This is a genomic window from Brevibacterium sp. CFH 10365 (assembly GCF_009299785.1).
Classification (GTDB): domain Bacteria; phylum Actinomycetota; class Actinomycetes; order Actinomycetales; family Brevibacteriaceae; genus Brevibacterium; species Brevibacterium limosum.
This window is the reverse complement of record NZ_VIGO01000004.1, coordinates 229,041-343,039: the sequence shown is the minus strand read 5'-3', so window position 1 is coordinate 343,039 and position 113,999 is coordinate 229,041. Positions and strand designations below refer to the sequence as shown.

Genomic DNA, 113,999 nt, shown 5'->3' with positions numbered 1-113,999 from the left:
AACGACCAGATCCAGACGATCATCGCCGACGAACGGGTGCGAGGCGCATCGCTCACCGGCTCCGAAGGTGCTGGTGCAGCAGTGGCGAGCGGTGCGGGGAACAACCTCAAGAAGTCGATCCTCGAACTCGGCGGAAGCGACCCGTTCGTCGTCCTCGACTCCGCGGATCTGGACGCGACCGTCACCGCCGCCGTGAAAGGGCGGATGACGAACTCCGGCCAGAGCTGCATCGCCTCCAAGCGCCTCATCGTGGTCGAACATCTCTACGACGAGTTCGTGGATCTGCTGACGGCGAAGATGTCGCAGTTCGTCGCCGGCGACCCTGCAGACTCCGTCACCACGATGGCACCTCTGTCCTCCGAACAGGCCGCCCGAGACCTCATGGAGCAGGTCGAGGACGCGGTCGACCACGGCGCGAAGGTCCACACCGGCGGGCACCGAGTCGACCGACCGGGTGCCTTCGTCGAACCCACGGTGCTGACCGGGGTGACCGAACAGATGCGCGCCTACTCGGAAGAGCTGTTCGGACCCGTCGCAGTCGTCTACTCGGTCGCAGACGAGGACGAAGCCGTGGCCCTCGCCAATGACTCGTCCTTCGGCCTCGGCGGCACGGTCGTCAGCGACGACATCGAGAAGGCCCAACGCGTCGCCGACCGCATCGACACCGGAATGGTCTGGATCAACCAGGCCACCTGGACCGAACCCGACCTGCCCTTCGGGGGCACGAAGCGCTCGGGCGTCGGACGGGAGCTCGGCGCCGAGGGCATCCGCGAATTCGTCAACAAGAAGCTCATCCGCACCCCCTGACGCAGCAGACCGACAGCCGTCCGAGATACCTGGAAGGAGACAGATGGATCTCAACATCCGCGACCGCAAGGCACTGGTGACGGGGGCGAGTTCGGGCATCGGACTGGAGACGGCCCGTCAGCTCCTCGCCGAAGGAGCCGTCGTCGTGATGACCGGGCCCGAGCCCGACGAACTCAAAGCCGCAGTCGACGAACTCGCCGAGTTCAAGGAACGGATCTACGCCCACGACGCCGATATCGCCGATGACGAATCAGTCGACGAACTCGCCGCGTCCGTCGCCGCCGAGGTCGGCGACCTCGACATCCTCGTCAACGTCGCCGGCATTCACGGGGCCGGCGGGCTGTTCCATGAGATCAGCCAGGAGGGCTGGGACCGAACCATCGACGTCGACCTCATGGGACCGGTCCGTGTCACTCGGGCGTTCCTTCCGGGACTTCGCCGAGGCGGCTGGGGCCGTATCGTGTTCGTGTCCTCCGAAGACGCGGTGCAGCCCTATGACGACGAGCTGCCGTACTGTGCGGCCAAAGCCGGCATGCTCTCCTTGGCCAAGGGACTCTCGCGCACCTACGCCTCCGAAGGACTGCTGGTCAACACCGTCTCTCCGGCGTTCATCGCAACCCCGATGACCGACGAGATGATGAATGAGCGAGCTCAGCAGAAGGGAACGAGCTTCGATGAGGCCATCGCCTCGTTCCTGCGCGAGGAGCGTCCGTTCATGGAACTCGGTCGCCGCGGCCGACCGGAGGAGGTGGCCAAGGTCATCGCATTCCTATGCTCGGACGCCGCGAGCTTCGTCAACGGCTCGAACTATCGCGTGGACGCCGGATCCGTCGCCACGATCTAGTGCGCCAGAGCGCCCCGAACACCGAACACAGGCACAGCAGAGACAACGGAAAAAGGAGCATCCGACATGGCTGAGTTCCGATATGTGATCATCGGCGGCGGCATGGCCGCTGACTCCGCGGCCCAGGGGATAAGGGAGATCGACGAGCAGGGTTCGATCGCTATCATCAGCGATGACGTCGACGAGCCCTATACGCGTCCCGCGCTGAGCAAGCGACTGTGGACCGACGAGAGCTTCGACGAGAGCGACAACTACTTCGACACCGCCGAGGCGACCGGAGCCCGGATCAGCCTCCGCACGGAGGCGACCGAGGTCGACGTCGAAGCGAAATCCGTGAGGACGAGCCTCGGCGACTTCACCTATGACAAGCTGCTCTTCGTCACCGGCGGCCGCCCGAAGGGCATCGATCTGGACGAAGGTGAGCGGGTCATCTGCTTCCGCGAATTCGCCGACTACCGCCGTCTGCGGGACCTGTCGGGCCAGAACCTGAGCATCGCAGTCATCGGCGGCGGTTTCATCGGCACCGAACTCGCCGCCGCCCTGGTGCAGAACAAGACCCGAACGACTCTGATCTTCGACGACGACACCCTCGGCGGCTCCGTCTTCCCGCCGGACCTCGCCAAGCAGTTCCACGAACTCTATCGCAGCCACGGCGTGACTCTCGTGCCGGGCACGAAGGCCTCGGGTGGGCACGTCGACGGCAATCGGGTGGTGCTCGACTGCGACGGCGAGTCCCACGAGTTCGACGCAGTGGTCGTCGGCCTCGGCCTCGAACCGGCGACCGAGCTCGCAGAGGAGGCGGGCCTGGACACGGATGACGGGATCATTGTCGACGAATCGCTGCGGACCTCAGAGCCGGACGTGTTCGCGGCCGGAGACGTTGCTCGCTATCCGGACAGGATCCTCGGACGACAACGAGTCGAACACGTCGACAACGCCACCCAGATGGGCAAGGCCGTCGGGCGGATCATGGCCGGCGCGAACGAGTCCTACACCCATACGCCGTACTTCTACACGAATGTCTTCGACTTCGGGTACCAGGCGGTCGGGGAGCTCGATCCTGCTCTGCGCACCGTCGAAGACTGGCAGACGCCCTACACGGATGGCGTGGTGTACTACCTCGGCGAGGACGGACGCGTCCGCGGCGTTCTCATGGTGAATATGGAGGACCGCCTCGATGACGCTCGGGAGGTCCTGGCCGAAGACTGGGAACACGTACCGGGCGATCTCGTGAACAGGATCTCGTGAACTGAGGACGCGCTGTGAAGCGACCCGCCTATCTCGGGGTGGTCCGATCGTGCGGAGTCGGAGGCGCGATGAGGAACTCGTGGGCGCTGTCACGAGCGACGTCCCCGAGGAATTCGCAACCCCAGCGGTGAGCATCATGCCTCTCCACTGTCTCCGCCATTGCGTCGATCCGATGCCGCAGAGACGGCACCCGCATGAGCTCGAACGAGCGTAGGCTACTCGCCTTTGAGCATTCCCACCATGCCTTGTCGACCCCGCAGAGTGTGCTTAGACTTCCTGGCAATCAGAAGACTCTGTCCGGGAAATGTCCAGGAGGCGTGTGATGAGTGAGAAGGTCGAACTCGGGACGATCAAGACCGATGTGCCGGCACGGTTGGATCGGCTGCCGTGGGCCCGGTTCCACTGGATGGTCGTCGTCGGACTCGGCAGCGTGTGGATCCTCGACGGACTCGAGGTCACGATGGTCGGCAACGTCGCGGCCCGGATGACCGAAGAGGGCAGCGGCATCGACATGACCGCGGGGCAGATCGGCACTGCCGGAGCCATCTACGTCCTCGGTGCCTGTGTCGGCGCAATCGTCTTCGGTCAGCTCACCGACCGCTTCGGCCGCCGCAGACTCTTCCTCATCACGCTCGTGCTCTACCTCGTCGCCACGGTCGCCACCGCGTTCTCCTTCTCTCCCTGGTACTTCTTCCTCGTCCGCTTCCTCACCGGTGCGGGCATCGGCGGAGAGTACGCGGCTGTGAACTCTGCCATCGACGAACTCATTCCGGCCCGCGTCCGCGGTCGCATCGACCTCATCATCAACGGCTCCTACTGGCTCGGTGCCGCCGGCGGGGCGGCGACGACCCTGCTGCTCCTCAACACCGACATCCTGCCGAAGATGATCGGCTGGCGTCTGGCCTTCGCAGTCGGCATGCTGCTGGCGATCTTCGTCTTCGTCGTGCGGAAGAACGTGCCCGAAAGCCCGCGGTGGCTGTTCATCCACGGCCAGAACGACGAAGCCGAACGCATCGTTCGCGAGATCGAAGACGGCATCGAGTCGGAGACCTCACAGACCCTGCCGCCGCCGAAGAAGACCATCACCGTCCGGCAGCGGAAGACGATCTCGTTCGTCGAGATCATGAAGGTCGCGTTCACGATCTACCCCAAACGCGCGATCCTCTGTCTCGTCCTCTTCGTCGGGCAGGCGTTCCTCTACAACGGCATCACCTTCAACCTGGGCACGATCTTCAACGGATTCTACGGAGTCGCGGCAGCCACCGTGCCGATCTTCATCATCTTGTGGTCGCTGAGCAACTTCGCCGGCCCCGTCATCCTCGGCAGACTCTTCGACACGATCGGTCGGAAACCGATGATCTCGTTCAGCTACCTCGGATCGGCGGTCGTGGCAGTGGTCCTCGCACTCGTCTTCAACGCTGAGGTCGGCGGCGAATGGCTCTTCCTCGTCATCCTCATCGTCTGCTTCTTCCTCGCCTCGTCCGGAGCCAGTGCGGCCTACCTCACCGTCAGCGAGATCTTCCCGATGGAGACCCGAGCACTGGCCATCGCGTTCTTCTACGCCATCGGCACCGCCGCCGGAGGCATCGCCGGTCCGCTGCTCTTCGGCGGCATGATCGAGTCCGGCGATCGTTCCCAAGTGGCCTGGGCGTTCTGCATCGGTGCGGCGGTCATGGCGCTCGGCGGCGTGGCCGAACTGATCTTCGGAGTCAAGGCGGAAGGTGCCGACCTCGAAGACATCGCCCGACCCTTGACGGCCGAGGACGCTGAGGCCGAAGGCGCAGCGGAGAGCGGTGTCGAGCCGACCGAGCGAGGTGAGCGAGCAGATTCCGCCGACGCGGCCGAATCGTCGGCGAGCCCCGAGGCTCGAAGCCGAGGAGATCGTCTGCGTCCGGGCCCGGGATCGGTCGGCGTCTATGCACCGTGGCCTTCGGTGTCCTCACGCGACGTTCCGCCCGAGGTCTCGGCCAACGAGGTCAACGGCATCATCGATTTCGTCCGCGACATGGAACCTGTCGGAGAGGTGGAGCTCTACCGTGCGATCGGGGCTCGCCGGTGGGGCCCCGGACGCTTCCGTGCGGCGGTGCGTGAGGCGATTCGGCAGGGAGCCGTCCATCGCAATCGCCGCGGCAGGCTGGAGTACCGAGACAACCGGTCATAGACCGGTTTCGTCGGTCAGCGGGGCTCGCGGAGGCGGGGGAAGCATATCGATGAGCTCATTGACGGCCTCGGCCAGAATGTCGTGCTGATAGGGCGTGAGGAAGTAGGCCTCGTGGAGGTAGGCGTCGAGCTCGTATTCGGTGAGGTCACCGCCGAGGCTGACATAGTGCAGCCACACTCCGGCAACCGACATGTTCCAGAATTCGGCGGCCTCTTTGAGCTTCCTCCGTCTCCTGATCGCTCGCTCGTCTGAGAATGCGATGCCGGATCGGGGATCGATGCGCTTCGGGTTCTGATCGTCCATTCGTCTGCTGATTCGGCTCGTGACTTTCGCAGCAGGAAGTCTCCTGCCCGGTGTGCCAGCGATCCGGAACCCAGCGACCCTCGCTCATGCTCTGGTCACTCGTCTCGGATCTTCCCGAAAGTGTATGTGCTGCTTCTCGATCGAGGCTAGGGGTGATCGGCGAACCGGCTGCCGCGTCTGAATCGCCGCGAGCGCCTACCGCTCACACCTGCCGCCGGGGCCTCTACGCAGGTATTTCCGTGAGGTCCCGCATCTGCTGTCGCATCCGCGGCCCGTCCAATAGCGTGAGCGGGTCAGAAACGGAATGAGGTGACGATGAGCGAATTCGGCATCGAGGAGGAATTCCTTCTCGTCGATCGACATTCACTTCTGCCTGCTCGATCGAAGAGCAGCCTGCAGGAGATCGAGGACGAGGTGAACCCGAGCAGCGGAGAAGCCTGTGCCGAATGGCTGCCCGGGCAGATCGAGTTCGCGACTCCCGTCCTGACCACGGCTGAAGAAGCGTTCGAATCGCTGCACTCTTTTCGACGCGGCCTCTCGGCAGCGGCACGGGCGCGCGGGTTACTCGCTGTCGGCCTCGGCACAGCGTCTCAGATTCCCGAAGCCCCGACGAGGGTCAGCGACGGTGGCCGCTACCGTGAGTTCGCGCAGCTCGCACCCGGCATCGCCGCCGACCAATACGTCAACGGCATGCACGTCCATGTCGACATTCCCGACAGGGAAGCGGGGCTGAGAGCTGTCAACGGCCTGCGCAGGTGGATCCCCGTGCTCACCGCGTTGAGCGCGAATTCTCCCCTCTGGCGCGGAGCCGACAGCGGCTTCGCCAGCTGGCGTTCCATCCACTACCGGCGGTGGGTCGTCTTCGGCATCCCGCCTCACTTCCACGACCTCGACGACTACGATGCGCAGATCGCTGCTGCGCTGCGATCGGACGTGGTGCTCGACGAGGCGACTCTGGGATGGCTGGTCAGGCTCTCGCCGAAGCACAGGACCGTCGAAGTCCGGACCAGTGACGTGCAGCTGGACACCGCGACCACTGTGACCCTCGCGCTGCTCACCCGTGCGCTCGCAGACGTCGCCATGGACGACTCGGGAACGGACGCGGTCCCTGCGAATCTGCTGAACATCGCTCATTGGCAGGCTGCGCGTTTCGGTCTCACGGGATTGCTCATGGACCCGGACACGCAGACGACTGCACCGGCCGCAGAGGTAGTCCGAAAGGTCTTCCACCGCGCACGACCGGCGCTGACGCGAACCCAGGACATGCGCCGTGTTCACCATGGACTCCGCCGTCTGCTCAGCCAGGGCACCGGCTCTGAGGAGCAGCGTCGGGTGGTGGCGAGAAAGGGGGCAGGGGGCCTGTTGGAATACGCAGCACACAGATTGACAGACAGTTCTCAGGATGATTTTGAGCAATCGGCTGGCACCTCCTGGAGCGTTTCTGACCCCCCTTGACGGATCAGGGGTGGCTGAACAGATGATGGTGGAAAGGGCAGAGTGCTCTTGGCTTCCGCGACACAGGAAGCCCGCAGATGCAGTCAGGAATCTGCGACAGCTTCGGACGCTGGGCGGAGACGATTCCCGCCGTTGTCGTCACGAGGCGATGACCCTCGAATCAGCGATCAGCACAGAGGAGCGCCAACCCATCGCATGGCAATCCCAGCCCTGGGCTCCTGGCTTCCATTCTTCAATCTCGGTCCGTGCCCATCAGCGCGGAGACGGAGGCAATCATGAACAACAAGATGAAGATCACCGGTCTGATACTGGCGGGCTACATGCTCGGCAGAACCAAGAAGCTCGGCCTGGCACTCACGGTCGCCTCGGCTGTCGCCGGAACGACTGCCGCGAAGAATCGCGATCAGCTTCTGGGCGGGCTCAAGGATTTCGCTGATTCTTCCCCCGAACTCAAGAGTCTCCAGGAGAAGATCACCGGTCGTCTCGCCGAATCCGGCAAGAGCGCGGTCAAAGCCGTGGCGGCGAAGGGAGTCGATCAGCTCAGCGTCAAGCTCCAGGATCAGACCGAGAAGATGAAGTCGACCCTCGACGACGCCGCCGACTCGATCGACCCCAATGTCGATGACAGGGAGGGCGCGGACGACGAAGAGGACGCACCCGAGGCAGAGGACGAGAACGCTCCCGAGAACTCGGAGGAGTCTGAAGCCGACGAGGCGGAGCCGACCGACGAGGAGCAGGAGACCGACGACGAGCCGCAGGCAGAGGAGGAAGCTCCGAAGAAGCCGGCAGCCAAGCGCTCCTCGACAGCGAAGCGCTCTGCGAGGGGCACGCGGTCGTCGAAGTCCTCGACCGCTTCGCGCGGTTCGCGCACGAAGTCGGGCTCCAAGCGCTCGACGGCTGCGAAGAAGACATCGACCCGCGCCGCCGCCAAGCCCGAGGAGGCCGAAGATGAGTGATGATTCGATCTTCAGCGGCCTCAAGCAGCAGGCCGGAGATTTCGCCAAGACCGTGGGACGCAAGGCGGTGAACTCCGTCGGCGACAGAGTCGAGAAGATCGCCGACCGCCTCGACGGTGTGGGCGATGCTCCGGCACCTGCGGCCCAGGCCGGCGCAGAGGAGATCGCCGAGGGCAAGTCACCGGCGAAAGCGGCGTTGTCCGCAGCGACGACCGGTGTCAAGGAGAAGGTCAAGGGTCTGTTCGGCGGCGGCTCGAGCGGTTCGGGCGGCTCCGGTGATTTCAAGTTCTCCAACATCGTGGAGACCGCCGAGGTCGGTGTCCCGCTGAACGTGGCCTACAACGCGTTCACGACGTTCGAGGACTGGCCCGACTTCATGAAGAAGGTCGAGAACGTCGAACGCACCGACGACGTCACCCTCAGCATCAAAGGGCAGGCCGTCTGGTCGCATCGGACCTGGGAAGCCACGATCACCGAGCAGGTTCCCGACTCCCACATCGTCTGGGAATCGACCGGCGAGAAGGGCTATATCAGCGGCAGCATCTCCTTCCACGAGGTTGCGCCCAGGCTGACCCGGATCATTGCAGTGGGCGAGTACCACAAGCAGGGCTTCATGGAAGGCGTCGGTGCACTGTGGTTCACCGTTCCCCGCCGTTTCCGCCTCGAACTGAAGTTCTTCGTCCGCCATGTGATGAGACAGATCATGCTCGACCCCGACAGCGTCGAAGGATGGCGCGGAGAGATCCGCGACGGGGAACTCGTCACCTCCCACGAGGACGGCCTCGAACAGGACCAGGCCCAATCCGAAGACAGCGAGGACGAGCCGGCCGAGGATCAGGTCGCGGATGACGACTCCGGCGCGGATGAGGATGAACCCGACGAATCCGAGGCGGAGGAGACCGACGTCGAGCCCGCCGAGGGCGAAGCCGAAGAGGAGTACGAGGAGGAGCCGGCAGAAGAATACGAGGACGAGGAACCGGCCGAGGCAGACGACGCGGAGCCCGCAGAGGACTTCGAGGAGGAACCGGAGGCCGCTGAGGCCGAGGAGCCCGTGGAATACGAGGAATCCGAAGAACCCACCGAAGACGATGAGGGGCGCGGCTGAGCGCCCTCCGATTGGGAAGTAGGCAAGGACAATGAGCACCAGCACAGTTGAACGTTCACGCGGCAGCTACGTCGACCGTCCGTCATCGAGTTCGCTCGCGGACGTCATCGAGATAATCCTCGACAAGGGCCTGGTCATCGATGCATACGTACGCGTCTCACTGGTGGGGATCGAGATTCTCACGATCGACGCGCGCATCGTCATCGCCAGCGTGGACACCTATCTGCGCTTCGCCGAGGCGACGAACCGCCTCGATCTGACCCAGCAGGGCGGACGCGATCTGCCGGAGATGATGGGCGGAATGATGGAGAACGGCTCCAAGGGCAAGACCCAGGGCGCTGTGGAAGGCATCAAGGATGCCCTCACCTCGGATGACTCCGATGACGACTCCGGTGAGAGTTCGAACCAGGAGAAGTCGCGTCGCCGGACCAAACGCCCGGCGCGCAGCTCCTCGGAGTCCGAATGAGTGAAGAAGGCGCACCCTTGGCAGATCGGTATCTGTACGGGATCGTACGCGCCGGTGCCGAGCTGCCGACCGGGCCCGACGGGGTGCAGGGCAATGCCCTCGCTCTCGTCGAGTCCGGGCCAGTTGCGGCCGTGTTCACGGAACTCGCGGACAGTGGGATGCTGGGCACTCCCGAAGCTCTGCAGAACCACAGCGTCGTCCTCGATGAGCTGGCCGAGAAGCAACCGGTGCTGCCGCTTGCATTCGGAACCGTCGTCCCCGGAGGGGCCGATATCGCCGAGGAGGTTCTTGCTCCGCAGGCGGAGGTCTTCGCCGAGGCGCTCGAACAGCTGTCCGGATGCACGCAGTTCACCCTGAGGATCACCTTCGATCGAGACGCGATACTGCGGGAGATCGTCAGCGGCAACCCCGAAGTGGCCGAGCTGAGGGAGAGGATCAGCGGCACGAGCGAAGACGAGACGAGGAACGAACGCATCCGGCTCGGAGAGATCGTCGTCACGACGATGGAGAGCTGGAGAAGGACCGAAGCTCCTCCGATCCTCGAGCAGATCCGCTCTGCGACCGTCGAGACGGCGATGCGAGAAGTCGGCCAGGCCGAGGACGTCGCCGAGGTGGCGGTGCTGGTCCGCAGGGACGCCCTCGACGAGTTCGACGCCGTCATCGAGGAGTTGGCGGAGGCGAACCAGGAGCGGATGAGATTCCGGCTGATCGGACCGCAGGCACCCTACGACTTCGTCCCCGAGGCATAGGTGACGTCATGGGACTCCTGTCAGCAGTATTCGGTGCTCCCTTGGCACCGCTGAAGGGAACCGTATGGGTCGCCGAGCAGGTCAGAGGAGAAGCCGAGAAGCGCTATTTCGATCCCGGTGCCATCCGGCGCCAGCTGGAAGAGGTCGCCGGGGCACGCGAGCGCGGATCGATCAGTGATGACGAAGCCGATGCCCTCGAGCGTGAGCTCGTCGGACGACTGCTCGAGGGCCGTCGGCGCAGAACCGAGGAGGACCGATGAGCGAAGAGTCGAGAGCGAACGAAGAGTCGAGAGCAGAGGGCAGCTCTGCAGACGATGGAGGCACGACCACGAAGCGCGCCCGGAAGCCGGCTGAGAAGGAGCGCACGACAGCCGGGACGTCCCGCCGGTCGCCCGCATCCGCGTCGTCCTCACGCGAGAAGGCGACGGCCCCGTCATCTGAGAAGGCGAAGTCGTCCTCGCGCTCGGAGAGTCGGTCCCACAGCGCGACCGGTCAGAGGATCTCTGCGGTCAGCGCGGTGAAGAAGGCGATCGAGCAGTTCAGCACCCTCACCGGCAGACCGCCGGAGTCCGTGGTCGGCACGAGGTGGAAGGACGACCGCTGGTCCGTGCGTCTGGAGGTCGTGGAATCGCGACGCATTCCCGACAGCGCGGATCTGCTGGCCGAGTACGAGGTCGAGCTCGATGCGGACGGTGAGCTCATGGCCTATGACAGGAAGGATCGCTACGTTCGCGGCCGGCCGAGCGAGTGATCGAAAGGGCGATATGAGCATCATGAATCAGCCGAACGACGCGATGCAGCCGCAGCGCAGCCAGGAAGGCACGCTGCTGCACGTCGTGGAGACGCTGCTGGACAAAGGTCTGGTCCTCAACGCGGACATCATGGTCTCCGTGGCCGGTGTCGAGCTGCTGGGAATCCGGATCAGGGCCGCCCTGGCCTCCTTCGAGACCGCGGCCCGCTACGGACTGGACTTCCCCGCGGGCACGGACCGGGAGACCGTCGCGTGGAAGGAAGCAGTCGAGCAGAAGGACACCTGCCCCGAATGCGGGAAGCGCTCCGCACTTGCGCAGCTGATGAACGACTACTGCCCCTGGTGCGGGTGGCAGAGTGCGCGTTCGAAGCGGATCGAGGCCGGGGAGCCGGCTCAGCTGAACTCCGCGGACGACGCTGACACCTCCGCGGAACAAGCCGCCGGCTCATCCGCCGATGCGGGCACTCCCGCCGCCGGCTCTTCCGGCGACGACCGCTGAGGCGACCATGCCCGGAGACGTGATCATGCAGCCCACACGCGACCCGCGGGCGACTCTGCCCGACCTCATCGAGGTGCTTCTCAACAAGGGTGTCCATCTCAACCTCGACCTCATCATCTCGGTGTCGGACATCCCGCTCATCGGAATCAATCTGCGCGCCACGATCGCGGGGATCGAGACGATGATCGAGTACGGGATGATGCAGCAGTGGGACCGCGACACCCGGGAGTGGGTGCAGAGAGCGGTCCGCACACATCTGCCGCTGGCCGCCGACGAGGAGATCCTCGCCAAGATGGCCGGAGGGCACTATCAGGACAACTTCTATCGGACGTGGCGGCCCGGCAGCGCCTATCTCACCACCCAGCGTCTCATCATCCATCGACGGGACCCTGCAGAAACACTGTGGCAGACGCGCCTGGACGCGATCGCCTCGGTCTCCGCGCTGCGCGAGCCCTCCATCGGAGGTGAAGAGCGCACGCGCATCCTCGTCGGGCTCAACGACGGCACCGAGGCGATCCTTTCGGCCCTCGAGCCCGATCGCCTCATCTCCCTGGTCCAGGCTCGGCTCGACCGGGCCGACGGCGGCTCATCCTCGGCGCCGGAGGCGACGACGGCGGTGGACCGACCTCTGCGGGAGGGTCGGATGTGGTTTCTCGAGACCCTGTCGTCCGGGAGCACGTGGCGCGGCGGACAGGCGCAGCTTTCGAACACGGAACTGACCTGGAGGTCGCCGATGGACGGCCGCGCCCGAGTGCGGATCTCCCCTGAACAGCTGAAGGCCATGCACCGGGAAGAGCACAGCAACCCCACCGACGACGGACAGGCCCTCATCCTCGAGACCGGGGACTCGACCATCACACTGGCCACAGACGATGCCGGTGCATGGTCCAGGATGCTCGACGACTGGCGAACAGGAGCACTCGATGACAGGGCTCACGTGCCCCTCGAGGAGCCCACGCGACCTGACAGCAACCGTGCCGAACGCGCCGAAGAAGGAGCAGCATCATGACGCTCAATGTCAACGAGGAGAGCCTCAAACACGGGGTTCTCACCCTCGTCGTCACCCTCGTCGAGGTGATTCAGGAAGCCCTCGAGACCCAAGCGATGCGCCGGATGGAAGGCGGGGACCTCACCGAGGACGAACAGAACCGCCTCGGCGAGGCCCTCCTCGAACTCGATGAGGCGATGGACCAGATCAAGGACCAGCACGGGATCACCGGCTCCGTCGACGATCTGCACCGAGGCCTCGACGACGTCGTCGATGAAGTCGTCGACAAGCTCATCAATCCGGCAAGATGGGCCGAGGAGAACGGAAAGGGCGTCGAATGAACGCCGAGGGTGACATGCTCTACGTCTACGCCGTCGTCGCCGGCGACGACTACACTCCTGCCGTCACGGGCATCGACGGTTCCGCGCTCCACATGGTGGGACGCGACACGGGACCGAGGGCCGTGGTCCACCGCCACACCCGAGGTCCCTTCGACGGGCCGGACGATTCCGTGCGTCGGTGGGTGCTCGAACACAGCGAAGTCATCGATGATGCCTGGCAGAACTCACCGGCCCTCCTCCCGGTCTCCTTCAACGTCATCGTCCGCTCGGACCCCGAGACCGAGGCGACGGCGACCCAACAGCTCGAACATTGGCTCGACGACTCCGCGGAGACGCTGTCGAGACGGCTCGAGGAGCTGCGCGACACCTCCGAGCTGCGCGTCGAACTGTCCCTGGACGGAAGCCTGCTCGAGGAGGTCGACGCAGAGGTCGGCGACATGAGGACGGAGATGGAGAACCGTCCTGCAGGAGTGCGCCGACTGCTCGAGAAGCGACTGGAGAAGACGGAGAAGGAGATCGTCGATCGAGCGGCCGACAGGATCTATCCGGAGATCAGGGCCAGGATCGCCGCCCACTGCCTCGACATCGAGGAACACCGCTCCACGAGCCGCGAGAGTGGATTGACACCGGTGATCATGGCCTCATGCCTGGTGAGAAGCACAGAGATCACGGCGCTGGGAGCTGAGCTCACCGCGCTCAAGAAGGCCCAGCCCGCTCTGTCCATCCGCTTCCTCGGCCCGTGGCCGCCGTATTCCTTCGCCGACGTCTCCATCAGCGAGGAGCGGAACCCGAGCAGCTCTGCACCAGACGCACCGACGCCGAACCCGCAGGGGGAGACAACATGAGAGTCGCAGTCATCGGAGCCAGCGGCAACGTCGGCACAGCGGTCCTCGACGTGCTCGGGCGCACGCCCGACATCACCTCGGTGCTGGGGATCTCCAGACGGATGCCCGACACCGAGGCCGAACCGTATTCCGGATGCGAATGGAGAGCGATCGACATCGCCGCCGCGAGCAGCGAGGACACGGCCCACCGCGATCTCACAGAAGCGCTGACCGGTGCCGACGCCGTCATCCATCTGGCCTGGCTGATCCAGCCCAACAGCGACCGGGACCTGCTCCGACGCGTCAACGTCGACGGCACGGCCCGTGTGGCCGCAGCCGTCGCGGCGGCCGGCGTCCCGCATCTCGTCGTGGCGTCCTCGGTCGGCGCCTACTCTCCCGATGACAGCATGGACAAGCGCGATGAGGCATGGCCCACCGAGGGGATCCTCTCCTCCCACTACAGTGTGGACAAAGCCGCCCAGGAACGCGTGCTCGACGACTTCTGCGCCGACCACCCCGAGATCACCGTGACCCGGCTGCGTCCTGCGCTCATCTTCGGCGCCCCTGCCGCCTCGGAGATCCAGCGGTACTTCCTCAGCACCTGGATGCCCATGCAGCTGCTGCGAGCAGGCCGGCTGCCGTTCCTGCCGTTGCCTGCGGGACTGCGCGGCGTCCAAGCCGTCCACTCCACCGACGTCGCACGCGCCTATGTCGCCAGTGTCCTCCGACGCCGTCCGGGTGCCTTCAACATCTGCGCCGATGATGTGCTCCATCCGAAGGATCTGGCCGAACTGCTCGACCACGGCAGACACGTCCCGGTGCCGAACGGCGCAGTGCGCGCGGCTCTGAGCATGGGCCACAGCAGCTCACTGGTCGCCGCCGATGCAGGATGGCTCGACATGGGCCTGCACGTGCCGCTGATGGACAATGCGGGCGCACGGCGGGAACTCGACTGGGAGCCGGAGTACAGTGCCATGGACGCCGCGCGCGAACTGCTCAAAGGCATGGCCGACGGCGAGGGCGCCGCTTCCGTTCCGCTGCGTCCACGCGATGTCGAACATGCGCGGCTGCGGGCAACAGACGATACGAGCAGCGGGCACGACGCACCGGGTGCGGACGAGCAGGTCGACATGGACTTCCTGGGTCTCTATCTCAGCGACCATCTCACCGGGGCCACCGCCGGAGCGGAGAGGATCGAACGGATGGCGGCCGACTTCGTCGACACTCCCGTCTTCGCGGCCCTGTCCGAGCTGGCCGCGGAGATCCGCGGAGAGCATCTGTACGTCCAGCACCTCATCGGCGAGCTCGGTCTCCGGCGCCGTCCCGTCGCCGAGGCGGTGTCGTGGGTCGGCGAACGGGTCGGCAGGCTCAAGAGCAACGGCTCGCTGCTCAAGCGCTCGCCCATGACCCTCGTGCTCGAAGCCGAGCTGATGCGCAGCGCGGTCATCGGCAAACTGGGAATGTGGCAGACGCTCGAGGACAACGCCGAGGCACTCGGCCTGGATGCCGAACAGTTCCGTGAGTTCGCGCAGAAGGCAGAACACCAACGCGGAGTGCTCGACACAGTGCACAGCTATGCTCGGAGCCGAGCGTTCCGCCGGGATCGGGCTGTCTACGATCAGGCCTCGGGAGTCAGCCCTGTGCGGGGCGACTGAGACACCGTATCCTGCTCCGGTCTTCGAGGCCTCCGGCCGCATCGACGAGCTGTGAGCCGTACTCCCGGGCTTCCGCTGTCGGCGACGTCACCTTTCTTCAGCAATGGCATGCCGTGTCTCAGGCCTCGACCCGGGCCCAAGCTCGGTGCTCGCTCAGGCCCTCCTGCAGCTGCGAGAGCGCTGTTTCGAGGTCATCTTTGCAGTAGACTCCAGGGTCGTCGGCCTTGATGCCGTACTTCTCCATCATTGTGCAGGAGTCTCCGCTGGCGGCGATGAACTTGAGATGACGCCACGCTTCCGTGATCAGGAGCTCGATCTCGGTGGTCAGCTCGGCACCATCGGCGAAGAAGAAGGCGTCGAGTTCGCTCGAGGCCACGGTCAGGTATGTCCGCTCGACGGCGACGCTCCGCTCGCCGGAGGTGATGCGTCCGCCCACCGGAGCGATCGTGATGGGAACCATTCCCGCCTCGGCGATGCGGTCGTAGGCGCGGATGACCTGCTCGGCGTCGGTCCCCCTGCCGGTGACGATGCCGATCTTGCGCCCGTCGACCGGCCAGCGCTTCCCCACCTGGGACAGTGCCGGGCTCGGTTCGATATCGCTGCGCGGCGGCGTCTGAGCCACAGGGGCCTCGAGGCCCAGCCCCTCGGCGACCATGCGGGCAAGCTCCGAGTCCACGGAGGCGAGCACAGCGACTTCGCGCTCCCGGATCGTCTCCTCGTAGCATTTGCCGAGCTCGAAGGTGAAGGCATCGGCGAGGTGCTGCTGTTCGACGGGGGTGAGGCTGAGCCAGAACATGCGCGGCTGGGAATAGTGGTCGTCGAAGGACTCCGGCGATCGGCGTTCCTTCTTCGACGCCGGAATCTGGTGGGCGATTTCGACGAACGTATGCTCGTCGGTCTGCTCGGCAGGGAAGGGGTTGCCGCCGTCGAGCGAATTCGGCTTGTACGGTGCGGTGCCGCGATGGTCGGCAGTCTGGTGCATGCCGTCGCGGAACATGTCATTGACCGGGCAGTGCGGACGGTTGATCGGGATCTGAGAGAAGTTCGGTCCGCCCAGTCGGGTGAGCTGAGTGTCGAGATAGGAGAACAGCCGCCCTTGGAGCAGAGGATCGTCGGTGATGTCGATGCCCGGGACCACATGCCCGGGATGGAAGGCCACCTGCTCGGTCTCATCGAAGAAGTTGCTGGGGTTGCGGTCGAGTGTGAGCATACCCAGCGGCTGCACGGGCGCGAGTTCCTCGGGCACGATCTTCGTGGGGTCGAGCAGATCGATCCCCTCGAAGGTCTCACTCGGATCGTCCGGGAAGACCTGGACGCCGAGTTCCCATTGCGGGCCCGCTCCGGCTTCGATGGCATCGGCGAGGTCCCGGCGGTGGAAATCGGGGTCGACGCCATTGACCATCTGCGCCTCTTCCCAGATGAGCGAATGGACTCCCGCCTTCGGCTTCCAATGGAACTTCACCAGGGAGGTCTCACCGGCGGTGTTCTCGAATCGGAAGGTGTGGATCCCGAAGCCCTCCATCGTCCGGAAGGAGCGGGGAATGCCGCGGTCGGACATCTGCCACATCGTGTGATGGGTCGCCTCGGTGTGCAGGGACACGAAGTCCCAGAAGGTGTCATGGGCGCTCTGCGCCTGCGGGATCTCACGGTCGGGGTGGGGTTTGGCCGCATGGACGATGTCGGGGAACTTGATCGCATCCTGGATGAAGAAGACCGGGATGTTGTTGCCGACGAGATCGAACACCCCGTCCGTCGTATAGAACTTCGTGGCGAAGCCCCTGGTGTCGCGAACGGAATCTGCAGACCCCCGGGAGCCGACAACGGAGGAGAAGCGTGTGAAGACTTCCGTTTCCACATCGGGGGCGAGGAAGGCCGCCTTCGTGATCCCCGAGGCGGAGCCGTAGGAGACGAACGTTCCGTGGGCTGCGGAACCGCGGGCGTGGACGACACGTTCGGGGATGCGCTCGTGGTCGAAGTGGGTGATCTTCTCCCGCAGGTGGTGGTCTTGGAGGAGAGTCGGTCCCCGCGATCCCGCCTTGAGCGAATGGTCCGTGTCATAGAGCCGAGCGCCCTGGGCCGTGGTCAGCCAGCTGCCCTGCTGGGCCTGATCCTCCTGGGTGTCGCTGCTGGGGGCTCCGGTAGGCGTCGTCGGACGCGGTCCGCTCTGGTCCTGCTTCGGCGGCAGCGGCTCTCGCGGTGTCGTCGGTTCTTCGAAGTCCGGAGTGCGGGAGCCGGGTTTGCCGGGAATGGTCGGACGCTCTTCTGAACTCATGATGTCTCCTCACTGATGACAGGACTCTCAGTCCTGCGCTGGCGTTTTCTGACGGTAGAGGCGATCCGCGCACGCGTGGAGCCCCTTGTGCTGAAGCGGCGGACGGATTATCATCCCGCATTCGGATCGAGGACGACCTTGATGCAGCCGTCCGTCTTCTGCTGGAACATCTCATAGGCCTCGGGAGCGGATCCGAGGGGGAGCCGGTGGGTGACGAGGTCGTCGACCCCCAGCGGATCCGCGGAGTCCTCGACCAGGGGCAGGAGATCATCGGTCCAGCTGCGGACATTGCACTGTCCCATCCGCAGTTGGATCTGCTTGTCGAAGAGGGTGAGCAGCGGCATGGGAGACAGCACTCCTCCGTAGACTCCGCTGAGCGAGAGGGTCCCGCCCCGACGGACCAGATCGATCGCCGCGTGGAGGACCGCGGTCCTGTCGATGCCGCTGGTCTCCATGAGCTTCCGCGCGGCCGGGGGCGGGAGCAGACCGGTCGCCTGCTGTGCGGCCGAGGCCAGCGGGGACCCGTGCGCTTCCATCCCCACGGCGTCGACGACCGCGTCGGGCCCACGCCCGGAGGTGGCCTCTCGGATGGCCGAATGTGCGTCCTCGTCGAAGTCGAAGACCTCGATCCCGTGGCGAGCGGCCATGTCACGACGTTCGGGGACCGGGTCGAGAGCGAAGACCTGCGCACCGAGGTGTCTGCCGATACGGGCGGAGAACTGGCCGACAGGCCCGAGGCCGTAGACGCCGAGCGAGTCTCCTTCTCTGATCCCGGCGTATTTCACTGCCTGCCAGGCCGTGGGGAGGATGTCGCTGAGGAAGAGGTAGCGGTGGTCGGGAAGATCCGCACCGACCTTGATCGGTCCGACATCGGCATAGGGGACACGGAGGTATTCTGCCTGCCCGCCGGGCACAGACCCGTAGAGTCGAGAGTAGCCGAACAGCTGTGCCCCGGACCCGTACTGCCTCACCTGTGTGGTCTCGCATTGGGTGTACAGCCCCTGCTTGCACATCCAGCAGCGGCCGCAGGAGATGGGAAACGGCACGACCACCCGGTCGTCGGCCGACAAGCCGGAATCGGGGCCGGCCTCGACGACTCGACCCATCGTCTCGTGCCCGATGATGTCTCCGCGGTCCATGAATGGTCCCAGCACTTCGTAGAGGTGGAGGTCGGACCCGCAGATGGCGGTGGAGGTGACTTCGATGATCGCGTCATTCGACTTGTGGCGGATCGGATCGTCGACCGTCTCCACCGAGATGTTTCGTTTCCCTTGCCAGGTGACTGCTCGCATTGCTCTCTCCTACTCAATCGACAGTCTGTTCGTCCGCTCGGGCTCATCCGTCCCCCGGCGGAGGTTCTGCCGTTGCGGGTGGAGCGGGGGCACGGAAGCCGACTGCGCGATGGGAGCCGTCGCACAACGGAGGTATGCCGGTCTTGCCGCACCGGCACAGGGCGACCACCCGGCGATCGGTCGCCGTCTCCTCCCGCCCCGGTGCCGTGAGGACGGTGAAGTCGCCGCGGACGAGCAGAGGCCCGTCGGGACAGGGGGTGATCGTGACCGGGTCGCTCGAACTATCCACAGACAGCCTCCTTCGGGGTCTTCCTCAGCGAGGACTCTCCTGCCGACCAGGCTTCGAGCATGTGGGAACCGCTCATGTCGTCGAGGCAGAGGCAGGAGGCGGCACCGAAGAGGATGTCGGGGATGAGGCCGGGCTCATCATCGGCGGCTCCTCCCGCGAGGTCGTGCGCCGCGATCTGCTCGTGCACGGCATCGGCCTCGACGTGCTCATCGAAGTACCATGTGACGTCCCGGCCGAAGCCGTTCCTGCTGAAGGCGCGGGAGTAGAGGCCGTTGGGAATGGACGAAGTCATCTCGAATGCGGCCAGATGGCCGATCGCGGCACCTCGCAGGCGTCGGTTGAGGCCGAAGAGATTCATCGCGTTCACCGAAGCGAGAGTGATCGCAGGGACCTCGTCGAGGTAATGGTCGGGCCTGTCGTCGAGGCCGAACTCGCGCAGCGTCCCGGCGAAGATCTCGGCGTGGACGTGGTCGGGTCTGCCGCCTCCGTACTCGTCTGCCTGGATCTCGACGAGAGCTGCCTTCGCCCGACCGCGGAGTCGGGGGATCGCCCATGAATGGGGATCTGCTTCGCGGAGGGTGTAGATGGATTTGTGGATGAGGAATTCTCGGAGCTGATCGACTGAGGCGTGCCGCGCCGCCCACGTGGCCAGCTCCGGCTGCGCCACCTCACTCGTCATGGAGAACAGCGTCTCGGCGAGCTCTGCGCCGGAGCGCGGAATGAGGTCCGGCAATGGCGCGAGTGCTCGCAGTGCGGTCTCGAAGCGGCTCTCGATCCTGCCGCGGACCCCGATCAGCGAGGGGTCCCATTCCCAGTCTCCGTGCACGAAATCGGCAGGGCCGGTGTGCAGGGTGTAGAGAAGGTGGAGCGCCAGCTGCAGATCCTCGTCGCGGAACATGTCCTCACTCGACACCAGCGCAGAAGAAGCGGCCGCGTCGAGTTCGGGCAGCAGCTCAGCAGCTTCCCCGCCGTCAGATGTGAGCACGCTGAGCAGCAGCGAGGTGACCTCGCCTCTCGGCCGAGGCGCGAGCCCGCGCTCCGGCGCAGTGAGCGATGCAGGGCTGTTCAGTTCGTCGATCGCACCTGTCCGTGTCATCCGCTGGTTCCTCATCGTCGGTGGTGGCTGAACTGACAGCGTGACAAAGTGCAGCGCCGGTGTCAGCGGCCATACGAGACTCACACTTCATCGCCGCTGAGGGATTGCGCAGCCGCGCAACCAGGACTCCGGCTCCGTCTGCGGTCCGGAACGGCAGCGGTGTCTGAGGCACCCACCGAGGGCGGCGGCCCCCTGGACACTCCCCGGGAGCACTCAGCATGATGAGTGTCCCGCACCTGGAGAGTCGGTCATCCGACCGTTCCCGCTGCGGGAGAGCAACCGACACGCACACTGACACGAGGAGACGATGAAGATGACGACAGCACGTGAACTGATGACTCCGGGCGCGAAGTGCGTCGGCGAGAACGAGACACTCGAGAAGGCTGCACAGCACATGCGCGAGGAGGGTTTCGGATCCCTTCCGATCTGCGGAGAGGACAACCGACTCAAAGGCATGATCACGGATCGTGACATCGTCGTGAAGTGCATCGCAGAGGGCGGAGATCCGAAGACGGCGATAGTCGGGGATCTCGCCCAGGGCAAGCCGGTGACCATCGGTGCCGATGACAACGTCGGTGAGGCGCTGCAGACGATGAAGGACCATCAGGTCCGCCGACTTCCCGTCATCGACGGGCACGAACTCGTGGGCATGCTCGCTCAGGCCGATGTGGCTCGCAGCGAGTGGGACACCCGCATCGGCGACCTTGTGGAGAAGATGTCCGAGTGAGATCGGTGGCTAGTCGAGTGTGCTCTCATGCTTATGCCCCACGTTCTTGGGCAGAGTCTGCATCTGGGCACCGATCACCGGGTCGCTGTCGATGTGCTTGCGCGCGATCGGGCACGAGACGGTGATCGGGATCCGGCGATTCAGTGAGTCTTCGAGAGCCAGGCGCAGGAGTTCGCGGCAATGGCGTTCCGAATCGAGTGGCTCGATGGCTTCACAGTAGACGAACATGATCTCGTCCGGTGTGATCGTGTAGTGAAGCGAGGCGACGAGCTGTCCGGGAAGGTAGAGATCGAACTTGGAAGCTTCGCTGTTGTTGAGCAATGTGTACACAGTGGTCCCCTTGGGTCCAGGACGGAGGCCATCTGCTTGACCGATTCTCAGATTAACCCAGTGCCGCACCGGACAACAAGTGGCAGGTCGAAGAGAATGAGAAGACGACGTGCCCGATCAGTCGGTGATCGTGCCCGGCAGCGCACCGGTGCGGACGAACTCCTCGGCGACCTCACGCAGCTTCGTGTTCGTCTTCGAGCTCACCCTCGTGAGCAGCAGGAACGCCTCGTGCTCACTGATCTTGTGCCGTTCCATGAGGATCCCCTTGGCCTGCCCGATGAGATCCCGCGAGGCCACTGCCTCGTAGAGCTGACCCTGCTTCTGCGCGTTGGCCAGAGCCAGAGAGGCATGGGCGGCCACCCCGCTTCCGATGTCCTCCGATTCCTGGTCGAAGGCGCGGGGCGTCTTCGAGTACAGGTTGAGGGCGCCGAGGCTGTCGGTCTCGACGAAGAGCTGAAAGGCGAGCATGCTCCTCACCCCCTCCGCGACTGCGCTGGAGGCGAACCGGGGCCAGGGAGTGGGATCGGTGAGATCCGGGACCCGGACGATGCGATGCTCGCGGATGGAGTCGAAGCACGGTCCTTCGTGCAGCTCCGACTGCAGAGCGTCCAGTCGCTCGGGGATCATGTCTGAGGGAGCTCGGGACCGAATGAGGTCATCGCGGCTGACGATCGAGAGTGATGCATGATCGACCCCCGGGATGATTCGCAGCGCTTCGTCCACCATCACCTTGAGGAGGAGGTCATCGGGTTCGAGCACGAGTGAGCGTGCCCATTCGCCGATCTGCGCCGTCAGTCGATGCCGTTCGGCATCGGTATCGGTGGGCGCTGGAGTCGCGGCCGCGCGGGGTATGCCGTCGGTGAATTCTGCTGAGGTCTCGTCCATCAGAGATGCCGCTCCAATCGTGTCTCAGGTGCCGACCCTGGGATTGCTGTCTTCAGTATTCGTCCGCGTCAGGGCCCCGTCAATGGGCCCCGACGGTGGTTTTCCGTCGCTGCCCGCCGGGCCCGGCGGCGAAGTGTCCCTTCAGCGCAGAGTCGACTTCAGCTCTTCGATGCGTGCGGTGAGCCCGGCGATGTCGAGTCCCTGACTCTTCTCACGCAGTTCCCGAGTCTGTTCGGGACAGAGGATACCGGATGCGATGAGTCGGGAGACCGGTGTGTCCGGTCGATCGTATTCGCGTCGACGCTCTCCGGCGGGAGTGAGACGCCAGCCCACCGGGTTCTTCACGGGCATGAAGTAATTGAGGCGGTCGGCCAGGGCCGACCACAGCTCGTTGACTCTCGCGATCGCGGCCTCGATATCGTGCGGTGTGCCGAGCGGGAGGTCAAGGCCGCTGAACGTCCGATCGGGCACGCGAGAACCCTGTCGGAGATCGCTCATGCAGTGGAATTCGATGAGGTTCTCCTCCGCCCACGTCTCGACGGCGCTGTCCGGAACCGCGGGCGGCAGCAGGACCCCGGTGACGATGAAAGGCACCGCGCGGACCATCTGCGCGAGCATGTCGACGACCTGCGTGCCGGGGGCGAAGGTCTTCGTGTGCACCCACCCGATCTCGACGTCGGTGAATGTCACTGTGACGCAGTCCTCGCCGGTCGGTGTCGTGATCGTCAGCAGTTCGACGAGGAAGTAGCCGGGTTCGGGCTCGAGGAGCGAACGCATGCGCTGCCGCGGAAGCGAAGCACGCATCCCCGCCCCGGTGCCCGTCAGCCACGAATCGTCGTGGTCGCCGGCCTTGGCGCCGCGCAGGTACCGATCGATCGTCGCCGCGGAGATGTCGAGGAGCTCCCTTCGCACCGAGGACGAATAGCCGTGCCGTCCCTCACGGAGGTGGCCGTGCCTCTCCAAGGAGTCCAGACAGTCGGACATCCCCGCCTCGAGGTACTTGCCGCAGGGGCGACCGGAGGACTTCCACACCAGTTCGAGAGCCCGCTGCGCGCGGGGGGAGAACTTCTTCGGCTTGAGACGACGGCGGTCGACGACGGCGTCGAGGGAGACCCCGGCCCTGATCTGATGGAACTGGCTGCGCAGCTGGTGGCGCGCGTGATCGCGAGTCCAACCGGTCGCCTCGGTGAGCGTGTCGAGGATCGTGCCCTTGCCCTTGCGCGACGACGCCTCATAGGAGCGCGCGTAGGTGCGGGCCAGTTGGATGGGTGAAGTCATGATGTCTTCCTCCGAATCGGATCGAGGAGCCGCAGGGGCTCCCGTGTTGCCAGTGACGCTATTGAGGGCGAAGTTCGTGCGGAAGGGTCTTTACATATCCGCGGGTTTCGTCTACGCGGCCCGATCGGCCTCGGGGATCCTCAACCTCAGGCCTCGCAGCGGCCAGGCGGGGGTTTGCATTGGGCACCGACGGGTCTTGTCGCTGTCGAGACCGGGAGCTTAACGTGGTCTAAGACCGCACTCACGGCCACAGCATTCGTCTGCACTCCGGTGAGGAAAGAAGGACCACGATGATCGGACGTCTCAACACCACCGCTATGGACTGCCCCGTGCCGATCGACACGGCGCGGTTCTACCGAACGCTGCTCGGCGGAACAGTGGCTCCGGACGAGGACGCGGACTGGGTCAACCTCTATGAGCCCTCGGGGCGGGAGATCCTCTCCTTCCAACGAGCGGAGGACTTCGTCGCCCCGACCTGGCCGGACAACTCCGTTCCGCTGCAGGTCCACATCGACATCCTCGTGTCCTCCTATGAGGACGCCGAGCCCACGGTCTTCGAGGCCGGCGGCAGGCTGCTCGACGATTCGGACGAGCATCCGACCTTCCGCGTCTACGCCGACCCGATCGGACGCCCCTTCTGCCTCGTCCTCGAGTGACGTCGCCTCGGCCGGCAGCGGAGATTCGCTCCTCAGGCATTTCTTTAGCTAAGCTAACGAACATGACGCCGCGAAGCCGCACCACAACCGATGAGCTCTACACGCGCACCGCCGAGGATGCGACCAGGGCCGTGATCGCGAGCTATTCGACCTCCTTCGGGCTTGCGGTCAGACTGCTCGGGGTCAGGAACCGGCACCATATCCGCAACATCTACGCCCTGGTCCGCATCGCCGACGAGATCGTCGACGGCCTGGCCGCCGAGGCAGGGCTTGCCGACGCCGAACAGCGGGAGATGCTGGACCGGTTCGCCTCCGCCACCCACGCGGCACTGAGCAGCGGCATCAGCGACAACCTCGTCATCCACGCCTTCGCCAAGACTGCTCGCGCAGCCGGCATCGACGCCGAGCTCATCGACCCCTTCTTCGCCTCCATGCGCGCAGACATCGAATCCGCAGGCACCAAATCCCGATCGGGTCACGGAATCGAGGAGGGAACACCGCCGCCGGTCCGCGGCTTCGATGCGAATGAACATGCCGAGTACGTCTTCGGGTCCGCCGAGGTCGTCGGACTCATGTGCCTCAAGGTCTTCCTCATCGATCTCGACCGCACCCCCGCCGAGGTCGCACGGCTCGAGCACGGGGCACGGCAGCTGGGAGCAGCGTTCCAGAACGTCAACTTCCTGCGCGACCTGGCCGACGACGATCAGCGCCTCGGCCGCAGCTACCTCACCCCGGGACACCGGCTCACCGAGGCGGAGAAAGCCGAGTGGGTGAACACGATCCGACAGCAGCTCGCCGCAGCCCAGGACGCCATCGCCGGACTGCCGAAAGACGCGCGCACCGCGGTCCGCTGCGCCTGTGCGCTCTTCACCGCCCTGACCGACAGGATTGCCACGACCCCCGTCGCCGAGCTCTACCGGCAGCGGGTGCGGGTTCCGAACGCCGTCAAGGCTCGACTGACAGCCCACGCACTCATGACCGCAGCCCGCGAGGGGCGGAAGTGAACAGGCGGATCGGCTCCGCTGCCGACAGCAGCCCGCGGACCGGTGTCATCGGCGGGGGAGCCGCCGGGCTGGCCACGGCGATCCTCCTCGCCCGCGAAGGGCACTCGGTCGACCTGTTCGAGAAGAACTCCCACCTCGGCGGGCGCATCGGCGTGTTCGAGCGTGACGGCTTCCGTTTCGACACCGGGCCCTCCTGGTATCTCATGCCCGAGGTCTTCGAACACTTCTTCGCTCTCGCCGGCACCAGCGCCGACGCCGAAATCGACCTGCGCACGCTCGATCCCGGCTACACCGTATTCAGCCCACCGGGACCGGTCGATGCGATTTCGGGCGCCCCCGGGCGCACTCGAGCACTGACGATCCCAGAGGGCAGGTCCCGAGTGCTGGAGACCTTCGAGAGCGTCGAACGCGGCACGGGAGACGCCCTCGATGACTACCTCGTCTCGGCCGCGCGCACAAAGGAGCTCGCGCTCGCCCACTTCCTCTACAACCCCTTCACCTCACCACGGTCCCTGCTCCATCGGGACATCCTCGGCGCGCTCCCGGAACTCGTCCGGCAGCTGGGGACGTCGCTGGCCGGCTTCGCCGAAGCCTCGGTCAACGATCCGGTGCTGCGCCAGATCCTCCAGTACCCCGCGATCTTCCTCGGCACCGATCCGCGACGGGCACCGGCGATCTACCACCTCATGAGCACCCTCGACCTCGACCAAGGTGTCAGTTACCCCATGGGCGGGTTCCATACGATCAGCGACGCCCTCGTCCGGCTGGCCGAACGCTCCGGGGTGCGCCTGCACAGCGGAGCCGATGTCACGCACATCGACACCGAGGCAGCACCTGGCCGCGGCCGAACCGGACGCCGGGTCACCGGTCTGAGCTGGACCGACGGCGCCGGACCCGCGCACACGCATTCCGCCGATGTCGTCGTCTCCGCCGCCGACCTCCACCACACGGAGACGCAGCTGCTCGACCCCGAGGACCAGAGCTTCCCCGAACGCTCGTGGGCGTCGGTGACGAGCGGTCCCGGCGCGGTGCTCGTCTTCCTCGGCATCGAGGGCGAGCTCGAGGCGCTGCCGCATCATTCGCTGTTCTTCACCGATGACTGGGGAGCGAACTTCGACGCGATCTTCGGGTCCAAGCAGAAGATCCCCTCACCGGCCTCGGTCTATACCTGCCGGCCCAGCGCCACCGATCCCACCGTCGCCCCGCCCGGGCACGAGAACCTCTTCCTCCTCATCCCCGTCCCCGCCGATGCCGGGCTCGGAGCCGGGGGAGACGACGGCGGAGGGGACCCGCGGATCGAGGCGGCCGCCGACCGTGCGATCGACCAGATCGCCCGGTGGGCCGATATCCCCGACCTGCGACGGCGGATCAGAGTGCGCAGAACCCAGGGCCCGACGGACTTCGCCGAAGGATTCAACTCCTGGCTCGGCGGGATGCTCGGACCTGCGCACACACTGCGACAGAGCGCGATGTTCCGACGGCAGAACTCTTCGAAGACGGTCGACGGGCTGTTCTATGCCGGCGCCACGACGGCGCCCGGGGTCGGCGTGCCGATGTGCCTCATCAGCGCCGAGCTCGTCCTCAAACGCCTCCGCGGAGACTCCAGCCCGGGACCGCTGCCGATCCCTGCACAGTGAGGGGCTTCGGACCGGCAGTCAGCGCCCGGTGCCTGCTCCACGCCCGTGCCGCGTTGCCCCTCTCCTGCGCAGTGCGCCGAGGAGCCCCCGACGGAGCAGACCGCGCCGAGGCGGCGACCAGATCTCGGTTCCCTCCACCCGCCAACCGGCGAGCAGTTCGTTCGCGGCCATGAACCCTGTCGTCGCCGCGCGTTCCATGAGCGCCACGGGCGCCTCGCAGGCGACGGCGTCGCCGGCGAGCACCAGTCCGGGAAACGCGGTGGTGACGCCGGGGCGGTCGTTGTACGCCCGCGTGTCGGCCAGCGCGCAGTCGTCGGCGATGAGCAGCTCCTGGGCGGTGATGGGGATGTCGGCCGTCTCGGGATAGACTTCATGGAGGTCGGCCAGCAGTTGGCGTGTCACGGCTTCCCGGTCGACGTCTTCGGACTCGAGCATCGCTCGCGCGCTGCCCCGATGCGCGGTGCCGAGCGCATAGGCGTGGAGTTCGACGACGGAGCCGCCGTGCGTGTGCCGCCATCTCTCGGCCCCGGCCTCGAAGCGTTCGAGGACCGAGATGTTGTCGAGCAGCGCATAGCCGGTCGTGCCGAGGAAGGCCGGGCGGCTCGGATCCACCTCGTCTTCCAACCACAGTCTGAGCACCGCGAACGGCGGGGCGTTCCGCTGCGAGGTGACTCTGCTCAGCCACCGCTCGCGAGTCCCCGTGCCCGCGGCCGGTGAGCCGGCGGCTGTCGCGTGTCCGAGCGCGTCGGTGTCGACCGAGTCCTCGAGTCCGGCCAGCAGCGTCCGAGTGCTCCGCGGATCGGCGGCGAGCACGAGCGCATCGCTCTCGAGCGTCCCGCTCGTCGTCTCGACGCTCCACCCGGTGCGGTCGGCACTGTCCGGAGGACGGAGCGCGGTGACCGCGGTGTCGGTCTCGATCCGCACCCCCGCCTCGGCGAGGTATTCGCTCAGGGGCGACCACAGTGCGGTGTCGTAGTCGTCGTCGGGGACGTCGAAGAGCAGCCCTTCGGCGGAGCCCGTGAAGTACGTGTGGAACATCGCCACGAGTTCGCCGGCGGAGAAGTCCGCAGGGTGGGCGAAGAAGGAGCGGGCGAAGACCTCGAGCGCGAGATGCCGCGCCCCGACCGGGAACCGCAGCCGGTCGAGGAACTGCTCGGCCGACTCTCCGTCGTAGCGGCGATAGGAGTCCGGGAAGTCGACGTCGATGAGTTCGAACGCCGTCGTCAGGTCGACGTCGGCCAGACCGCGCAGCGGGAAGGACGGGCTGGTGAGCACGAATCCCGCGAGGCTGAGCGGGGGAGTCCGCGGAATCCGGGCGAAGGAGTCGCGCAGACCGTCGCGACCCACGAGCGGATAGTCCGTGACCGGGACCAGACGGTCCAGGCCGGGATCGGTGCGTGCGAGCAGGTTGCGGAGGTTGTAGTACTGGCGGAAGAAGGCGTGGAATCCGCGGCTCATCGTCCGCTCCCCGTCGAGGCTCCAGGCCCGGACCCGTCCGCCGAGGCTGGACTCGGCCTCGACCAGGTGCACACTGGCCCCGTGCTCGGCGAGGACCGCGGCCGCGGCCAGTCCGGCGATGCCTCCGCCGACGACGGTCACCCGTTTGGGCCGCAGCAGACGCGGACGGCCCGGGTGGGAGGGGGTGAGGATCGCGTGCCGGTCGCGGGGGCGCGGTTGGGAGGCTGGACGGCTCATCTGCTCTCCTCTCCGGTGGCCGCAGCGTGCCTGTTCAGGCGCCACTGCCAGAGCATGAGGACGGCAGTGATCATGGCGAAGCCGAAGCCGAAGTCCTCGATCGGGATGTCCCACGGGAACCGGATGCCGCTGAGCCCCTGCGGGTTGTAGATGACGATGGGATCCGAAAGCTTCGTCAGCCAGCCGTCGACGAAGCACTGGAAGACCAGGCAGATGCTCAGCGCCGCCCAGTACTTCGCCCGGCGGAAGATGCCTGAGCGGAAGACGAACAGCTCGAGGCCGACGACGAGGATCATCCCGATGACGGTCATGATCGTGTACTCGGGCACGCTCATCGTTCGCCGCCTCCTTCGGCTTCGGGCCGCCGGTCAGTGCGCTCGTGTGGCCGGGACTGGCGTGCGGGCCGGGGCGAACTGTCTGGGCGGGGCCGGCTTTCGGGCCTGACGCGCTTGCGCACAGCGGTGAGCACTGTGCCGACCGCCTCATAGCTGAGCAGGGCGCACAGGGGGATGACGATGAAGAACACGAGCTCCTCGAGCGGCAGGTTGCCGAGGTGGATGCCGGTGACGAATCGCGGGTTGTACACCCAATGGTCGCGGGCGATGGCGACGACGTCCCAGAGGCAGAAGACGACGATGACGGGTACGAGCGCCCACAGCACGGTTCTCCACCGGCGGTACACGCGCGCCCGGAAGAACAGCTCCAGGGGCAGGGTGATGAGTACGCAGGCACCCATGAGGAGCAGATACTCGAAGGCGCTCACGACAGTCTCCTCTCCGGGCCGGAGCCCTCGTCGAAGGCCAGTTGGAGTCCGCGCAGCCGGTAGCCCGAGATGACGCTGTCCCAGCCGATCTCCGGCTCGGCGACCAGTCGCGGGCCGCGGCCGAGCAGGCGGTGGACGAGCGCATCGGTCTCGAACAGCGCCAGCGACTGCCCCGGACACTTGTGCGCCCCGTCGCTGAAGCTCATGCCGACGGCCGGGGCGGCTCCGGCTGTGTGCCGCACGGGGCACAGAGACTGAGGGTCGGGCCCCATCGCCTCTTCATCGGTGTTCGTCGCGCGGACGCAGACGTCGATGAGGTCCCCGGCGGGGATCGTCACGGTGCGATCCGGTGCCGTGACCTCGATGTCGGCCTGCGCGCGTCGGTAGAGGTGGCCGACGACCGGTTCGAGGCGGATGATCTCCTCGAGGATCTCCAGCCGCCGCGGCCGGTCGGCCGCGAGGTACTCCGCCCCGAGCTCGCCGTCTGAGAGCAGATGCCAGCACGCCATGGTGATGAATTCGCGGGTGGTGACCATCCCGGCCGTGCCGTAGGTGACGCACTCGACGAGGATGTCCGACGTGCTGTGTCCGGCCCCGATGAGATGGGACAGGACGTCATCGCGCTGCCTGCGGCGCCGGGCCCGAAGCGCCGGACGGACGTCGGCGAGGTAGAACCGGGCGATCGGGACAAGACCGTTGACCGCAGCCTGCAGCCATTGCCTCCGGGTCCGCCCCCAACCGGGAGCGGCGAGGTCGACCGGCGGCTGGGTGAAGAATCCCTCGAGCCGCCGCGACATGCCCGCGATGGAGGATTCGGTCAGTCCCACGACTTCGGAGGTCACGGCCACGGAGAAGTGCAGAGCCACCTCGTCGAGGCGGCACCGGCCGGCCGCGGCAACCGGGCCGACCGTGTCCTGCGCAAGAGCATCGATGCGCTCGCCGTACCTGTCGGCGATCACGGCGGGAGCGAAGAAGCGGGCGAGCTCTCGGCGCTGCGAGTCATGGGACTCCCCGTCGGAGATGAGGATCGGGTGGCGGCGGAAGACGCCGCGAGGGATCCGCTCCGCGGTGAACCCGGCCTGCGTCGTGAGGTGTCGGGCCCGCAGCACCTGGCGGGCGGCGTCGAAGGAGCGGATGCGCCAGAGGTCGGCGCCGTGTTCGAGGGGCACCCGCTCGACAGGGGGTCCGCCCGGCTCGTCGCCGGGCACCGCCCGTCGGCTCGGACGGTGTTGATCGGCCCCGCTCATGCACACCTCAGACTGCAGGCGGAGGTGAGGTCCGCGAGTCTGCCCGCAAGCGCCTGCGGCAGCTCCGCCTCGGCGATGAGTCCGGCGATGGTCTCGCAGTGCTCGGCGATCATCGATTCGACGAACGCCCTCGCCCCGGACTCCTCGATGACCTGCCGCAGCCGGAGGCCGCCCTCGGCGTCGAGGCCCCGATCGCCGAAGAGATGGGCGACCTGGGACCAGCCCGGATGGGCTCGGGCCGTGTTGACGAGCAGGGTCTCCTTGCCTTCTCGGAGGTCGCTGAGTACGGATTTGCCGGTCTCCTGCTCATCGCCGAAGAGTCCGAGGACATCGTCTCTGAGCTGGTAGACGATGCCGATGCGGCGGCCGATGGCGCGCAGCCGCTCGACCAGGCTGTCGTCGCTTCCGGCGAGGACCGCGGCGATGGACAGCGGGGCCTCGAACGAGTAGGCGGCGGTCTTGCGTCCGATCATCGTGAGCACGTCACCGGTATCGGGCTCGTCGAGGTGGAGGCTCAGCCACACGTCGGACTGTTCTCCGGCGACGCTCTCGGCGATCGTCTCATCGTAGATGTCGAGCACGGCGAGCCGGCGCGGGGTGTCGAGGTCGAGGCGCGCCAGGAGGGACTGGGCCTCGTTGAGCATGAGGTCACCGGCGAGCAGGGACGAGGAGATCCCCCACGTCTGCGCTGCGGCGCTCGTGGCTCCGAGGAGCATGGCCTCGGAGGAGAACTGTCCGGTGATGTTCATCTCTCCTCGACGCACGGTGTCGTTGTCGATGACGTCATCGTGGATGATCAGGCCGATGTGCAGCAGCTGCATCGCGCCGGCGGCGTCGATCGCGGCCTGCGCTGCCGTGCCTCCCAGGCCCTCATGGGCATCGATGAGCAGGCGGGGCCGGATCATCTTTCCGCCCAAGGCCATCCTCGACAGCGCTTCCCAGAGCTGCTCGTACTGCTGAGTTCGGACTCGAGAGCGTCGCCGAGCGGCGGCGAGGACTTCGACGAGGCGGGATTCGACGGTCAGGACGCTCTCCAATTTCTTTAGCCAGGCGAGAGTTCAATCTAACACGTCAGCGGTATGCTGTCAGCGTGCCGTCCGCAGACTCGAAGGCAGCTGGGCTGACCTACTTCTCGAACGAATCGGAGTTCTCCGATCGCTCGGCCCTGTCCGAATCCGAGATCGCGGAGTGCACCGCACTGATGGAGGCGCTGCGGCAGTGGCATGAGGCCGAACGCGTCCTCGCCGAGGCGTCGCGACGCTACATGCAGCTCAACGACAGCGATATGCGCACCATCCGCCTGCTCATCCGCGCGCAGCGGCAGGGGCTCGTCGTCACTCCCAAGGACATCGCTGCGGCCGTCGGCATCTCCAGCGCCTCGACGACGAAGCTCGTCGACCGCCTCGTCGCCGGGGGGCACCTGGTCCGGGTTCCGCACCCCCACGACAGGCGCACCACCAGCATCGAGGTGACTCCCGAGACAGCGCAGGCCGCGCACGAGTCGGTCGGCCGCCAGCACGCGCGGCGCTTCGAGGCGATCGCGGCCCTGGACAGCCAGGAACGCGAGACCGTGCTGCGGTTCCTCTCCGCCATGACCGAAGCCGATCGTCCGCAGGGCGTACTGGCCGACGACGCGAGCCGAGGGTCTGGTCGCGGCGAGTGACCGCGGTCGGCGCATCAGCCGAAGATGCCGACGATATAGGCGACGAAGAAGAACACGATGATCGCCAGCACGCAGCCGATTCCGACGATCACCCATTTCGTCTTCGGCGGTCGCGACGCCGGAGGGTGGGGCGGTGAAGCGGTCGCCGAATGCGACTCCGGAGGAGTGGCGCCCGGACGGACGCCGCCGCCCTCCTCGAGGTCGGGATCGCCGGCCGGCTGCGGGTCGAGGTTGGGGTTGCCGGTGCCGTGCCGGTCGGTGTTCGGCCTCGGCTGTTCGTCATCGGGTGAACTCATCATTGTCTCCTTCCGATCTCACGACGTCGACCATCGTCCCTGGAGCCGACGGTCAGGGGGTGGGCTGGCCGCCGTTGACGTTGAGGGTCTCACCGATGACATAGCTCGACTCCGATGAGGTGAGGAAGACGTACGCGGGAGCCAGCTCCGTCGGCTGTCCGGCCCGGCCCAGCGGAGTGTTCTTCCCGAAGTGCGGCAGGGCGTCCTTCGGCTGTCCGTCCGAGACCTGCAGCGGGGTCCAGATCGGCCCCGGTGCCACGGAGTTCACTCGGATGCCCTTCGGAGCCAGCTGTGTGGCCAGCCCCTTCGTGAAGTTGTTGATCGCCGCTTTCGTCGACGCATAGTCGATGAGGTGGGCGGATGGCGAATACGCCTGCACGGAGGTGCTGTTGACGATCGTCGACCCGGGCTCGAGATGCTCGAGCGCGGCCTGGGAGACCCGGAACATCGCGTGGATGTTCGTTCGGAAGGTTTCCTCCCACTGCTCGTCCGTAAGGTCGGCGATGTCTTCGACGGCGATCTGTCGGCCGGCGTTGTTGACCACCGCATCGAGTCCGCCCAGTTCCTCGACCGCCCGGCGGACCACCTCGCGGCAGTAGTCAGGGTCGGACAGGTCTCCCGGCAGCGGCACGGCCTTGCGACCGGCCTGGCGGATGACCTCGCAGACGTGCTGGGCATCCTCCTCCTCGGCGGGCAGATAGGACAGAGCGACATCGGCTCCTTCACGGGCGAAGGCGATCGCGACGGCGGACCCGATGCCGGAGTCCGAGCCGGTGATCAGTGCCCTGCGGCCGCGGAGCCTGCCGGTGCCGGTGTAGCTGTCCTCACCGCGGTCCGTGCCGGGAATGAGCTCGGCGTCGAGACCCGGCTCGGGCTGATGCTGCTTCGGCGGTGAGATGTCGGGGAATCGTCGGACGGGGTTCTGGAAGGTCAGCTGGTCGCTCATCGGCTTCCTCCTTTGTCGTCGGTGGCCTCCGTGAGCCCTGCCTCGCGCGCGCAGTGCGAGCAGCAGAACACGGATTCGCCGTCATGGACTCCGTGGCCGAGGATTCGGCATCCGCAGTGCTCGCACGTCGGCGCGGCCTTGTGGATCGCGCATTCGAAGCTGTCGAAGTTCCAGGATTCGTTTTCGAACGACAGGGTGAATGTCTGTTCATAGTCGTTTCCGCAGGTGTCGCAGATGGTCATCGTCTTCTCCTCCTCGATAGTGGGTGAGTGGCTCGATTGTGGGTGAGTGGCCGGCTCAGTTCGGTGTGCGGGTCTCTGCGCTGATGAACCAGGCCTGCTGCTCGAGCTGGGCGATGTATTCGTGGAACATATCGGCGGTCGTCGGGTCGGCGGAGTCGACTTCGTCGTCGCATCTGCGCATGCTGCCGACGGTGGTCTCGATCGCGCCCACGACGTGGTCGATCGCATCGTGGGTGGTGATCTCTCCGGCCGGGAACGTCGCCAGATCGGTCTGCGCGGCGATGACCGCGGGCCGTCCGTCGGGCGAACCGTGCAGCGCCCTCATCCGCTCGGCGAGGGCGTCGCTGCCGCTGCGGGCGACCGACGTCACCTCGTCGAGGTTGAGATGGAGATCTCGGAAGTTCGTGCCCACGATGTTCCAGTGCGCCTGTTTGGCGACCAGGCTGAGAGCGATGAAGTCGACGAGGACGTTCTGCAGGTTCTTCGTCAGCGACTCGGGTGCGACGAATCCCTTCTCGGCGTTCTCTCTCCGGGTGCTCTCGGATCCGTGCGGTTCGGGAACGGGGAATGTGTCTGTCATGGTGCTCCGATCTCTGATTGTGCGTCTGTCGGGACAGCGGGACGGGGATCCTCACGGTAGTCCCGGCGTTCGGCTGCCGGAAGATCTCTTCATGCCGCTTCGTTTTCGCCGCGTGAGCCACTCATTTCTGCTTCGTCTTCCGCTTGCTCTCCTTTTCGAGTGCGTCGACGAGTTCCTGCTTCGTCATCGACGATCGTCCTGAGATCTTCAGTCTCTTCGCCTGCTCGTAGAGGTGCTCCTTCGAGGCTTTCGCGTCGACTCCGCCGGCGGTCTTGCGGTCGGTGTTCTTGCCGCCGGAGCTCTGCGCGTCCGACGGGCCGGAGGAGTCCTTCTCCTCCCATTTGTCGCCGACCTTCTCATAGCTGTGTTTGAGTGCGTCGTAAGCGACCTGGTGAGCGCGCTTCTCGTCTCCGTATTGGTCGATGGCCGAGTCGTAGGCCTTGGCGAAGGTCCGCTGCGCCTTCTTGCTCGACTTCTCCAGCGTCGAGGGCAGCTCGCTCTCCTTCGGCTTTCCTGTCTTCGTCGTCTTCGGCATGGTGGAACAGCTCCTTCGTGGTCGGTTCGAGGTTTCGGTCAGTTGGGTGGGCGGTGCGCTCAGGCCGGCGCGGCTCGGGTCGGATGCATCGGGTCTCCTCCTTCTCGGCTGTCCGCTCCGATGGGTTCCGGTGTGGAAGACGAAACCGCTGCGAGGCAGCGTCGGAAAGCGGTTGAGCGGGATGGACAGGTCCTGGGTGGGCGTCTCTGTTGCGTCGCGTGCCAAGAGCCGGGTCGCTCGCTTGAGGAGTTCGACGGTGCTCCATTCGCCCGGACAGCGGTGGTCGCTGCCGTGTCGGCCTGCTCCTTGGGCGATGAGCGTGTTGGGGTCTTCGGCCCAGCTGAATCCCCGGAAGCGTGCGGGTTCGAATGCTCCGGGGTCTGCCCACAGGCGCCTGTCGTGGCAGGTGCCGTAGAGGTCGAGGATGACGCGGTCGTCGACGTCGAACCGGTGGCCGTGCCATTCGAAAGGTGTGCGGACTCGTCCGGGGACCACAGGGAAGAAGGGATAGAAGCGCCGCACCTCTTGGACGAATGGTTCGAGGTCGGACTCCTCGTCGGCGGCGAAGGCCTCGCGCCACCGTGGGTGCTCGGTGAGTGCGACGGCGGCGAAGACGGCGATGAGTCGCCTCGGCGCACTTTCTCGATCTGCCGGGTCGCCCAGTTCTCCGTGCTGCGCCTGCGCCGCCGGGCCTTCCAATTGCTCGGTCCCTTCGTGCCCGCCCGGTCGACCATGAGGCCCAGCTCGCGGGTCAGGCGAGGCACATCGGTGTCCTCGATGTCGATGCCCGCCCACCGGCAGGCCGTGCGCGTGAGCACTGCGCGGGCGAAGTCGTGCAGGACGATTCGTCGCGGCCCGGGCCGAGCATCGCGGGCCAGCGCCCATTCCTCGACGAAGATCTCGCCGAGGCGGTCGATCGATCCGCTGTCCATGAGTGAGAGGAAGGCCGCCTTCCTCCGGTGATGAGCCGGTGGGTCGAGGGCTTGGACGGAGCCTTCGTCCTGGAGCAGGTGCTGGACGCTCGTGGGCATCGCACCCGCTCGGGTGAGGTGCTCGCCGTCGTAGAAGATCCCCGCCGCCTCCTCACCGAGGATGAAGGTGGTCGGTTTGAGGAACAGGCGTGTGGTGAAGAGGTCGGTGCCCTCGGTCTCGCAGCGGCGGGACGCGAAGGCATAGCCGTCTCTGAGAAAAGCGGCCGTGCTGTCGATGGGCTGTCTCGTCATGCCGATTCCCCTCCGCAGCTTCTCAACCGGTGCGTTTCTTCGCGGGGGACGACTTCTTCGTCCCCGACTTCTTCGAGGAGGTCTTCTTCGCATTCGACTTCTTGCCCGACGTCCCCTCCTTCGACGACCGAGAACTGTCCACGGATTTGCGCAGCGCCTCCATGAGGTCGATGACATCGCCTCCGGTGTCCTCCCCGGAGTCTTCCTCATCGAAGGTCTTCTCGATATCGAGGCTCTCGCCCGATTCGATCTTCGCGTCGATGAGTCTGCGCAGCTCGACCTGGTAGTCGTCGCTGAACTCTTCGGGGGTGAAGTCCTCGGAGTAGGACTCGACGAGCTTCTCCGACATCTCGAGCTCCTTGTCCGAGATCTTCGCCTTCGAGTTCACTCCCTTGAAGTCGACGTCGCGGATCTCATCGGCCCAGCGCAGGGTCTGGATCATGAGGACCTTGCCGCACACCCGGAGCACGGCCAGACGCGTGCGCGTGCGCAGAGTGAGCTTGACGATCGCGGTCCGCTCGGTGTCCTCGAGAGTCTGACGCAGCAGGAGGTAGGCCTTCGGCGTCTTCGACGTCGGCTCGAGGAAGTAGGCCTTCTCGAGCATGATGGGGTCGATCTCATCGCTGGGCACGAACTGCAGGACGTCGATGTCGTCGTTGTCCTCTGCGGGAAGTGCCTCGAAGTCCTCGTCCGTGAGGACGACCCGGTGCTCGCCGTCGTCATAGGCCTTGTCGATGTCGTCGTACTCGACGGTCTTCCCGCATTCCTCGCAGCGATGCTGGTTGCGGATTCGCCCGCCGTCCTTCTTGTGGACCTGGTGCATTCGCACGTCGTGGTTCTCCGTGGCCGAGTACAGCTTCACGGGCACATTCACGAGACCGAAGGCGATGGATCCGGTCCAGATAGCTCTCATGCCACCATTGAAACGCAGGTTTCGAGCACTGGCTAGTCCCCTCGGCCGGGCACATGCCGATAGGCTGGCACGGTTGACTACGATCAGTTTCGCTCGGAAGAGGACAATGGAACCACAGCAGCTGACAGCCTGGGCCCTCGTGGCAGTCATCGGCGCGGCCACACCTGGAGTCGACCTCATGATCGTTCTTCGGTCGACGCTCTTCCACGGGCGACGCTCAGGATTCGCCGCCGTTGTCGGTGTCGAAGTCGGGCATGCCATATGGGCACTTGCCAGCCTCGTCGGCCTGACTGCGTTGCTTGCCGCCTCAACAATCGCATACGACGTGGTGCGGATTGCTGGAGCGTGTTATCTCGTGTGGCTGGGGTGTATGGCGATCTGGAAGTCCCTCCCGCGCAACCGGTCAACCGACACGGAGACTGCGGCACCGGCTCCACAGAACGCGATCGATGCGGCTCGCAGCGGATTGATCAGCAATATGCTCAACCCCAAGGTCGGAGTCTTCTACATCAGCATCCTTCCCCAGTTCCTCCCCACAGAAGCGACAACAGGCGGCTGGGGAGTGCTGCTGGTGTCCATCGCCCTGGCCGTCGGCATCATTTGGCACTCGGCGATCGTCCTCGCCGCCACTCGCGCTCGAGGTGTGCTCACACGTGAACGCGTCAGAATCTGGCTCGATCGCACGAGTGCTGCTGTGATGATCGCTCTGGGAGTGCGCTTGGCAACCGACCATTGACGGAGCGTGCAACGCGTCATCGTCGAGGGTCACGGTCTGCAACGGGGCAGACGGCATCTGACGTGCTGCAGGCGATGCACCTGCTGCAGGGGGTAGACGGTAGGAGCCCCGTGATTCAGGATGAAAGCATGGGTTCAGAAGCGAAGGTCGTCGGACTGATGGCCGATCCTGGGGTGCCGCAGAAGATCGCTCAGTCGGTCGCAGGGTCTCTGAAACGAGAATTGGCCGATCGTATCGAGGACGTCGAGTGGCACGTCGAAGTCAGCAGCGAATCGTTCTCACTCACCCCCGACGGCGATATCCCCTTCATGGACAGAGCCGAAGACCTGAGAAGCCGGTATGAGTGGGACTACATCGTGTACCTGACCGAACTGCCCCGCCACCATGACACTGAGCCGATGCTGTGCGAAGTCAGCACCGCCAATCGGGCTCTGCTGGTCTCGGTTCCGGCATTGGGTGCTCATCGTCTTCTGGCACAGACACGGAATCTGGTGGTTGCGCTCATCTTCTCGACGCAGGAGGAGACGGGGCAGAACTCGTTGGAGGACTCCGTACGATCGATCGCGAAGCTGAGAAGTGCGCGTGGGGACCGCGGGGGCCCCGGTCTGGGACGGGATGACACCGAGTACATCGTGATGCCCGGATGGCTCAACCGGCTGCGGCTGCTGACGGGAATGGTGCGCAGCAACCGGCCCGGGCGGATGCTTCCCGCACTGACCACCTCCATCGCCGCCGCAGCGGCCGTGGGCACATTCGGTGTCTTCTACAGTTCGATGTGGACATTGGCCGATTCCCTGCATCCGGCGCGTCTGCTCCTGATCGGTCTGCTCGTCATCGCGGCGCTGACCTTCTGGCTGATCTTCCGCAATCGCCTCTGGACCAAGCGGCGCGATGCGGTGTACGCATGGCAGGGCGGGCTGGACAACACCACCACGGTCATCATGGTGGGCACCAGCGTGGCCCTGATGTTCCTGGTCCTGTTCGCCTTCCTGTTCGCACTGGGACTCGTCGTGGTCGACGATGGTCAGCTCGGCTCCGAACTCATGCATCCCGTGAGCTTCTTCAACTATCCGAGGCTTGCGTGGTTGGCGGCTTGTCTGGGCACATTGGCCGGAGCACTCGGGTCCAACTTCGACAGCGACGATGAGATTCGGCGAGCCACGTACAGCAAGCGCGAGAACGAACGCCGCGAACGACGCGACACCGACAACGAGGCAGAGGCCTGAGTTCTTCGGGCTCAGGCCCGCGCGTACGGGCTCAGGCCCGTGCGTAACGGGGACTGCCTTCGAGGGCGTCGACGGCGCGGACGAGGCCGAGATGGCTGAACGCCTGCGGATAGTTCCCCGCCAGACGTCCGGAGCCGGAATCGTATTCCTCCGCGAAGAGCCCGAGATCCGAGGCGTAGCCGCACAGCGAATCCATGAGCTTGCCGCCGTCCTCGTGACGTCCGCTCTTCGCGTACTGCTCGACGAGCCAGAAGGAGCACATGAGAAACGAGTACTCGTTGCCGGGCAGACCATCGAGTCCGGCTTCCGTGCGGTAGCGACGAACCATGTTGTGCTCGTCGAGGAGGTCCTCCTCGATCTTCTTCACGGTGCCCAGCATCTGCGGATCGTCGGCGGCGACCAGTCCGGTGGTCGGCAGCTGGAGCAGCGAGGCGTCGACCTCCTCGTTGCCGTAGGTCTGGGTGAATGAGTCGAGCTCCTCGTCGAAGCCGTGCTCCATGATCTCCTCATACAGACGATCGCGCAGTGAACTCCACCGCCCCACCGGGCCTCGGAGCCCGTGGTCTTCGACGGCACGGACTCCCTGGTCGAACGCGGCGTACATCATCGCGCGGCCGTGGGTGAAGTACTGCGCGGAGCCGCGCATCTCCCAGATGCCGTGGCCCTTGCGGTCGAGATTGCGTTCGACGAAGCTGAGCAGGTTCTTCTGCAGCGCCCAGGAGAACTCGTCCTCCTCCACCCCCGCATCGCGCAGAGCGGACAGCGCCAGCATGACTTCCCCGATGACATCGGATTGGTATTGGGCGTACGCCCCGTTCCCCACCCGGACGGGGCGGGAGTTCTCATAGCCGCCGAGGTGGTGCAGCTCGTCCTCATCGAGCTTGCGCTCACCAGCGATTCCGTACATGATCTGCACGTCGTCGGGGTCCCCGGCCACCGCGCGCAGCAGCCAGTTGCGCCAGTGCAGAGCACCGTCGGTGAAATCATGGTCGACAAGGGTGCCGATCGTCAGCGAAGCGTCCCGCAGCCAGGTGAAGCGGTAGTCCCAGTTGCGCTGCCCGCCGAAGTCCTCGGGCAGCGATGTCGTGGGCGCTGCGACGATGCCTCCGGTGGCCTCGTTCGTCAGCGCTCGCAGGACCAGCAGGGACCTGAGGACGAGTTCCTCCTGCCGGTTGCGGACGCTGATATGGGACGCCCATTCCTCCCAGTCGGCGGCCGTTGCCTCGAGGGCCTGCGAGACGTCGATCGGGTCCGGCGCATCGAGGTGGGACCGGTGCCAGGTGAGCATCCATTCCAACACGTCGCCTTCGGACATGTCGAAGTGTCCGACCAGCGCCGAGGCGGTCGCACCCTGTGGGTCATCGGGGCGGTTCTGCCCGTCGGTCGACCCTCCGCCTTCATATTCCCTGTCTCGGCGTCGTTGGTCGGCACTGTCCGGGTCGAGGGCCGGCCCGGTGAGGAAGAGCGCGTCGGGTCCGGCGATCGACAGCAGGCCGGGCTCCCGGGAGGTTCCGCTGACCACCTTCCGCGTCCACGGTGTGGCTCGCCCGTAGTCGAAGACGATGCGCAGGTCGTGTTCGACTGCCGCTGAGCCCTCGACGCATTCGACTCGGCGGATGACGCGAGTCCGCTGATCAAGCTCCTTCACCTGCGTGTCCGCCTCCGCGGAGAGGAGATCGGTGACGCGGACTCTGCCGGCGGCGGTCTGCCAGATGGTCTCGACGATGAAGGTGCGATCGAGGTATCGGCGCTCGACGACAGTCCCGTCCGGCACCGACAGCAGCCAGCGACCGTCGTCGGCGTCGCCGAGCAGGGCGGAGAAGACCGACGGGGAGTCGAACCGGGGACAGCAGAGCCAGTCGATGCTGCCCTGTCGGGACAGCAGCGCGCCCGTGCGCTTGTCCGAGAGCAGCGCGTAGTCTTCGAGCGGTGTGCGGTTGGAGTCGCGGCGATCGGTACCCATGGGGTCAGTGAAACAGATCCTGGAGCGGATTTTAAGGGGGGTCCCGCAAACCCGGGATCGGGCGTAGGGTCCCCGACATGGATGCCATGAAGAACCTCGTGATCCTGGGGGCCTCGGGCGATCTCGCCTCCCGGCTCCTGCTGCCCGGTCTCGGCTCGCTGCTGACGGCTGCGCCCGAGAGGCGCATCTCCGTCATCGGCTCGTCGCAGACACCGGATGTCGACTTTCAGCAGGTCGTGACCGATGCCTTCGATTCGGTCGACGCGCGCGGCCCTGCCGTCTCCTACGCCCGTGAGAATTCTTCGTTCATCCAGTGCGATGTCACAGACGGTGAGAGCCTCGGAGATCTTCTCTCGAAGATCGGCACCCCGGCTTGTCTGTACTTCGCCCTGCCTCCCCGGATCACCATGCAGGCGCTCGACGCGATGTCCGCTCTCGACCTTCCCGAGGATCTGCTGCTGGCTCTCGAGAAGCCGATCGGCTTCGATCTCGACTCGGCCGAGGAGATCAATGCCGCGGTTGCGCGGCTCGTTCCCGAAGAACAGACCTTCCGGGTCGACCATTTCCTCAATCTGCCGGCTGTCCTCGACTTCATGGGACTGCGCTTTGCCAATCAGGTCGTCGAACCGCTGCTCAACCGCGAGAACGTCGAGTCCATCGAGATCGTCTTCGACGAGAGCCTCGGCCTGGAGGGACGAGCCGCCTACTACGACGGGACCGGCGCATTCCGGGACATGATCCAATCCCATCTGCTTCAGGTCATGGCGCTGGTGATGATGGATCCGCCCTCGGTCTTCGACCACGTCGAAGTGCCGGCGCTGACCGCCCACGTGCTGCGGTCGACGAGGATCTGGGACGACGATCCGTCGACAGCGGTCGTCCGCGGCCGCTATACGGCCGGCGAGCTCGACGGGCGCAGCCTTCCGGCCTACACGGCCGAGGACGGCGTCGACCCCGCGAATGAGACCGAGACATTCGGTCAGGTGAGACTCGAGGTCGACACCTGGCGATGGAGCGGCGTTCCCGTGACGCTGCGCTCGGGAAAGGCGATCGGCAGTCCGCGCCAGGAGATCGCTGTCACCTTCCGTCGACCACCGCACACCTACTCACGTTTCGGGGCGTCTTCTGACCTGGCTCCGAACATTCTGCGGATCAGCCTCGACGACGAATGCTTCGGGCTGGACATCAACCTCGGCGGCCCCTCTGACCAGCGGGGTCTTGCCACGGCAACGGCCCGTGCCGAGGTGGAGGAACCGGGACTCGAATCCTATGGGGGAGTGCTGCGGGGGATCCTCGACGGCGATCCGACGTTCAGCGTCCGCGGTGATGCCGCCGAGGAGGGCTGGCGCATCGTCGAGGACATCCTCGACGCCTTCGACTCCGGAGCCGTGCCCCTGCGGGACTACCGCGCCGGAGGCGCCGGGCCGACAGCCGAGAAGGAGCCGACGGGTCACAACACTGCGAGCACAAGCGAAAGGCGGCAGAGATGAAGTTCCTCACCACGACCATGGAGAAGATCGAATCGGGGCGCGCCCTCGACCCGCTCTCCGCCCCACTGGCGAAGGCTGTGCGCAAGCTGACGGAGTTCGGGCCGGTGAAGGATGCGCTGTCGGGTTCGTGGCTCGGGCATCCGCTGCACCCGATGCTCACGGACGTCCCCATCGGAGCGTGGTCGATGGCCACACTGCTCGATCTCACCGGTGGGGAGGAGAGCGCAGCGGCTGCGAAGAGACTGATCGGAATCGGTGTGCTCTCGGCCGTGCCGACCGCCTGGTCGGGTGCCTCCGACTGGAGCGAGGTCGACGGCCCGGCTCAACGGGTGGGCATCGTCCACGCGGTGGCCAATTCGGTCGGCACCTCTCTGCAATCGGCCTCCTGGCTGGCCCGAGCGAAAGGGCGTCGGAAGACGGGGATCCTCCTGTCGCTCGCCGGACTCTCAGCTGTGGGAGTCGGCGGCTACCTCGGTGGGCACCTGACCTATGCCCAGGGAGTCGGGGTCAATCGGACTCCCGGGCGCTGCGCGCCGAGGCGACATCGTCGACGATGACGACGATGTGGCGCAGGCTGGTGATGAGTGATCCGTAGATCGGCCACGTGGTCTCCGGAAGCGACCGTTCCTGGGAGATGTCGGTCGACAGCTGTTGGAGGCGGTCGTAGATCGGTCCGACGTCGGCATCGGGATCGGCGACGGACCGTCCGGCATCGGCGACGATCGCCGCCCACTCGTCGCGGAACCAGGTGTTCCATTCTCTTTCGGATGAGGAGGCCTCACGGAGAGTGCGGGCGAGGTTCCGCAGGTGAGAGATGCCTTCGTCGGCTCTGAACAGGATGCTCTCGTAGCTTTCCTTCTTCGCGGAGTCGGCTGTGTCTGCCCGGCGTCGCAGTCTCCTGGCGCGGATCGCTGAGCGGGGATTGATGCGTCGGCTCTCACGGGCGAACCGCACAGTCTGCCACGCCGAGTCGAGCTCTCGGCTCATGGCCTCCGTCCGCTCGAACCACTCCTGGGCGGCATCCGCGTCCCAGGAGCGGGAGAACTGGTCCGACATGTCGGTGAGCACTTCGCCCATCTGCCGGTTGACGCTGTCGATGTAGCGTGCCGCCTGCCGATCACGCAGAGGTGGGACCATGAGGAGGTTGACCACAAGGCCGACAGCCACTCCGAGGGCCAGTTCGAGGAGTCGGTCGACGAGCAGAGGCTGCTGAGAATCGAATCCGGAGCCGAGGACGAAGATCGCGGTCGTCGCGATCGCCACACCTTCGTCGCGGATCCACGACAGGCGGGCACCGGCCAGACCGACGAACATCGCCAGAGCGAAAGTCCAGAGACCGACACCGAGGTAGTTGCCGATGAGGAAGGACACGCCCACGCCGATCGTCGACGCGATCGTCGTCTGCACCCCTCGAGAGAACGACCGGTAGACGGTGGCGTGGACCGTCAGCAGCGCCGTCCACGGAGCAAGGAACGGCATCTGACTGTCAAGCACGGCGTCAGAGACCCACCAGGCACCGGTGGCGGCGATCACGCCCTTGGCGATCTGCAGCAGGTCTGTGGCGAATTCCGGCCGCCGGAGGTATCCCTCCAGTGAGCGGTTATGGGGCATGGCTGGCTCCTCGCCTCGAAGTCCGGTCAGAACAGTTCAGCTTCGGCAACAGTGTACGGGGGCGTTTCGCACGCTCTTCCATCGGATTCGCTTTCCGGGAGTGTCGTTCCCGGTTCCACCTGCTGAGGCACCGTCGCCGTCCTGCCAGGTCAGCGAAGCGGTGTTAGATTGGCGATTCGAAGGCGAACCGGTTGCCGGTAAGCGGCCTTCGCAATCACCGAATGAAGGAGTACCCATGGCTGTCATTCTCTGGATCATCGCAGCGATCCTCGTCATCTCAGGAATCTTCGCCATCTTCAGGAAGCAGATTCTCTGGGGGGTCGTACTCATCGTCGTCGGTTGCCTCGTCGGGCCCGGGGGAGTGAGCATCTTCGGCTGAGACAGGCGGAGGGTCGGAAAGGATAGAGTGAGCGGATGTCTCCTCTGCGAAATCCTGCCCTCCGCCAAGTCGACCGTCTGCGTCGGATCGTGCCCTGGGCGGTCGCCGGACTCGCCAGTGCGGTGCCGGCGACCGTCGCCGTCTCGATGGCCGTCGACCTCATCCAGCAGCGAGGGCGAAAGACGCGGACTGCTCCGCGACCGGGAACGTTCAGTTCGACGGTCGAACAGTCAGAACTCGACATCTACACCGATGGTGCCACTCTCTACGAGGACATGCTCGATGCGATCGCCTCGGCTCGCGAGTCGATCCTCATGGAGACGTTCATCTGGAAGAACGACGAGGTCGGGCAGAGGTTCATCGACGCGTTCAACGCCGCCTCGGCCCGCGGCGTGGAGATCCACCTCATCTACGACGGCTTCGCCAACCTGTCGGTGCCCATCTCCTTCTACCGTCAGCTCTCCGAGCAGATCCGTGTGCTGCGCCTGCCGACAGTTGCGCGGAAGTTCTGGCGGGGCCCGTTGCGCCACTCTGGATTCAACCATTCGAAGATCCTCGTCATCGATGACGATGTGGCCTTCGTCGGCGGGTTCAACATCGGATCTCTCTACGCCCGGCATTGGCGCGATACCCACCTGCGCTCGGTCGGTCCCGGTGCCTGGGGCCTGCGACAGACCATCGCGGAAGTGTGGAACGAATTCCACGACTCAGACGAGCAGATCTCCTGGGTTCCGCCCGCTGCCTGGGAGTCGAAGCTGCGGGTCGCGGCGAACCTGCCGATCCACCTCGTCTATCCGATTCGCAACATGTATCTCGACGCCTTCGCCCGTGCGCGGAAGCGGATCTGGCTGACGACGCCCTATTTCATTCCCGACCAGCAGCTGCTGCGCTCTCTCGTCGAGGCGGCGGAGCGCGGGGTCGACGTGCGGGTCATGGTTCCGCAGGAGTCGAACCACATCCTCGGCGATTGGCTCTCCCGCGGATTCTTCGAGCAGATGATCAACTCGAAGGTCACGGTTCTGCTCTACACCGCGAGCATGATCCATTCGAAGGTCGCGACCGTCGACGGCGAATGGTCGACGGTGGGCACGGCGAACATCGACCGGCTGTCGTTGACCTTCAACTACGAGACGAATGTCGAAGTCATCGACCGTGCATTCGCCGCGGAGATGGAGAAGGTGTTCGACAGCGACTCCACGCACTGTGTCGAACTCGGTTCGGACTGGCTCAACCGCCACCGGCTGACCAAACTCGCCGAACGCGCTCTCGTGCCGATGCGTCCCTGGCTGTGACGACGATGCTCGACGTTCTCTCCGCCGCTGCGACGCGGCTCTTCGACTCGCAGGAGCCGCAAGATGTCGCCGTCGCGACGATCATCGCAACCGAAGGGTCGGTTCCGCGCCCGGCGGGGACGTCGATGCTCGTCGATGCCGCCGGCGGCATCGTCGGCTCCCTCACCGGCGGCTGCGTCGAAGGAGCCGTGCTCGAGGCCTGCCGGGATGCGCTCGCCACCGGAGACGCCTCGGTGCAGAGGTTCGGCTACAGCGACGAGGACGCCTTCGCCGTGGGGCTCATGTGCGGTGGCCGCATCGAGGTGCTCATCCAGCCCTTCCGCTCAGGATGCCCCGACCTGCGATCGGACAGCGAACCGGCCGCCGTGGTGCTGCGGCTGCCCTCCGCCGACGAGGCCTGTGCCCCAGCGGCAGCTGTCTCCGCCGCCGCTGTGGACGAGAGCACCGGGCCGAGCACCGGGCCGAGCACCGACGCCCTGGCCGTCAGTCTGGAGCCTCTGGTGCCCGACGCCGTGGTCGAGACCGCCGCGCAGCGCGTCGGGGCTTTCATCCGCAGCGGTCGCACCGGCCGGGTCCGTCTTGCCCCGCCGGAGGGCGGCAGCGAGCCGATCGAGCTGTTCGTCGAGACCCGCATCGAGTCGGCCCATCTCCTCGTCGTCGGAGCCAATGCCTTCAGTCTCGCCCTCGTCGAGGCGGCCAGACCCTTGGGACTGCGCATCACCGTGTGCGATCCCCGTCCGGCCTTCGCCGACCCGGCATCGTTTCCCGGCGCCGAGGTGGTCCGGGCCTGGCCGCACCGATTCCTCACCGAGGCCGCCGCCACCGGTGAGCTCGACGCCCGGAGCATGATCTGCGTCCTCAGCCACGATCCGAAGGTCGACATCCCCACCCTGATCGCCGCACTCGACCTCGACGTGGCCTATGTCGGGGCGATGGGTTCGCGGCGCAGCGACCGCGACCGCCGCGCGGCCCTGCGCGCAGCGGGAGTGGAGAGCCCGGCGCTGGCGCGGCTGCATTCGCCGATCGGTCTCGATCTGGAGACGTTCACCCCCGCCGAGGTGGCTGTGTCGATCCTGGCGGAGATCCTCGCCGTCCGCGGCGGCCGCCGACAGGTCGGTCCCCTCAGCGGCGACGCCTGACCGCGGCCCTCAGCCGGTGCAGATCCGCCGGGACATCGACATCGGCGCCGTCATCGAGATCGGAGCAGTCGATGAGGTCCACGAGGGATCTGTGCGCTTCGAGCAGATCACGAGCACCGACGTCGCCGTGCGCGGCAGCCGCCGCGTGGCTCGTCCAGCTCGCGTCGAAGAGCACGGGGTGACCGCGCCGAAGCCGCCCTTCTGAGTCCCGGTGCGCGGCTGCGGTGATCGCACCGGGACGGTGAGCGGCGATGAGACGGGCGACTTCGGCCGCACAGATGCCGGGACGGTCCACGGGCGTGACCATGACGTCTGGTCCGGGCCCGATCGCCTGCAGGCCGCGGCGCAGCGAGGACCCCATTCCCGAAGACCAGTCAGGATTGAAGGCGATGGCCACACGGTCACATCCGGCAAGTGCGCTCGCGACCTCCTCGCCGCGGGGCCCGGTGACAACTGTGACGTCCTGACAGCCACCCTCGAGCAGGGCGAGAACGACGGATTCGACCAGGGTGGGCCCGTCATCGCGCCGCAACAGCGCCTTCGGGCCCCGCCCCAGACGGCGTCCTGCACCGGCGGCGAGGACGAGCCCTCTCAGGGGACGACCGGGGATGGACCGATTGGGAGGAGTCGAGCCGGACTCGCCGCTCACGTCGGCAGGAACGCGTCGCCGAAGACGGGCAGATCGCGCACTCGCACTCCGGTGGCGTTGAAGGCGGCGTTCGCGATCGCGGCTGCGGCACCGACGATGCCGATCTCACCGATGCCGCGGGCGCCGAGGGGACCGGCGTGCGGGTCCTCCTCGTCGAGCCAATCCGCCTCGATGTCGGTGATATCGGCGTTGACGGGCACGTGATATTCCGCGAGGTCGTGGTTGACGACGTGACCGAAGCGGGGGTCGAGTTCGGCCTTCTCATGCAGCGCCATTCCCACGCCCATGGTCATGCCGCCGATGAACTGTGAGCGTGCGGTGCTCGGGTTGACGATCCGACCAGCGGAGAACATGCCGAACATGCGGTCGAGTCGGATCTCACCGGTGGTCGGCTGGATGCGGACCTCGGCGAAATGGGCGCCGAAGGAGTGCAGGGCGAACATCTCCGCCGCGGGATTGGCCTCGGCCTCACCGTGGGCCTCGGCACCGACGGCGGGATCGGCTCCGTGCTCGGTACGGAGCGCCTGCGCTGCGGCGACGATCGCGGTGCTCCAACTCGCCAGGCCCGTGGATCCGCCGGCCACGGTCGCGTTCGGCAGCGCGGTGTCGCCGATTCGCAGCTCCACCTGCCCGATGGGGACGCCGAGGGCGTCTGCGGCAGCCTGAGACAGAGCGGTCCACGTCCCGGTGCCCAGGTCGGCGGCACCGATCGAGACCTCGAAGCCCTCGGGAGTGCGGCGGATCTGCGCAACGGAGCCCGGCTGCCGGCCGGCCGGATAGGTCGAAGAGGCCACCCCCATGCCGATGAGCCACCCGTTCTCCCACCGAGTGCGCGGCTGCGGATTCCGCCTCTCCCAACCGAAGCGGTCCGCACCTTCCCGCAGGCAGTCGATGAGGCGGCGCTGGTTGAATGGCAGCCCGGTGTCCGGGTCGGTGGTCGGCTCATTGCGCGCCCGCAGCTCGATGGGGTCGAGCCCGGCGGCCACGGCGAGTTCGTCCATGGCGATCTCGAGTCCGACCATGCCCGGGGCCTCGCCGGGAGCACGCATCCAGGAGGGCACCGGCACGTCGAGCGGAACCACTCGCTGGGTGAGGCGGCGGTTGTCGCCTGCGTACATCATGCGGCCCGGCTTCGTCGCCTCCTCGGGGAACTCCTTGGTCTGCGAGGACATGGAGACCGCATCATAGGCGAAGGCCGTGAGCGTGCCGTCGGCTCGAGCGCCCAAGCGGATGTGCTGCAGAGTCGGAGCCCGATAGCCGGTGATCGAGAACATCTGCTGCCGGGTCACTGCATATTTCACGGGCCGGCCCGGCACCGCCTGCGCGGCGAGGGCAGCAAGCATCATATCCGCGTGGGGGACGCCCTTGGAGCCGAAGCCCCCGCCGACGTGCGGGGAGATGATGCGGATCTTCTCCTGCTCCACCCCGAGGATCGGCGCCAACGTCGCACGTGCGGGGTGCACCCCCTGCGTCGAAGTCCACAGGGTCAGTTCGTCTCCGTCCCAGCGAGCGACGGTCGTGTGCGGTTCCATGGGATTGTTGTGCTCCATGGGAGTGCTGTAGCGCGCATCGACGCTCACGGCCGCCTCGGCGAGGGCAGCGTCGACATCGCCCGCGCGCACATCTCCGCTGCCCGACTCCGGTTCCCGGGAATCAGGATGATTCTCGCGCAGCTCGACGTCGTGATCGTCCTGCACATAGGTGACCTCGACGAGGCCCACCGCGTGGCGGGCCTGCTCGGGGGTGGTGGCGATGACGGCACCGAGGTACTGGCCGCGGAAGCCGATCTCAGCAGAGCGCAGGATCGCGAGCTCCCCGTCATCCGTGTCCGCCAGCTCGGGGGCGTTGTCGTGGGTGAGCACATGCACCACTCCCTCCGCCGCTTCGGCTGCGGAGAGGTCGATGTGCGCTGCCCGCCCGCGGGCGATCTGCGCCTGCAGCGGGTAGAGGAAGAGCGGATCGTCGAGGGGGTGCTCGTAGGCGTAGGGGGCGAGGCCGCGGACCTTGTCGGGGCCGTCGAGGCGGACCTGATGGGTGCCGACGGCCGTGGTCGTGAGCAGGTCACTCATGAGTGTCCTCCGTGGTCGATTCCGACGTCGTCGCCGAGGCTCCGGTGAGCTCGGCGAGCACGGTGCTGATCGCGCCGCGAGTCATCTGGACCTTGAAGCGGTTGCCGTCGAGGGGTTCGGCCGCCTCGAGCTCGGCATCGGCTGCTGCCAGGAACGTCTCCTGGTTCGGTTCCGCGCCGCGCAGCACCGCCTCGGCGGCGCGGGCACGCCAGGGTTTGTGGGCGACGCCGCCGAGGGCGAGCGCGGCCTCACGGATGACCGGCGCGGGTCCTGCCGTGTCGACGTCGACTCGGGCGGCGACGGAGACGAGAGCGAAGGCGTAGGAGGCGCGGTCGCGGATCTTCCGATACGTCGAGGCCCCGGGTCGTGGGGGAGGGAGCTCGAGGGCGGTGATGAGCTCGCCGTGTGCGAGGACCGTGTCCTGGTCGGGGCGATCCCCGGGCAGCCGGTGGAGTTCGGTGACCGGGATCCGGCGCTCACCGGTCGCACCGAGGACGATGACCGTGGCATCGAGTGCGGTCAGAGCGACGGCCATGTCGGAGGGATGCGTGGCCACACAGTCCGCTGAGGCACCGAGGATCGCGTGGTAGCGGGTGTATCCGCCGATGGCCGAGCAGCCGGAGCCGGGTTCGCGTTTGTTGCAGGGGGTCGTCGTGTCCTGGAAGTACACGCATCGGGTGCGCTGCAGCAGATTCCCGCCCATCGTGGCCGCGTTGCGCAGCTGACCGGAGGCCCCGGAGAGCAGGGCACGCGAGAGCATCGGGTAGTCGCGTCGGACGCGCGGGTCGGCGGCGGCGTCGCTGTTGCGCACCATCGCACCGATTCGCAGGCCCCCGTCGTCGAGTGCCTCGACCTCCGTGAGTTCGAGGCGGTTGATGTCGACGACGAGGTCCGGTTCTGCGACGCCCAGTTTGAGATGATCGACGAGGTTCGTGCCTCCCGCCAGGAACACAGCTTCGGGTCGATCGGTGACAGTCGTGACGGCTCCGGCGGCATCGGCGGCGCGTTCGTAGTCGAACGGATTCATCGTGACTCCTCTGCGGCTCGGCTCACGGCCGCGACGATGTTGACATAGGCTCCGCAACGGCAGAGGTTGCCGCTCATCCGCTCGCGGATCTCCTCCTCGGTCAGCTCGATCGGTCCCTCGAGGTCATCGGTGACCACGCTCGGTGCGTCGTCGGCGGCTTCGGCCAGCATGCCGGCCGCCGAGCAGACCTGGCCCGGCGTGCAGTACCCGCACTGGAACGCGTCGTGGGCGAGGAACGCCCGATGCAGAGTTGAGAGTTCACCCTCGGGGGCCAGACCGTCGGCCGTCGTGACCTCGGCGCCGTCGTGGGTGAGCGCGAGCGCCAGGCAGGAGTTGAGCCGACGGCCGTTCACGAGGACCGTGCAGGCCCCGCACTGGCCGTGGTCGCAGCCCTTCTTCGCGGACATCACCCCCAACCGGTCCCGCAGCGCATCGAGAAGAGTGGTTCGGGAATCCACGACCAGAGTGTGCTCCTGGCCGTCGACGGTGAGGTGCAGCGAATGTCCCATGTGGGAGCCTCCAGACAGCATTGTCGACGTCCGTCAAACCTAACCCCGTTCGGAAGCCGCGACAAGGGGGTGCACCGGCACCGAGGATGTTCGGGCGGCACCGCACCCACTGTTGCACATGATCGGCGCCGAGTACGGTGAAAGGACCATTCAGCACGAATGGTGCGAACGAGGAGGTGCTCAGTGGCACGCCGCGAGCAGAAGGTCACGGTCGAGGGCCATCGACTGACATTGAGCAATCTGGACAAGGTCCTCTACCCGGAGACCGGCACGACGAAGGGGGAGATCCTCGACTACTGCGCCAGGATCGCCCCGCACCTCATCCGCCATGCCCGGGACCGGATCGCCACCCGAAAACGCTGGGTCGACGGCATCGGCACTCCCGATGACCCCGGAGATGTGTTCTTCGAGAAGAACCTCCCGGACTCCGCACCGTCGTGGATCCCATCCCGCGCGATCCGGCACTCCACCGGCACCAAACGCTATCCCCTGGTCAACGACCTCGCGACCCTGACCTATCTCACGCAGATGGCCGCACTCGAGATCCATGTGCCCCAATGGAGGGTGAGCGCAGGAGCGAAGGACCCCGGCACGATCGACTCGGAGACCCGCTGCCCCGACCGGATGGTCTTCGACCTCGACCCCGGCCCCGGGCGCGGCCTGGCCGACTGCATCGAGGTGGCCCAGCTCGTACGCGAACTGCTCGAGGGCATGGACCTTGAGGTCTACCCGGTGACCAGCGGATCGAAAGGCGTCCACCTGTATGCGCCGCTGGACGGTTCGGTGAGCTCTCAGCACGTCTCCGACGTCGCTCATGAACTCGCCCGCAGCCTGGAAGCCGACCACACGAAGCTCATCGTCTCGGCGATGAAGAAGACGCTGCGGGAGAACAAGGTTCTCATCGACTGGTCGCAGAACTCGGCGTCGAAGACCACGGTGGCTCCGTATTCTCTGCGCGGACGCTTCACCCCCATGGTCGCCGCACCGCGCAGGTGGGAGGAATTCGACGACCCGGCCGCCGTCGAGCAGGTGCGCTTCGAGGAGGTGCTCGACCGGATCGACGATGTCGGGGACCTCCTCGAACCCCTCGACGAGGCGGTCGGAGGAACCGCCTCGGCGCCGGAGTCCGGAGCCGATTCGGAGTCCCAAGCCGACGCGAAGTCGGACGAGGACCCGGAAGCCGAGCGCGACCGACTGGAGGTCTACCGGTCCAAACGGGATCCGAAGCGCACGAGCGAACCCGTACCGGCGAAACAGGGAACGAGCGGGGACGAACTGACCTTCGTCATCCAGGAACACCATGCGAGGAGCCTCCACTGGGACTTCCGACTCGAACACGATGGCGTGCTGGTCTCCTGGGCGCTGCCGAAGGGGCCGCCGACGGACCCGGGGAAGAACCACCTGGCGGTCCAGACCGAGGATCACCCCCTCGAATACGGCAGCTTCGAAGGCACGATCCCGAAAGGGGAGTACGGGGCCGGCGACGTCGAGATCTGGGACGCAGGCACCGTCGAGCTCGAGAAGTGGCAAGAGGGCAAGGAGATCATCGCGGTCCTCCGCGGGCGTGAGGACGGCGGCCTCGGGGGAGTGCGGCGGTTCGCGCTGTTCAACACCGGGAGCCACGGTCCGAACAAGGACCCGGAGAAGAACTGGATGATCCACCTCATGGAGGACGAGCCGAAGAAGCAGTCGGCGGCAGCGGACCACTCGTCGAAGAAGGGCACGCCGACTGGTCGTTCCTCGAGCAAGCGAGCGTCGAAGAATAAGAAGGAGGCTCTGCCGGCGGATCTGTCCCCGATGCTCGCGAGCATCGGAGACATCGATTCCGTGCGCAGGGAAGCCGAGGACTGGGCCTTCGAGATGAAATGGGACGGCATCCGTGCCCTGGCGAGTGTGCAGCCGGGTGACGGGGACCGCAGCGGCAGCATCGAGCTGACCAGCCGCAACGGCCGTGACATGACGAGCACCTATCCGGAGCTTCGCGAACTGACCGACTGTGTCGATGTCGACTGCGTCCTCGACGGGGAGATCGTCGCCCTCGGGCAGGGCAGCAGACCCGACTTCGGGAGACTCCAGAGCCGAATGGGGCTGAGCCGGGAGAGCGACGTCGAACGAGAGCGGCGACGCACCCCCGTCTACCTCATGCTCTTCGACGTCCTCCACGCCGACGGAACCTCGCTGCTGCGCGCCCCTTACACGGAACGGCGCGAACGTCTGTTCGAACTCGTGACCGAGAGCGAGCACATCCATGTTCCCGACGCCTTCGAAGGAAGCGTCGACGCCGCCTTCGAGTCCAGCCGGAAGCTTCGACTCGAAGGGGTGATGGCGAAACGGACCGACAGCGTCTATCTCCCCGGAAAACGCACCCGCACCTGGGCCAAGCTCAAGCACGCCTCGACGCGCGATGTCATCATCGTCGGCTGGCGGACCGGAGAAGGCGAACGCTCGGACAGCTTCGCCTCACTGCTGGTCGCCGCCCAAGACGACGACGGGCTCCACTACCTCGGCCGCGTGGGCACCGGGTTCGACGAGGCGGCCCTGCGGAGTCTGCGCTCCAGCCTCGACCGCCGGTCGCGGAAGACACCGGCGCTCACGGTGCCGGCCGCCGAGTCGCGAGATGCCCACTGGGTGCGCCCCGACCTCGTCGGAGAAGTCAGGTTCTCGGGACTGACCGAGGCCGGACGCCTGCGGCACCCGGTCTGGCGCGGCCTGCGCTCCGACATCGACGCAGAGGATGTCCGCGTCTGAGCTGCCTCGGCAGCCGGCCGTCACCTGCGATCGATCAGCTCTGCTAGACGGAATCCGATCGAGCTGCGGGAGCGCAGCGGAGAGGTGTGAGTTCCCAATAGGTGCCGCAGCGCCACAGCCATTCCAGGGGACCGTAGCGGAAGCAGCGCAGCCACACCGTCGAGAAAGCACACTGGGCGATGATGATGACGGCCCAGACGATGAGCCCGCCGGCCGCGGAGACATGTCCGTGAGCGGTCAGGAGCGGGAGGACGAGGACGCAGACCACGGTCTGTCCCAGATAGTTCGAGAACGCCATCCGACCGTACAGGCGCAGAAAGGACAGGCCCTTTCTGCCGAGTCGGGTGCGCAGCAGAAGAAGGAGACCCGTGACGTACATGAGACCGGGAACCAGGGCGGTGCGGAAGGCGATCTCGTGAGCCTCGGTCGATCCGGCCCCGGCAGCGGTGGTCCAGATCCAGATCGGCACCGAGCCGAGGAAGCTGAGGACGAAGATTCCCGTGAGCGGGACTCGAGTCGCAGCCGAGTACAGGCCGAGACCGGTCAGCCAGAACCCCAGCATCATGTGTCCCAGGGTCCGGACGAACGACAGGATGGGAAACAGCAGCGACGGCGGGTCGAGATCGCCGAGGCTCGACGCCAGCTGCAGCACATCGGGGACCGTCGCCGCCGCGACGCCGAGAACCACGAAGGCCCAGCGCGGCAGCCGAGTCAGCGGCAGAAGCAGGAGAGCGAGGACACCGTAGGAGGCGAGCACATCGATGCCGCCGAGGGCTGAGTTGATGGCGCCGGCCGCGATGAGGATGATCATCCGCCGGACGTAGACCCAGGTCGAACGATGCTTCGCGCGCAGCCTGCTGAGGAAGATGTGCACACCGGTGCCGAAGAGGAAGGCGAAGACGAAATGGAACTTGCCCAGGGCGATGTCGTCGACGACCTGCCGGATCACCGCGTCTGTGCCGACGGGATCCTCAGTCTGTCCGGCCCGGGACAGGAAGTAGTCGATGTTGATGAGCAGAATGCCGGCGACGGCTATTCCACGGATGACATCGATCGAGACGATGCGGTCTTTCGGACTCGATGGCTGCGTCCGATCGGTGGCAGAGGTCGCGCGCGTGGTTTCGTGGATCACGCCGAGCCACGGTATCAGTTCAGGTTCCTTGTCAGAAAGAGTCGCCGAATCCTGTGCTCAGACCGAACGGAACGTTCCCGCATCGGCCCTCGACCAGTCGCTGCTCCAGGACTCGGGCGGCTGCGCCAGCAGCTCTCCCGGTTCGAGCCAGTCGTAGGGCTCGGCGTACGAAAGGTGTTCGTTGCGGCCGATGTTGCGGTGGAGCTGCTGCGGGGAGAGCTCGGTGGGATCGCTGACGCCCATCGAGGCCATGATCTCCACGGCCTGCTGCACGGTCGCCTCCTGGTAGTTCCGCACCCGTTCGCTCTTGTCACCCACGTGCAGCGCCCTCTGCCGCTTGGGGTCCTGGGTGGTGACACCGACGGGGCACTGTCCGGTATGGCAGATCTGAGCCTGAATGCAGCCGACCGCCATCATCATGGCGCGGGCCGAGTTCGTATAGTCTGCTCCCTGGATGAGGCGTTTGACGATGTCGTTGCCGGCGGCGACCTTCCCGCTGGCACCGATGCGGATCCGATCTCGCAGGCCCGTTCCGACCAGCGCATTGTGGACGGTGAGGAGGCCGTCGGTGAGCGGAGTGCCCACGTGATCCTCGTACTCCAGGGGAGCGGCACCCGTGCCGCCCTCGGAACCGTCGACGATGATGAAGTCGGGTGCGGTCCCGACCTCGAGCATCGCCTTGCAGATCGCGAGCACATCCGTGCGGGACCCCACGCAGAGTTTGAATCCCGTGGGCTTGCCGCCCGAGAGCTCGCGCATCCGTGCGATGAACTCGATGAGTTCGACCGGGGTGCTGAAGACGCTGTGGGCGGCCGGGCTCACGCACTTCTCTCCTTGCGGGACGCCTCGGGTGCGGGCGATCTCGGCGTTGACCTTCGCCGCGGGCAGCACGCCTCCGATTCCGGGCTTCGCGCCCTGGCTCAGTTTGAGTGAGACGCACTTGACCTGGTCGCGGGAGCTTTGGTCGGCGAACTGGGTGGGGTCGAAGTCGCCGCTGTCGGTCCGGGCGCCGAAGTAGCCCGACCCGATCTCCCAGACGAGGTCGCCGCCGTTCTCGAGGTGGTAGTCGGAGATCCCGCCCTCACCGGTGTCATGGGCGAAGCCGCCGAGGTCGGCACCGCGGTTGAGCGCCCTGACGGCATTGGGCGACAAGGAGCCGAAGCTCATGGCCGAGACGTTGAGCAGCGCCATGCTGTAGGGCTTCGCACAGTCGGGCCCACCCACTTGCACGCGAGGCGTCCGGTCCGGAACCGCGACGGGCGCGGTGGAGTGGATGAGGAACTCATAGCCGACGGAGTTGACGTCGCGTTCGGTGCCGAAGGCCAGCTCTCCGTGGATTCCCTTCGCGCGTTCGTAGACGAGGGAGCGGATGTCTCGGTCGAAGGGCCGTCCGTCCCAGTTGCGTTCGATGAAGTACTGCTGGAGTTCGGGTCGGAGAGTCTCCAACAGGAATCGCAGGTGACCGACGACCGGATAGTTGCGCAGAATCGAGTGCTTGCGCTGCAGCAGGTCGTACACGGCCACGCCGACGATGGCGAGCACCACCGCACCGAGGACCCACCACGCCCACGGTCCGACGGCTGCTGCCCAGGCCGCGGCCACCAGTCCGATCAGCGCTGACGTGATCGCCAGGAAACGCCCCATGGAAAACTCCTCACTCCGAGTACTGGGTCGAGGTCGAGACGACCCCGCCTCCCTCACTCCATCGTGGACCTCTTGAGAGCACTTGGGAAATGAGCGGGAGCATCAGCGGGAAGTCTGCTTGTTCTCGGTGTCGTCGGTGCCGTTGTCGTTGAAGCCGATGAGGTCATAGCCCATCTCGGCGAGCTCTTCGTCCTCGGAACCGGGTGGAGTCGTGCCGTCGATGGGCCGGCCGGCTGTCTCATTGAAGAAGTGGATGCCGATGAGTCCGATGACTCCGGCGGCGACGAGGTAGACGGCGGGGAAGAGCTCGAAGCCGGTCTTCTGGATGACGAAGGTGTTGACCGCCGCGGTCGTGCCGCCGAAGATCGCCGTGGAGATGTTGTAGCCGATGGCGAACCCGGAGAAGCGCACCTGCGTGGGGAAGATCGCTGGCAGTGTCGCCGAGACGCAGGACTGGAGCATGACCTGGAGCAGGGCGATGATGCCCAATCCCAGGATCTGCAGGCCGGTCCCCTCGGCCTGTATGAGCAGGAACGCGGGCACGGAGAGGATGATGAACCCGATCGCCGAGGTGTAGAGGACCGGTTTGCGCCCGATGGTGTCGGTCAGCCGGCCCAGGGGAGTGATGACGACCATCATCGCCGCGAGCACGATGACGAGCGTGAAGTTGCTCTCGACCTCCGAATGGCCCAGTGTGCTGCTGAGGTAGGTGGGCATGTACGTGAGCACCATGTACTGGCCGATGTTGAGCAGGACCACGAAGGCCATGAGCATGGTGATCTGCTTCGAGTAACCGCGGAAGAGTTCGCGGAAGGGCTTCTTCGTCGTCTGCTGCCGGCTCGTCGCCGCGGAGAAGGCTTCGGGCTCATCGAGCTTCATCCGCAGCCACAGTGCGATCCCGCCGAGCGGGAGTGTGAGCAGGAACGGCAGCCGCCACCAGCCGGCGTCCATGCCGTCGCTGCCGACGAAGACGAGCAGAACGGTGCAGACCAGGGCCGCCGAGGCGGTTCCGGCCAAGGTGCCGAGCTCGAGGAACGAACCGCAGAAGCCTCGGCGCTTGTCCGGTGCCGACTCTGCCATGTAGACGGCCGCACCACCGTACTCTCCCCCCGTGGAGAAGCCCTGGACCATCCGGCACAGCAGCAGGAGAACGGGAGCGAACGCACCCAGGGTGGCATAAGTCGGCAGGATGCCGATCAGCGTCGTCGGGATGGTCATCATGATGATGGTCAGCACCATGATGTGCTGTCGCCCCACCTTGTCGCCGAGGGGACCGAGGACGAACCCGCCCAAGGGCCGGAAGACGAACGAGAGGGCGAGGAAGGCGAAGGTCAGCGCCACACCCCATTCGCCGGGGAAGAACGCATTGGCGATGTAGACGGAGACGTAGGAGTAGACACCGTAGTCGAACCATTCGACGGCATTGCCGAGGGCGGACCCGCTGATGGCTCGTCTGAGTGTGCGTCTGTCTCCGGCCGGCATCGTCTTGATGTCGATGCCGTCGGGAGTGGGGATCTTCTCATCGGATTCGCTCACGGCGTCTGTCCTCCCGTCTGCGGTTGTTTCAGTTCCGTGGTCTCTCAACGGATTCTGACCGGCAGGTTAGCACTGCGACCAGGGCGTCTGCGCCCCCTTACGGGAACGCGGCAACTGCGTTAGTCTCGGGAGACCTGTGACATCAGCAATAGTGAGGAGCAGACAATGAATACACCCGAGAGCATCGCCTACACCGCTCGCGCGGAGATCACCGGCGGTCGGGACGGGCACGGCGCCACCGACGACAAGATGGTCGACGTCGACCTGCGCACACCGAAGGAACAGGGTGGACCGGGCGGCGGCACCAACCCCGAGCAGCTCTTCGCCGTCGGCTACGGGGCCTGTTTCCAGGGCGCGCTCGGGCTGGCGGGCAAGGAACAGGGCGTTGACACCTCGAAGTCGGTCGTCAACTCCCAAGTCGGGATCGGCGAGGAGGGTGAGAGCTTCGGCCTGTCGGTGAGACTCGAGGTCAGCATCCCCGATGTGGACCTTGAGACCGCGCAGAAGCTCGTCGACCGCACCCACGAACTCTGCCCGTATTCGAAGGCCACCCGTGGCAACATCCCCGTCGAGGTCGTCGCGGTCTGAGACCGGTTGAGGACTTCAGTCCTCCTCCTCGTCGTCCTCTTCGTCGAGGGTGCTGAAGTCCTCCACCTCGCGGGGAGATCCCGCGACGAGAATCTCATCGTTGGCGTAGAGAGTGACATCCTGATCAGCGATGTTCCAGGTGTCCTCACCGTCGCGTCTGAACGCGACGACGCTGATCCCGTACTCGCGTCTGATGTCGAACGAGGCCAGCGGCGAATCCGAGATGCGCACCGGTGGGGCCGTGCGGGCCAGCACGAAGTCTTCGCTGACGGGCATGAAGTCGGACATGTGTCCGCGGATGAGATGCGCTGTCCGGCGCCCCATGTCGTTCTCCGGACGGATCACATTGTCGATCCCCAACTGTCCGAGGATGTCCGCATGCGTCTGGCTGACGGCCTTGGCCCAAATATGCTGATTCCCGATTTTGAGGACCTTCGAAGCGACGAGGATGCCGGCTTCGAGGTCGTTGCCGATGGCGATCACCACTCGGCTGACCTCCTCGATGCCGAGCTGGCGCAGCACGGTCTCATCCGTCGCATCCGTCCGGGAGACGAAGGCCAGTTTGTCGGAGTACTGGGCCACGACCGCCTCGTCGATGTCGATGCCGATGACGTCGACGCCGTAGGCGGCCAGCTCCGTGGCCAGTGATCCGCCGAAGCGACCCAGCCCGATGACGGCCACCGCCCCGTCCCTGGCCAGTGGGTGGGGGTTGCCCAAGAAGAACGCCGCAGGTCGCGTGCGCCACTTTCTGCTCTTCATCTCCGGTCTCCTTTCCTTAAGTGCGTGGGTTCTGACTGCAGCGATGCCGGTCGGGCGGCTCAGCCGATGAGCGGCCGTTCGACCGGAAGCTCGTAGCGGATGGCGCGTGCCCGCAGCGCCAGTCCGGAAGCGACGGTCACCGGGCCCAGTCGCCCCAGGATCATCACTGCGATGAGGACGGCCTGACTCGTTCCGGGCAGTCCGGCGGTGATGCCGGTCGACAGGCCGACGTTGCCGAAGCCGGAGATGACCTCGAAGAGGAGCCGGCCGAGTCCGGGCCCCGGGTCGTCGAGCATGAGGACGATGGTGGCTGTGGCGATGAGCGCGAGAGCCAGAACGATCACCGTCGTTGCCTGTCGGTACGCTGATCGTGCCACACGGGATCCGAAGAGGTTCGTCGCCGAACCTCCGGAGATCTCGGCCCAGGTCAGCGCCAGCAGCACGAGAACAGTGGTGATCTTCACTCCGCCCGCGGTTCCCGCCGGGCCGCCGCCGACGAACATGAGGAGGTCCATCACGAACCAGGTGGCGGGGTGCAGCTGCGAGATGTCGACGGTGCTGAAGCCTGCCGTGCGTGTGGTCGTCGATTGGAATGCGGCCACCTGCAGCTTGTCCCACCAGTCGAATCGTCCCAGCGTGCCGGGATTGTTCCATTCGACTGCGGCGATGAACACCGTGCCGGCAAGGAGCAGAACCGGAGTGGCGACGACCATCGCACGCGTCGTCATGCTCCACGCCAGCGGAGTCCGGTAGCGGCGGACGAGCTCGATGAGCACCGGATAGCCGAGGCCGCCGAGGATGATCGCCGCTGCCACAGGTGCGCAGACGAAGGGATCGGTGGCGTAGCCGGCGAGACTGTCGGATCTGAGACCGAAGCCGGCGTTGTTGAAAGCCGAGACTGCGTGGAAGACCGCGTCCCACGCCGCGTCTCCGGCTTCTTCGCCGTAGTGGACGGCGAAGCGAAGGAACAGCATCGTCGCAACGACCGCCTCGGTGGCGATGGTGAGACCGATGATCCTCAGCACCATGGGTCGGACGCCTCCGATATCGGAGCTCTTGGCCTCGGCGGCGGCCGACTCCCGGAGCCTGAGCCCGACCTTTCCCGCGACGAGCATGGCCAGAAGAGTCGTGAGCAGCAGGACGCCGAGGCCGCCGATCTGGATGAGACCGAGGATCACGGCCTGGCCGAAGAACGTGTAGTCGCTTCCGGTCGAGAGCACCTCCAGGCCCGTGACGCTGATCGCGGAGGTGGCGGTGAAGAGCGCGGACAGGACCGAGATGCCGCCAGGCGTGGACGTCGCGTTGGGCAGCATAAGCAGACCTGTGCCGAGGAGCAGAGCCGCAAGGTAGGTCACGACCACGCGGTCGATGGCATTGCGATGAGGATGATGCACGGTCGGCATGCTACCGACCCCGAATCAGCTCTGCCGGAGACGTCATAGGCTCAACAGTACCGATGTTCCCCCAGGCCACAAGGGGGCTGCCCGGCACTGCGCACGTCGTGCCACGTCGGGACTACAGGCGCAGACTACTCCCGTGCACGATATCGTGCTACCCCTTGTAGCTCTGATTGCGCCGTGCCTAGACTCCCTGTAAAGAAGCATTGATTCGGCGCGGAACCGATGCATCGAGTCGATCCAGTGACTGATGAGCGGCAGCGTCGGACTCGGCAGCTTCTGCGAAGGAGGTCCACAGTGTCTGAGAAGACTCGAAGCGGGAAGTCGACGAAGGGGAAGTCGACCAGAACACGGTCGACCGCCTCGGCGGAGGACAAACGCCGGTACTACGAGCGGATGGTCCTCATCCGCGCCTTTGAGATGCGGGCCCAGGAGATGTACACCCGAGCGAAGATCGGCGGGTACTGTCACCTCAACCTCGGCGAGGAGGCCGTCGTCGTCGGTCTCATGGCTGCCCTGGAGGACCGGGACTATCTGTTCGCCAACTACCGCGTCCACGGGTATGCGCTGATGCGAGGACTGGACCCGGGGGCGGTCATGGCGGAGCTGTTCGGCCGCAAGGACGGCGTCTCCGGCGGCTGGGGCGGCTCGATGCATCTGTTCGACTCCGAAGCCCGGCTGATGGGCGGCTACGGCATCGTCGGCGGCCAGATGCCGCCGGCCACCGGCGCTGCCTTGGCTCTGAGCTCCAGGCAGAAGCCGGGTAAGGATGCCGAGGCCGTGATGTGTCTGCTCGGCGACGGGACGGCCGCGATCGGCTCGTTCCACGAGTCGCTGAACATCGCCGGCCTGTGGGACCTGCCCATCGTCTACGTGATCATCAACAACCGGATCGGCATGGGCACCGACGTCGAGCACTCCTCGGCCGAGCCCGAGCTGTACAGGAGAGCCGAAGCCTACCGTCTGCCCAGCAGACGGGTGGACGGCAGCGATCCGGTCGTCGTCCGCGATGCGGCCTTGGAAGCGCTGCGTTCGGCTCGGGAGGAGAGCAGACCGTATGTGCTGGAGACGATGACCTACCGGCTGAAGGGTCACTCCGTCGTCGACCCCGCGCAGTACCGAACGGATGAGGACAAGGAAGAGGTCAGGGCCAATGACCCGGTTCCGGCCTATCGGGACAAACTGGTCAAAGGCAGAGTGCTGACGAAGAAGCGCGCTCAGGAGATCGACGACGAGGCGGAGAAGCGCATTGACGAAGCGGTCGAATTCGCCGACGACAGCGAATCGCCGGAACCCGAACGGCTTTTCGACAACGCCTATTCGACCGAGGTGAACAACGCCCCAGCGGGATTCCCCGGCGATTCCGTCGTATCCATCTGAGACCGAAAGAGAAGCAGGAGGCGCCCATGGCCGAGATGACTTTCCGGCAAGCTCTCAAAGACTGTCTGAGAGCGGAGATGACGCGGGATGAGAGGGTGTTGCTGCTGGGGGAGGAGATCGGCAGATTCGGTGGGTCCTACAAGATCACCGAAGGGCTGCTCGACGAATTCGGCCCGGAACGAGTGCGGGACACGCCGATCGCCGAGAACGGCTTCGCCGGCGTCGGGGTCGGTGCGGCGATGCTGGGGCTGCGGCCGGTCGTCGAGTTCATGACCCTGAACTTCAGCGTCTTGGCCTTCGACCAGATCGTCAATCACGCGACGAAGATCTACACGATGTTCGGCGGTCAGACTTCGATACCGATCGTCTATCGCACTCCCGGTGGCGGCGGCCAGCAGCTCGGCGCGACCCACTCGCAGAACATCGAGGTGTGGTATGCGCATATGCCGGGGCTGAAAGTGGTCGCACCGTCGAACCCGGCCGACGCGAAAGCGCTTCTGACGGCTTCGATCCGCGATGAGGATCCGGTCCTGTTCCTCGAGAACCTCAACCTGTACAACACCAAGGGAGAAGTCCCGGACGAGGAGCAGACGCTGGAGCTCGGCACTGCCTCTGTCGCTCGTGAGGGCAGCGATCTGACCGTCATCGCGTATTCGCGTGGAGTCGGCGTCGCTCTCAAGGTGGCGGAGGAGCTGGCCAAGGACGGTGTGTCGATCGAGGTCGTCGATCTGCGGAGTCTGCGGCCCCTGGACCGGCCGACGTTCTGTCGGTCTGTGGCGCGGACCAGCAGAGCCGTGGTCTTCGAGGATGATTGGCTCAGCTATGGCGTCGGCGCCGAGGTCGCAGCGTCGGTGCAGGAGGGTGCCTTCGACTTCCTCGACGCTCCCGTTCGCCGTGTGGCGGCCGCCGAGATCCCGCTGCCCTATGCCAAGCCTCTTGAGAAGGCGGCGCTGCCCGATGCCGAGGATCTCACTCGGGTCATCCGCGAGACTCTCGATGCAACCGGTTTCTCTGCTTAGGAGCTCACCATGACCGATATTCTCATGCCTCGCCTGTCCGACACGATGGAAGAGGGCGTCATCTCCCGGTGGAACGTGGAGGTCGGCGACGAAGTCACGAAGGGCGACATCCTCGGGGAGATCGAGACCGACAAAGCGACCATGGACTTCGAGGCCTATGACTCCGGCGTCGTCAGCAGCCTGCTGGTGGAGGAGGGGTCGACGGTCGCCATCGGCGAACGTGTCGCAGTCCTCGGCGATGACTCGACCGACAGCGGTGACGCCGAAGACAGCGGTGAGTCGGACCAGAGCGAGAAGTCCGAAGACGGCGCAGAGCCGGACGAGAGCGAGAAGTCCGAAGACAGCGGAGAGCCGGCTGCCGGTGATGATTCCGGCGGTGAGGAATCCGAAGCCGGCGACGACGAAGACCGCGATGAGTCAGCGGACTCGACCGGTGCGTCCGAAGCATCCGGTGAGGAGGAATCCTCAGAGGCGGAGGCACCGTCACCGGAGAGCGACGAGTCCGACGAAGACGGCAGCGGAGCCCGGATCTCCCCGTTGGCACGGAAGATGGCCGACAAGCACGATATCGACACAGCCGAGGTCGAAGGAACGGGGCCGCGTGGCAGGATCATCCGCGTCGACGTTGAGAAGGCGATCTTCGAACGCGACGAGTCCGGAGACGACGATCAGGCTGACCGGCCGGCATCGGATCAGGAGTCGTCTGAAGACGCGACCGTGTCCCTCAATGCCAATCAGCGCGTCACCGCTAAACGTCTGTCCGACAACGTCGGTGTGCCGACGTTCCGGCTCACTTCGAAGGTCGACGCCGATGCGCTGATGGCTTTCCGGTCCGAGATCAACGAGCGCTTGGCGACGACCGGCGACAAGGTCAGTCTCACCGATCTGCTGACTCGGGCCTGTGCTGTGATGCTCAGAGAGCATCCCGAGGTCAATTCCTCGTGGAATGAGGATTCGATCATCCGCCGAGGTGGCGTCAACGTCGGGATAGCGGTCGCCTTGGACAGCGGCCTTATCGTGCCGGTGATCAGGGATGCCGACCGGAAGAGTGTGAGCCAGATCGGTCGTGAGTCACGGGACCTGGCCGAGCGAGCGAAATCCGGCAAGCTGCATCCAGACGAGTTCTCGGGCGGTTCGTTCTCGATCAGCAATCTGGGAATGTACGGCATCGATGACTTCACTGCCATCATCAACCCGCCGGAGGCGGCGATCCTCGCAGTCGGCGCCGCGGTCGACGAACCCGTGGTGCGTGACGGCGAACTCACCACGCGCACCGTGATCACGATGACGATGACCGTCGACCACCGTGTGCTCAACGGAGCAGAGGCGGCCGTGTTCCTGGGCGATCTCAAGTCGCTGCTGGAAGAGCCGCTGCGGATCGTCGTCTGACAGCTGCCGGCCGGTGCCGACGGTATGCAGGCAGGCCGGCTGCACTCGATCAGGAGAGCCTCAACCCTCCGTGCGGCCGTATCGCTTCCGAAGTGCTTCCAGCAGCATGGCCAGCGCCTGCTCCTGGGTCTGGGACAGGATGTCGAGCGGTTCGCCCGAAAAGCTGTGGACTGCGCTGTCGACCTGGTCGTCGACGACGACTGCCAGACACGTCGTCCCCGGCTCCTGCCCGTCCTGTCCTGCCGGGCCTCCGGCCCCGGAGGCGGCGACAGCTGCGTCGACACCCATCATCTCGCGCACGGATCGTGCCATCGCCTCCACCGCCTGACAGGAGATGACCGAGCCGGGCGGCACGTTGAGAAGGCGATGCTTGACATCACTGGCGTACGCGACGACTCCGCCCGCGAACCATTCTCCGGACCCCGAGGCCGCGGCGAGGTGGCTGCAGATCCTGCCGCCGGTGAGCGACTCTGCGGCGGCGACACGGATGCCGTGGTCGGTGCAGAATTCGGAGAGGAGCTCGGCGATCCTCGTGGCGTTGTTCTCGTGCTCTTCAAAGCTGGACACGTGGGTACTCTACTCCGGGTCGGTCGGGCCCGGTCATAGGATCGGGTGCCGTGGATTCGCCTGTCTGTTGAGGGCAAGAAGTGAGCCCCGGCGAACCGGGGCTCAGACTTCGACCGTCGAGCCGTCATTGGAGACGCTGGAGGAGCATCTCCTTGCCTTGCTGGCCGGCCGTGCGGTTGTTCTCCTGGATCTTGCTGAACCAGTCGGCGAGTTCCTCATCGCCCTGTTCTCGAGCATCCTTGATGTAGGTCTCAAGCGTCCACACGTTGCTCAATGAGGCTTCGATGGCCCAGATGAGGTTGTAGTTCTTGTCCTTGACCGGGCTGCTGATGTCAGTGGCCATTGTGCTCATCTCCTCGGGGTTCCGCGGGAGCTTCTGCCTCCGCTGGGACCACTTACGTTACTGGCGCCCCTCCGACGACGACAGGGGTTACCGGCTGGGCGGACGCGTGTTAACGTACGGCCGAAGTGTGCCTGACCGTCGTGGCCCTCATCGCCGACAGCGGTGGATCCGTCCGCGACGGGGTCGCGGGTCACCCTACGGCCGGACGGCGCGTTCGTCGCTTGCGTGGCCGGGAGGCAGGTCGCCCAGCTGAGAGGTGCGCAGGGGTGTGAAGTCACCCGCGGATTCGGCGGACAGCACGCGTGCTGTGGTGCACACGTGGTCGCCGCCGTCGTCGAGCATCGCGATGCGCTCGACGAGGAGGCGGTTCGGCAGCTCTGCGATCAGCGGCACACCCTCCTCGGTGACGGTGATGTCGAGGCCTGTGAACTTGTCGGCCTCGGAACCGGAGCGGGAGCCGAAGTGCCGGGCCAGATCACGATCGGCGGTGGTGAGGAAATGCACGGCGAAGCAGTCGGAGCGCAGGCCGACGCGGTAGGTGTGATTGGCCTTCGACAGCCAGAAGCAGTACCGCTGCGGGCTGATGCTCGCCTGCGAGTGGAATCCGATCAGGCAGCCGGCCCGTTCGCCCTCCGCCGAGGCGGTGACGACGATGAGCGGGGAATCGACCGAGCCCATGAGATCGTCGATGCCGGTGCTCATGAGACTCTCCCGTCCGGTGGTTTCGCTTCGTAGCGGAGGAAGAGGGTGTCGTCGGCGACCATCGTCGACTTCAGCGAGAACTGCGCGATGCCGGCCCCGGGCGGAGCGATGCTCACCGGCAGCGGATCGCCGCCCATCATCGGTGAGATCGACAGGCACAGTTCGTCGAGGCGGTCAGCGGCGACGAGCTCTCCGAGCCACCGTGGCCCGCCTTCGCAGAGCACGACCTGGTAGCCGAGACCGGCCAGGGCCTGCAGGGCCTTCGCCGGTTCGACCCGGTCCTCACCGGCGATGATGATCGTGGCCGCCTGTTCCGCGGCGGCCAGCTGCTCGGGATCGGCCTTCGCACACGTGATGACGATGGTGCGTGCGTGCTCCGGGGCTCCGGCGAAGACCTGTGAGGACCAATCGAGGTCGAGGCTGCGACTGACCACCGCCACCGGAGGCATCTCGGACTGGCCCCGCGCCCGACGCTGTGCTTGGGCGTCCTCGTCCAGCCGCATCGGTGCGTAGCCTTCGCTGCGCACCGTCTGGGCACCGACCATGACGACATCGGCGATCTGCCGCATCCGACGGAACAGTGCCTGATCGGGTGCGGTCGACAGCGCGCCGACGCGCCCATGGATGGCCGCCGTTCCATCGAGACCGGCCACCATGTGTCCGGTCACCCAGCACTCATGCCGCGGCTGAGAGCGGTCGACCTCGAGATAGGGCGTCAGCGGGTCCGGGATCGGTGCACTGCGTTCGAGAGGCTCCATCTGTGCAAGTCTACTGAACGTGGCAGGCACTCGCGGCGACGATTTTCCGACCAGCACCCGGGCCCCGCTGACTGCTCCTCGGTACGAGGGGACTCAGTTCGTCCAGGCGTCGTCGGTGAAGTAGCCGTCGATCCAGCCGGGCAGACGGTGCCCGTCCTTCGCGGTCTCCAGTGTGTAGGGGGCGACGTGGAAGCCGGCCTTGTCGAGGGTGCGCATGGTGTTCGTCGGCATGTTCTTGCTCGGCCCCACCCATGCGATGCCGGCGTCCTTGATCTCGGCCGGCGATTCCTTCGGCATGGTGGAGCCCATGAGGTAGAGCGAGGTGTAACCGCGCTCGGCGATCGTCTTCGCCGCTTCGAAGTCGAAGGACTGGACGACGAGGGAGTCCTTCAGCCCGCGCTCGTCGAATTCGTCGAGGACCCGATCGACCTCCTCGGTGGTGGCCCCGGGCTTGATCTCGGGCACCATGACGACTTCGCCGCCCATGTCGTCGAGGAGTTCGTCGAGGGTGACGGTGGCGGCTTCCTCTCCGCCGGTCGGGTGCTTGATCGTGGCGGCGTCCCATTCCTCACGGCTGAGGTCCCGGATGGGTCCGGTTGCGCCGGTGAGGGTGCGGTCGGCGGTGTCGTCGTGGATGAGGACGGGGGTGCCGTCTTCGAGGAACTGGATGTCCATCTCGGGCAGGAACCCGTCCTTCGCCGAGGCGGTGAATCCTTCCATGGATTCTTCCGGATAGACGTCGGCGCCGCCTCGGTGGGAGATCGTGGTGGGGAATTCGATGTCGGCGACCTTGTCCGGGGCGGTGTGATCGCTGGGGGAGCCGAGTCCCGGTGCCTCACCGGCGGAGCCGAGACCTGCCGCGGCAGCGGGAGCGAGGCCGGCACCGAAGGTGGTCGATGCCGTGAGAACTCCAGCGACGAGAAACGTGAACGGACGGGTGCGTGCGGATTTCTCTCTCTGTGTATTCACGTCGGTGACGCTACGGACGGCAGGTGATCGTGCGGCGAAGCCGCCGTGAACGTCGTCGGCCGAGTGGGCGAACGGGTGGGAAATGAATGACCCGGCGAACGACCGCACGCTGCTCGACGTCTACGACCGCGCCCGCTCCGACGAGCTGGCCGGCCAGCCTCGGGACGTCTGAGTACGGCTCGTCTGGGACGAGGCCGACTAGGAGTACTACAAGCACTGGCAGACGGCCGACCGAAGGATCTTCAAGCTGATCAACCTGCTTATCGACGCCTGCCTGCGCGAGCCGTTCGACGGGATCGGAGGGTCCGAACAACTGAACTACGGGGCGCAGGGGTGGTCGCGGCGGATCGTGAGGAGCACCGGCTAGTTTACCTCGTGGACGGCGAGGATCTTGTGACCCTTCAGGCCCACTAATGCTTGCCCTAGGTGTGGGCACGTGGTCGATCCCTGGTACAACGACTGACTTCAATTTGAGAGCGCCCGGGCGCTGATGCAACGCCCGGGCACGGTTATCCGCGGTCCTACTGTCGGCCGATGAAGGTAGAGGGTGTAGCGCTTAATACCCCGTCCGCGAACCGGCTTGGGCGGAACGCTTTGAGTAACGGCGAGCTGTCTCCTCGAACCTCATCGGCGACGAGCCTGCCGAGCAAGGGAGCCATGGTCATTCCGCTGTGGGTGACGAGCGAGTAAGCGCGGTGGTGTTCGTCGAGGTATCCGACGATGCTCAGCCCATCTTCGGGAAAGCTTCTTCCGCTGAAAATGACGCGTTCCAGCGGAACGCGTTCTCCGAACAGTGATTCGAGTTCGGCCTCCATGGCTGCCTGGACTTCGTCGAGCAGCTGTGGGCTCTCTCCTTCTTCGGTACGAGATTCCACTGAAGGGATCTGGACGAACATGCTGCCGTCGCGGCGCGGTCTCACGTTGATCTTGTCGGAAATGATGATCCGGTTGAGGTTCACGTCAGTGGGAGCAGTGACGCCCAGCAGACTGTGTGTCCGTGGTCCGGGCTGAGACAGATCTGCCACTGGAAGCAGGAGACCCGATCGATCTGCGATTGCTCCGGAGTCTGCGCCTGCGGCGATGATCACTTGGTCGAAGTTCCGAGTGTCTCCGTCGGCGAATTCCACGGTCGCCCCGTCTGCGTTGGTTTCCACGCGGACAGCTTCTGCAACTTCTGGTGCGACGCTGGCCTCTTCGAGGAAGCCCGTGACGAGGCTGCCAAAAGCTTCGTTGTCCAGGTGGGCTTCGAGGGGGAAGAACAATCCTGAGTCCGTTGGCCAGCTGACAGTTGGTTCAAGCTCGCGTAGGTGGTCGGAGTCGATTCGCTCGACCGGGTAGTCAAGCTCAGCCGATTCGGTGAATCGCTCGTCATATCCGGTTGCTTTGTCGGGTGAGCTGTCGAACATGATGCACCCGTGCTGGTGGAACCAGGTTCCATGATTGGCGAATCGTTTTTGGAACTCCTCGTGGGCGGTGATTCCGGCGCGGTTGAGCCAGTGGTACTCGGCGGGGAGTTTGTGGTTGGCGTTGATCCAGGCGAATGAGCGACTGCTCGCTTGTGCATACGGTCCGGCTTTGTCGACGATCGTGACGTCGTGTCCGTCTTCGACGAGGTTGAATGCGGTGGTGAGTCCAAGGACTCCTGCACCGATGACGAGTATTTTCATGAAAGGGCTCCTTCTTCTTCAGAGAGCGTGCGGGCTTGCGGTTTCTTTACGGCAAGCATGATCAAGTAGGCGACGAGGCTCGCGATGATGCCGAAGACTGCGTAGGGAATGGTGGTTCCTGCGATGTGGGCGATTGCGCAGACGACGAGGCCAGTAGCCATTGAGACATACCCGACTGAAACGTCGAGGATCCATTTGTTGGTCAGGATCATGCCGAGGAGGAACGGAACGGCCAGCATAGAGGCAGAGTAGGCGTAAGTTGCCACGAGCCAATTGAGGGCAGTGGGGAAGACGATGGCAAGGACTGCAGCGATCGCAGAGACTGCGACGGTGCACCACCGAGACATAGCAACGAGGTCGGAAGATGTGTCCTTGTTCTTGACGAACGCTGGCCTGAGATCATTGACCAAGTTGACTACGACCGAGTGGAGTGCCGACCCGGTGGTCGAGACGATCGTGGCCATGAGGAAGGCACCGTAGACCGCGATGAGCCAAACGGGTAGCTGGGCGAGGAACCACCCTGCCGCCTGTTCGCGGCCGTCGATGCCGAATTGGTCGGTCATGCTGCGAACTGACGCCCCGATGATGAGTGCATAGACACCGGAGATTCCGATCAGGATGCTGCTGAGGTAGATGCCCTGTCGGGCCTGTTTGACGTTGCTGGCAGCGAAGATGCGCTGGTAGTAGAGCTGGTTGGTCAACGTTCCTGGGAGGATTGAGAACAGCCACAGTAGGATCGTCAATCCGCCCGCTGCCGTGAGGCCAGTCGGCATGCTGGTTAGTTCGTCCGGGAGGTTCTTGACGATGGTTGACGGTCCGCCGGCGTTGATGATCGCGTATGCGCCGACGACGATGGATGCGATGACCATGAATACGCCGAAGAAGAAGTCCGACCATGCTACTGACGTCAGCCCACCCGGTAGGACGAAGGCAATGGAGACAACAGCCATGATGACGATCAGCGGTGTGATCCCAACTCCGGTGACTGCGTTGAAGAGGTTGGCGAAGGCGATGAACTGGGTTGCCAACCATCCGAACGGGACGACGATGACGGCCAGCGCGACCATGGAGAGCATGAGTCGGTGCTCGCCGTAGAGTTTCGTGAAGACTTCGGGAATGGTCGAGAACGTTCTGCGGCGCAGCCATCCTGCGAAGATCGCAATGACGAGGAGGCCGACGATGACGAAGAGTTCGTACCAGAACACCGATAGGCCCCATGCGTAGGCGATGCCGACGTGGGCGACGAGTACGCCGCCGCCGACTGCGGTGGCGTATTGGGTGAAGGCGATGACGTAGAGCGGGAGGTTACGGCCGCCAACAACCCAGGAGTCATTGGATTTGGCTCGTTTTCCGACATAGAACGAGATGAGGGCTCCGATGCCGATGACGATGGCGGCGGTGACTGAGATGAGGATCGTGGTGCCGATGTTCATGACGGGCTCCGATCGAAACGCTGAGAGTTCATGATTGCGATCGCATCTGATGAGGTGCCCGTTTCGACGAAGTCGCTGACGATGGAGCCCATCATCGGTGAGAATTTGAATCCTTGACCGGACATGCCCACGGCTAACACGATGCGTGAGTCGGCGTTTGAGGGGCCGACGATCGGGGCACCGTCGACGGTGAATCCTTCTGTCCACGTGGACACGCGGTAAGGAATGGGGTCAACTCCTGGCATGAGGCGGCCAACGGCGTGTTCGGTTGATTGGACGACTTCGTTCTCGATGAAGCGGGGGAGGTCATCGACCGAGTCCAGTGTTTTCCAGGCGAGGTGGTGGGGGAGGATCTTGATTCCGAGTCCGTCGAGGGCAGGGAAGCAGGAGAATCCGCCTTCTGGATGTCGACGGATGGAGATCGGCATGTGTTCTGGCGTGTGCGACGGGACGTCTCTGGCTGGGAACCACATGGCGACTAAGCGCAATGCCTCGACGGTGCTGGAGTCGAACTCGGTCAGTTCATTTACCCAAGGGCCGGTGGAGACGACGATCTTGTCGAACGCGTGAGCGCCCTCAGCTGTGTCGACCATGACCGAGTGACTCAGGGGACGGATGTTGAGCACTCGAGAATAGGTCTTGAAGCAAGCCCCGAGCCGCTCAGCTTCTTTGCGAGCGGCAAGAACAGCTGCTTCTGGTCGAAACACTCCGGCGACCGGGTCGAAGACGCCGACTTCGTCGCTGTCGAGCCCGAACTGTGGGTATCTTTTCGCCATCTCCGTTTGCGAGAGCACTTCATGGTCGAGGTCCGCGGCCCTTGCGCAGTCGATGACGGCCGCGACGTCTTCAACGTCGGGACGGCCGATCATGAGTCCTCCGCACATGGTGAGCACGGAGGTGTTCTGATTCGTCTGCAGCTCTTGCCACTTGTCGAAGGACTTCCTCAGGATGGGTACATATTCCGGGCCCTCTTTATAGATGGTCCGAAAGATTCGGGATTCGCCAGCCGATGCGCCTCGGTCGTTGGGGGAGTTCCACTGGTCGAATACGGTGACGTCGTATCCGCGTGTGGCGAGTTGCCATGCGGTCATTGTTCCGATGATGCCGGCTCCGATGACGGCGATCTTCTCGGGGTTAGCTGTTATCAATTTGACTGACCTCCAGAGTCATATTGCGGGGGTGGATGTAGAACTCGGCGACCTCGATGATGGAGTCATCGACCAGATGGGTGGTGCGCTGTTGGCAGACGACTGGTTCCGATGGAGAAATTTCGAGGTGGCTGGCGTCGAACGTTTCCAGGACAGCTGCCCTGAGGACGGTGTTTGCCCGTCTGATCCCGAGGCCGAGAGAGTTGTAGTACGCGATTGTCGTCAGCTGTTCCAGGTTCTGCGAGAGGACTTCTGGCGCACGGCTGAGATTGATGCAGCACCGTTCGAGAGCCAGTGGTTTACCATCGGCGCTGTACTTCATCCTCGTCAGCGCAGCAGTTGGTTGCCCTTTTGGGAACACGTTTCGACTGAGCGGAAATGATTCGGCTGAGGAGACTTCGACGCTGACTACTTTGTGGTCGCCGTCGACCTCGGGGCTGGTCAGTGAAGGGTCCATCATCCGGAGCAGATTGGTTCGTAGTCCTGTGGAGGCGACTACAGTCCCGGATCCGCGTTTGCGAGAGATGAGGCCTGCTTCAACCAGGGCGTTCATGGCCTTCTGCACAGGGTTGCGACTCACGCCGAAGCGCTCCATGAGTTCTTTCTCTGTGGGAAGTTTCTGCCCCACGTCGAAGAGCCCTCTGTGGATGTCTGCTTCGATGCTCTCGCGGATCTCTAGGTGCTTCGCTGTCGCCATATTGTGATGCTAGACACACAGATAAGAGATTTCAATAGCTCAAAGGTAATTACTTTTAAGAGTAGCTAAAGTAAGGAGCCTGGCTGGTGCTGGAGGAAGACTGAGAGTGAAGGCTGAGGATGCCTGCGCTACTGCAAATGACAAGGGAGTGAAGTTGCCAAAGCCAACGGCTGAGACCCCTCCTATGCCTAGGGCGTGTCTCTTAAATGGTTCTGAGCGTCAAGATCGTTGCTGCCAGCTGAACGCCACCCGCGAATGATCGGGCATGCTTGTCGAAGCGTGTGGCAATGCCGCGCCACTGCTTCAATCGGGAAAAGCCACGCTCGACGACATTGCGATCTCTGTACTTCTGAGCATCGCAGTTCGGTGGTCGGCCACCAGAAGATCCTTTCGCCTTTCTCCGCGCAATCTGATCGTCGCGTTCGGGAATCGTATGGCGTATCCGTCTGGCGCGCAGTCGGCTGCGGGTCGATGGATGCGAGTACGCCTTGTCGGCTGCGGCATGGATCCTCATCCCGGGGTGATCGGCACGATACTGATCCAGAAGCGGGATGAAGACCGGATTATCACCGGCCTGTCCTGGGGTGAGGACGAGATCGACGATGTTCATCCGCACGTTTGTCAGAGCATGGATCTTCGTCGAGATTCCTCCCCGGGACCGCCCCAGGGCGTGATCAACAGGCTCGATCGGCGGATCCTTGTAGTTCAAACCTGCCCCCTGTGTGGCCTGTGGCTTGGGCACCAGCTGAGTCCGTGCGGGCACCGGCAGCATGTTGGTGGGCACGCACGATCGTGGAGTCGGCGGCGAGGAACTCCTCGATCGATTCCTCAGTGCCTTCAGGGATGAGCCCGGCCTGGGCGACAGCTCGCAGGATCGCGTCGTAGGTGCCGTCGGTGGCGTAGCGGAAGTGTCGTTTCCACACGGTCTGCCAGGGTCCGAACTCTTCAGGCAGATCCCGCCAGGGGCTGCCAGTGCGGTAGCGCCAGCAGATGCCTTCGAGTATGAGTCTGTGGTCGGCCCAAGGGCGGCCGCGGCGTCCGGCTCGTTGCGGGAAGAGATGGGCGATCGCGTCCCACAAGTCGTCCGTGATCATTTTGCGAGTCGACATGCGGCCAGTGTTTCAACGATCGCTACCTACATTAAGGAGACACGTCCTAGGCCGGAGCATGACTTCAGGCATCAATCAAGTAGCCGTTCAACGTCCTCCATTATTGAATAGATCTTGTGGCGTTGCGGAAGAAGGTCCAGCAGCGAAAGGGATTCATGATCGATTAGGGCCATTTCAAGCTGACCGAATTGAAGCTTTTCGAACCGTGGATTGGGGGACGTGATTATCTCTCGTAGGCGCTGAACGTTCGTGAACCTCGGCGGTGTGGACCACACTGATCGACAGGATGCGAGGCTTGAACAATGAGTAGAAAGGAAGCCTAACTTATGTTCGCTAGGCAGACCTCCCTGAGTTACGGACACGTTTTAGTGCTTTACTGATCAGGGTCGTCGTAAAGCCAGCTCTGAGCGCGCTCCTGGTTCGCCAGACGCTCTCGCTCAGCCTTCTCCGCTGCGCGCATTCTCTCGTCGAGATCCCGAGCGCTTGTCTGCTCGGCCTCGGATATCGCTGCCCGCCGCCGTTCGTGCAACTCCTTGCGCTTCTTCCTTTCGGTATGTTCTCGAGCGTACTGGTCAATCCGAATGGCCTCAGTCTTGATCACGTGCCGCATTTCTTCACTCCGAGCAATAAGCGTGTCTATTTCTACCTCTAGTGACGAGCGGAGCGAGTCGTCGGCCATCAGATTATTTCGCGCCCGCACTCCCTCGTGAATACGTTGCATGAGATGGTCTAGGTCAAGCAAAGACAGTAACCATTGGTTAACCATCCAGGCAACAGTCTCGTCATCCGTGAGGATCGTATGCCAGGACTTTTGGACGGGGTGAGTGAACACCCACTCACCGAATTTTGCCCGGAGGCTGCGAATGCTATTGGCCCTTTTTCGGATCTTGCGCCTGAATAGGTACAGGCCGATGGTACCCACCACGAGCCCCAGTGCAATTAGCCATATGGCCACCGAAGCGGTTACTGACGCGGCTATCAGCGTCACGGCAGCTATGAAACCTGCGAGCCCCTGTAGTGACGCTAACCCTGTGGCCTCGCTCTCAAGCGTTTCTGGGTTGTCTCGCTTGTCGTCCCCGGCTTCCAGGCGCAATGCGGCAAGATAGTCAGAGCCTTCGCGACTATACGTTGAGTGCAACGTGAGCTCCGGGTGTTCGGCGAGAAGCTTCTCGATCTGGTTGCGGCTGAAATTCTTGCCTACCATCCCTGTCCTACCTCCCCGTGGCGCGTTAGTATCGTCGCTCTGCAGTATCCGCGAACCTGCGCGCGAGTGTAGATAAAGGATATAGCAGGAAAGCGGACAGTCAGGACGGTCACTGAATGAATCCTGATAGTTAGATATGTGCCTTTTGGGGCTGATGCAAGGAGAGGTGACATTGATCAAACGGAGCGGTGAGGCTTGATCTCGCGTCTATAGTTGAGCGCGAGTAGGCAGTTCTCTGCCGCCCATGGAGGAGATGGCCCGTCAATCCAAAGTCGATGATCGCGGCCATGAAGCTCGGCTTCGTGTATTCGAAAGCAGACTTTCTTTTTGCACATCCCCAAACGATTGTTCGCCCCCGCCGAGGAGGCCGCCCGCTTCCGTACGACTGGCTTGGCGGGCATCGGGGTGAGGGACGTTCACCCCTGGCTGTGGACCCGACCGGCCGCCTCGGCTGGCCGGTTAGTCAGTTTCCGACGGCCTTCTTCGTCTGCGAGCGGCCGACGAATGCCATGATGACGAGGAAGATGCCGAAGATGATCGTGTAGATCGCGATGATCCAGACCAGTGCGAGCAGTGCAGCTCCGGGGTTGGAGAGGACGACGATGAACATGATGACGGCGAAGATGATGTCGAGAACGCCGAGGGCCTTCGACCACCCCTTGAACGACTTCGATGCCACGCTGAGGATGCCGCGGATGAGCATTCCGGACGCCATCATCAGCAGGATGACAGTGCCGCCCACGACAGCGAACCACAGCGGCACGATCATGATCACGATGCCGCCGATGATGTAGGCGATGCCGGCGGCCAGTTCCCATCCCCACGACAGGTTCTGTCTGCGCGCATGCAGGGCGTGGGTGATCTCGAGGAATCCGTCGACGACGAGCCAGGCGCCTACCCAGATTCCCAGGGCCACTGCCATTGCGGCAGGTGCGCTGAAGAGAAGGATGCCGAAGAGGACTGCCAAGATGCCGCGGATCAGCACCGCCCAGAAGGCACCCTTGCCGAGCTCTGTCATCAGCGAACGGACCACATCTGAAGGGTGAGTGGGGTTTTGGGGTGTGGCCATGATTCCTCCTGCTGACAAGTCCTCTGGGTACCACCAGTCTAGGCCTGCGCTGTGAAGCGGGAAGGAGGGGCCGCTACGCCGTCTACATCCACTTCTTGACGCGGAAGACGACGTAGAGGACAACGCCCAGACCGAGCATGAGTCCCAGCGCCATCGGATAGCCGGAGGCCCAGTGGAGTTCGGGCATATCGTCGAAGTTCATGCCGTAGATCGCGCCGACGAGGGTGGGCGCGAAGAGGATCGCCGCCCAGCCGGAGATCTTCTTCATATCCTCGTTCTGACGCTGCGCGACGAGTGTGGAATTGACGTTGAGGATCTGCGACAGGGCTTCTCTCAGCTCACCCGCCTCGGCGAGGACCCGCGTGAGGTGGTCGGTGACGTCATCGAGGTAGGCGCGAAGGTCGTCGGGAATCGCGTATTTGGCCGCCCCGTTCCCCAGCGCTTGCGTCAGCCGATTGAGGTGGGTGGAGTTGTGAAGGACATCGATGACCTCCTGGCTGAGGAGATAGATGCGCTCGGCGGCGGCAGTGTCCCCACTGAAGACCTGCCTCTCGATCCCGTCCTTGTCGACCTGGAGACCGTCGAGGACGGGGAAGTACGTATCGACCGCGGTATCGAGCAGGCGGTAGATGAGTGCTTCCGGACCGAGCGCGAGAAGTTCGCGATCTTTCGTCCAGCTGCGCTTCTCATTCGTGAAGTACTCCCGGACCCCGCTGGTGTCCGCTGGGATCGGCGTACCGTCGATGAAGCGGTCGCCTTGGCAGATGATGACGAGCGCGTCGTCCTTCATAAGAAGGTGGAATTCGTTGAACTCGACTTCTTCTTTCGCGTCGATGTAGACCGCTGATTTGAGGACGACGAAGAGCACATCGTCGTAGCGTTCGACCTTTGCTCGCTGGTTGGCGTGGAAGAGGTCATCGACGAGGACCGGGTGCAGCCGCCACGCTGAGGCGATCTCCTCGAGCAGCCCGGGAGCGGACCTGGGGATGACGACCTGCGTGATCGAACCGGGGGCGGACGCGCCGGAGCCGTCCAGGTCATGTGCGGACAGCGCCTCGGCGAAGGACCGGACGACGTTCATCTCCTGCGGTTCGCTGTCGATGATGCGGCGGCTGAACAGCGTCGGCGCCTCGGGGGACTTCGCTTCTGACCCCACCGCCGATCGTTTGCGCAGCGACGGTCGTTCGGACTTGTGCCTGCGGACTCTTGCCATGGTGCTCCCTTTCCTCTGACAGCCCCTCAACGGTACTGCACTCCTATGTCGGCTTCGGGACGCAGCATGTGGAAGGCGGAAATCCTCATCGTCGGATTCTCAGACCGGGTGCGGTGCCTGCGCCAGATCTCTGCCCGCGCCGGTGCGCAGATGGGTTAGAGTGGCAACCGGTCGGCATCGTCGCGGACCGGAAGCCCACCACGAGGAACCTGTGAGCACGGAGCCGTAGAACATGTCACGAATCTTCCTCCGCCTCTGGCGCCGCTACCGGGATACGGCACTCTTCTTGAAGATGACGGCCGGTTTCGTCCTGGGACTGATCGTTGCCTTCGTCTTCGGAGAGAAGGCGCAGGTGCTGTCACCGATCGGTGACATCCTGCTCAACCTCCTCCAGCTGATCGTCATCCCGATCATCATGGTGACGCTGATCGACGCGGTCAACAGCACGCGTCCCGGAAATCTCGTCAGGGTCGCCTTCAAGACCTTCGCCTTCTACATCCTCACGACGATCGCCGCCGTCGTCATCAGTCTGTCCCTGGCGCTTCTGGTCAACCCGGGGACGGGGCTCCATCGCCCTGAAAAGGGCGCAGAGACACCCGAGGCACCCTCGTTCATCGATCAGCTCGTGGGCATATTCCCCGAGAACATCTTCAAGGCTCTAGTCGACGGCAACATCCTCGCTCTGATCTTCGTGGCCATGGTCGTCGGCCTCACGATGGCAGGTATGCGCCGCTCGTCCGATTCGACGGTCTCCGGGTTCGGGAAGCTCATGTACGACCTTGTGCTCGCGGCCAAGGAGATGACGTTCCGCATCCTCGCCGGGATACTCCAATTTGCGCCGTTCGGTATCGCAGCCCTGGTGGCGAGCGATATCGGCAGCCAAGGACTCGATGCTCTGGCGGCTCTGGGCAAACTGACCGGCGTGGTCTACGCCGGTCTGGCGGCGCAGATCCTCCTCATCTATATTCCGCTTCTGCTGTTCAATCGGATTCCGGTCGGCGGATTCTTCCGCGTCGCCGGTGCGCCGATGGCCACGGCGTTCACGACTCAGAGCAGTTCCGGGACGATCCCCGTGTCGCTGGAGGCGACGAGGAAAGCAGGCATCCTCCAAGAGGTCGCAGGCTTCGTCATCCCATTGGGCGCGACCATCAATATGGACGGCGCTGTCATCCGTCTGGGGGCGTCGGTGGTGCTGGCTGCCAATATCGTCGGCCATGACATGTCCGTGCTCGAACTCGGCGCGATCGTCCTCACGGCCACGTTCGTCTCGATCGGCACCGCAGGAGTCCCCGGCGCCGGGCTCATCGGATTGACGATCCTGCTGCAGCAAGCCGGTCTCCCGCTCGAGACCGTCGCTCTGGTCGCCGGTGTCGACGTTCTGCTCGGAATGGGGGCGACGATGATCAATATCACCGGCGACCTCGTCGGAGTCCACCTCATCGACAAGAGTGAGAAGCGGATCAGCGAGGGCAGCCGAGGATTGTAGCCCTTTCACCAGAATCACGGGAGGGGTAGCGAAGGCTTCGTCGTTCTGGAATCGTGAGGGCACAGTCCGCACACGTGCTCACCCGACGATATGGCGAGGAGGAGCTGCTCATGGACTACACCCGACTCGGGAACTCAGGCCTGCGCGTCTCACGGCTGGCTCTGGGGACCATTCCGTTCGGATCCGGTGGCGGATTCGAGAGGATCGCAGGGGTCTGCGGAGATGACGCTCGACGCCAGTTCCGCGAGGCCCTGGACCGTGGAGTGAACTTCATCGATACAGCCAACCTCTACTCGGCCGGGGACGCGGAAAGAGTCCTCGGCGAGATCATGGGCGACAAACGCGATGAAGTCATCCTCACCTCCAAGGCGCGGATGCCCACCGGAGAAGGCCCGAACGACTCCGGGGCCAGCAGGCAGCATCTGACGCGAGCAGTCGAGGACAGTCTCGAACGACTGCGCACCGATCATCTCGATCTGCTCTACATCCACCAATGGGACGGGCAGACGCCGATCACTGAGACCATCGCCACCGTCAACGAGATGATCCGGGCCGGGAAGATCCGGTATTGGGGAGTCTCGAACTTCAGTGCCTGGCAGCTGACGAAGACCGTCTACGAAGCGCAGCTGGCGGGCCTCGAAGGTCCGATCTCCCAGCAGGTGTACTACACCCCCGAGGCTCGCGAGATCGAATACGAGATGATCCCGGCTGCCCGTGACCTGGGCGTGGCGACGTTCGGCTGGAGCCCGCTGGGGGAGGGTCTCCTCAACGGGAAGGTCAGACGCGGTCGGCAGACACCCTCGGACACCCGACAGGGTACCGGTTGGCCGGAGCCCCACGTCACTGATGAGAAGCGGGCCTATGATCTCATCGAACTCTTCGCTCAGATTGCGAACGAGCTGGACTGGTCGATCCCGCAGGTCGTGATCTCCTGGATCCTTGATCGCCCGGGGGTGGACGGCACGGTGATCGCGGCCCGGAAGTTCGACCATCTCACCGAGGACCTCGACGCCGCGGAGCTGACGCTTCCGGCGGAAGCCCGGGATCGGATCACTGGGGCGTCTCAGCTGCCTGCCTTCTATCCGCATTGGCACAGAATGATGACAGCGCAGGATCGCCCCGAACCCGCCGAGGCTGAGTTCCACGCCGAGCAGCGTCGCCATGTCTTCGGGGACGAGCAATAGTTCAACGCGACAACACAGATATCAATCACAGATGAAGGAGAACCACCGATGACCACACGTGACGAACTCCGTGCAGAGAAGGCCCTGCAGGGAATGGAATTCCCCGCTTCGAAGACCGAGCTCATCGACTATGCCACCGAACGCTCGGCCACTGCGAAGACGCTTCAGGCACTGCGAGCTCTGCCGGATCGACAGTTCGAGAACAAGGACGATGTCGTCGAGGCGGTTCCGCAGGAGCCCGAGGGCGACGCACCCGGAGGTGTGCACCGATGAGATCGGTCAGCGCACTGACGACGTGATAGAAGACTGCGAATCGGAAGAAGGTGTTTGAACATGCGCAGTGATGAGTTCCTCAAGAACGTCACCGAAATCGGCGGGCCCGGCGATCCTGAAAGTGCTGCCGTCGTGACCCGGACGGTATTGGATAACCTCGGCAAACAGCTCAAAGGCGGAGAGGCGGCAGATCTGGCCGCCCAGCTTCCTGCCGAACTGCAGGAGCCGCTCCAACGACACGGCTCGGAAGCGCCGCTGACCGACGACGTCGATGATTTCCTCCGTCGCCTGGCTGATCAGTTGGGCGAGGGGATCGATCCTGAAACCGCCCGTGTCTATGCGCGTGCAGTGATCTCGACGCTTGACGCCGCGGTCTCCGAGGGCGAGGTCGACGATCTCCGCTCACAGCTGCCCGCAGGCTTCGCACCGCTGTTCGAAGGCTGATCTCTGTTTCGCCCCTCATTCTGGTGAAGGCACGGTCTTCGCCGGAGTGAGGGGCGATCTGTCTCTGGCGTCATGGCCGCCCCTGAAGCCGGCGGCGCGAACACCGTCGAGATGAATGAATCCCAGGACCCACTGGCAGCGCACAGCGGGCGGACCCCATCCGATCTTTCGAGGGCTACGAATACGTGAGTATGGACAGGGCCATTCAGTCAAGAGGGGCGAAGCTGGCCGAGGTGATCGACTACTGGAAGCTCTCCCTCGACGGAGTCTGGCTGCACAGCGTCAGCTTGGGCAGTGAGCTGAGCGAGTTGGAAATCGATGCCTACCTCCACGGAGTCTTCGGACTCTCCGGATATCAGCACGACATCATTGCGCAGGCAGTCAATGAACTCATCGACATGCTGCCGGAGCCGCCTCGAGCATCCTTCAGCAACGAACCCGACCTCGACGAGGTTGAGCCCCTCGCTCCGGATGACGACTTCGGGGCGTAGTTCGCACCCGGACGTTGCCGATCGGACAAGGCATACTCCATATTTGAGCACCGATCTGACCACTTCAAGAGTTTGCGGATTGTGAGACTCGAGTTCGCTGCCGTCAGGCCTGGGCTGATCGTGCGGCTGACTGCAATCAAGCTGGGACGCAGGCGGATTTCAGGAGGAGCACATATAGGCATGCACAATAGTGGGCATGACCTTTCTTCCGGCAGATCTGCCGCATACCGCGGTTCGTGGTGCCAACTTCGCGCAGTCAGTGGCGAAACTCGCAGCGCAGAGACTGCGTGAGCGCGTTCGCGAGTCTCGTCTGTCTGATGAATTCCATCCTCAGGATGACGACGAGTTCGTGGCGGCCGCCTACTTTGCAGGGGATCTCAGTTCGGTCTACCAGCTGGAACAGTGGCTGTGGCCATTCGCGCAGCTTGAGGCCCGACTCAAAGAGCTCGGTCACGGTGATCGACCCTTCGGCATCATGGTCCGCAATGCCTTGGTCGCCAAACATCTGAAGGGTGTCACCTCTTTTCCAGTTCGCTTCTCACGCCTGACAAAGGGACTGGACGAGTTCATGCATTCACCGAGTCTGAGAGCGGTGTTCTACGTCAACCAGGGGACGAGCAACTTTCAGGCGCTGCGTTATCCTGAACCGGCTCATGTGCACCTCAGCCACGGTGAGAGCGAGAAGATCTCGATGATCTCCAATCAGCTCAAAGGCTATGACTACGTCTTCACCGCCGGTCAGGCCGCCAGACAGAGGATTGAGCAGACGCTCTACGGCTTGGGCGAAGATCGCATGTTCGATGTCGGTCGACCTCAGCTGGATCGCCCGCGCTCCGTTCCTCGCGAGTGGGAAGAGTTCAAGACGAAGAATCCTGATGGCAAAGCGGTCTTCTACGCGCCGACGTGGGAAGGTGATTCCCCGTCGATGGCCTACGGAACCATCGCTTACAACGGAGAACAGATCGTCACTTCGCTGCTGGAAGCTGGCTACCGAGTGATCTTCCGACCGCATCCACGTACCGGAGTGATGCGCGATGATTTCGGTAAAGCCGTAGAAGATGTGGCGGAGATCGTCGAATCCGATCCTCGGGGATTCCTCGACGAAAGTTCGGACGTTTCTTGGCAATTGTATGAAGCCGATCTGGCCCTGGCCGAAATGTCGTCAGTGGCCTTCGACTGGCTCGCCTCCGGGAAGCCGCTTGTGATGGTCAAGCCCCATGAACCAGCCGCGGAAGTCCTCGAGGGAGGTCTTCTGGATCGATGCCCGGCAGTCGACCCCTTGAACAGGCAAAGAGTTGTCGACCTCATCGAAGAAGCAGAGGCGCAAAGCGGGTTGGCCGCTGAATTGGCTCAGTTCTATTTGGGCGATACTGCAGCCGGTGAGCAGACTTCACGGTTCATCCAGTCGAGCGAACAAGTGATCAGAAACCGCTCGGAGGAACGTCGTTTGAAGCACGCTGAGTGAGCCGTGTGACATTTTCTTAACTTGAAGTAACAGAATGATAAACTAACGCGGAACTAATTCTGCGGCTCACGAGGTGAGCTTTGACCTTTGGACGGATTCAGCAATGAAACGAGTCATCACTTACGGAACTTTCGACCTGCTCCATTACGGGCATATTCGACTGCTCCAGAGGTGCAAAGATCAAGGTGATTACCTGGTGGTTGCGCTGTCCAGCGACGAATTCAATGCTGGCAAAGGCAAGAAGTCGTACTTCTCCTATGAAGAGCGCAAACACATGCTCGAAGCCATCCGTTACGTCGACCTCGTCATTCCCGAAGACAATTGGGAGCAGAAATCGACCGACGTCGAGAAGTACCACATCGACACCTTTGTGATGGGTGATGACTGGGAAGGGGAGTTCGACTTCCTCAAGGACAAGTGTGAGGTCGTCTACCTCGAACGCACTCCTGAGATCTCGACGACCCGAATCAAGAGCGAGTTGGGCAAGCCCTGACTGGAACGGCGCGAACTTCGCGCTATCGTTGCCGGACAACACCATGGAACTGAGAGGAACGGACGTGCCCGAAAAGTCTTCGGCAAAGCATCCGACGCTGTCGGAACTTCGGGCCAAGGCACAGCCACCGGAAGTTCGCAGTCGGAAGAACGCCGAGCACTGGACGGCGCAGCTCTACCTCCGTCATATCTCGATCTACTTCACGATGTTGCTCGTGCGTACGAAGATCAGTGCCAATGGAGTCACCGGCCTGATGATTCTGGCCGGCTGGTGCATCGCTTTCAGCCTTCTGATTCCGGGCATCTGGGGAGCGGTTCTGGCCGTGTTCTTCTCACAGGTTCAGATGTATATCGACTGCTGCGACGGTGAGGTTGCGCGGTGGCGGGGAACCAGCGGTGCCAAAGGCGTGTTCCTCGACAAGGTCGGCCACTACACCACTGAAGGTCTGGTTGCGGTCGCGCTCGGAGTGCGGGCTGTGGGGGAGTGGAACAACCTCATCGAAGATCCCGCTGGTTCCTACCCGCTTCTGCTCGCCGGGACGGTTCTGGCAGGGTTGGTGCTTCTCAACAAAGCCCTCAACGACATGGTTCATGTCTCGCGTGCCTTCAACGGACTCGATAAGCTCGCGGATTCGAAAGAAGCCACCGCGCTCAACCCGGGAGCGGTCGCCACGCTCAAGCGAATCGCTCGCTTCGTGCCTTTCCACCGCATCTTCCACTCTGTCGAGATGTCGTTGATGGCACTGGCGTCGAGCGTCGTCACTGCGATAGCAGTATCGGCAGGAGCAGAGCCTCTGTTCGGTGAACGCTGGCTCGTTCTCATCATGGCTCCGCTGTGCCTGCTTTCCGTCATCGGGCATTTCATGTCGATCATGGCATCAAGGAGGCTGTCATGAGCGAATCATCCGGGATCCTCTCCCAGCGTTTCGAAGACAACCGACGCTATACCTTCGGTGTCGTGGTTCTCAGTCAGGGCAAGCGACTGGATGACCTCAATCGTGGGTTCGAATCGTTGTTGGCGCAGAAGGGCGTCGACCTCGACGTCGTCTGCGTGGGGAATGGCTGGGAGCCGGAAGGCATTCCGGACCAGGTCAAGAAGTTGGGGCTGCCGGAGAATCTCGGAATCCCTGCTGGTCGCAATGCGGGCGTCCCCCACGTTGACGGCGAGTTCCTCTTCTTCCTCGATGATGACGCTTGGCTGCCGGATGACACGTCGCTGATGCGCATGGCACAGCTGATGCGTACAAAACCGCGCATCGGATTGATTCAGCCGAGAGTTGAGGAGCCTGGTGGGCCGGATGCGCCGAAACGTTGGATTCCCAGGCTGAAGAAGGGAAGCGCCGACCATTCGTCGAATGTGTTCTCGGTGTGGGAAGGCGCGGTCTGTATGCAGCGTCGAGCCTTCGACGAGTGCGGTGGTTGGCCGGCACCATTCTGGTACGCGCACGAAGGCATCGAGCTCGCCTGGAGAGTGTGGGACGCCGGCTACATCGTCTGGTACATGGGCGATCTCGCAGTCGCCCACCCGGTGATCGACCCGAGGCGCCACGACGAATACTTCTACATGAATGCCCGAAATCGAGTTTGGCTGGCCCGAAGGAACCTGCCTTGGCCGTTCAGCTGGGCGTATGTGGGTTCATGGACATTGATGCAGTTCATCAAGTGGGCCAACAAGCCTCACCAGCTCAAAGCGTGGATGGAAGGCTGGCGTGCCGGATGGCGCCTCGACCCATGGGGCCAAGACGAAGACCGCCGGAAGCTGTCGAGAAGAGGCGTGCTTCGGATGTCGCGGCACGGGCGGCCGCCGATCGTGTAGACCGGTTGAGCCAACGCTTGCGGTATTGCTTCCGGTCGGACACGCGGACGACTTCGTCGCACGTCCTTTTGGCACAGCGCCGTGAGCTTCCAGCCTGAAATATGACACTGACCGCAGTCGGGTCCGACCTAACTGTATGAGAAACCGAGTGGAGCCATTTGATGCAGTCGACAGCTACCGTTGCTGAAAACTCCCCGCGAAGAACTCCTACACCCAAGTCCTCGGGTTTTCGTTCCGATATCCAAGGGCTGCGTGCTCTGGCTGTGGGAATCGTTCTGCTCTATCACCTGTGGCCCGACCGCTTTGTCGGCGGGTTCGTCGGCGTCGACGTCTTCTTCGTCATCTCCGGCTTCCTCATCACCAGCCACCTCATCAAATCGCCTCCACGGAGTTGGAGAGACGTGGCAAAGTTCTGGGCACGACGGGTTCGACGCCTGCTGCCGGCATCGTTGCTCGTCCTCTTCCTCGTCGGCATCGCAACGTTCCTCGTCGCCCCACAATCGATCTGGGCTGATACTGGGCGGCAGATCCTCTCCGCAGGGCTCTACGTCGTCAACTGGGATTTCGCCATCTCCAGCGTTGATTACCTGGCCGCAGACAACGCTCCCTCCCCGGTGCAGCACTTTTGGTCGCTGTCGGTCGAAGAACAGTTCTACTTCGTCTGGCCGATGATCATCGGCTTGGCCTTCCTCGCCGGGACCAAGTTGGGCCGGTCCAAACGAGTCATAGGGTTCACCGTCCTCGGAATCTTCCTCGCCTCGTTCGTCTTCTCAATCTGGTATACGGCTGCTGAACCTGCGATGGCCTACTTCATCACCCCGACCCGGATGTGGGAGCTGGCCACGGGTGGCCTTGTCGCCGTATTCGTTCTCTACATTCGCCCCGAACGGCTGCCGTTCAGCTCACTGCTCGGGTGGATCGGTCTCGCCGGGATCGTGGCCGCCACCTTCCTCATCCGCGCGGACATGCCGTTCCCCGGTTACATCGCTCTCGTTCCGGTGGTGTCGACGGCGCTCGTCATCCTTGCCGATTCCAGGGGACGGGCCTCCGTGCTTCCGTTGCTGTCGTTGCGGCCCGTCCGCTTCCTCGGCGACATCTCCTACTCCGTCTATCTCTGGCATTGGCCCCTCATCGTTCTCGTGCCCTACCTATCGGCAAAGCTGGGGGCGTCGGAGAGCCTCGGGGTAGTGGACAATATCGCCATCATCATGGTCTCGATCATTGCCGCCTGGGGCTCGACGACATGGGTCGAGAACCGATTCCGGAAATCTTCGTTCTTCAGCACTTCGACGAGAACCTTCGCGTTCGCGGCGCTTGCCATGGCTCTCGTCGCCGCACTCGGATTCAGCCAGATGGTCGTCGCCAACACCATCGTCGAGCAGAACGAGGACAAGCTGCAGGCCCAGTTGGATGACCCCGACTCCTGCCTTGGCGCCGGAATCCTCCTCCCCGGTGCGACAGACAACCCCAACTGCGAGGACAAGGACTCGCTGCAGATGGAACCCGCTGCTGCGAAGACAGATAAGTCGAAGGCGTACGCCGACGGCTGTTGGGCCAGTGCCCCATATTCGAGCAAACCCGAATGCACGTACGGGGACGGATCGAAGCATGTCGCACTTGTCGGCAATTCTCATGCCGGCCATTGGCTGCCGACGCTTGAGCGTTTGGCGGACGAACATGATCTGACGATCACCACATTCCTCGCCTCGAACTGCAGCATTTCAACCTTGCCTCAGGATCTGTCGACACCGGAAGAGGCCAAGGGATGTCAGGACTATGCCGACTGGGTCACTGAACGGACGACCGAAGGCGGCTTCGATGCAGTCATCACTTCGGAACGACAGTCGACGCCGCTGGAAGGTATGGATTGGCAAGAAACCGAAGAGAAGGCTCCTGAAGGCCACCGCGAGATCCTCCAACGTTGGGTCGACGCGGATCTCGACGTTGTGGTCATTCGGGACACCCCATACCCCGGCGGGGATGATATCAACGTGCCTGATTGTGTCGCTAAGCATGAGGACGACCTCGAGGAATGCTCGGGTACACCGGAATCCTGGCACTGGATGGACCCGCTCGCGGCCTCGGCGAAGAAAATCGATTCGAAGAGAATGTCGGTCATCTACCCCCAGGACTGGTTCTGCCCGGACGGGAGATGCGAGCCAGTCATCGGGGGAGTCATCACCTACTTCGACACCGCGCACATTACTGCGACCTATGCGCAGACCCTTGCCCCGAAATTCGACGCAAGCCTCCGCCGGACAGGACTCGGCACCTTCGACTGAGACTGCTGCGGTTCAACGAACTGACAGTCAAGTCGTATACCGTGTGCCTGATTGCTCTTGACCACCGACTGCCACGAACGACCGATCACCGAAACCTGTGTAAAGGAATGAACGAGTGACCACTGGACGAAACGCCGCCGACCGATACTTCAGCAAGGGACGCGAACTGGTGAAGCCAGTCGTCCACGGAATCGCCCGTAGAGCCCTGCCAGTGGTGGAACGCGCTTCGGGAACGAAATACGTGCGTGAACGTGCCGCCGGGGGAGCTGGAGCCGGGAAGTCTGCCGGTTCTGCGAAGAAGATTGCGACGGACACAGCTCGCGCGTATCGGACGCTGGCCTCAGGGCTCAAAGGCAAGACAGCGGAAGACACGAACGGTTGGACGGTTGCGCCCTCAACTCGAGAGGTCGACGCAAAATCGCGCCAATTGGCTCGCGTCAAGGCTCACGCGACGCTCTCGGAAGCACTGGCACAGGGTGAAGCTCTCGGGGAATCAGTTGTTGACGCGGGGCGGCTTCTCGTCGCAGAGGGAAACCTGGCTGAGGCTGTGTCCATCGGACTGAATCTGCGCGGCCACGCGTCAACCGAGGAAGCCGGCAGGGTGATCCTCGGAATGGCGTATCAGCGGTCATCGGACCCGGAAGCGGCGTGGGCCGAGTTTGCGAAGATCGACGACCGCGACATCATCGTCTCTGCAGCCGAAGAATTCTTTCCTACTGCGATCGACACCCTCGGGCAGGAGGCCCTGCCGCTTCTCGACCGCTCGAATCAAGCCGGCGAAACCGACCGTTGGAGCGGCAAAGCAGTCCTGCGCACCGCTGAATCGGCATTCTGCATCGGAGCCTTCGACCATGTGCGCACCCTCGTCGAGTCACGTCTCGATAGGCCGTCAGATCAGATGGACTCGGCGGTACGCTACGAGCTCAACCGCATGCTCGATTGGCTTCCGGGCGGAAAGCACCTCGAGCCTCTCCCGACTACAGTCGGCAAGCGCAACTTCGGTGTGCTCAGCTATGACCAGCCGGGGACCCGTTCCCGCAACATCGGCGACTATATCCAAACGATTGCGTCGATCGGCCATCTTCTGCGGTACGAAAATCTCAGCTTGTCGGGTGACCAGGGGCTGACCGAACTCTTCAAGAAGTTCCGCAAGTCAGTCAAAGAGGAACGAAAGTACGCAGGACCTGAGGCTGAACTCAACCTCGTCGAGGTCTACAGGGACGGCAACGTCTATCAGAACATTCCGGAAGACACCTGGTACATCGCCTTCGGCTGGTACATGCACGATATCTTCGGCAAGTCGTTCAACATCCCGTTCCACCCGAACCTGCGGCCGATTCTGCTCTCAGTCTTCGTCCGGTACCCGGAAATGCTCACCACCGATGCCATCGCCTACCTGAAGAAGTACGGCCCGGTGGGATGCCGTGACTGGCAATCTGTCGCGGTGCTCAGAGCGGTCGGTGTACCGGCATTCTTTTCCGGTTGCCTCACCACCACGGTCGACACCCTGTTTCCTGCTCCGTCGGCCGACCGCCGATCCGGCACGCTGCGAATCGACTGGACAAAGGGCGGAAAAGGGCCGAAGAAGAAGCAGACAGTCACCGCGATCCGCGACAAGAGTTTCCCGGAAAACCTGGAACTTGCACGCAACTGGGTCGCCGACTACGCCTACAAATACAAGCGAGTTCTCACCTCGCGACTGCATGCGAATCTGCCCGCGCGGTCGGTGGGCGCTGAAGTGGAATTCGAGCCGACGAACAAATCGGATTCACGTTTCGGTGGGCTGATCGGCATCGACGCAGCCGAGTTCGACGCCATTCGGGACGGAATCCTGGACAAACTGTCCGTGATGATTCCGCTCATCGCGACTGGAGCTTCGGAAGACGAGATCTACTCGAAATGGACAGAGATCACCGCGGACGACATGGTCGCCGCCGATGAGTATCTGGCAACAGCTGAGCTTCCCATCGGAGACAGCACTGCGATCGATGCGGCAGTGAGCAAGATGGACAAGGCAGCCCCCGAAGCACAGGTCACAGACGTCTTCATGACCGTAGAGAAGGGCGAAGAATCTCTGGTCTCAACGGCCATCAGGTCCATCGACGCCTACGCCTCCGGACGGTACCGCATCTGGCTGCCGTCAGGAGCAGTGAGTGCGGAGGCCGTCGACGAGATCCAGACACATCTCTCACTGGGAACAGTCGAGAGTTTGGGCGCTGTGTCCTATGCAGACATCGCGAACGAGAACGACCTGGTACAGGCTCTGCTTCCGGTGCTGTTCCCGGACCATGAACGACTCGTGGTTGTTCCCGCAGCCGGCGAGTTCTCCGCCGACATCGTCGAGCTCTCGAAGGCCGACCTCGGGACAGCACTGATCGGCGCGAAACATGACGTGAGGAAGAACCGCTCCAGCGGTCTCACTCTGATGAGGAGGATCGCAAGCTCATTCGGCGACGATCATGTCGGAGCACTCAACTTCGTCTTCGCAAGTCATGCCAGCCTCACCGAAGACTTCGTTCCCTTCGACCCGCAGATTGCGGTCCTCAATCTGAACAGACTGCGCAGCGAAAGTCTGTTCAGCAAGATCGTCGGTCTGATGCAGGATCTCAAGCTCAGCTACGTCGATGCAGCGCAGATGATCGTCTGCGGGCAGTACTCCGACATCGGCGACGAGTGGAACGTCCGCGCCCAGTGGGAGACCTCTGACAGCCCTAAGATCGTCAACTGGCGTCGTCAGGCACACCACTTTGGTCGCATGGCCCTGACACGTTGAGCAGTGCCTCAGAGACCGCCGCACGACCAGAGCTGAGAAGGATACCATCAGTGAGTTTCATGGCTCGACACACACATGACGTCATCGACAACAGTCAGGTCCAGAACGAGCCCGACCACCAGCTCGGGACCGATGAAGTGCACGTCTACAACGTTCTATGGGGGATCCCCGAATCGATGGGCGGAATGACGACCGCGGCCCTCCGCCGGATTCGGAGCTTTCAGAATTTCGGGAGGCCGCTGTCGCAAACCATCCTGACGTTCAGCCCTCGACTGGACACAGACGAGATTCGAGATCGGTTGGTCTCGTCGGGGCAAATGCGTGATGACGTCGAGCTGGTGAATATCTGGTCGGACCTGCGGTGCAGGTCCGTACATGAACTTGCGGAGCTCGAAGGTGAACAGCCTCGGAGTCCGATTCCGGACGTCGATGGTGAAATCGAGAACATCACCACCTTCTTTGACGTAGTCCGAAAGGAGCGCAGCAGCAAGATTATTCGCCGCAACTACTTCAGGGAAGATGGGAGCCTGCTGGTCGCGGACATTCGGGATCCGAAACTGGGCAGTAGGTTCATCCTCCATTCTCCGAATGGAACGCCGATGGCGGAGTGGCGACGTCCACGAGATTTCTACAACGCCTGGGTCAAAGTAGTTGTGAACAAGGAACCCGCTGTCGTCATCGTCGATGACAAGAAGGTCAGCGAGTTCATCCACGAGATCTCGAATCGGAACTTCGCACTCGTTCTGTTTCTCCATGGAACTCACCTACGTCATCCGTGGAACGGCAATCACGGCCAGGTGCTGCCACGCAGAATAGATACCATGCGCAATTTTGACCGCTTCGACGTAGTCGGTGTGCAGACACGTCAGCAGGCGGATGCCGTGCGAGCTCTCGGATTCTCTGAAGACAACATCAGGCTTCTGACCGGAGAGCTGCCGGCAGGATCGGTGCTGACCGAGGCTCCAAAAGGACGGTCGATGGGTAAGGCCGTGATGATTGCCAACCTCGTTGAGCTCAAGCGCGTTGGCCATCCGATTCGGGCGGTGGCGAAACTGCGTGACCGCGGTGTCGACGTCTCTCTGACGGTCCTGGGGGAGGGGCCGGAACGGCCTAAGCTGGAGAAGCTCATCGACGCTCTTGACGTTCGTGATCGAGTGGAGCTGCCCGGCTATGTCAATGATGTCTCAAACAGGCTGAAAGCGGCCTCATTCTCCATGCTGACGAGTACCAGTGAAGGACTGCCGCTGTCCGTGATGGAATCGATGGGCGCTGGTTGCATTCCGATTGTTTACGACATTACATATGGCCCGCGCGATCTGATCGAGCAGGGGCGCAATGGATTCATCACTCCGAGGAATGATATCGACGCCCTGGCGGATCAGATCGAGGAATTTCTCTCTCTGAGCGCAGATACCGTTTCGGCGATGCGCAGCTCCGCCATGGATACAGTCGAGCATTATCTGCCTGAAGCCGGGTACCGTCGCTGGAAATCGGTCATCGAGGAATTGCCTGTGGCACAGGTCGATGATGCTCTCATCCAAACATCGGGCACTCCAGTCGCAGTGAAGAGAGCCACGTTTGAGAACTTGTCTGAAGGCTGCCGGATCGAACTCGAATTCGCCGATCTCCGTCGAGACATTATAGAAAAGGTGGAGATGGTCGTGTCTGCACGCGACGTCAATACATTCTTCGTATGTGGAGGCTCCTTGACGTCCATTCGCCGGATGGGCCGACGACATGCGGTGGCATTCGCCGTCGACTTCGAAAGCTTCTCTGAAGCGATGGGTGAGACTTTTGACGTCTACCTCCGAATGCCCCGCAGCCTGTGGGAGTCGAAGCGGAGGATTCGTCTACCGAAAGGATTCCGTGCAATGCGGACAGGGCAGCGGGAATGGTATTCCACTAAGTACGGGAACCTCTCGGTACGACCTGTGAATGCAACATAAGAAGAACAACCACCCTGGACTGGGACATCGCTGGCAGGTGGTTCTGCTAACCGCCGCCGTCTATTCGCCGGTGGATTCGTCCTCGGACTCGGCGTTGATGCTGTCGTCGGAATGGAAGTGCTCCAGGTCCACTGTACGAGCGGAGATCAGCTTCGACACCGCTTCGCTGAACAGAATTGTCGACGTTCCCTTCCCGCCTTCGCCGAAGTAGTGACGACGAAGATCGAGACGAGCCTCCGCCGCCGAATCCTCGGTCAGCATCGTTTGGAACATCAGTTCCAAACCGTCAGCTGTTGTTTGGTCGATGATCGGAGTAGCGCGGCTGATCGGCGCTTCGGCGTTAAGCAAAGAGGTGTCATTGCGGCGATCTGTCAGGACAAGTGGCTTTTCAGGGTGCAGGTAGAGAAAGTCGAGCCCGACACTGGAGATATCGGTGACGAGCAGGTCGACCGCGTCAAACATCGCGAGAATATCGCCCTGCATCAGCACCTGATGCTGCATGGACTCGTCTGAGATCGATTCATTGGCCGTCTCGAGGAGTTCAAGGATCCGAGCATTTGCTTCAGTCATACCCGGATCATTGGACGTCTCAACTCGGGGATGCGGTTTGTAGACCACACGAGCGTTCGGAATCTGCAATGCGGCTTCGACTATCTGCGGACCGAAGAGATCGACGGAAGTGTAATTGTTGGATTCGTTCTCACCCTCCCACGTGGGCGCATACATGATGGTTCGCGCATTTGAGGGTTCGAGCTCCATAGGTCGTTCGATGTCGAGCTGTGGTCGTCCGACCTTGACGAGAGCGGACTCGTCGAAATCGATAATTGCTCTGCGGTGCCGTTCGATAGCGGCGTCGCCGGCGACGAACACTTTGTCGTAGGACTTGGCTTGGTTGGAGACCATGCTCAGTTTGTCCGATTCGCCGTGGTTGACGTGCACGTGCACCATCGGGGCGAAGGCCAGCGACTGGAAGTTCGTCATTCCGTTGTTGACGTAGAGCGCCAACTTGAAGTCGTTGGCATGATAGAAGGTGTGCAACGGGTCGAATCGACGTTTGAACACCACTGGGAGATTCGTAGTTTCGAGCGTACGAAGCAGGGCAGAACCTTTTCGCATAACCAAGACGACCTTATGCGTTTTGTGGAGTTCTTCGAGCACGGGTATCCACTGCTCGAGCTGATAGAACTTCGAGCTACGATCACCGAAGTACACGACGACGTCGGCCTTGACGTAGCTGCCGTCGTACTCATCTTCGAGACGATTCCACTTCTCAGCGCCCCTGATCCATTTGCTGGTGTGTTTCCACGCGCTAGAGCGCACCGCAGTGCGTGCGACCCATCGGACCGGGTTAGCCACTGTTCGAACTCCTCGCAGTTGTGAATGCGCAGCCGCAACGGCTCAATGCCTCAGATGCAGCCGACGACTCGGCCAGAATATCGTTTCACGACTGCCCCTGAGAACACGAAGTCATCGACTCGGATGCGGCCCCCGGGCGTGTCGTCAAGTTACCGAACGCCACAGGCAAACTGCTAGGCTATCAACGTTAATTGAGAGTGAACGAGTTGCGTCAGCATTTCAAAATCATGCTGGTGAGGGGAATCTGTGGTAGATGAGCTGACGATTGAAAGAATCTCGTGGGAACGTGTGATTCTGACATTTGTCGTCAGGGTTCCCGGCGAAGCCCCTGACTCGTTCTTTTTGACCCCGAACTCGCGCCCCTACGAAGTCGAGCTCCCTGTTCGTGCAGAACCCCTGGGGGAGGGGCGTTTCCAACTCACTATCAATGTAACTCAGTTCAATCGTCGAGCTCAGGTTCCCAATGGAACGTACTACCTCGTTGCTCGACGCGGAGAAGAGAACCTTCCTGCCTCCTACCCCTTGTCGAGAGCCGAAGAGCTCGGCGATGCTTCGCGAGCTTTCGTCTACAACAAGAACTTCTCCGCCTACACCGTGACGTTCGGCATCTCCGACGACGAGGCGGCTCCCTATTTCCTCATGCGCACTTACTCTTTCGGTCGTTCCGGAGGTAAGCCCTTGTCCACTCTGGCACGCCTGAGATCGAAAGCCCGCAAGAAGTGGACGAAGACCAAGAGGAAGGCTCTTCGGACCGTATTCGCCATCTCTGCTTACAAACGGCCGTCCGACGGGAGCAACATCTTGTTCGCCTCCGAGGCCCGTCCGAACATGCAGGGAAACCTCAAGGCCGTGCATGACCGCATGCTCGAACGCGGTCTCGATTCGCAGTTCAACTTCGGCTATTCGTTTCGCACCGGACGCACCAGCAGCCGTCAGAGTGCGTTCGCCCTGGCGTGGGAAATGGGCAAAGCGAATACCATCCTCATCGATGACTACTTCGCCATTCTCAAGGATCTGGGAAACCGAGACGAGCAGAAGATTATCCAGCTTTGGCACGCGGGCAGCGGATTCAAGTCGGTGGGGTACAGCCGGTTCGGGCAGTACGGTTCGCCGAACCTGAGAAACGCTCATCGTCTCTATTCGTATGCCATCTGCGGTTCCCAGCACCTGCGTGACGTCTACAGCGAAGCCTTCGGAATCGAGAGAGAGGCTGTCCTCGCGACCGGTCTGCCCCGCATCGACGGTTTCCTGCGAGAGGGACGTGCAGAAGAGGTCCTCGTCGACTTCGAGAAGCAGTTCCCGACGGCGAAGGGCAGGAGGAAGATCCTTTTCGCACCGACTTTCCGTGGTCGAGGCTCCGGAGACGCTCACTACGACTACGACCAGATCGACTTCCGGGAACTCTACGAATCGTGCGGCGACGATTCGGTCGTGCTGTTCCGGCAACATCACTTCGTGCCCGATCCTGCACCGATCCCACAGGAATTCAGCGATCGCCTCATCGATGTCGCTTCCTGCCCGGACACCAACGATCTGATGCTCATCTCGGACGTGCTCATCACCGACTACTCGTCAGTTATCTACGAGTACTCGCTGCTCGAGCGTCCGATGATCTTTTTCGCCTATGATCTCGATACCTATTCCGCGACGCGAGGAATGCACAAGGACTACCGGGAAGCCGCCCCGGGCAACATTGCCACGGCCTTCGACGAGCTCGTCGCGCTGCTCCGTCGCCCCCAGCTGAGCAACGAAGCGACGAAGGAGTTCGTCAAAGAGAACTTCGACTACGTGGACACCAACAACTCGGACCGTGTGATCGACACGCTCATCCTCAGCGAGCCCGCCGCCGAACCACAGGTTCCCACCGAGGATGAAGATCACAGGATGTCCGATCGGGTAGGTGAAGAGGATCCCGGAGCACCCGGCCAAGAAGACCAGCTCAATGACCCGACGGACAACGAGTCCAACGGCAACTATAAGACTGAAGAAGAGGACGAGGAGAACCAATGGCAAACATCGCTGTAGTCTTCGCAGGAGGCGTCGGCGCTCGGATGGCACACAGCTCCCGTCCGAAGCAGTTCCTGGAGATCCATGGTCGACCGGTGATCGTGCACACGCTCGACATCTTCCAGCAGCACTCGGAGATCGATTCGATCGCAGTCGCCATCCTTCCGCAGTATCGGGAGCACCTGGAACGCCTGATCAAGCGCTATGAACTCGACAAAGTCCACTGGATCGTCGATGGAGGATCGACCGGTCAGGAATCGCGCCACAACGCTCTCAAGGTCGTCGCTGAACACAACGACCCATCCAGCATCGTGCTCATCCACGACGGTGTCCGTCCCCTTATCGATGCGGACCTGGTCTCGAGGAACATCGCGAGCGCCCGTGAGTTCGGTTCGGCAGTCACCTGTACCAAGATGACTGAGACGGTAGTCGTGGAAGAGGGATCGGGTATCAAGGAGGTCATTCCTCGCGATCCTCTGTGGACCGCACAGGCTCCGCAGACGTTCCCGCTCAAGGACGTCCTCGCCGGATACGATCGTGCGGTCGCGGAAGGGGAGAACGACTCGATCGATACCTGCACACTGATGAACGGCTTCGGATACGATGTGCACCGGGTCGAAGGACCGCGAACGAACATCAAAATCACCACTGCCTCGGACTACTACGTCTGCCGGACCTTCCTCACCCTCATTGAAGATCGGGAGGCTTTCGGTGGGGAGTAAGAACCAGGCAGCCGCTTCCGGGGCTAATGCTGCCGATGTCGTTCTCTTCGACGCCCCTGTCTTCTCCGAGGACGTTGCGCGCATCGCTGCGGCTGAGTTGCCGTGGGAGAAGTACCGGAACACGGAGATTCTCGTCTCTGGTGCCTCCGGAATGATCCCGATGTATATCGTCGGAGCGCTGCTGGCCGCGAACGATGCCCATGGCCTCGGGCTTCATGTCACAGGTTTAGTGCGGAACCGAGCGAAAGCAGAAAAGCGATTCGGCTCTGCGCTCGAGCGCTCGGATTTCACACTGCTCGCGGCTGACGTCATCGATACGCAGAGTTTTGAACGGAACTTTTCAACAATCTTCCACGGCGCCTCGCCGGCCCGTCCTAGTCTCCACAAGTCGTCTCCTGTCACAACGCTGAAGGCGAACACAATGGGCACGATCAATCTGCTTGACTCGCTTGTCGAGGCTAAAGGGGATTCGTTTGTCCTCCTGTCCTCGTCGGAGGTCTACGGTGCGGTCACCGGAAGTGAACTCATCAGCGAAGACGACGAGGGAACACTGCAACATTTCGCGCCGCGTGCTAGCTATTCGGAAGGTAAACGAATTGCCGAGACCGCTCTGGCCGCATATTCGGACGAGTTCGGCATCCGTGGACTCAGCCTGCGTTTCGGGCACATCTATGGTCCGGGTATGGCCCTCAATGACGGTCGTGTGCAGGCGGACTTCCTTGCTGACGTCGTTCGCGGTCGCAATGTGCGAATGATGAGTGCCGGTGCCGCGACTCGGACGTACACGTATGTCGCAGATGCAGTGGAGGGACTGTTCTTCGCTCACTTGCGTGGTGAAGAACAGGTCTACAACATCGCCGACCCTGCCGGGAACATCAGTATCCGTGAACTGGCCGAGACCTTTGCTGCGGCACGGCCGGAGAAGAAACTCGAGCTGGACTTCGTCAACCCGGAGGACGGGCGATCGTTCTCGCCGGTAGCCTCACTCGGCTTGGACGCTGCCAAGCTCACCGCGCTCGGATGGGATGCGGGAACCTCGCTCACTGACGGCGTCTCCCGGACAGTTCGGACGTTCGAAGACGGTCCGCTCATCGACTGATCGAAAAACACCATACTTCTTTCACTCACCAACCGGTACGACGTGCCACAATTTCGGTAACGACGCTGATCGTTGCATTGATGAGGAGACCTGAACGTCTATGAGCCCCACCAGAATTCTTCTGCTGACAAACCGTGATTCGGACAATGTCGGAGACCAGATCATCGAGGCCACAGTCCTCTCCATCATCAAAGGCGCGATGAAGAATCTTGGCTTCGGTACCGATGACTTCGTCATATCCAGCCGTGCTGCGGGCATCATTTCGAAACGATACATGGCCACCAAAGACCCAGAACTCTTGACAGCGGCCCGGGACGAGATTTCGAAATCTGATCTGATCATCTTCGGTGGCGCCCCGCTCTTCAACTATGCTTATCAGAACTTCTACCGTCGAACGATCGTCACACTGGAACTTGCGCAGGAATATGACGTGCCTGTGATCTTCTCGAGCATCGGTGTGGAGAAGTACGATGCGGCGAACAAAAAGAGCCAGGCTCTCAAGAAGGCGCTTGAACTTCCGGTGGTCAGGCAGATCACAACGCGCGATGACATCGAATCACTGCGTAAATATGCTGAAGGCACAGAGGTCCCGGTTGCCCATGTTGCCGACCCGGCAGTATTGGCCGATATCGTCTATCGCAAGAAACCTGAACCTGCCCCGGCGCCTAAGCCGGTGCCGGCCTTTCCCGTGCGAGCGAAGCGGAAGCTCAAGCGAATCGTCAAGAGCATTGTCGCCAAGTCACCTAGATCCAGCGTGGCTCAACCCGCGACATTCCCGGTTCAACCTGTTGCTAAAGCGCCAGTTGCTGCGGAGCCGAAACCTCAACGCATCGGTTTGGTTGTCACCAGGGCGGGAATCTTCGCTGACAACAGTATCGACTTCAGTGAAGATGATCAGCGCAGATTCTGGCTCGAGACGATCGCACTGCTCGATGAGAAGGGATACGACTACCGTCTCTTCACCACTGGCCATTTCTCAGATGAGGTGTTCCTGGACACCCTTATTAAGACATCTGGTATTCCGGGCAAAAAGGCTGCCGTTACAGTGAATTCTCCAGACGAACTCATTCGTGAACTGCGTGGGTGCGATGGGGTCATCGCCTATCGGCTACATGCGAGCATCACGTCGTTTGCGCTCGGCGTTCCCTCTATCGGCCTGTCGTGGAACTTCAAGGTGCCGTATTTCTACGAATCCGTGGGCTACGGGGATCGCGCGCTGAGCCCGGAAGAGTGGCGAGCCGAGAAGGTCGTGTCCGCGATCGAACGCGCGATGAAGGGCGGCGTCGTTAAAGACAAAGAATTTCTCAAGTCCGTCTACGACACACTGTTCACAGGAATCCGAGACGTTCTCGCTCCCGACAATCCTGCAAGCCCCTACGAATTCTCGGAGCTCTGGGAAGGGATGCCGCGGCAGTTGGCCACTGGCCCCAAGGGGTACCGCGAGAAGGTCAACCGGAAGTTGCGTCGTACTTACGAGAACTACCAGAAGCTATACGACAAAGCACAGTCAGTCGATTGATTGTGGACGCTAGAGAAAGAGCCAATCGTGGCACGTACTGAAGTTCTGCTGCTGACTAACCGAGATTCTGACAATATCGGTGATCAGATTATTGAAGCCTCTGTTATCAGCCTGTTGAATGCGGCTGCAGAGAACCTTGGAATTGCATCAGATTCGTTCATTGTTCGCAGCCGAGCCGCCAGCATCATCAGCAAGAAATACATGAGCACAGGTGACGAGTCTCTGCTCGAGCCGGCTCGACGTGCCATTTCCAGGGCTGACGTCGTAGTCTTCGGCGGAGCGCCATTATTCAACTACGTCTACCAAGTCTTCTACCGGCGGACAATCCGGACGGTCGAACTTGCCGAGGAGTACGGGGTCCCTGTGCTCTTCTCCAGTATCGGCGTGGAGCCCTACAATGACGCAGACGAACGTTCGCTGGCGCTGCAGACTGCGCTGAGGAAACCCGTCGTTCGCCAGATCACCACCAGAGACGATCTGGAATCGGCACAGAAATATGTTGAGGGGACAGGGATTCCTACGGCGCTCGTGTCTGACCCCGCTGTCTTTGCTGATTCGGTGTTTGAGAAGGTGCGTCCGATTGAAGACCCACGTGGACGCAGCCGGAAACGTATCGGCCTCGTTGTCACCAGGTCCGGTGTGTTCCCCGACAACGGAATTACATTCAGCGAAGCAGATCAGCGCAATTTCTGGCTTGGTGTAATCGATGAGCTGACCGCTAGAGGAGACGACTATCGACTTTTCACCACTGGTCATTTCGACGATGAGATCTTCCTCGATTCTCTGGTTCGACACTACGGGGTGCAGGGGAAGAAGGCTGCCGTCACGCTCAACTCACCAGAAGAGCTCATCGAACAGCTTCGCAGCTGTCATGGTGTCATCGCCTATCGTCTTCACGCGTCAATCACCTCATTCGCCTTCGACATCCCTTCGATAGGGCTGACATGGAACTTCAAGGTTCCAGATTTCTATCGTTCTGTCGATTATCCGGAACGAGCGCTGGATTCGGCAGATTGGAAGCCTTCCACAGTTCTCAGCGCACTCGACAGAGCTATGAATGAGGGAGTGGAGAAGGACAACGACTTCAAGATTTCGGTCTATCGAACGCTGTTCTCAGGATTGAAAGGCATCCTCAAACCCAGCGAGCAGATCGAACCCTACTCACTTGAGGAGCTCCGAGAGAAGCTGCCACGCTACGCGGGTACATCGCGCAAGCAATACCAAGAGAAGATGCGACGTAAGCTTCGCCGATCGTATGGCTTCTACCAGGACAAAATTGCCGCAAACGCAGTGAAACCGTCCGTCGGACAGGCCGGTCGCAGACAACCGCAGTCGCTCCTGCGAAGTGTGAAGACTCGACTGAAGCGTGGATTGAAACGATAGTGCGTCCCGAGATTCGGCAGGCAGTGCAGATGACGGCTGATGCTTAAACGGGTGGTTGCGGTCAGTTCTGTTCAAGAGCGCTGATTCGTCCTCAGAGGATTGCGTTCTCAGTCTCTGAGCTCAGTCAGTGCTATTTCGACTGGATTCCCTTCCGCGTCTTTCAACTCGATCGTGCAGCTCTGCTTTTTTGCAGCTGAGCGAGGGATGACTACTGACGCTTGGTCAGTTGAGTGGACGATGAGTTTGGCTGGCTTTTCCTTGGCCGTGATGTCTGCCCGGTAGGACGCAGCCTGCATGGTCGATACCGGTCCATTGATCAGGACGACTGTAGAGCGTCCGACTTCGAACTGGTCAACGACGTGGAGCTCAAGCCTTTTGACTGGATCGAGGTGTCTTTCGGTAGGCCCGACGTCAATTGCAAGCTCGTCTGAATTATCAATGAACACGACTGCCTTGATGGGATCGTCGACAAGAAGCGGAGAAATGTCCAATCCTGGTGCTCGTGATTTTCCGAAACGCTCGCGCGCGACCACTGACGACCATTTCGCCTTGATGAAGACTTCCCAGATGCCGGAGTCGGCCAGCCTCGCAACTCGGATATCAGTCGAGAACCGTGCACGTGTGCCGAAACTTCGGGTGTACGTGCGAGAGGCATCAAGCTTGGACACAACCTTCGTCCCGAGCTTGCGGTGACGGAAGATGATCTGGGCGGAATCGGGGGCCTCGTCCAATCCGTCGATTCCGAACTCACCCCGGACGGTAATCACGTCAGTTGTTGCGGTGATTGTTTCGAGAGTTTGGTGGAGCCGGATTTGCAGATCGCCCACGCTTGAACCTGCGCGGGGTTCGTAGACCAGTTGAGTCCTGTCGTCGTCGAGAGCGAGAGGTACTGGCTTCTTCTCTTTCAGAAATCGACTGACCGCCTCAACTCCGTCGATGTCGTTGCGAAGAGCCAGGTCGACAAGGATTTGGGACTCCGGCAATCCATGATCGCGGATGCTTGGGTTCCATAGCGGAGCGACGACGTCCCGAAACTCCTTCAGCATGGTCTCACGTTCTGCTCGACTGTGAGACGACAGCATCTTCTTTCCGAACACAGACTTGACGCCGGCTGCTCCGATGATCGGACGCCGAAGCAGTCGGTCGCGACGCTCACCTGGCTCGGTATTGTCAACGATCGTTTTGATGAGGGTAAGGATTCGCGAGAGATGCTTTCGCGGAGGTTGACCGGTTGCGGTGATATTGGTTCCGTCGTCTCTGCCCCGGAGCCAATAATAAACCCGATCGGCCAGTATCGATATGTGTGGGCTGTGAAGGTAGGCCTTCATTGTAAACGGCTGATCTTCGCCTATCTTATAGCCGAGTGGGAATCGGATATCATTGTCAATCAAGATCGACCTGCGGAACAGTTTCCATGCTCCGAGCGTGGAATGTGCCTTGGAATCGATGAAATCGACGGCGAAAAGAGTCTTACCAAAGGCAGTCGAAGGTACATTTCCAGCCCTCTTCTTCCCGAAAAGTCCCATCTTGCCGAGCACGACGCCTGAGCCCGTGCTGTCCGCGACCTCGGTCAGTCGAGAGAGCGCATTTGGGGAGAATTTGTCATCCGCGTCCAGAAAAAAGACGTAGCGGCCACGGGCTTGTTCGAGTCCAAAGTTGCGCGGCGCGGCAGCAGATCCGCTGTTGGGGATCGAGTAGACGTGCAGGTCGTTGCTGTCCGTAGCCAGTTCGTTAAGCATGCTCAGCGAGTTGTCTGTCGACCCATCGTCCACAGCAATAATCTCTACTGCTCCAGCGCGCATGTCCTGAGCTCTTACGGATTCGATCGTTTCCGGGATGTACTTTTCGCAGTTGTACACAGGGATGACCACGCTGACATCAATCCCGACTGGGGCGGGGAGTGTCATTGCGGGTATATCAGTCATTTTGGCTCCAGGGCAACGTTTACATGATGCGGGGGACTCGCATCAGACATCATGCTACATCTGCTGTTGCGTGTATCTGGGGAGGCGCGTCGATGGTGAAAGGGTAAGGGGCCCTGGTCAACGAACCGAATCGGACGTGTGATTCTGGCCAGCCCTTTGACCGGATTACTTGAAACTACCTGATACCCCAGTAAGTCTTGCCAAAATCGCAACTTATGTGCAGACTGTAGTGGTGGTCACGACAGGCAAAGGTGCAGACAGCACAGAGACGTCGCTGGTCAGCCGTGTCCGCACCGCCATCAAAGACGCGGGAATCAACCATAGCGAAGTCGCCCGACAGATCGAGCTCGACGCGAGCAAACTCTCGAAATCCCTGGCCACCACCCGGAAATTCCGGGTCGAGGAGATCTCCCGGATCGCCGAACTCACCGGGGTCACCACGGACTGGCTGACGACCGGGAAAACGGTCCGACCGCCTCGGCGAAAGATCGGCATCGACGTGCCTGCTGACACCGCTGCGCCGACCAGCGACACCCAGGAAGTGGCTGCCGCGCACAATGGCGGAGCCGATGGGGGAGCGGCCAACGGATCAGCCCCCGCACACGAGTGGATGTCGAAGGGCACCCGCAACCGACTGAAGATCATCGCGGCCACTTGGCGACTCTATGCCGACCTCGGCATCGACAAGGTCCGCACCGAGGACGTCGCAGACGCGGCCGGAGTGACCACCTCGGCGGTGAACTACCACTTCCGGACGAAAGACCAGCTGCTGCAGTCAGCCCTGCGCCACTCACTCGACGTCATCGCCGAGACCCGTCACCTCAATGACTCCGCAGATCCCGTCGGCGTGCTCCGCCACTTCGCACGCATCCACGCCGGAGTCGATCCGAAGATCCGCAGAGTGTGGTCGATCTGGCTCCAATGCTGGGCCCGTGCGGCCACCGACGAAAGTGCCCGCGCGAACCTCACCGCCGTCTACGGCGAATGGATGGACATGATCACGACGATCATCGACAGCGGCCAGCGCACGGGAGCGATCCGGACCGGCAACACCGCCCTCATGGTCAAATCCCTCTCGATCTTCATCGACGGCCTCGGCGTGGCCCGCACCACCGAGCACATGCCCATCACCGATGAAGAGGCACTGACCATGCTCGAGAACTACCTCGCCGCTCACGTCCTCATCGGCGACGCGTTCACCGATGACACCCGAACCCCGAAGTCAGACCGGGTCGCCGCTGCCGGCCGACCCGAACCGACGTCCTAGGAAGAAGGCACATGAGAACACCGAACCGAAGACAAGCGCTGGGCGCAGGCCTTGCCGTGGCCGGCGTCGCGGGCTTGAGCGCCTGCGGAGGCGGAGAGGTCGGCGCCGCCGATGCCGGCGACCCCGTCAAGGGCGGGACCCTGCGCGTCGGCGTCACCGGCGGCAATTCGGCCGACACCGTCGACGCCCATATTCCCGTCAACAACGGCGATGTCTGCCGTTCCGTCAACCTCTACAACGCACTCTTCGGCTGGGACGACGACTCACAGGTCGTGCCGCTGCTGGCCGAATCGATCGAGGCCAACTCCGACTCCACAGTCTGGACGTGCACGCTCAAGGAGGGCATCAAGTTCTCCGACGGCAAACCGATCACCCCCGAAGACGTCGTCTTCACCTTCGAGCGGATCAACGACCCGGACGATCCGAAGACTGCGGCCGCGAACTTCTCCATGCTCGACAAGGTCGTCGCCAAGGGAGACCGGGCCGTGGAGTTCCGGCTCAATGAGGCCAACGGCCTGTTCAAGGATGCCGTCGCCGAATATACCGCCGGCATCGTGCCCGTCGGCTACGACCCGAAGGACCCGGTGTGCTCCGGGCCGTTCAAACTCAAGTCCTTCACCGCCGCCCAGTCGACCGTGCTCGTGCCCAACGAGTACTACTTCGACTACGACAAGCTCTACCTCGATGAGGTGGAGGTGCTGAACTTCAACGATGACGACGCCCTCATCAACGCCCTCCTGTCCACACAGGTCGATGCGATCGCCGGCATCCCGCTGGCCCTCGTCGAGGTCATCGACGCTGATGAGCGCATGTCCATCCTCAACTCGAAGACCGGCATGTGGCTGCCCTTCACCATGCGCGTGGACAAGAAGCCGTTCGACGACGTCAAGGTCCGACAGGCCTTCCGCCTCGTCGTCGACCGCCCGCAGATGATCGAACAGGTGCTTTCGGGCTACGGGACGCTGGGCAACGACATGTTCGGTCCGCTGAGTGAGAACTACCCGGAATTCCCACAGCGCAAGCAGGACATCGACAAAGCGAAGAAGCTCCTCGCCGAGGCGGGCTATCCCGACGGGCTCGAGGTCGAACTCGTCACCGCCCCCATCCAGTCCGGTGCCGTCGAATCCGCGCAGGTCTTCGCCCAGCAGGCCACCGATGCCGGCATCACGGTCAAGATCCGCAAGGTCGATGCGACGACGTTCTTCGGCGATGAGTATCTGCAGTGGGACTTCGCTCAGGACTTCTGGTACACCCGCGACTTCATGCCGCAGGTCATCGCCTGTTCCCTGGCCGAATCGCCGTTCAACGAAACGCATTGGGACGACCCGCAGTTCAACAAGGTCTTCGCCAAGGCCCGCGCCATTCCCGACGCCGGGGAGCGCCGGGACCTCGAGCACGAGCTGCAGAAGATGCTCTATGACGACGGCGGGTACATCGTATGGGGCTTCGCCAACCAGGTCGACGCCTTCCAGAAATACGTCGGAGGGCTCGTCCCCAACTCCACAGGACGGCCCCTGAGCGGTTGGAGATTCGACCGCGTGTGGATCGGAGAGGTGTGACATGTTCGGAAAAGTGATCGGAAAGCGGCTGCTCTTCTCCGCGTTCATCCTCATCGCGGTCTCACTGCTCGTCTTCGGCGCCACCCTGCTGCTGCCCGGCGACGCCGCGCGAGCCATCCTCGGTCAGCAGGCCACGCCCGAACGCATCGCGGCACTCAACGAACAGCTTGGACTCAACCAACCCGCCTGGCAGCGCTACCTCACCTGGCTGGGCGGACTCTTCGTCGGAGACTTCGGAACCTCCTCGGCGACGGGCGGACCGGTCTCCGAACTCCTCGGCGATCGGGTCTGGGCGTCCTTCGTCCTCATGGGACTGGCCGCGATCATATCCGTGCCGCTGGGCATCGGACTCGGCGTCTATCAGGCCCTGCACCGCGGCGGTCGCCGCGACCAGGGGATGACCGGCATCAGCCTGGTGCTCGCGGCCATGCCCGAGTTCGTCATCGGCATCGGACTCATCGCGATCTTCGCCACCTCGGTGTTCCAGATCCTGCCCGCCGTGACCCTGGCCCCGCCGGGCGAGCCCGTCTGGAACCGGCCTCAGCAGCTCATCCTGCCGACACTGACCCTCATCCTCGTCGTCACCCCCTACATCGTGCGGATGATGCGCGCGACGATGATCGAGGTCCTCGATTCCGGATTCGTCGAGATGGCCCGACTCAAAGGTGTCCCTGAGAAGCGCGTGATCATGCGCCACGCCGTGCCCCATGCGCTGGGTCCCGTCGCGCAGGTCGTGGCGATCCAGCTGGCTTGGCTGGCCGGCGGCGTGGTCGTCGTCGAATTCCTCTTCCGCTACCCGGGACTCGGGCAGGCGCTCATCGATGCGGTGACCTACCGTGACGTGCAGGTCGTCCAGGCGATCTCCATGCTCGTCGCCGCCGTCTACGTCGTGGTGAACCTGGCGGCCGATGTCGTCGGCATCCTCACCAACCCGAAACTGAGGAGTGCAGCATGAGCACCGATGCGAACAGTCTCGACGACCTCAAATCGGCGGCCACCGACGCCGCCGAGGTGCCCAAGGAATCCCAGACCACCTACGTCCCGTTCTATAAGCGGGTGCTGGCACAGAAGCAGGGCAAGATCGGCCTGACGATCACCATCGTCATCGTCGTGCTCTCCCTTTGTGGGCCGCTGCTGCTGCCGTGGGCGACGGGCAACACCGCCACCGAGTTCGTCACGAAGCCCTTCAGCCCCTACGGGCTCTTCGGCTCCGACAACCTGGGTCGCGATGTGCTCTCCCGGTTCCTCGCCGGTGGTCTGACCCTCATCGTCTACGGCGTGCTCGCTACCGTGCTCGGCATGGTCGTCGGTGCTCTCCTCGGCATGCTCGCCGCCTATGTCGGTGGCACGTTCGACGCCGTCATCATGCGCCTCAACGACGTCATCCTCGCGATCCCGCAGCTGGTGTTCGCGCTGCTGGCGATCACGGTGCTCGGCCCGCAGGGGTGGGTGCTCGTGACGGTCATCGGTCTCACCCACGCTCCGCGCATCGCACGTGTGGCGCGGTCGGCGACCCTGGGCGTCATCACCGAGGACTACATCAAGGCCGCCGAGATGTACGCGATGCCCCGGTGGAAGGTGCTCATCCGTGAGCTGCTGCCCAACATCACGGGACCGCTGAGCGTGGAGGCGGGCCTGCGCCTGACCTACTCGATCGGCTACATCGCCTCGTTGTCGTTCCTCGGTCTCGGCCTGCAGCCGCCCGCGGCTGACTGGGGTCTGATGATCAATGAGAACCGCATCGCCCTGTCCATCCAACCCTGGGGCGTGCTGCTGCCGGTCATCGCGATCGCGCTGCTGACCATCGGCACCAACCTGCTCGCGGACTCCTTCGCCCGAGCCACCGCATCAACATCCGTGGAGGCGTGATGAGCTCGAAGACAGAAACAGTTCGCCACGACGATGCGAACGAACCGAACGAGAAGATCGTCCTGCGCGTGACCGACCTGCGCGTCGTCACGAACGCCGGGGACGAGATCCTCCACGGCGTCGACTTCGCCCTGTCCCGGGGAGAGATCCTCGGTCTCGTCGGCGAGTCCGGTTCCGGCAAGACCACGGCGGGCCTGGCCTGCCTGGGGCACTTCCGGGAGGGGCTGAAGTTCGGGTCGGGGTCCGTGAGCATCTGGCCGCGCGGCGAGGCCACCCACGTCGAGGTCGGCGAACTCGACGAGGTGGCGCTGCGGGAGCTGCGCGGATCCCGGATCGCCTACATCCCCCAGGATCCTGCGCTCTCGCTCAATCCGGCCATGCGGGTCGGTGAGCAGATTCGTGAGGTCCTCGACGTCCACGGCTTCGGGGCCTCGGATCGTGAGAGGGCCGATCGCGTCGCCGAGGTGCTCGTCGACGTCGGTCTGCCCGGGGACAAGACGTATCAGAAAAGGTGGCCGCATCAGCTCTCCGGCGGTCAGCAGCAGCGCATCGGCATCGCCATGGCCTTCGCCATGTATCCCGATGTGCTCATCCTCGACGAACCGACCACCGGTCTCGACGTGTCCACCCAGTCGGTCGTGCTCGACACGATCCGGCAGATGACGGTGGCGAACAACGTCGCCGGCCTCTACATCACCCACGACCTTGCGGTGATCAAGGACATCTCCGACCGGGTGGCCGTGATGCTGCGCGGTGACCTCGTCGAAGAGGGCCCCGTGTCTGCGGTGCTCGATCAGCCGCAGCATGAGTACACGCAGATGCTCATGTCCGCAGTTCCCGACCTCGCCGGTCGCAAGACCATCGGCGACGGAGCCGCGGAAGCGAAGACACCGTCCGCGGACGATGACAAGACGCACATCCTCGTCTCTGCGGTGGAGAAGCCCGGGCCCACGGATTCGGGGTCGGAGCCAGGCGGATCCGAAACGGACGCTTCGGGGACTGACGGGACGGCCGCCTCGGCGGGCCTCGAGTCAGCGGGGGAGGGCGGAGCCGCCTCGGCGAATGCATCCCTGCTCGAGGTCACGGACGTGGCGCTCGCCTACGGGAAGGCGCAGATCCTCGACGGGATCAACCTGGTCCTGGAACCGGGGGAGTGCACGATGCTGCTCGGGGAATCCGGGTCGGGCAAGACGACCCTCTCGCAGTGTGTGGCCGGGCTCAACGACGACTACACCGGGTCGGTGAAGCTGCGCGGCACGGAGCTGGCACGGTCGACGCGCAAACGCACGAACGAGCAGCGCGTGGGCATCCAGTACGTGTTCCAGTCGCCGTTCTCCTCGCTCAACCCGCGGCGGTCGATCGGCCAGTCGCTGACGGTGCCGCTGGAGATGAGCGGTGAGGGCACGGCCGCGACCCGGAAGGCTGCCGTCGAGGAGGCCCTCGATTCGGTGCGGCTGGGACGGTCGTTCTATCACCGGCGCCCCGGTGACCTCTCCGGCGGTGAGCGGCAGAGGGCCGCGATCGCCCGGGCGCTCGTCAATGCGCCGTCGGTGATGGTCTGCGATGAGATCACCTCGGCATTGGACGTCAGTGTGCAGGCCTCGATCGTCGCGCTGCTGCGGACCCTGCGGGAGGAGCGTCAGCTGGCGATGCTCTTCGTCACGCACAACATCGCGCTGTCACGGCACATCGCCGACAACCTCGCGGTGCTCAACAAGGGCAAGATCGTCGACTACGGGCCGACCGCCTCGGTGCTGGAGAACCCGTCGCACGAGTACACGCGGGCGCTGATTTCGGACGTGCCGAAGTTCTGAGGGGGTGGGCGGGAGGCGTGGCCCTTTGGCTGCGCAGCACACTCTCAGCCGGATAGCTCACCTTCTGCGGGTGGCCCTGACAGCACCTGCCAAGTCGCCGGAGAGCTCCCGGCGGGTGAGATGGGTGAGGCGGCCGGCTGCCCTGATGAGTCCATCGGATCCGCGGTAGCCGACGGACCTGGCAGCCGAGGCAACTGTCGATCCCGCGCGGATTCTGCGCAGGGCCAGGTTGAGTCGTCTCCGCGTCCTCCACTGCACGAAAGACATGCCGAGATCGTCTTTGACGATCCGCTCGACGTGCCGTTTGCTCATCGCATATCGCGCGGCGACGGCGGTCAGCGGCACCACCAGGCTCATGGGGTCGTCCATGATCGCTCTCACCGAGCGGTGCTGCGGTTCCGGAATGGGGAAGTCATCGACGGCGAAAGTGCTCAGCTCTGCGTCGAGGGATTCCCTGAGTGGCCTGCGCTCGGCCTCGCAGCTCGGAGACGAGGCGAGGATGAGCAGAGCGGTTTCGCGGATGGCGGTCGATCGGCGGATATGCAGGAACCCCTCGGGCGGTTCCGTCTGCGGTGACAGTCGCGGGCCGAGCATGATGGAGTCCGCTTTCGCCGTGACCGAGTGGTCGACGCCCGAGCCCAACCACAGGCTGGCCTCAGCGGAGAGGCTGAGTTGCGTCGGTTGGAACCCGTGCCCGCGCAGATGTACGTCTACGCAGCCGCTGATGACATGAATGAGCAGCGGGTACGAATGGCTGTGCCAGTCATGGCCGGTGAGGAGCACCGGTCGTTCTGTCTTGCTGTCGTTGCGTCGCAGTCGAGTGTGTCGCGCTGGTCGAGGGATGATGTCGCCTTTGTCGCAGGTAGAACGGAAAGTTTGGTTAGGCTGGGCTATGTTCTCTGATCTTAGTCCCGAGCCAGCCAACAGAGGTAGTCAATGTCTTTGCTCCGTCGAACCAGTGCGCTCCTTGTGGGCGCAAGTCTCCTGCTCATCAGCGCCTGTGCTGGTCCCTCGGATGCGTCCGACGATGGCCCCTCGGCGAACGGATCCGAGACCCGTATGGTTGCAACCGAACAGGGAGAGGTCGAAGTTCCCGAGGACCCGAAGAAGGTGGTCGTGCTCAACTACGCCCTCACCGGCTATCTCTTCGACCTCGACGTGCCGGTCGTCGCCACGACTCCCGAGGTGACTGAATCCGACGGGGAGTTCTCACCGTTCTGGTCTGAGAAGGCCGAAGCTCAGGGAACCGAGTTCCTTCCGTGGAGCAACGACGGATTCGACCTGGAGGCCATCATCGCGGCCGATCCTGACCTCATCATCGCCGGAGGCATCGGGTTCCCGCTCAAGCATGCGACCGATGCCTACGACAGGCTGCAGGAAGTGGCGCCCACGGTGCTCGTGTCCGGAGACAAGCAGACCTGGCAGGACCAGTTCTCCTTCATCGCCTCCGACGTGCTGGGCCGAGAGGCGGACTATGAGAAGCTCGAATCCGCGTATGAGGATCGAGTCGCCGAGGTGCAGGACAACATCTCGATCCCCGAGGGTGAGATCTCCATCCTCACGCTCGACAGCAAGGACGCGCCCTACATCCTCATCGAGGACAAGAGCCTGTCAGCGGAGCTCGAACCGCTCGGCTTCACGACTGCTCCGCTGTTCGAAGAGAACGACATCGAACCCTACACTGCGGGCGGAGACATGTTCGGGCCATCGCTCGAGGTGCTGCCCGACGTCCTCCGCTCCGAGACGGTCTTCGTGGTCGGCTTCAACAATGCGAGCATCGGCGTCGACGACCTCAAGGACGAAGCGCCGTACGATCGCGTCCCTGCCTTCGAATCCGGTCAGGTCCACGACCTCCCGTACTGGTCGATGCGCGGCGACTACGACGAGGCGATGGCTCTGCTCGATATCGTTGAGGAGATGTTCCCCGCGACGCAGTGACGACGAAGGCGATCAGGAATCTGTCGACGGCGGATCGGTCGACGCGTCTTCCTCGTCGGCGTTCTCATCTTCCTCGCGGTTCTCATCATCAACGGTGTCGTCGGAGCGACCGAAATCGTCGGTGTCCACCTTGTCGAGGTACTCCGACGAGGGTGCGGCACCGGCACTGTGATCGAGATTCTCCGTAGCCTTGCGCATGCTGTCTGCAGTGCTGCCTTCGGCGCTGTCTTCGGTCGACATTCTGGTCACCTTTCGCTGGAGAGCGCGGATGGATGATCAGTCTACGTGGGGCCCGTGCCGAGCGGCACCCCTTTCGAGTCGCCTGAAACAGTGTCAGCATAGGTTCATACACTCGATAGAGAAGGGATGATCGTGATGAGCGATTCCAGCGAAGACGAGAAGGAACCGACAAAGGTCCCCGAGGAAGCCAAAGACGATGTTGCGGAAAAGCCTGGCACGGATTCCGCGTCGAAGCAGCACGAGGATGAACTGGTCGATGAGTGGGAGGAAGAGTCGTTCCCCGCGAGCGATCCGCCAGCACACTACTGACTCCCGAGATCGCAGGGCCCGGCACCGAAGCATAGGTGCCGGGCCCTGCGCCGTCGCGCTGATCCTTCTTAGGCGGGCTGTGAGTCCTCGGAGTCTTTCTCAGCGGCCAGCGTCTCCACCATCATGTGGTGAACTCCCTGACTCTCAGCGCCACAGGGCAGGTCACAGCAACCGCCATCCCTCGATCTTCGACGACTCGGGTCGCCAGTCTCAGGAGCACTTTGCAGTGCTGAGCGGCGGCCAAGGGAGTACGAGTCGTCGATGCGATGGATCCCTTCGGCAACCTCGGTGAGAGACATATCCGCGATCCTTGAAGCGGCGGCGGTTGAGGACGGGTGAGAGCCGCGCGCTGGATCGGTCGACCACGCTCATAGGGACGTCTCGACCTGCTTCTTCGGCGGACATAGCGCCTCCTCGACTGACGAGCAGATCAGCTTGCGGTCCACGTTAGATTGAGGCATCACACCCCTCAGCCGCTGCAGGTCACTCACAGAGAGCAGACGCGGACCTCGTGTATTCGAAGTCCGCGCCCGTGAGGTGTTCGCCCTCTTCGGTGCTAGTTCCGTTCTGTGGTGTACCGCCTGCCCTGATCGAACAGCGCTCCGATGACGACCAACATGCCCGCGGCCACGAGCACCCAGCCGACTCCTACAGTGGAATTCGTCGGCGATGAAACGACCAACGACAGGGCGCCGAGCGGTGCCAGGCCGCCAGCGACGGCTGTGCCGATCTCACGTGCAGTGCCGACTCCGGCAGACCGCGATTCCGGTGGGAACTGCCGGGACAGGAACGAACCCTGGGCGGAGAACATCATCGGGGCCAGCACACCGGTCCCGATCGCGATGGCCACGTAGACCAGGAGCGTGCTCGAGTCCTGCAGCAAGGCGAGGAAGGCGAAGGCGAACACCATCGACAGCGCACCGCCGCCCATGATCACCGTCTTCGAGCCGAATCGATCGCAGGCCTCGCCGAAGAGCGGGACGGTGACGATGGCGACGAGACCTGCGACCATGACGGCCCCGGAAGTGACATTCGCCGAGACGCCCTGAAATTCGTCGAGGTAGGCCAATGAGAACGTCTTGAAGATGTAGCTGAGTGCGTTGTATCCGATGGCGATGACAAAGACCACGAGCAGCGGTCGCCAATGGTGGACGAAGACATCGGAGAACTTCGGCTTCACCTTCTCCTCGTTCTCGACCTTCTCCTCGAACTCCGGCGACTCGGGCAATGAGGAACGGATCCACATGCCGACGCCTACGAGGACGATGGAGATGATAAATGGAATCCGCCAACCCCCGTTCATGAGGAACTCGTCTCCGTTGAGCGTGAGGAGGAAGATGGTGGCCGAGGACAGAACGAGGCCAATGTTGAGTCCGAGCGCCGGCCAAGACCCCTGACGTCCTCGACGACCGGCCTGAGCATGCTCATAGGAATTGACGGCGGCCGAGGCGTATTCGGCTCCGGCTCCCATGCCTTGGAACACCCGCAGGGTGACGAGCAGGATCGGCGCCCATGTGCCGATGGTTGCGTAGGTGGGGAGAAGACCGATACAGAAGGTGGAAATGCCCATGAGGGCGAAGGTGATGACAAGCACCTTCTTTCGGCCTAGGCGGTCACCGAGGTGGCCGAAGACGATGCCACCGATGGGGCGAGCGATGAACCCGACGGCGAAGGTGGCGAAAGCCGACAGAGTGGCTACCTGGCTGTCTCCTTCAGGGAAGAAGATCGTGCCGAATACGATCGATGCCATCGTGGCGTAAAGGTAGAAGTCGAACCATTCGACAGTGGTGCCGACGATCGTGGCGACGGCGACTTTGCGCAGACGCTTTTTCTCGTCCTGAGGGCTTTCGTTGAGGAAGCGGCGCGGATTGCTGTTCGCCTCGTTGCGAAGAGTGGTCATGAGGGTCAGTCGTCTTTCTGTGCTGTGGTCTGTGATGAGGGATTGAGGCCGTGAGTTTCGGCGACGACGTCGAGGATGTGCTCGGCGATGGCCATCGATGAGGTGGCTCCTGGCGATGGTGCATTGCGGATGAGCGTGGCGCGGCCTTGCTGTTCGATGACAAAGTCGTCGATGAGCTCACCGTCTGCATCCATGGCCTGCGCACGGATGCCTCGGGTGATGGGCTTCGAGACGGCGCCCCGCAAAGATGGCACGTATTCGGCCGCTCCGGCGAGGAACTTCTTCCGGGAGAGCACAGCGGCGAACTCGTGCACGGCCGCCTTCATGTTTCGGGCTGCGAACTTCCAGAACGCAGGGTCAGTCGCCACTCGGAGGCTGTCTTTCACCCCGATCTTCCAACCTGGGTAGTTCTCGCGTCCGAAGGAGAGGAACGCGTTCGGTCCGACTAGCATCTCCCCATCGACACGTTTGGTCAGGTGCACGCCCAGGAAGGGGTAGGCCGGATCGGGCACAGGGTAGACGAGGCCGTTGAGGATGGTGCGGTGCTCCGGTGCCAACTGGGAATACTGCCCGAAGAACGGAATGATCGTCGGGTGGGCGGCGCCGCCGGCCATCTTGGCGACCTGGTCGGACTGCAGCCCCGCGCAAGCGATGACGAAATCGAAGTATTCCCTGCGTTCCGAAGGTCCGCCTCGGCGGCTCGAGCCGTCCGTCGTGGTGATAGTGCACCCGTTCGGTTGGATGTCGATGTCGATCACTTCGGTGTTGAGGCAGACGGTGCCGCCGCTGCTGCGGACGTCGTCGACGAACGAGCGGGCGATCTCTGCGTAATCGGTGATCGCGGTGTGAGGAGAGTGCAGGGCGAGACGCCCGACGGAATTGGGTTCGATCTCTCGGATCCTTTCAGGTCCGATGAGTTCGACATCCGGCACGCCGTTGGCAACTGCGCGTTCGAAGATGCTGCGCAGGCGCTCTTCCTCCTCGGGGCGGAGTGCGACGACTATCTTGCCGCATTCATCGTAGGGGAGCCCCTTGGCGGCGGCGTAGCCACGCAGCAGATTGACCCCGCGCCGGCACAGACGTGCTTTCAGGCTGCCGGGCTCGTAGTAGAGGCCAGCATGGACAACCCCGGAGTTGTGGCCCGACTGATGGGCGGCC

Annotated in this window: 106 protein-coding genes and 1 pseudogene (2 of these 107 cut by a window edge); 58 read left to right on the top strand and 49 right to left on the bottom strand. The window is 63.5% G+C overall.

Features of this window, described 5'->3' with window-relative positions:
* The 4 genes from FHG09_RS10170 to FHG09_RS10155 all read left to right on the top strand — a co-directional run.
* A protein-coding gene (locus FHG09_RS10170; protein ID WP_152347523.1) for an NAD-dependent succinate-semialdehyde dehydrogenase crosses the window boundary here: on the top strand, positions 1-807 show its 3' portion. The gene continues 567 nt to the left of window position 1, outside the view; 807 of the gene's 1,374 nt are visible here — the last part of the coding sequence; the start codon falls outside the window, past its left edge; its stop codon occupies positions 805-807.
* Between the two features lie 43 nt (positions 808-850).
* The gene (locus FHG09_RS10165) at positions 851-1,651 is read left to right on the top strand and encodes an SDR family NAD(P)-dependent oxidoreductase (protein WP_152347522.1); all 801 of its coding nucleotides are present in this window, start codon (positions 851-853) and stop codon (positions 1,649-1,651) included.
* Between the two features lie 66 nt (positions 1,652-1,717).
* The gene (locus FHG09_RS10160) at positions 1,718-2,899 is read left to right on the top strand and encodes an NAD(P)/FAD-dependent oxidoreductase (RefSeq protein WP_152347521.1); all 1,182 of its coding nucleotides are present in this window, start codon (positions 1,718-1,720) and stop codon (positions 2,897-2,899) included.
* A 322-nt stretch (positions 2,900-3,221) separates the two neighbouring features.
* On the top strand, positions 3,222-5,060 hold the full coding sequence (locus tag FHG09_RS10155) for an MFS transporter (protein ID WP_152347520.1): 1,839 nt from the start codon (positions 3,222-3,224) through the stop codon (positions 5,058-5,060).
* Here FHG09_RS10155 and FHG09_RS10150 read toward each other — a convergent pair.
* A complete protein-coding gene (locus FHG09_RS10150) occupies positions 5,055-5,363 on the bottom strand; it encodes a hypothetical protein (protein ID WP_152347519.1) in 309 nt (102 codons plus the stop codon). The two genes, FHG09_RS10155 and FHG09_RS10150, sit on opposite strands and share 6 nt — an antisense overlap.
* Before the next feature lie 315 nt (positions 5,364-5,678).
* Between FHG09_RS10150 and FHG09_RS10145 the strand changes: the two genes are divergently transcribed.
* The 12 genes from FHG09_RS10145 to FHG09_RS10095 all read left to right on the top strand — a co-directional run bounded on the left by FHG09_RS10145 (position 5,679) and on the right by FHG09_RS10095 (position 15,152).
* Positions 5,679-6,818 carry a YbdK family carboxylate-amine ligase gene (locus FHG09_RS10145; RefSeq protein WP_152347518.1) on the top strand — a complete coding sequence of 380 codons (1,140 nt, stop codon included), beginning with the start codon at positions 5,679-5,681 and terminating at the stop codon, positions 6,816-6,818.
* Between the two features lie 275 nt (positions 6,819-7,093).
* Positions 7,094-7,774 carry a hypothetical protein gene (locus tag FHG09_RS19825; RefSeq protein WP_193627350.1) on the top strand — a complete coding sequence of 227 codons (681 nt, stop codon included), beginning with the start codon at positions 7,094-7,096 and terminating at the stop codon, positions 7,772-7,774.
* Positions 7,767-8,879 carry an SRPBCC family protein gene (locus FHG09_RS10140; protein WP_193627349.1) on the top strand — a complete coding sequence of 371 codons (1,113 nt, stop codon included), beginning with the start codon at positions 7,767-7,769 and terminating at the stop codon, positions 8,877-8,879. Before FHG09_RS19825 ends, FHG09_RS10140 begins: the two co-directional genes overlap by 8 nt.
* A 31-nt stretch (positions 8,880-8,910) precedes the next feature.
* Positions 8,911-9,345: a gas vesicle protein GvpJ gene (gene gvpJ, locus FHG09_RS10135; protein ID WP_152347516.1), complete on the top strand. Its 435-nt coding sequence runs from the start codon at positions 8,911-8,913 to the stop codon at positions 9,343-9,345.
* Positions 9,342-10,094, top strand: coding sequence for a GvpL/GvpF family gas vesicle protein (locus FHG09_RS10130; RefSeq protein ID WP_152347515.1), 753 nt, complete (start codon positions 9,342-9,344; stop codon positions 10,092-10,094). The genes gvpJ and FHG09_RS10130 overlap by 4 nt, the downstream gene beginning before the upstream one ends.
* 8 nt (positions 10,095-10,102) lie before the next feature.
* On the top strand, positions 10,103-10,354 hold the full coding sequence (locus FHG09_RS10125) for a gas vesicle protein GvpG (protein ID WP_039206887.1): 252 nt from the start codon (positions 10,103-10,105) through the stop codon (positions 10,352-10,354).
* Positions 10,351-10,845 carry a gas vesicle protein gene (locus tag FHG09_RS10120; protein ID WP_152347514.1) on the top strand — a complete coding sequence of 165 codons (495 nt, stop codon included), beginning with the start codon at positions 10,351-10,353 and terminating at the stop codon, positions 10,843-10,845. The genes FHG09_RS10125 and FHG09_RS10120 overlap by 4 nt, the downstream gene beginning before the upstream one ends.
* Positions 10,846-10,858: 13 nt before the next feature.
* On the top strand, positions 10,859-11,344 hold the full coding sequence (locus tag FHG09_RS20260) for a gas vesicle protein (RefSeq protein ID WP_319803257.1): 486 nt from the start codon (positions 10,859-10,861) through the stop codon (positions 11,342-11,344).
* Between the two features lie 25 nt (positions 11,345-11,369).
* Positions 11,370-12,353, top strand: a complete 984-nt coding sequence (locus FHG09_RS10110) for a gas vesicle protein (RefSeq protein WP_152347512.1) — start codon at positions 11,370-11,372, stop codon at positions 12,351-12,353.
* Positions 12,350-12,673, top strand: a complete 324-nt coding sequence (locus tag FHG09_RS10105) for a gas vesicle protein K (protein ID WP_152347511.1) — start codon at positions 12,350-12,352, stop codon at positions 12,671-12,673. The genes FHG09_RS10110 and FHG09_RS10105 overlap by 4 nt, the downstream gene beginning before the upstream one ends.
* Positions 12,670-13,518, top strand: coding sequence for a GvpL/GvpF family gas vesicle protein (locus FHG09_RS10100; RefSeq protein ID WP_193627348.1), 849 nt, complete (start codon positions 12,670-12,672; stop codon positions 13,516-13,518). Before FHG09_RS10105 ends, FHG09_RS10100 begins: the two co-directional genes overlap by 4 nt.
* Positions 13,515-15,152 carry an NAD-dependent epimerase/dehydratase family protein gene (locus FHG09_RS10095; protein WP_152347509.1) on the top strand — a complete coding sequence of 546 codons (1,638 nt, stop codon included), beginning with the start codon at positions 13,515-13,517 and terminating at the stop codon, positions 15,150-15,152. Before FHG09_RS10100 ends, FHG09_RS10095 begins: the two co-directional genes overlap by 4 nt.
* Positions 15,153-15,270: 118 nt before the next feature.
* Here the strand turns inward: FHG09_RS10095 and FHG09_RS10090 are convergent, their stop codons facing one another.
* The 4 genes from FHG09_RS10090 to FHG09_RS10075 form a co-directional block, all read right to left on the bottom strand.
* Positions 15,271-17,424, bottom strand: coding sequence for a catalase (locus FHG09_RS10090; RefSeq protein ID WP_152347508.1), 2,154 nt, complete (start codon positions 17,422-17,424; stop codon positions 15,271-15,273).
* Between the two features lie 110 nt (positions 17,425-17,534).
* Positions 17,535-18,716, bottom strand: a complete 1,182-nt coding sequence (locus FHG09_RS10085; RefSeq protein ID WP_152347507.1) for a zinc-dependent alcohol dehydrogenase — start codon at positions 18,714-18,716, stop codon at positions 17,535-17,537.
* A 43-nt stretch (positions 18,717-18,759) separates the two neighbouring features.
* A complete protein-coding gene (locus tag FHG09_RS10080) occupies positions 18,760-19,005 on the bottom strand; it encodes a CDGSH iron-sulfur domain-containing protein (protein WP_152347506.1) in 246 nt (81 codons plus the stop codon).
* On the bottom strand, positions 18,998-20,101 hold the full coding sequence (locus tag FHG09_RS10075; protein ID WP_152347505.1) for an iron-containing redox enzyme family protein: 1,104 nt from the start codon (positions 20,099-20,101) through the stop codon (positions 18,998-19,000). The genes FHG09_RS10080 and FHG09_RS10075 overlap by 8 nt, the downstream gene beginning before the upstream one ends.
* Before the next feature lie 313 nt (positions 20,102-20,414).
* On the opposite strand from FHG09_RS10075, the gene FHG09_RS10070 reads away from it, so the two are divergent.
* Positions 20,415-20,828: a CBS domain-containing protein gene (locus tag FHG09_RS10070; RefSeq protein WP_152347504.1), complete on the top strand. Its 414-nt coding sequence runs from the start codon at positions 20,415-20,417 to the stop codon at positions 20,826-20,828.
* 9 nt (positions 20,829-20,837) lie between these two features.
* On the opposite strand, the gene FHG09_RS10065 is transcribed toward FHG09_RS10070, so the two are convergent.
* From FHG09_RS10065 to FHG09_RS10055, 3 genes are all read right to left on the bottom strand, one after another.
* Positions 20,838-21,158: a hypothetical protein gene (locus FHG09_RS10065; protein ID WP_152347503.1), complete on the bottom strand. Its 321-nt coding sequence runs from the start codon at positions 21,156-21,158 to the stop codon at positions 20,838-20,840.
* 117 nt (positions 21,159-21,275) lie between these two features.
* Positions 21,276-22,043, bottom strand: coding sequence for a GAF and ANTAR domain-containing protein (locus tag FHG09_RS10060; protein WP_227492687.1), 768 nt, complete (start codon positions 22,041-22,043; stop codon positions 21,276-21,278).
* Between the two features lie 141 nt (positions 22,044-22,184).
* Complete coding sequence (locus tag FHG09_RS10055; protein ID WP_152347502.1) at positions 22,185-23,321, bottom strand: hypothetical protein; 1,137 nt, start codon at positions 23,319-23,321, stop codon at positions 22,185-22,187.
* 290 nt (positions 23,322-23,611) lie between these two features.
* Here FHG09_RS10055 and FHG09_RS10050 point away from each other — a divergent pair, with 290 nt between their 5' ends.
* The 3 genes from FHG09_RS10050 to crtI all read left to right on the top strand — a co-directional run bounded on the left by FHG09_RS10050 (position 23,612) and on the right by crtI (position 26,618).
* The gene (locus tag FHG09_RS10050; RefSeq protein ID WP_152347501.1) at positions 23,612-23,977 is read left to right on the top strand and encodes a VOC family protein; all 366 of its coding nucleotides are present in this window, start codon (positions 23,612-23,614) and stop codon (positions 23,975-23,977) included.
* A 62-nt stretch (positions 23,978-24,039) separates the two neighbouring features.
* Positions 24,040-24,981 carry a phytoene/squalene synthase family protein gene (locus FHG09_RS10045; RefSeq protein WP_152347500.1) on the top strand — a complete coding sequence of 314 codons (942 nt, stop codon included), beginning with the start codon at positions 24,040-24,042 and terminating at the stop codon, positions 24,979-24,981.
* The gene (gene crtI / locus FHG09_RS10040) at positions 24,978-26,618 is read left to right on the top strand and encodes a phytoene desaturase family protein (RefSeq protein WP_227492686.1); all 1,641 of its coding nucleotides are present in this window, start codon (positions 24,978-24,980) and stop codon (positions 26,616-26,618) included. Before FHG09_RS10045 ends, crtI begins: the two co-directional genes overlap by 4 nt.
* An 18-nt stretch (positions 26,619-26,636) precedes the next feature.
* Here the strand turns inward: crtI and FHG09_RS10035 are convergent, their stop codons facing one another.
* Genes FHG09_RS10035 through FHG09_RS10015 form a run of 5 tightly spaced genes read right to left on the bottom strand, consistent with a single transcriptional unit; the run spans position 26,637 to position 31,360 of the window.
* Positions 26,637-28,313, bottom strand: a complete 1,677-nt coding sequence (locus tag FHG09_RS10035) for an FAD-dependent oxidoreductase (protein ID WP_152347499.1) — start codon at positions 28,311-28,313, stop codon at positions 26,637-26,639.
* Complete coding sequence (locus tag FHG09_RS10030; protein WP_152347498.1) at positions 28,310-28,648, bottom strand: lycopene cyclase domain-containing protein; 339 nt, start codon at positions 28,646-28,648, stop codon at positions 28,310-28,312. The genes FHG09_RS10035 and FHG09_RS10030 overlap by 4 nt, the downstream gene beginning before the upstream one ends.
* The gene (locus FHG09_RS10025) at positions 28,645-29,076 is read right to left on the bottom strand and encodes a lycopene cyclase domain-containing protein (RefSeq protein WP_152347497.1); all 432 of its coding nucleotides are present in this window, start codon (positions 29,074-29,076) and stop codon (positions 28,645-28,647) included. Before FHG09_RS10025 ends, FHG09_RS10030 begins: the two co-directional genes overlap by 4 nt.
* A complete protein-coding gene (locus FHG09_RS10020) occupies positions 29,073-30,323 on the bottom strand; it encodes a cytochrome P450 (RefSeq protein WP_152347496.1) in 1,251 nt (416 codons plus the stop codon). The genes FHG09_RS10025 and FHG09_RS10020 overlap by 4 nt, the downstream gene beginning before the upstream one ends.
* Positions 30,320-31,360, bottom strand: coding sequence for a polyprenyl synthetase family protein (locus tag FHG09_RS10015; RefSeq protein WP_152347495.1), 1,041 nt, complete (start codon positions 31,358-31,360; stop codon positions 30,320-30,322). The genes FHG09_RS10020 and FHG09_RS10015 overlap by 4 nt, the downstream gene beginning before the upstream one ends.
* A gap of 53 nt (positions 31,361-31,413) precedes the next feature.
* Here FHG09_RS10015 and FHG09_RS10010 point away from each other — a divergent pair, with 53 nt between their 5' ends.
* Positions 31,414-31,986 carry a MarR family winged helix-turn-helix transcriptional regulator gene (locus tag FHG09_RS10010; protein WP_227492685.1) on the top strand — a complete coding sequence of 191 codons (573 nt, stop codon included), beginning with the start codon at positions 31,414-31,416 and terminating at the stop codon, positions 31,984-31,986.
* 14 nt (positions 31,987-32,000) lie between these two features.
* Here FHG09_RS10010 and FHG09_RS10005 read toward each other — a convergent pair whose 3' ends face one another.
* From FHG09_RS10005 to FHG09_RS09975, 6 genes are all read right to left on the bottom strand, one after another.
* Positions 32,001-32,282 (bottom strand): DUF6480 family protein, encoded by a 282-nt coding sequence (locus FHG09_RS10005; protein ID WP_152347494.1) that lies wholly within the window; start codon positions 32,280-32,282, stop codon positions 32,001-32,003.
* 52 nt (positions 32,283-32,334) lie between these two features.
* Positions 32,335-33,228: an SDR family oxidoreductase gene (locus FHG09_RS10000; protein ID WP_152347493.1), complete on the bottom strand. Its 894-nt coding sequence runs from the start codon at positions 33,226-33,228 to the stop codon at positions 32,335-32,337.
* Positions 33,225-33,470 (bottom strand): hypothetical protein, encoded by a 246-nt coding sequence (locus FHG09_RS09995; RefSeq protein WP_152347492.1) that lies wholly within the window; start codon positions 33,468-33,470, stop codon positions 33,225-33,227. Before FHG09_RS09995 ends, FHG09_RS10000 begins: the two co-directional genes overlap by 4 nt.
* 55 nt (positions 33,471-33,525) lie before the next feature.
* Positions 33,526-34,050, bottom strand: coding sequence for a Dps family protein (locus tag FHG09_RS09990; protein WP_152347491.1), 525 nt, complete (start codon positions 34,048-34,050; stop codon positions 33,526-33,528).
* A 121-nt stretch (positions 34,051-34,171) separates the two neighbouring features.
* The gene (locus FHG09_RS20255; RefSeq protein WP_319803256.1) at positions 34,172-35,284 is read right to left on the bottom strand and encodes a ChaB family protein; all 1,113 of its coding nucleotides are present in this window, start codon (positions 35,282-35,284) and stop codon (positions 34,172-34,174) included.
* Positions 35,285-35,830: 546 nt separating this feature from the next.
* Positions 35,831-36,721 (bottom strand): Ku protein, encoded by an 891-nt coding sequence (locus FHG09_RS09975; protein WP_152347490.1) that lies wholly within the window; start codon positions 36,719-36,721, stop codon positions 35,831-35,833.
* 106 nt (positions 36,722-36,827) lie between these two features.
* Between FHG09_RS09975 and FHG09_RS09970 the strand changes: the two genes are divergently transcribed.
* On the top strand, positions 36,828-37,457 hold the full coding sequence (locus FHG09_RS09970) for a LysE family translocator (protein ID WP_152347489.1): 630 nt from the start codon (positions 36,828-36,830) through the stop codon (positions 37,455-37,457).
* 128 nt (positions 37,458-37,585) lie between these two features.
* Positions 37,586-38,683, top strand: a complete 1,098-nt coding sequence (locus FHG09_RS09965; protein ID WP_152347488.1) for a hypothetical protein — start codon at positions 37,586-37,588, stop codon at positions 38,681-38,683.
* Between the two features lie 31 nt (positions 38,684-38,714).
* On the opposite strand, the gene FHG09_RS09960 is transcribed toward FHG09_RS09965, so the two are convergent.
* Positions 38,715-40,646 (bottom strand): glycoside hydrolase family 15 protein, encoded by a 1,932-nt coding sequence (locus FHG09_RS09960; RefSeq protein WP_152347487.1) that lies wholly within the window; start codon positions 40,644-40,646, stop codon positions 38,715-38,717.
* Positions 40,647-40,723: 77 nt separating this feature from the next.
* On the opposite strand from FHG09_RS09960, the gene FHG09_RS09955 reads away from it, so the two are divergent.
* Complete coding sequence (locus FHG09_RS09955; protein WP_152347486.1) at positions 40,724-42,136, top strand: glucose-6-phosphate dehydrogenase; 1,413 nt, start codon at positions 40,724-40,726, stop codon at positions 42,134-42,136.
* The gene (locus tag FHG09_RS09950; RefSeq protein ID WP_152347485.1) at positions 42,133-42,693 is read left to right on the top strand and encodes a DUF2231 domain-containing protein; all 561 of its coding nucleotides are present in this window, start codon (positions 42,133-42,135) and stop codon (positions 42,691-42,693) included. The genes FHG09_RS09955 and FHG09_RS09950 overlap by 4 nt, the downstream gene beginning before the upstream one ends.
* Here FHG09_RS09950 and FHG09_RS09945 read toward each other — a convergent pair.
* Positions 42,644-43,747 (bottom strand): FUSC family protein, encoded by a 1,104-nt coding sequence (locus FHG09_RS09945; protein WP_152347484.1) that lies wholly within the window; start codon positions 43,745-43,747, stop codon positions 42,644-42,646. The two genes, FHG09_RS09950 and FHG09_RS09945, sit on opposite strands and share 50 nt — an antisense overlap.
* Before the next feature lie 235 nt (positions 43,748-43,982).
* On the opposite strand from FHG09_RS09945, the gene FHG09_RS19820 reads away from it, so the two are divergent.
* From FHG09_RS19820 to FHG09_RS09935, 3 genes are read left to right on the top strand one after another with little or no spacing between them, the layout of a single operon-like run.
* Positions 43,983-44,126, top strand: coding sequence for a GPGG-motif small membrane protein (locus FHG09_RS19820; RefSeq protein WP_166822514.1), 144 nt, complete (start codon positions 43,983-43,985; stop codon positions 44,124-44,126).
* Positions 44,127-44,161: 35 nt separating this feature from the next.
* Positions 44,162-45,418: a phospholipase D-like domain-containing protein gene (locus tag FHG09_RS09940; protein WP_193627347.1), complete on the top strand. Its 1,257-nt coding sequence runs from the start codon at positions 44,162-44,164 to the stop codon at positions 45,416-45,418.
* A 5-nt stretch (positions 45,419-45,423) separates the two neighbouring features.
* Positions 45,424-46,557 carry an XdhC family protein gene (locus FHG09_RS09935; protein ID WP_152347483.1) on the top strand — a complete coding sequence of 378 codons (1,134 nt, stop codon included), beginning with the start codon at positions 45,424-45,426 and terminating at the stop codon, positions 46,555-46,557.
* Here the strand turns inward: FHG09_RS09935 and FHG09_RS09930 are convergent.
* The 4 genes from FHG09_RS09930 to FHG09_RS09915 are packed head-to-tail and all read right to left on the bottom strand — an operon-like array spanning position 46,541 to position 50,811.
* Complete coding sequence (locus FHG09_RS09930) at positions 46,541-47,206, bottom strand: NTP transferase domain-containing protein (RefSeq protein ID WP_227492684.1); 666 nt, start codon at positions 47,204-47,206, stop codon at positions 46,541-46,543. The two genes, FHG09_RS09935 and FHG09_RS09930, sit on opposite strands and share 17 nt — an antisense overlap.
* Entirely contained in the window at positions 47,203-49,275 is a 2,073-nt protein-coding gene (locus FHG09_RS09925) for a xanthine dehydrogenase family protein molybdopterin-binding subunit (RefSeq protein ID WP_152347482.1), read from the bottom strand. Before FHG09_RS09925 ends, FHG09_RS09930 begins: the two co-directional genes overlap by 4 nt.
* Positions 49,268-50,302 carry an FAD binding domain-containing protein gene (locus tag FHG09_RS09920; protein ID WP_152347481.1) on the bottom strand — a complete coding sequence of 345 codons (1,035 nt, stop codon included), beginning with the start codon at positions 50,300-50,302 and terminating at the stop codon, positions 49,268-49,270. Before FHG09_RS09920 ends, FHG09_RS09925 begins: the two co-directional genes overlap by 8 nt.
* Entirely contained in the window at positions 50,299-50,811 is a 513-nt protein-coding gene (locus FHG09_RS09915; protein WP_152347480.1) for a (2Fe-2S)-binding protein, read from the bottom strand. The genes FHG09_RS09920 and FHG09_RS09915 overlap by 4 nt, the downstream gene beginning before the upstream one ends.
* A 183-nt stretch (positions 50,812-50,994) precedes the next feature.
* Between FHG09_RS09915 and FHG09_RS09910 the strand changes: the two genes are divergently transcribed.
* Positions 50,995-53,559, top strand: coding sequence for an ATP-dependent DNA ligase (locus tag FHG09_RS09910; protein WP_227492683.1), 2,565 nt, complete (start codon positions 50,995-50,997; stop codon positions 53,557-53,559).
* Between the two features lie 43 nt (positions 53,560-53,602).
* On the opposite strand, the gene FHG09_RS09905 is transcribed toward FHG09_RS09910, so the two are convergent.
* From FHG09_RS09905 to FHG09_RS09895, 3 genes are all read right to left on the bottom strand, one after another.
* Positions 53,603-54,691, bottom strand: a complete 1,089-nt coding sequence (locus tag FHG09_RS09905) for a DUF418 domain-containing protein (RefSeq protein ID WP_152347478.1) — start codon at positions 54,689-54,691, stop codon at positions 53,603-53,605.
* Positions 54,692-54,748: 57 nt separating this feature from the next.
* Positions 54,749-56,335, bottom strand: a complete 1,587-nt coding sequence (locus FHG09_RS09900; RefSeq protein ID WP_152347477.1) for an FMN-binding glutamate synthase family protein — start codon at positions 56,333-56,335, stop codon at positions 54,749-54,751.
* 102 nt (positions 56,336-56,437) lie between these two features.
* Positions 56,438-57,871, bottom strand: a complete 1,434-nt coding sequence (locus tag FHG09_RS09895) for an MFS transporter (protein ID WP_227492682.1) — start codon at positions 57,869-57,871, stop codon at positions 56,438-56,440.
* A gap of 165 nt (positions 57,872-58,036) precedes the next feature.
* Between FHG09_RS09895 and FHG09_RS09890 the strand changes: the two genes are divergently transcribed.
* The gene (locus tag FHG09_RS09890) at positions 58,037-58,459 is read left to right on the top strand and encodes an organic hydroperoxide resistance protein (RefSeq protein ID WP_152347476.1); all 423 of its coding nucleotides are present in this window, start codon (positions 58,037-58,039) and stop codon (positions 58,457-58,459) included.
* Between the two features lie 15 nt (positions 58,460-58,474).
* On the opposite strand, the gene FHG09_RS09885 is transcribed toward FHG09_RS09890, so the two are convergent.
* On the bottom strand, positions 58,475-59,218 hold the full coding sequence (locus tag FHG09_RS09885) for a potassium channel family protein (RefSeq protein WP_152347475.1): 744 nt from the start codon (positions 59,216-59,218) through the stop codon (positions 58,475-58,477).
* Positions 59,219-59,277: 59 nt separating this feature from the next.
* A complete protein-coding gene (locus tag FHG09_RS09880; RefSeq protein ID WP_193627346.1) occupies positions 59,278-60,621 on the bottom strand; it encodes a TrkH family potassium uptake protein in 1,344 nt (447 codons plus the stop codon).
* Positions 60,622-60,912: 291 nt separating this feature from the next.
* On the opposite strand from FHG09_RS09880, the gene FHG09_RS09875 reads away from it, so the two are divergent.
* From FHG09_RS09875 to FHG09_RS09865, 3 genes are read left to right on the top strand one after another with little or no spacing between them, the layout of a single operon-like run.
* Positions 60,913-61,995, top strand: a complete 1,083-nt coding sequence (locus FHG09_RS09875) for a thiamine pyrophosphate-dependent enzyme (protein ID WP_227492681.1) — start codon at positions 60,913-60,915, stop codon at positions 61,993-61,995.
* Between the two features lie 26 nt (positions 61,996-62,021).
* A complete protein-coding gene (locus FHG09_RS09870) occupies positions 62,022-63,014 on the top strand; it encodes an alpha-ketoacid dehydrogenase subunit beta (RefSeq protein WP_152347473.1) in 993 nt (330 codons plus the stop codon).
* Positions 63,015-63,023: 9 nt separating this feature from the next.
* Positions 63,024-64,403, top strand: a complete 1,380-nt coding sequence (locus FHG09_RS09865; RefSeq protein ID WP_152347472.1) for a dihydrolipoamide acetyltransferase family protein — start codon at positions 63,024-63,026, stop codon at positions 64,401-64,403.
* Between the two features lie 60 nt (positions 64,404-64,463).
* Here the strand turns inward: FHG09_RS09865 and FHG09_RS09860 are convergent, their stop codons facing one another.
* The 5 genes from FHG09_RS09860 to FHG09_RS09840 form a co-directional block, all read right to left on the bottom strand.
* Entirely contained in the window at positions 64,464-64,970 is a 507-nt protein-coding gene (locus tag FHG09_RS09860) for a CinA family protein (RefSeq protein WP_227492680.1), read from the bottom strand.
* Positions 64,971-65,094: 124 nt separating this feature from the next.
* Positions 65,095-65,313 (bottom strand): hypothetical protein, encoded by a 219-nt coding sequence (locus tag FHG09_RS09855; RefSeq protein ID WP_152347471.1) that lies wholly within the window; start codon positions 65,311-65,313, stop codon positions 65,095-65,097.
* A gap of 195 nt (positions 65,314-65,508) precedes the next feature.
* Positions 65,509-66,015: a flavin reductase family protein gene (locus FHG09_RS09850; protein WP_152347470.1), complete on the bottom strand. Its 507-nt coding sequence runs from the start codon at positions 66,013-66,015 to the stop codon at positions 65,509-65,511.
* The gene (locus tag FHG09_RS09845; RefSeq protein WP_152347469.1) at positions 66,012-66,773 is read right to left on the bottom strand and encodes a pyrimidine reductase family protein; all 762 of its coding nucleotides are present in this window, start codon (positions 66,771-66,773) and stop codon (positions 66,012-66,014) included. Before FHG09_RS09845 ends, FHG09_RS09850 begins: the two co-directional genes overlap by 4 nt.
* A gap of 93 nt (positions 66,774-66,866) precedes the next feature.
* Positions 66,867-67,742 (bottom strand): glycerophosphodiester phosphodiesterase, encoded by an 876-nt coding sequence (locus FHG09_RS09840; protein ID WP_152347468.1) that lies wholly within the window; start codon positions 67,740-67,742, stop codon positions 66,867-66,869.
* A gap of 238 nt (positions 67,743-67,980) precedes the next feature.
* Between FHG09_RS09840 and FHG09_RS20375 the strand changes: the two genes are divergently transcribed.
* Positions 67,981-68,109: a type II toxin-antitoxin system YoeB family toxin gene (locus tag FHG09_RS20375; protein ID WP_413773149.1), complete on the top strand. Its 129-nt coding sequence runs from the start codon at positions 67,981-67,983 to the stop codon at positions 68,107-68,109.
* 154 nt (positions 68,110-68,263) lie between these two features.
* Here FHG09_RS20375 and FHG09_RS09830 read toward each other — a convergent pair whose 3' ends face one another.
* The 8 genes and pseudogenes from FHG09_RS09830 to FHG09_RS09795 form a co-directional block, all read right to left on the bottom strand.
* On the bottom strand, positions 68,264-69,409 hold the full coding sequence (locus FHG09_RS09830) for an NAD(P)/FAD-dependent oxidoreductase (protein WP_152347467.1): 1,146 nt from the start codon (positions 69,407-69,409) through the stop codon (positions 68,264-68,266).
* Positions 69,406-70,842: a sodium:solute symporter family protein gene (locus FHG09_RS09825; RefSeq protein WP_152347466.1), complete on the bottom strand. Its 1,437-nt coding sequence runs from the start codon at positions 70,840-70,842 to the stop codon at positions 69,406-69,408. The genes FHG09_RS09830 and FHG09_RS09825 overlap by 4 nt, the downstream gene beginning before the upstream one ends.
* Positions 70,839-71,990 carry an N-methyl-L-tryptophan oxidase gene (gene solA, locus FHG09_RS09820; RefSeq protein WP_227492679.1) on the bottom strand — a complete coding sequence of 384 codons (1,152 nt, stop codon included), beginning with the start codon at positions 71,988-71,990 and terminating at the stop codon, positions 70,839-70,841. The genes FHG09_RS09825 and solA overlap by 4 nt, the downstream gene beginning before the upstream one ends.
* Positions 71,977-72,687 (bottom strand): GntR family transcriptional regulator, encoded by a 711-nt coding sequence (locus tag FHG09_RS09815; RefSeq protein ID WP_152347465.1) that lies wholly within the window; start codon positions 72,685-72,687, stop codon positions 71,977-71,979. The genes solA and FHG09_RS09815 overlap by 14 nt, the downstream gene beginning before the upstream one ends.
* Before the next feature lie 202 nt (positions 72,688-72,889).
* A pseudogene (locus FHG09_RS09810) lies at positions 72,890-73,796 on the bottom strand (IS5 family transposase).
* A 373-nt stretch (positions 73,797-74,169) separates the two neighbouring features.
* Positions 74,170-75,000, bottom strand: coding sequence for a hypothetical protein (locus FHG09_RS09805; RefSeq protein ID WP_152347464.1), 831 nt, complete (start codon positions 74,998-75,000; stop codon positions 74,170-74,172).
* A 463-nt stretch (positions 75,001-75,463) separates the two neighbouring features.
* A complete protein-coding gene (locus FHG09_RS09800; protein WP_152347463.1) occupies positions 75,464-76,069 on the bottom strand; it encodes an HdeD family acid-resistance protein in 606 nt (201 codons plus the stop codon).
* An 82-nt stretch (positions 76,070-76,151) separates the two neighbouring features.
* On the bottom strand, positions 76,152-77,282 hold the full coding sequence (locus tag FHG09_RS09795; RefSeq protein ID WP_152347462.1) for a magnesium and cobalt transport protein CorA: 1,131 nt from the start codon (positions 77,280-77,282) through the stop codon (positions 76,152-76,154).
* Positions 77,283-77,514: 232 nt separating this feature from the next.
* Between FHG09_RS09795 and FHG09_RS09790 the strand changes: the two genes are divergently transcribed.
* The 12 genes from FHG09_RS09790 (at position 77,515) to FHG09_RS09735 (ending at position 91,934) form a co-directional block, all read left to right on the top strand.
* A complete protein-coding gene (locus tag FHG09_RS09790) occupies positions 77,515-78,768 on the top strand; it encodes a dicarboxylate/amino acid:cation symporter (RefSeq protein WP_152347461.1) in 1,254 nt (417 codons plus the stop codon).
* 53 nt (positions 78,769-78,821) lie between these two features.
* Positions 78,822-79,952: an aldo/keto reductase gene (locus tag FHG09_RS09785; protein WP_227492678.1), complete on the top strand. Its 1,131-nt coding sequence runs from the start codon at positions 78,822-78,824 to the stop codon at positions 79,950-79,952.
* 48 nt (positions 79,953-80,000) lie between these two features.
* On the top strand, positions 80,001-80,225 hold the full coding sequence (locus FHG09_RS09780) for a DUF2795 domain-containing protein (RefSeq protein ID WP_152347459.1): 225 nt from the start codon (positions 80,001-80,003) through the stop codon (positions 80,223-80,225).
* A gap of 60 nt (positions 80,226-80,285) precedes the next feature.
* Positions 80,286-80,669 (top strand): DUF2267 domain-containing protein, encoded by a 384-nt coding sequence (locus FHG09_RS09775; RefSeq protein ID WP_152347458.1) that lies wholly within the window; start codon positions 80,286-80,288, stop codon positions 80,667-80,669.
* A 191-nt stretch (positions 80,670-80,860) separates the two neighbouring features.
* A complete protein-coding gene (locus FHG09_RS09770) occupies positions 80,861-81,160 on the top strand; it encodes a hypothetical protein (RefSeq protein WP_152347457.1) in 300 nt (99 codons plus the stop codon).
* A gap of 196 nt (positions 81,161-81,356) precedes the next feature.
* Positions 81,357-82,625 (top strand): CDP-glycerol glycerophosphotransferase family protein, encoded by a 1,269-nt coding sequence (locus FHG09_RS09765; protein WP_152347456.1) that lies wholly within the window; start codon positions 81,357-81,359, stop codon positions 82,623-82,625.
* Between the two features lie 103 nt (positions 82,626-82,728).
* The gene (gene tagD, locus FHG09_RS09760) at positions 82,729-83,118 is read left to right on the top strand and encodes a glycerol-3-phosphate cytidylyltransferase (RefSeq protein WP_152347455.1); all 390 of its coding nucleotides are present in this window, start codon (positions 82,729-82,731) and stop codon (positions 83,116-83,118) included.
* Between the two features lie 43 nt (positions 83,119-83,161).
* Positions 83,162-84,013: a CDP-alcohol phosphatidyltransferase family protein gene (locus FHG09_RS09755; protein ID WP_152347454.1), complete on the top strand. Its 852-nt coding sequence runs from the start codon at positions 83,162-83,164 to the stop codon at positions 84,011-84,013.
* The gene (locus FHG09_RS09750; protein ID WP_152347453.1) at positions 84,010-84,933 is read left to right on the top strand and encodes a glycosyltransferase family 2 protein; all 924 of its coding nucleotides are present in this window, start codon (positions 84,010-84,012) and stop codon (positions 84,931-84,933) included. Before FHG09_RS09755 ends, FHG09_RS09750 begins: the two co-directional genes overlap by 4 nt.
* A 161-nt stretch (positions 84,934-85,094) precedes the next feature.
* The gene (locus FHG09_RS09745; RefSeq protein WP_152347452.1) at positions 85,095-87,215 is read left to right on the top strand and encodes an acyltransferase family protein; all 2,121 of its coding nucleotides are present in this window, start codon (positions 85,095-85,097) and stop codon (positions 87,213-87,215) included.
* Between the two features lie 115 nt (positions 87,216-87,330).
* A complete protein-coding gene (locus tag FHG09_RS09740) occupies positions 87,331-89,988 on the top strand; it encodes a polysaccharide pyruvyl transferase family protein (protein ID WP_152347451.1) in 2,658 nt (885 codons plus the stop codon).
* Between the two features lie 59 nt (positions 89,989-90,047).
* Entirely contained in the window at positions 90,048-91,934 is a 1,887-nt protein-coding gene (locus FHG09_RS09735) for a glycosyltransferase (RefSeq protein WP_227492703.1), read from the top strand.
* A 60-nt stretch (positions 91,935-91,994) separates the two neighbouring features.
* Here the strand turns inward: FHG09_RS09735 and FHG09_RS09730 are convergent, their stop codons facing one another.
* Positions 91,995-93,290 (bottom strand): CDP-glycerol glycerophosphotransferase family protein, encoded by a 1,296-nt coding sequence (locus FHG09_RS09730; protein ID WP_227492677.1) that lies wholly within the window; start codon positions 93,288-93,290, stop codon positions 91,995-91,997.
* A 522-nt stretch (positions 93,291-93,812) separates the two neighbouring features.
* Here FHG09_RS09730 and FHG09_RS09725 point away from each other — a divergent pair.
* From FHG09_RS09725 to FHG09_RS09705, 5 genes are all read left to right on the top strand, one after another.
* Complete coding sequence (locus FHG09_RS09725) at positions 93,813-95,315, top strand: CDP-glycerol glycerophosphotransferase family protein (protein ID WP_227492676.1); 1,503 nt, start codon at positions 93,813-93,815, stop codon at positions 95,313-95,315.
* Positions 95,297-96,019: an IspD/TarI family cytidylyltransferase gene (locus tag FHG09_RS09720; RefSeq protein WP_152347448.1), complete on the top strand. Its 723-nt coding sequence runs from the start codon at positions 95,297-95,299 to the stop codon at positions 96,017-96,019. The genes FHG09_RS09725 and FHG09_RS09720 overlap by 19 nt, the downstream gene beginning before the upstream one ends.
* Entirely contained in the window at positions 96,009-97,118 is a 1,110-nt protein-coding gene (locus FHG09_RS09715) for an NAD-dependent epimerase/dehydratase family protein (protein ID WP_193627344.1), read from the top strand. The genes FHG09_RS09720 and FHG09_RS09715 overlap by 11 nt, the downstream gene beginning before the upstream one ends.
* A 100-nt stretch (positions 97,119-97,218) precedes the next feature.
* Positions 97,219-98,637, top strand: coding sequence for a polysaccharide pyruvyl transferase family protein (locus tag FHG09_RS09710; protein ID WP_152347446.1), 1,419 nt, complete (start codon positions 97,219-97,221; stop codon positions 98,635-98,637).
* A gap of 27 nt (positions 98,638-98,664) precedes the next feature.
* On the top strand, positions 98,665-100,020 hold the full coding sequence (locus tag FHG09_RS09705) for a polysaccharide pyruvyl transferase family protein (protein WP_193627343.1): 1,356 nt from the start codon (positions 98,665-98,667) through the stop codon (positions 100,018-100,020).
* 107 nt (positions 100,021-100,127) lie between these two features.
* Here FHG09_RS09705 and FHG09_RS09700 read toward each other — a convergent pair whose 3' ends face one another.
* A complete protein-coding gene (locus FHG09_RS09700) occupies positions 100,128-101,945 on the bottom strand; it encodes a glycosyltransferase family 2 protein (protein ID WP_152347444.1) in 1,818 nt (605 codons plus the stop codon).
* Between the two features lie 232 nt (positions 101,946-102,177).
* Between FHG09_RS09700 and FHG09_RS09695 the strand changes: the two genes are divergently transcribed.
* From FHG09_RS09695 to FHG09_RS09675, 5 genes are read left to right on the top strand one after another with little or no spacing between them, the layout of a single operon-like run.
* The gene (locus tag FHG09_RS09695; protein WP_227492675.1) at positions 102,178-103,212 is read left to right on the top strand and encodes a TetR family transcriptional regulator C-terminal domain-containing protein; all 1,035 of its coding nucleotides are present in this window, start codon (positions 102,178-102,180) and stop codon (positions 103,210-103,212) included.
* Positions 103,213-103,223: 11 nt separating this feature from the next.
* On the top strand, positions 103,224-104,771 hold the full coding sequence (locus FHG09_RS09690) for an ABC transporter substrate-binding protein (protein ID WP_152347443.1): 1,548 nt from the start codon (positions 103,224-103,226) through the stop codon (positions 104,769-104,771).
* A gap of 1 nt (position 104,772) precedes the next feature.
* Positions 104,773-105,726 (top strand): ABC transporter permease, encoded by a 954-nt coding sequence (locus FHG09_RS09685; RefSeq protein WP_152347442.1) that lies wholly within the window; start codon positions 104,773-104,775, stop codon positions 105,724-105,726.
* Positions 105,723-106,640 carry an ABC transporter permease gene (locus FHG09_RS09680; RefSeq protein WP_227492674.1) on the top strand — a complete coding sequence of 306 codons (918 nt, stop codon included), beginning with the start codon at positions 105,723-105,725 and terminating at the stop codon, positions 106,638-106,640. The genes FHG09_RS09685 and FHG09_RS09680 overlap by 4 nt, the downstream gene beginning before the upstream one ends.
* Positions 106,640-108,454, top strand: coding sequence for an ABC transporter ATP-binding protein (locus FHG09_RS09675; RefSeq protein WP_152347441.1), 1,815 nt, complete (start codon positions 106,640-106,642; stop codon positions 108,452-108,454). The genes FHG09_RS09680 and FHG09_RS09675 overlap by 1 nt, the downstream gene beginning before the upstream one ends.
* A gap of 57 nt (positions 108,455-108,511) precedes the next feature.
* Here FHG09_RS09675 and FHG09_RS09670 read toward each other — a convergent pair whose 3' ends face one another.
* Entirely contained in the window at positions 108,512-109,237 is a 726-nt protein-coding gene (locus FHG09_RS09670) for a helix-turn-helix domain-containing protein (protein ID WP_152347440.1), read from the bottom strand.
* 276 nt (positions 109,238-109,513) lie between these two features.
* On the opposite strand from FHG09_RS09670, the gene FHG09_RS09665 reads away from it, so the two are divergent.
* Entirely contained in the window at positions 109,514-110,392 is an 879-nt protein-coding gene (locus FHG09_RS09665; protein ID WP_227492673.1) for an ABC transporter substrate-binding protein, read from the top strand.
* A 12-nt stretch (positions 110,393-110,404) separates the two neighbouring features.
* On the opposite strand, the gene FHG09_RS09660 is transcribed toward FHG09_RS09665, so the two are convergent.
* Entirely contained in the window at positions 110,405-110,632 is a 228-nt protein-coding gene (locus FHG09_RS09660; protein ID WP_152347438.1) for a hypothetical protein, read from the bottom strand.
* Between the two features lie 135 nt (positions 110,633-110,767).
* Here FHG09_RS09660 and FHG09_RS19815 point away from each other — a divergent pair, with 135 nt between their 5' ends.
* A complete protein-coding gene (locus FHG09_RS19815) occupies positions 110,768-110,941 on the top strand; it encodes a hypothetical protein (RefSeq protein ID WP_193627342.1) in 174 nt (57 codons plus the stop codon).
* Positions 110,942-111,497: 556 nt separating this feature from the next.
* Here the strand turns inward: FHG09_RS19815 and FHG09_RS09655 are convergent.
* The gene (locus FHG09_RS09655) at positions 111,498-112,841 is read right to left on the bottom strand and encodes an MFS transporter (protein ID WP_152347437.1); all 1,344 of its coding nucleotides are present in this window, start codon (positions 112,839-112,841) and stop codon (positions 111,498-111,500) included.
* Between the two features lie 5 nt (positions 112,842-112,846).
* On the bottom strand, positions 112,847-113,999 hold the 3' portion of the coding sequence (lhgO, locus tag FHG09_RS09650; protein WP_227492672.1) for an L-2-hydroxyglutarate oxidase. 143 nt of this gene lie beyond the right edge of the window; only the last 1,153 of its 1,296 coding nucleotides appear in the window; the start codon falls outside the window, past its right edge; its stop codon occupies positions 112,847-112,849.

Excerpts from the sequence above, each read along its gene's own strand:
- FHG09_RS10030 (WP_152347498.1), bottom strand. The coding sequence starts at position 28,648 with ATGAGCGTGCCCGAGTACACGATCATGACCGTCATCGGGATGATCCTC.
- tagD (WP_152347455.1), top strand. The coding sequence starts at position 82,729 with ATGAAACGAGTCATCACTTACGGAACTTTCGACCTGCTCCATTACGGG.
- FHG09_RS09955 (WP_152347486.1), top strand. The coding sequence starts at position 40,724 with ATGGATGCCATGAAGAACCTCGTGATCCTGGGGGCCTCGGGCGATCTC.
- FHG09_RS10150 (WP_152347519.1), bottom strand. The coding sequence starts at position 5,363 with ATGGACGATCAGAACCCGAAGCGCATCGATCCCCGATCCGGCATCGCA.
- FHG09_RS09915 (WP_152347480.1), bottom strand. The coding sequence starts at position 50,811 with ATGGGACATTCGCTGCACCTCACCGTCGACGGCCAGGAGCACACTCTG.
- FHG09_RS10095 (WP_152347509.1), top strand. The coding sequence starts at position 13,515 with ATGAGAGTCGCAGTCATCGGAGCCAGCGGCAACGTCGGCACAGCGGTC.
- FHG09_RS09900 (WP_152347477.1), bottom strand. The coding sequence starts at position 56,335 with ATGGGGCGTTTCCTGGCGATCACGTCAGCGCTGATCGGACTGGTGGCC.
- FHG09_RS19820 (WP_166822514.1), top strand. The coding sequence starts at position 43,983 with ATGGCTGTCATTCTCTGGATCATCGCAGCGATCCTCGTCATCTCAGGA.
- FHG09_RS19825 (WP_193627350.1), top strand. The coding sequence starts at position 7,094 with ATGAACAACAAGATGAAGATCACCGGTCTGATACTGGCGGGCTACATG.
- FHG09_RS09880 (WP_193627346.1), bottom strand. The coding sequence starts at position 60,621 with ATGCCGACCGTGCATCATCCTCATCGCAATGCCATCGACCGCGTGGTC.
- FHG09_RS10055 (WP_152347502.1), bottom strand. The coding sequence starts at position 23,321 with ATGACTTCACCCATCCAACTGGCCCGCACCTACGCGCGCTCCTATGAG.
- FHG09_RS10145 (WP_152347518.1), top strand. The coding sequence starts at position 5,679 with ATGAGCGAATTCGGCATCGAGGAGGAATTCCTTCTCGTCGATCGACAT.
- FHG09_RS10090 (WP_152347508.1), bottom strand. The coding sequence starts at position 17,424 with ATGAGTTCAGAAGAGCGTCCGACCATTCCCGGCAAACCCGGCTCCCGC.
- FHG09_RS10160 (WP_152347521.1), top strand. The coding sequence starts at position 1,718 with ATGGCTGAGTTCCGATATGTGATCATCGGCGGCGGCATGGCCGCTGAC.
- FHG09_RS09975 (WP_152347490.1), bottom strand. The coding sequence starts at position 36,721 with ATGAGAGCTATCTGGACCGGATCCATCGCCTTCGGTCTCGTGAATGTG.
- FHG09_RS09780 (WP_152347459.1), top strand. The coding sequence starts at position 80,001 with ATGACCACACGTGACGAACTCCGTGCAGAGAAGGCCCTGCAGGGAATG.
- FHG09_RS09710 (WP_152347446.1), top strand. The coding sequence starts at position 97,219 with ATGAGCCCCACCAGAATTCTTCTGCTGACAAACCGTGATTCGGACAAT.
- FHG09_RS09945 (WP_152347484.1), bottom strand. The coding sequence starts at position 43,747 with ATGCCCCATAACCGCTCACTGGAGGGATACCTCCGGCGGCCGGAATTC.
- FHG09_RS10085 (WP_152347507.1), bottom strand. The coding sequence starts at position 18,716 with ATGCGAGCAGTCACCTGGCAAGGGAAACGAAACATCTCGGTGGAGACG.
- FHG09_RS09665 (WP_227492673.1), top strand. The coding sequence starts at position 109,514 with ATGGTTGCAACCGAACAGGGAGAGGTCGAAGTTCCCGAGGACCCGAAG.
- FHG09_RS10125 (WP_039206887.1), top strand. The coding sequence starts at position 10,103 with ATGGGACTCCTGTCAGCAGTATTCGGTGCTCCCTTGGCACCGCTGAAG.
- FHG09_RS09970 (WP_152347489.1), top strand. The coding sequence starts at position 36,828 with ATGGAACCACAGCAGCTGACAGCCTGGGCCCTCGTGGCAGTCATCGGC.
- FHG09_RS09805 (WP_152347464.1), bottom strand. The coding sequence starts at position 75,000 with ATGGTAGGCAAGAATTTCAGCCGCAACCAGATCGAGAAGCTTCTCGCC.
- FHG09_RS09720 (WP_152347448.1), top strand. The coding sequence starts at position 95,297 with ATGGCAAACATCGCTGTAGTCTTCGCAGGAGGCGTCGGCGCTCGGATG.
- FHG09_RS09845 (WP_152347469.1), bottom strand. The coding sequence starts at position 66,773 with ATGGAGCCTCTCGAACGCAGTGCACCGATCCCGGACCCGCTGACGCCC.
- FHG09_RS10035 (WP_152347499.1), bottom strand. The coding sequence starts at position 28,313 with ATGAGCCGTCCAGCCTCCCAACCGCGCCCCCGCGACCGGCACGCGATC.
- FHG09_RS09965 (WP_152347488.1), top strand. The coding sequence starts at position 37,586 with ATGGGTTCAGAAGCGAAGGTCGTCGGACTGATGGCCGATCCTGGGGTG.
- FHG09_RS09660 (WP_152347438.1), bottom strand. The coding sequence starts at position 110,632 with ATGTCGACCGAAGACAGCGCCGAAGGCAGCACTGCAGACAGCATGCGC.
- FHG09_RS09850 (WP_152347470.1), bottom strand. The coding sequence starts at position 66,015 with ATGAGCACCGGCATCGACGATCTCATGGGCTCGGTCGATTCCCCGCTC.
- FHG09_RS10070 (WP_152347504.1), top strand. The coding sequence starts at position 20,415 with ATGACGACAGCACGTGAACTGATGACTCCGGGCGCGAAGTGCGTCGGC.
- FHG09_RS09700 (WP_152347444.1), bottom strand. The coding sequence starts at position 101,945 with ATGACTGATATACCCGCAATGACACTCCCCGCCCCAGTCGGGATTGAT.
- FHG09_RS09685 (WP_152347442.1), top strand. The coding sequence starts at position 104,773 with ATGTTCGGAAAAGTGATCGGAAAGCGGCTGCTCTTCTCCGCGTTCATC.
- FHG09_RS10100 (WP_193627348.1), top strand. The coding sequence starts at position 12,670 with ATGAACGCCGAGGGTGACATGCTCTACGTCTACGCCGTCGTCGCCGGC.
- FHG09_RS09815 (WP_152347465.1), bottom strand. The coding sequence starts at position 72,687 with ATGGCGACAGCGAAGCACCTAGAGATCCGCGAGAGCATCGAAGCAGAC.
- FHG09_RS09885 (WP_152347475.1), bottom strand. The coding sequence starts at position 59,218 with ATGAAGAGCAGAAAGTGGCGCACGCGACCTGCGGCGTTCTTCTTGGGC.
- FHG09_RS09800 (WP_152347463.1), bottom strand. The coding sequence starts at position 76,069 with ATGGCCACACCCCAAAACCCCACTCACCCTTCAGATGTGGTCCGTTCG.
- FHG09_RS20260 (WP_319803257.1), top strand. The coding sequence starts at position 10,859 with ATGAGCATCATGAATCAGCCGAACGACGCGATGCAGCCGCAGCGCAGC.
- FHG09_RS09935 (WP_152347483.1), top strand. The coding sequence starts at position 45,424 with ATGCTCGACGTTCTCTCCGCCGCTGCGACGCGGCTCTTCGACTCGCAG.
- FHG09_RS09950 (WP_152347485.1), top strand. The coding sequence starts at position 42,133 with ATGAAGTTCCTCACCACGACCATGGAGAAGATCGAATCGGGGCGCGCC.
- FHG09_RS10110 (WP_152347512.1), top strand. The coding sequence starts at position 11,370 with ATGCAGCCCACACGCGACCCGCGGGCGACTCTGCCCGACCTCATCGAG.
- FHG09_RS10140 (WP_193627349.1), top strand. The coding sequence starts at position 7,767 with ATGAGTGATGATTCGATCTTCAGCGGCCTCAAGCAGCAGGCCGGAGAT.
- FHG09_RS10045 (WP_152347500.1), top strand. The coding sequence starts at position 24,040 with ATGACGCCGCGAAGCCGCACCACAACCGATGAGCTCTACACGCGCACC.
- FHG09_RS09655 (WP_152347437.1), bottom strand. The coding sequence starts at position 112,841 with ATGACCACTCTTCGCAACGAGGCGAACAGCAATCCGCGCCGCTTCCTC.
- FHG09_RS09690 (WP_152347443.1), top strand. The coding sequence starts at position 103,224 with ATGAGAACACCGAACCGAAGACAAGCGCTGGGCGCAGGCCTTGCCGTG.
- FHG09_RS09855 (WP_152347471.1), bottom strand. The coding sequence starts at position 65,313 with ATGGCCACTGACATCAGCAGCCCGGTCAAGGACAAGAACTACAACCTC.
- FHG09_RS09675 (WP_152347441.1), top strand. The coding sequence starts at position 106,640 with ATGAGCTCGAAGACAGAAACAGTTCGCCACGACGATGCGAACGAACCG.
- FHG09_RS09795 (WP_152347462.1), bottom strand. The coding sequence starts at position 77,282 with ATGGCAAGAGTCCGCAGGCACAAGTCCGAACGACCGTCGCTGCGCAAA.
- FHG09_RS09890 (WP_152347476.1), top strand. The coding sequence starts at position 58,037 with ATGAATACACCCGAGAGCATCGCCTACACCGCTCGCGCGGAGATCACC.
- FHG09_RS09940 (WP_193627347.1), top strand. The coding sequence starts at position 44,162 with ATGTCTCCTCTGCGAAATCCTGCCCTCCGCCAAGTCGACCGTCTGCGT.
- FHG09_RS10060 (WP_227492687.1), bottom strand. The coding sequence starts at position 22,043 with ATGGACGAGACCTCAGCAGAATTCACCGACGGCATACCCCGCGCGGCC.
- FHG09_RS09995 (WP_152347492.1), bottom strand. The coding sequence starts at position 33,470 with ATGACCATCTGCGACACCTGCGGAAACGACTATGAACAGACATTCACC.
- FHG09_RS10120 (WP_152347514.1), top strand. The coding sequence starts at position 10,351 with ATGAGCGAAGAGTCGAGAGCGAACGAAGAGTCGAGAGCAGAGGGCAGC.
- FHG09_RS09960 (WP_152347487.1), bottom strand. The coding sequence starts at position 40,646 with ATGGGTACCGATCGCCGCGACTCCAACCGCACACCGCTCGAAGACTAC.
- FHG09_RS09745 (WP_152347452.1), top strand. The coding sequence starts at position 85,095 with ATGCAGTCGACAGCTACCGTTGCTGAAAACTCCCCGCGAAGAACTCCT.
- FHG09_RS19815 (WP_193627342.1), top strand. The coding sequence starts at position 110,768 with ATGAGCGATTCCAGCGAAGACGAGAAGGAACCGACAAAGGTCCCCGAG.
- FHG09_RS09925 (WP_152347482.1), bottom strand. The coding sequence starts at position 49,275 with ATGAGTGACCTGCTCACGACCACGGCCGTCGGCACCCATCAGGTCCGC.
- FHG09_RS09830 (WP_152347467.1), bottom strand. The coding sequence starts at position 69,409 with ATGAAAATACTCGTCATCGGTGCAGGAGTCCTTGGACTCACCACCGCA.
- FHG09_RS09870 (WP_152347473.1), top strand. The coding sequence starts at position 62,022 with ATGGCCGAGATGACTTTCCGGCAAGCTCTCAAAGACTGTCTGAGAGCG.
- FHG09_RS10005 (WP_152347494.1), bottom strand. The coding sequence starts at position 32,282 with ATGAGTTCACCCGATGACGAACAGCCGAGGCCGAACACCGACCGGCAC.
- FHG09_RS10075 (WP_152347505.1), bottom strand. The coding sequence starts at position 20,101 with ATGACACGGACAGGTGCGATCGACGAACTGAACAGCCCTGCATCGCTC.
- FHG09_RS09735 (WP_227492703.1), top strand. The coding sequence starts at position 90,048 with ATGGCTCGACACACACATGACGTCATCGACAACAGTCAGGTCCAGAAC.
- FHG09_RS09750 (WP_152347453.1), top strand. The coding sequence starts at position 84,010 with ATGAGCGAATCATCCGGGATCCTCTCCCAGCGTTTCGAAGACAACCGA.
- FHG09_RS09825 (WP_152347466.1), bottom strand. The coding sequence starts at position 70,842 with ATGAACATCGGCACCACGATCCTCATCTCAGTCACCGCCGCCATCGTC.
- gvpJ (WP_152347516.1), top strand. The coding sequence starts at position 8,911 with ATGAGCACCAGCACAGTTGAACGTTCACGCGGCAGCTACGTCGACCGT.
- FHG09_RS09990 (WP_152347491.1), bottom strand. The coding sequence starts at position 34,050 with ATGACAGACACATTCCCCGTTCCCGAACCGCACGGATCCGAGAGCACC.
- FHG09_RS09770 (WP_152347457.1), top strand. The coding sequence starts at position 80,861 with ATGGACAGGGCCATTCAGTCAAGAGGGGCGAAGCTGGCCGAGGTGATC.
- FHG09_RS09790 (WP_152347461.1), top strand. The coding sequence starts at position 77,515 with ATGTCACGAATCTTCCTCCGCCTCTGGCGCCGCTACCGGGATACGGCA.
- FHG09_RS09680 (WP_227492674.1), top strand. The coding sequence starts at position 105,723 with ATGAGCACCGATGCGAACAGTCTCGACGACCTCAAATCGGCGGCCACC.
- FHG09_RS09775 (WP_152347458.1), top strand. The coding sequence starts at position 80,286 with ATGCGCAGTGATGAGTTCCTCAAGAACGTCACCGAAATCGGCGGGCCC.
- FHG09_RS10155 (WP_152347520.1), top strand. The coding sequence starts at position 3,222 with ATGAGTGAGAAGGTCGAACTCGGGACGATCAAGACCGATGTGCCGGCA.
- FHG09_RS10130 (WP_152347515.1), top strand. The coding sequence starts at position 9,342 with ATGAGTGAAGAAGGCGCACCCTTGGCAGATCGGTATCTGTACGGGATC.
- FHG09_RS10020 (WP_152347496.1), bottom strand. The coding sequence starts at position 30,323 with ATGAGCGGGGCCGATCAACACCGTCCGAGCCGACGGGCGGTGCCCGGC.
- FHG09_RS09765 (WP_152347456.1), top strand. The coding sequence starts at position 81,357 with ATGACCTTTCTTCCGGCAGATCTGCCGCATACCGCGGTTCGTGGTGCC.
- FHG09_RS09920 (WP_152347481.1), bottom strand. The coding sequence starts at position 50,302 with ATGAATCCGTTCGACTACGAACGCGCCGCCGATGCCGCCGGAGCCGTC.
- FHG09_RS10165 (WP_152347522.1), top strand. The coding sequence starts at position 851 with ATGGATCTCAACATCCGCGACCGCAAGGCACTGGTGACGGGGGCGAGT.
- FHG09_RS10105 (WP_152347511.1), top strand. The coding sequence starts at position 12,350 with ATGACGCTCAATGTCAACGAGGAGAGCCTCAAACACGGGGTTCTCACC.
- FHG09_RS10000 (WP_152347493.1), bottom strand. The coding sequence starts at position 33,228 with ATGAGCGACCAGCTGACCTTCCAGAACCCCGTCCGACGATTCCCCGAC.
- FHG09_RS10050 (WP_152347501.1), top strand. The coding sequence starts at position 23,612 with ATGATCGGACGTCTCAACACCACCGCTATGGACTGCCCCGTGCCGATC.
- FHG09_RS09865 (WP_152347472.1), top strand. The coding sequence starts at position 63,024 with ATGACCGATATTCTCATGCCTCGCCTGTCCGACACGATGGAAGAGGGC.
- FHG09_RS09755 (WP_152347454.1), top strand. The coding sequence starts at position 83,162 with ATGGAACTGAGAGGAACGGACGTGCCCGAAAAGTCTTCGGCAAAGCAT.